At 73.8% G+C, this 111,077-nt stretch carries 103 protein-coding genes and 2 pseudogenes; 61 read left to right on the top strand and 44 right to left on the bottom strand.

Going from position 1 to position 111,077, the window contains the following annotated elements; all coding sequences use genetic code 11:
* The first annotated feature begins 151 nt into the window (after positions 1-151).
* Positions 152-1,195 carry a LysR family transcriptional regulator gene (locus tag ACZ4U4_RS13830; protein WP_467872857.1) on the top strand — a complete coding sequence of 348 codons (1,044 nt, stop codon included), beginning with the start codon at positions 152-154 and terminating at the stop codon, positions 1,193-1,195.
* Here ACZ4U4_RS13830 and ACZ4U4_RS13825 read toward each other — a convergent pair.
* Both ACZ4U4_RS13825 and ACZ4U4_RS13820 read right to left on the bottom strand, forming a co-directional pair.
* Complete coding sequence (locus ACZ4U4_RS13825) at positions 1,138-1,863, bottom strand: FadR/GntR family transcriptional regulator (RefSeq protein ID WP_467873136.1); 726 nt, start codon at positions 1,861-1,863, stop codon at positions 1,138-1,140. The genes ACZ4U4_RS13830 and ACZ4U4_RS13825 overlap by 58 nt on opposite strands.
* A gap of 98 nt (positions 1,864-1,961) precedes the next feature.
* Positions 1,962-2,417 (bottom strand): STAS domain-containing protein, encoded by a 456-nt coding sequence (locus tag ACZ4U4_RS13820; protein WP_467872855.1) that lies wholly within the window; start codon positions 2,415-2,417, stop codon positions 1,962-1,964.
* Between the two features lie 481 nt (positions 2,418-2,898).
* Between ACZ4U4_RS13820 and ACZ4U4_RS13815 the strand changes: the two genes are divergently transcribed.
* The 4 genes from ACZ4U4_RS13815 to ACZ4U4_RS13800 all read left to right on the top strand — a co-directional run bounded on the left by ACZ4U4_RS13815 (position 2,899) and on the right by ACZ4U4_RS13800 (position 6,963).
* The gene (locus ACZ4U4_RS13815; RefSeq protein WP_467872853.1) at positions 2,899-3,660 is read left to right on the top strand and encodes a DeoR/GlpR family DNA-binding transcription regulator; all 762 of its coding nucleotides are present in this window, start codon (positions 2,899-2,901) and stop codon (positions 3,658-3,660) included.
* A gap of 126 nt (positions 3,661-3,786) precedes the next feature.
* Positions 3,787-5,157 (top strand): ABC transporter substrate-binding protein, encoded by a 1,371-nt coding sequence (locus ACZ4U4_RS13810; RefSeq protein WP_467872851.1) that lies wholly within the window; start codon positions 3,787-3,789, stop codon positions 5,155-5,157.
* Entirely contained in the window at positions 5,138-6,109 is a 972-nt protein-coding gene (locus tag ACZ4U4_RS13805; protein WP_467872848.1) for a carbohydrate ABC transporter permease, read from the top strand. The genes ACZ4U4_RS13810 and ACZ4U4_RS13805 overlap by 20 nt, the downstream gene beginning before the upstream one ends.
* Entirely contained in the window at positions 6,106-6,963 is an 858-nt protein-coding gene (locus ACZ4U4_RS13800; protein WP_467872846.1) for a carbohydrate ABC transporter permease, read from the top strand. The genes ACZ4U4_RS13805 and ACZ4U4_RS13800 overlap by 4 nt, the downstream gene beginning before the upstream one ends.
* A 24-nt stretch (positions 6,964-6,987) precedes the next feature.
* On the opposite strand, the gene ACZ4U4_RS13795 is transcribed toward ACZ4U4_RS13800, so the two are convergent.
* Positions 6,988-9,078 carry a SpoIIE family protein phosphatase gene (locus ACZ4U4_RS13795; RefSeq protein ID WP_467872844.1) on the bottom strand — a complete coding sequence of 697 codons (2,091 nt, stop codon included), beginning with the start codon at positions 9,076-9,078 and terminating at the stop codon, positions 6,988-6,990.
* A gap of 338 nt (positions 9,079-9,416) precedes the next feature.
* On the opposite strand from ACZ4U4_RS13795, the gene ACZ4U4_RS13790 reads away from it, so the two are divergent.
* From ACZ4U4_RS13790 to proP, 3 genes are all read left to right on the top strand, one after another.
* Positions 9,417-10,955, top strand: coding sequence for an AMP-binding protein (locus ACZ4U4_RS13790; protein WP_467872841.1), 1,539 nt, complete (start codon positions 9,417-9,419; stop codon positions 10,953-10,955).
* Between the two features lie 117 nt (positions 10,956-11,072).
* Positions 11,073-11,309 (top strand): hypothetical protein, encoded by a 237-nt coding sequence (locus ACZ4U4_RS13785; protein WP_467872839.1) that lies wholly within the window; start codon positions 11,073-11,075, stop codon positions 11,307-11,309.
* Positions 11,310-11,577: 268 nt separating this feature from the next.
* The gene (proP, locus tag ACZ4U4_RS13780; RefSeq protein ID WP_467873134.1) at positions 11,578-13,086 is read left to right on the top strand and encodes a glycine betaine/L-proline transporter ProP; all 1,509 of its coding nucleotides are present in this window, start codon (positions 11,578-11,580) and stop codon (positions 13,084-13,086) included.
* Positions 13,087-13,166: 80 nt separating this feature from the next.
* On the opposite strand, the gene ACZ4U4_RS13775 is transcribed toward proP, so the two are convergent.
* Positions 13,167-13,961 (bottom strand): 3-hydroxybutyrate dehydrogenase, encoded by a 795-nt coding sequence (locus ACZ4U4_RS13775; RefSeq protein ID WP_467872837.1) that lies wholly within the window; start codon positions 13,959-13,961, stop codon positions 13,167-13,169.
* A gap of 184 nt (positions 13,962-14,145) precedes the next feature.
* Between ACZ4U4_RS13775 and ACZ4U4_RS13770 the strand changes: the two genes are divergently transcribed.
* Entirely contained in the window at positions 14,146-14,706 is a 561-nt protein-coding gene (locus ACZ4U4_RS13770; RefSeq protein WP_467872835.1) for a hypothetical protein, read from the top strand.
* Between the two features lie 79 nt (positions 14,707-14,785).
* On the opposite strand, the gene ACZ4U4_RS13765 is transcribed toward ACZ4U4_RS13770, so the two are convergent.
* The 4 genes from ACZ4U4_RS13765 to ACZ4U4_RS13750 all read right to left on the bottom strand — a co-directional run bounded on the left by ACZ4U4_RS13765 (position 14,786) and on the right by ACZ4U4_RS13750 (position 21,719).
* Positions 14,786-15,922: a glycoside hydrolase family 43 protein gene (locus ACZ4U4_RS13765; protein ID WP_467872832.1), complete on the bottom strand. Its 1,137-nt coding sequence runs from the start codon at positions 15,920-15,922 to the stop codon at positions 14,786-14,788.
* Between the two features lie 304 nt (positions 15,923-16,226).
* Positions 16,227-17,216, bottom strand: a complete 990-nt coding sequence (locus ACZ4U4_RS13760; RefSeq protein WP_467872830.1) for a DNA polymerase Y family protein — start codon at positions 17,214-17,216, stop codon at positions 16,227-16,229.
* A 6-nt stretch (positions 17,217-17,222) separates the two neighbouring features.
* Entirely contained in the window at positions 17,223-20,684 is a 3,462-nt protein-coding gene (locus ACZ4U4_RS13755; RefSeq protein ID WP_467872827.1) for a DNA polymerase III subunit alpha, read from the bottom strand.
* A 177-nt stretch (positions 20,685-20,861) separates the two neighbouring features.
* Positions 20,862-21,719, bottom strand: a complete 858-nt coding sequence (locus tag ACZ4U4_RS13750) for a GNAT family N-acetyltransferase (RefSeq protein WP_467872825.1) — start codon at positions 21,717-21,719, stop codon at positions 20,862-20,864.
* A gap of 233 nt (positions 21,720-21,952) precedes the next feature.
* Here ACZ4U4_RS13750 and ACZ4U4_RS13745 point away from each other — a divergent pair, with 233 nt between their 5' ends.
* Positions 21,953-22,243, top strand: coding sequence for a thiamine-binding protein (locus ACZ4U4_RS13745; protein ID WP_467872823.1), 291 nt, complete (start codon positions 21,953-21,955; stop codon positions 22,241-22,243).
* 167 nt (positions 22,244-22,410) lie between these two features.
* Entirely contained in the window at positions 22,411-23,652 is a 1,242-nt protein-coding gene (locus ACZ4U4_RS13740; protein ID WP_467873133.1) for an MFS transporter, read from the top strand.
* A gap of 221 nt (positions 23,653-23,873) precedes the next feature.
* Here ACZ4U4_RS13740 and ACZ4U4_RS13735 read toward each other — a convergent pair whose 3' ends face one another.
* The 4 genes from ACZ4U4_RS13735 to ACZ4U4_RS13720 form a co-directional block, all read right to left on the bottom strand.
* A complete protein-coding gene (locus tag ACZ4U4_RS13735; RefSeq protein WP_467872821.1) occupies positions 23,874-24,581 on the bottom strand; it encodes a class I SAM-dependent methyltransferase in 708 nt (235 codons plus the stop codon).
* Between the two features lie 293 nt (positions 24,582-24,874).
* Complete coding sequence (locus ACZ4U4_RS13730; RefSeq protein ID WP_467872819.1) at positions 24,875-25,366, bottom strand: NUDIX hydrolase; 492 nt, start codon at positions 25,364-25,366, stop codon at positions 24,875-24,877.
* Positions 25,367-25,396: 30 nt separating this feature from the next.
* A complete protein-coding gene (locus ACZ4U4_RS13725; protein ID WP_467872817.1) occupies positions 25,397-26,002 on the bottom strand; it encodes a hypothetical protein in 606 nt (201 codons plus the stop codon).
* Between the two features lie 91 nt (positions 26,003-26,093).
* Positions 26,094-26,891: a glutamate racemase gene (locus ACZ4U4_RS13720; RefSeq protein WP_467872814.1), complete on the bottom strand. Its 798-nt coding sequence runs from the start codon at positions 26,889-26,891 to the stop codon at positions 26,094-26,096.
* Between the two features lie 138 nt (positions 26,892-27,029).
* Here ACZ4U4_RS13720 and ACZ4U4_RS13715 point away from each other — a divergent pair, with 138 nt between their 5' ends.
* A complete protein-coding gene (locus ACZ4U4_RS13715) occupies positions 27,030-28,178 on the top strand; it encodes a glycosyltransferase (protein ID WP_467873130.1) in 1,149 nt (382 codons plus the stop codon).
* Positions 28,179-28,193: 15 nt separating this feature from the next.
* Here ACZ4U4_RS13715 and ACZ4U4_RS13710 read toward each other — a convergent pair whose 3' ends face one another.
* Entirely contained in the window at positions 28,194-29,507 is a 1,314-nt protein-coding gene (locus ACZ4U4_RS13710) for a TerD family protein (protein ID WP_467872812.1), read from the bottom strand.
* Positions 29,508-29,792: 285 nt separating this feature from the next.
* On the opposite strand from ACZ4U4_RS13710, the gene ACZ4U4_RS13705 reads away from it, so the two are divergent.
* From ACZ4U4_RS13705 to ACZ4U4_RS13690, 4 genes are all read left to right on the top strand, one after another.
* Positions 29,793-30,239, top strand: coding sequence for a DUF6643 family protein (locus tag ACZ4U4_RS13705; protein ID WP_467872809.1), 447 nt, complete (start codon positions 29,793-29,795; stop codon positions 30,237-30,239).
* Between the two features lie 66 nt (positions 30,240-30,305).
* Positions 30,306-31,130 (top strand): MOSC domain-containing protein, encoded by an 825-nt coding sequence (locus ACZ4U4_RS13700; protein WP_467872806.1) that lies wholly within the window; start codon positions 30,306-30,308, stop codon positions 31,128-31,130.
* Positions 31,131-31,337: 207 nt separating this feature from the next.
* Entirely contained in the window at positions 31,338-31,943 is a 606-nt protein-coding gene (locus ACZ4U4_RS13695) for an Rv1733c family protein (RefSeq protein ID WP_467872804.1), read from the top strand.
* Between the two features lie 231 nt (positions 31,944-32,174).
* Complete coding sequence (locus tag ACZ4U4_RS13690) at positions 32,175-34,616, top strand: right-handed parallel beta-helix repeat-containing protein (protein WP_467872801.1); 2,442 nt, start codon at positions 32,175-32,177, stop codon at positions 34,614-34,616.
* Here ACZ4U4_RS13690 and ACZ4U4_RS13685 read toward each other — a convergent pair.
* A complete protein-coding gene (locus ACZ4U4_RS13685; protein ID WP_467872798.1) occupies positions 34,586-37,027 on the bottom strand; it encodes a hypothetical protein in 2,442 nt (813 codons plus the stop codon). The genes ACZ4U4_RS13690 and ACZ4U4_RS13685 overlap by 31 nt on opposite strands.
* 261 nt (positions 37,028-37,288) lie before the next feature.
* Between ACZ4U4_RS13685 and ACZ4U4_RS13680 the strand changes: the two genes are divergently transcribed.
* From ACZ4U4_RS13680 to ACZ4U4_RS13670, 3 genes are all read left to right on the top strand, one after another.
* Entirely contained in the window at positions 37,289-37,921 is a 633-nt protein-coding gene (locus ACZ4U4_RS13680; protein WP_467872795.1) for an AAA family ATPase, read from the top strand.
* Between the two features lie 177 nt (positions 37,922-38,098).
* Entirely contained in the window at positions 38,099-38,950 is an 852-nt protein-coding gene (locus ACZ4U4_RS13675) for a DeoR/GlpR family DNA-binding transcription regulator (protein WP_467872792.1), read from the top strand.
* A 262-nt stretch (positions 38,951-39,212) separates the two neighbouring features.
* Positions 39,213-39,695, top strand: a complete 483-nt coding sequence (locus tag ACZ4U4_RS13670; RefSeq protein WP_467872790.1) for an SRPBCC family protein — start codon at positions 39,213-39,215, stop codon at positions 39,693-39,695.
* A 26-nt stretch (positions 39,696-39,721) separates the two neighbouring features.
* Here ACZ4U4_RS13670 and ACZ4U4_RS13665 read toward each other — a convergent pair whose 3' ends face one another.
* Positions 39,722-40,897, bottom strand: coding sequence for a PLP-dependent cysteine synthase family protein (locus ACZ4U4_RS13665; protein WP_467872787.1), 1,176 nt, complete (start codon positions 40,895-40,897; stop codon positions 39,722-39,724).
* A 240-nt stretch (positions 40,898-41,137) separates the two neighbouring features.
* On the opposite strand from ACZ4U4_RS13665, the gene ACZ4U4_RS13660 reads away from it, so the two are divergent.
* The 5 genes and pseudogenes from ACZ4U4_RS13660 to ACZ4U4_RS13640 form a co-directional block, all read left to right on the top strand.
* A complete protein-coding gene (locus ACZ4U4_RS13660) occupies positions 41,138-41,425 on the top strand; it encodes a hypothetical protein (RefSeq protein WP_030278956.1) in 288 nt (95 codons plus the stop codon).
* 365 nt (positions 41,426-41,790) lie between these two features.
* Positions 41,791-42,297, top strand: coding sequence for an ATP-binding protein (locus ACZ4U4_RS13655; protein ID WP_467872784.1), 507 nt, complete (start codon positions 41,791-41,793; stop codon positions 42,295-42,297).
* Positions 42,298-42,424: 127 nt separating this feature from the next.
* Positions 42,425-42,655 carry a DUF4865 family protein gene (locus tag ACZ4U4_RS13650; protein ID WP_467872782.1) on the top strand — a complete coding sequence of 77 codons (231 nt, stop codon included), beginning with the start codon at positions 42,425-42,427 and terminating at the stop codon, positions 42,653-42,655.
* 99 nt (positions 42,656-42,754) lie between these two features.
* A complete protein-coding gene (locus ACZ4U4_RS13645) occupies positions 42,755-42,997 on the top strand; it encodes a DUF4865 family protein (protein ID WP_467872779.1) in 243 nt (80 codons plus the stop codon).
* Between the two features lie 7 nt (positions 42,998-43,004).
* Positions 43,005-43,370: pseudogene (locus ACZ4U4_RS13640) on the top strand (phosphotriesterase family protein); the annotation flags it as partial.
* Positions 43,371-43,474: 104 nt separating this feature from the next.
* Here the strand turns inward: ACZ4U4_RS13640 and ACZ4U4_RS13635 are convergent.
* Both ACZ4U4_RS13635 and ACZ4U4_RS13630 read right to left on the bottom strand, forming a co-directional pair.
* The gene (locus ACZ4U4_RS13635) at positions 43,475-43,864 is read right to left on the bottom strand and encodes a PPOX class F420-dependent oxidoreductase (RefSeq protein ID WP_467872777.1); all 390 of its coding nucleotides are present in this window, start codon (positions 43,862-43,864) and stop codon (positions 43,475-43,477) included.
* A 294-nt stretch (positions 43,865-44,158) separates the two neighbouring features.
* Positions 44,159-45,388 (bottom strand): ROK family protein, encoded by a 1,230-nt coding sequence (locus ACZ4U4_RS13630; RefSeq protein ID WP_467872775.1) that lies wholly within the window; start codon positions 45,386-45,388, stop codon positions 44,159-44,161.
* A 301-nt stretch (positions 45,389-45,689) separates the two neighbouring features.
* Here ACZ4U4_RS13630 and ACZ4U4_RS13625 point away from each other — a divergent pair, with 301 nt between their 5' ends.
* Positions 45,690-46,436 (top strand): maleylpyruvate isomerase family mycothiol-dependent enzyme, encoded by a 747-nt coding sequence (locus tag ACZ4U4_RS13625; RefSeq protein ID WP_467872772.1) that lies wholly within the window; start codon positions 45,690-45,692, stop codon positions 46,434-46,436.
* A gap of 158 nt (positions 46,437-46,594) precedes the next feature.
* Positions 46,595-47,245, top strand: coding sequence for a LysE family translocator (locus tag ACZ4U4_RS13620; protein ID WP_467872769.1), 651 nt, complete (start codon positions 46,595-46,597; stop codon positions 47,243-47,245).
* Positions 47,246-47,283: 38 nt separating this feature from the next.
* On the opposite strand, the gene ACZ4U4_RS13615 is transcribed toward ACZ4U4_RS13620, so the two are convergent.
* Positions 47,284-48,069 (bottom strand): TetR/AcrR family transcriptional regulator, encoded by a 786-nt coding sequence (locus ACZ4U4_RS13615; protein ID WP_467872766.1) that lies wholly within the window; start codon positions 48,067-48,069, stop codon positions 47,284-47,286.
* Positions 48,070-48,270: 201 nt separating this feature from the next.
* On the opposite strand from ACZ4U4_RS13615, the gene ACZ4U4_RS13610 reads away from it, so the two are divergent.
* Both ACZ4U4_RS13610 and ACZ4U4_RS13605 read left to right on the top strand, forming a co-directional pair.
* A complete protein-coding gene (locus ACZ4U4_RS13610) occupies positions 48,271-48,711 on the top strand; it encodes a nitroreductase family deazaflavin-dependent oxidoreductase (protein ID WP_467873128.1) in 441 nt (146 codons plus the stop codon).
* 202 nt (positions 48,712-48,913) lie between these two features.
* Positions 48,914-49,552 (top strand): class I SAM-dependent methyltransferase, encoded by a 639-nt coding sequence (locus ACZ4U4_RS13605; RefSeq protein ID WP_467872764.1) that lies wholly within the window; start codon positions 48,914-48,916, stop codon positions 49,550-49,552.
* A gap of 31 nt (positions 49,553-49,583) precedes the next feature.
* Here ACZ4U4_RS13605 and ACZ4U4_RS13600 read toward each other — a convergent pair whose 3' ends face one another.
* The gene (locus tag ACZ4U4_RS13600; RefSeq protein WP_467872761.1) at positions 49,584-50,807 is read right to left on the bottom strand and encodes a geranylgeranyl reductase family protein; all 1,224 of its coding nucleotides are present in this window, start codon (positions 50,805-50,807) and stop codon (positions 49,584-49,586) included.
* A gap of 184 nt (positions 50,808-50,991) precedes the next feature.
* On the opposite strand from ACZ4U4_RS13600, the gene ACZ4U4_RS13595 reads away from it, so the two are divergent.
* Entirely contained in the window at positions 50,992-52,353 is a 1,362-nt protein-coding gene (locus tag ACZ4U4_RS13595; RefSeq protein WP_467872758.1) for a M20/M25/M40 family metallo-hydrolase, read from the top strand.
* A gap of 74 nt (positions 52,354-52,427) precedes the next feature.
* Here ACZ4U4_RS13595 and ACZ4U4_RS13590 read toward each other — a convergent pair whose 3' ends face one another.
* Positions 52,428-53,465 (bottom strand): NUDIX hydrolase, encoded by a 1,038-nt coding sequence (locus ACZ4U4_RS13590; RefSeq protein ID WP_467872756.1) that lies wholly within the window; start codon positions 53,463-53,465, stop codon positions 52,428-52,430.
* 657 nt (positions 53,466-54,122) lie between these two features.
* On the opposite strand from ACZ4U4_RS13590, the pseudogene ACZ4U4_RS13585 reads away from it, so the two are divergent.
* A pseudogene (locus tag ACZ4U4_RS13585) lies at positions 54,123-55,361 on the top strand (glycoside hydrolase family 27 protein); the annotation flags it as partial.
* Positions 55,362-55,414: 53 nt separating this feature from the next.
* On the opposite strand, the gene ACZ4U4_RS13580 reads toward ACZ4U4_RS13585, so the two are convergent.
* Both ACZ4U4_RS13580 and ACZ4U4_RS13575 read right to left on the bottom strand, forming a co-directional pair.
* Complete coding sequence (locus ACZ4U4_RS13580) at positions 55,415-57,199, bottom strand: serine/threonine-protein kinase (protein ID WP_467873126.1); 1,785 nt, start codon at positions 57,197-57,199, stop codon at positions 55,415-55,417.
* A 385-nt stretch (positions 57,200-57,584) separates the two neighbouring features.
* Positions 57,585-58,541 carry an ROK family protein gene (locus ACZ4U4_RS13575; protein ID WP_467872753.1) on the bottom strand — a complete coding sequence of 319 codons (957 nt, stop codon included), beginning with the start codon at positions 58,539-58,541 and terminating at the stop codon, positions 57,585-57,587.
* 140 nt (positions 58,542-58,681) lie between these two features.
* Between ACZ4U4_RS13575 and ACZ4U4_RS13570 the strand changes: the two genes are divergently transcribed.
* The gene (locus ACZ4U4_RS13570; protein ID WP_467872750.1) at positions 58,682-59,722 is read left to right on the top strand and encodes a LacI family DNA-binding transcriptional regulator; all 1,041 of its coding nucleotides are present in this window, start codon (positions 58,682-58,684) and stop codon (positions 59,720-59,722) included.
* A gap of 126 nt (positions 59,723-59,848) precedes the next feature.
* On the opposite strand, the gene ACZ4U4_RS13565 is transcribed toward ACZ4U4_RS13570, so the two are convergent.
* Entirely contained in the window at positions 59,849-61,132 is a 1,284-nt protein-coding gene (locus tag ACZ4U4_RS13565; protein WP_467872747.1) for a DUF6986 family protein, read from the bottom strand.
* A gap of 208 nt (positions 61,133-61,340) precedes the next feature.
* Here ACZ4U4_RS13565 and ACZ4U4_RS13560 point away from each other — a divergent pair, with 208 nt between their 5' ends.
* Positions 61,341-61,862, top strand: a complete 522-nt coding sequence (locus tag ACZ4U4_RS13560; RefSeq protein ID WP_467872745.1) for a DinB family protein — start codon at positions 61,341-61,343, stop codon at positions 61,860-61,862.
* Between the two features lie 77 nt (positions 61,863-61,939).
* Here the strand turns inward: ACZ4U4_RS13560 and ACZ4U4_RS13555 are convergent, their stop codons facing one another.
* The 4 genes from ACZ4U4_RS13555 to ACZ4U4_RS13540 all read right to left on the bottom strand — a co-directional run bounded on the left by ACZ4U4_RS13555 (position 61,940) and on the right by ACZ4U4_RS13540 (position 65,037).
* A complete protein-coding gene (locus tag ACZ4U4_RS13555) occupies positions 61,940-62,902 on the bottom strand; it encodes an electron transfer flavoprotein subunit alpha/FixB family protein (protein WP_467872742.1) in 963 nt (320 codons plus the stop codon).
* A 72-nt stretch (positions 62,903-62,974) separates the two neighbouring features.
* Positions 62,975-63,760, bottom strand: a complete 786-nt coding sequence (locus ACZ4U4_RS13550; RefSeq protein ID WP_345091219.1) for an electron transfer flavoprotein subunit beta/FixA family protein — start codon at positions 63,758-63,760, stop codon at positions 62,975-62,977.
* Positions 63,761-63,972: 212 nt separating this feature from the next.
* A complete protein-coding gene (locus tag ACZ4U4_RS13545; protein ID WP_345091222.1) occupies positions 63,973-64,479 on the bottom strand; it encodes a flavin reductase family protein in 507 nt (168 codons plus the stop codon).
* A gap of 171 nt (positions 64,480-64,650) precedes the next feature.
* Entirely contained in the window at positions 64,651-65,037 is a 387-nt protein-coding gene (locus ACZ4U4_RS13540; RefSeq protein WP_467872738.1) for a TlpA family protein disulfide reductase, read from the bottom strand.
* Between the two features lie 312 nt (positions 65,038-65,349).
* On the opposite strand from ACZ4U4_RS13540, the gene ACZ4U4_RS13535 reads away from it, so the two are divergent.
* Entirely contained in the window at positions 65,350-66,066 is a 717-nt protein-coding gene (locus ACZ4U4_RS13535; protein ID WP_467872736.1) for a lysophospholipid acyltransferase family protein, read from the top strand.
* Between the two features lie 69 nt (positions 66,067-66,135).
* On the opposite strand, the gene ACZ4U4_RS13530 is transcribed toward ACZ4U4_RS13535, so the two are convergent.
* The 4 genes from ACZ4U4_RS13530 to ACZ4U4_RS13515 form a co-directional block, all read right to left on the bottom strand.
* Complete coding sequence (locus ACZ4U4_RS13530) at positions 66,136-66,711, bottom strand: transglutaminase-like domain-containing protein (protein WP_467872733.1); 576 nt, start codon at positions 66,709-66,711, stop codon at positions 66,136-66,138.
* Between the two features lie 84 nt (positions 66,712-66,795).
* Complete coding sequence (locus ACZ4U4_RS13525) at positions 66,796-67,887, bottom strand: threonine aldolase family protein (RefSeq protein WP_467872730.1); 1,092 nt, start codon at positions 67,885-67,887, stop codon at positions 66,796-66,798.
* Complete coding sequence (locus ACZ4U4_RS13520; RefSeq protein WP_467872727.1) at positions 67,866-68,627, bottom strand: SDR family NAD(P)-dependent oxidoreductase; 762 nt, start codon at positions 68,625-68,627, stop codon at positions 67,866-67,868. The genes ACZ4U4_RS13525 and ACZ4U4_RS13520 overlap by 22 nt, the downstream gene beginning before the upstream one ends.
* 68 nt (positions 68,628-68,695) lie before the next feature.
* Complete coding sequence (locus tag ACZ4U4_RS13515; RefSeq protein WP_467872724.1) at positions 68,696-70,093, bottom strand: DUF6421 family protein; 1,398 nt, start codon at positions 70,091-70,093, stop codon at positions 68,696-68,698.
* A gap of 597 nt (positions 70,094-70,690) precedes the next feature.
* On the opposite strand from ACZ4U4_RS13515, the gene ACZ4U4_RS13510 reads away from it, so the two are divergent.
* From ACZ4U4_RS13510 to ACZ4U4_RS13495, 4 genes are all read left to right on the top strand, one after another.
* Entirely contained in the window at positions 70,691-71,374 is a 684-nt protein-coding gene (locus ACZ4U4_RS13510) for a glycerophosphodiester phosphodiesterase (RefSeq protein WP_467872722.1), read from the top strand.
* Between the two features lie 196 nt (positions 71,375-71,570).
* Entirely contained in the window at positions 71,571-72,434 is an 864-nt protein-coding gene (locus ACZ4U4_RS13505; RefSeq protein ID WP_467872720.1) for an ABC transporter substrate-binding protein, read from the top strand.
* Positions 72,431-73,318, top strand: a complete 888-nt coding sequence (locus ACZ4U4_RS13500) for an amino acid ABC transporter permease (protein ID WP_467872717.1) — start codon at positions 72,431-72,433, stop codon at positions 73,316-73,318. The genes ACZ4U4_RS13505 and ACZ4U4_RS13500 overlap by 4 nt, the downstream gene beginning before the upstream one ends.
* The gene (locus ACZ4U4_RS13495; RefSeq protein ID WP_467872714.1) at positions 73,315-74,079 is read left to right on the top strand and encodes an amino acid ABC transporter ATP-binding protein; all 765 of its coding nucleotides are present in this window, start codon (positions 73,315-73,317) and stop codon (positions 74,077-74,079) included. Before ACZ4U4_RS13500 ends, ACZ4U4_RS13495 begins: the two co-directional genes overlap by 4 nt.
* Positions 74,080-74,132: 53 nt before the next feature.
* On the opposite strand, the gene ACZ4U4_RS13490 is transcribed toward ACZ4U4_RS13495, so the two are convergent.
* Positions 74,133-74,666, bottom strand: coding sequence for a GNAT family N-acetyltransferase (locus tag ACZ4U4_RS13490; RefSeq protein ID WP_467872712.1), 534 nt, complete (start codon positions 74,664-74,666; stop codon positions 74,133-74,135).
* Positions 74,667-74,852: 186 nt separating this feature from the next.
* On the opposite strand from ACZ4U4_RS13490, the gene ACZ4U4_RS13485 reads away from it, so the two are divergent.
* The 5 genes from ACZ4U4_RS13485 to ACZ4U4_RS13465 all read left to right on the top strand — a co-directional run bounded on the left by ACZ4U4_RS13485 (position 74,853) and on the right by ACZ4U4_RS13465 (position 78,921).
* Entirely contained in the window at positions 74,853-75,239 is a 387-nt protein-coding gene (locus ACZ4U4_RS13485) for a VOC family protein (RefSeq protein WP_467872710.1), read from the top strand.
* Positions 75,240-75,392: 153 nt separating this feature from the next.
* Complete coding sequence (locus ACZ4U4_RS13480) at positions 75,393-76,208, top strand: DUF5134 domain-containing protein (protein WP_467872707.1); 816 nt, start codon at positions 75,393-75,395, stop codon at positions 76,206-76,208.
* Between the two features lie 174 nt (positions 76,209-76,382).
* Positions 76,383-77,318 carry a M56 family metallopeptidase gene (locus ACZ4U4_RS13475; protein WP_467872705.1) on the top strand — a complete coding sequence of 312 codons (936 nt, stop codon included), beginning with the start codon at positions 76,383-76,385 and terminating at the stop codon, positions 77,316-77,318.
* 105 nt (positions 77,319-77,423) lie between these two features.
* Entirely contained in the window at positions 77,424-78,146 is a 723-nt protein-coding gene (locus ACZ4U4_RS13470; RefSeq protein ID WP_467872702.1) for a phosphatase PAP2 family protein, read from the top strand.
* 76 nt (positions 78,147-78,222) lie between these two features.
* Positions 78,223-78,921: an HAD family hydrolase gene (locus ACZ4U4_RS13465; RefSeq protein WP_467872700.1), complete on the top strand. Its 699-nt coding sequence runs from the start codon at positions 78,223-78,225 to the stop codon at positions 78,919-78,921.
* A gap of 134 nt (positions 78,922-79,055) precedes the next feature.
* On the opposite strand, the gene ACZ4U4_RS13460 is transcribed toward ACZ4U4_RS13465, so the two are convergent.
* Complete coding sequence (locus ACZ4U4_RS13460; protein ID WP_467872698.1) at positions 79,056-79,568, bottom strand: HAD domain-containing protein; 513 nt, start codon at positions 79,566-79,568, stop codon at positions 79,056-79,058.
* A gap of 512 nt (positions 79,569-80,080) precedes the next feature.
* On the opposite strand from ACZ4U4_RS13460, the gene ACZ4U4_RS13455 reads away from it, so the two are divergent.
* Genes ACZ4U4_RS13455 through ACZ4U4_RS13445 form a run of 3 tightly spaced genes read left to right on the top strand, consistent with a single transcriptional unit; the run spans position 80,081 to position 83,506 of the window.
* Positions 80,081-80,746 carry a helix-turn-helix transcriptional regulator gene (locus ACZ4U4_RS13455; protein WP_467872695.1) on the top strand — a complete coding sequence of 222 codons (666 nt, stop codon included), beginning with the start codon at positions 80,081-80,083 and terminating at the stop codon, positions 80,744-80,746.
* 32 nt (positions 80,747-80,778) lie between these two features.
* Positions 80,779-81,456, top strand: coding sequence for a Pvc16 family protein (locus tag ACZ4U4_RS13450; protein ID WP_467872693.1), 678 nt, complete (start codon positions 80,779-80,781; stop codon positions 81,454-81,456).
* Positions 81,446-83,506 carry an ATP-binding protein gene (locus ACZ4U4_RS13445; protein ID WP_467872690.1) on the top strand — a complete coding sequence of 687 codons (2,061 nt, stop codon included), beginning with the start codon at positions 81,446-81,448 and terminating at the stop codon, positions 83,504-83,506. Before ACZ4U4_RS13450 ends, ACZ4U4_RS13445 begins: the two co-directional genes overlap by 11 nt.
* A gap of 60 nt (positions 83,507-83,566) precedes the next feature.
* Here the strand turns inward: ACZ4U4_RS13445 and ACZ4U4_RS13440 are convergent, their stop codons facing one another.
* Positions 83,567-84,961, bottom strand: coding sequence for an RICIN domain-containing protein (locus tag ACZ4U4_RS13440; RefSeq protein ID WP_467872688.1), 1,395 nt, complete (start codon positions 84,959-84,961; stop codon positions 83,567-83,569).
* Positions 84,962-85,282: 321 nt separating this feature from the next.
* On the opposite strand from ACZ4U4_RS13440, the gene ACZ4U4_RS13435 reads away from it, so the two are divergent.
* The 4 genes from ACZ4U4_RS13435 to ACZ4U4_RS13420 all read left to right on the top strand — a co-directional run bounded on the left by ACZ4U4_RS13435 (position 85,283) and on the right by ACZ4U4_RS13420 (position 88,102).
* Positions 85,283-86,887: a phage tail sheath family protein gene (locus ACZ4U4_RS13435; protein ID WP_467872684.1), complete on the top strand. Its 1,605-nt coding sequence runs from the start codon at positions 85,283-85,285 to the stop codon at positions 86,885-86,887.
* 122 nt (positions 86,888-87,009) lie between these two features.
* A complete protein-coding gene (locus tag ACZ4U4_RS13430) occupies positions 87,010-87,453 on the top strand; it encodes a phage tail protein (RefSeq protein WP_143944641.1) in 444 nt (147 codons plus the stop codon).
* Positions 87,453-87,947: a hypothetical protein gene (locus ACZ4U4_RS13425; protein ID WP_467872682.1), complete on the top strand. Its 495-nt coding sequence runs from the start codon at positions 87,453-87,455 to the stop codon at positions 87,945-87,947. The genes ACZ4U4_RS13430 and ACZ4U4_RS13425 overlap by 1 nt, the downstream gene beginning before the upstream one ends.
* Positions 87,944-88,102, top strand: coding sequence for a DUF6760 family protein (locus tag ACZ4U4_RS13420; protein ID WP_467872680.1), 159 nt, complete (start codon positions 87,944-87,946; stop codon positions 88,100-88,102). Before ACZ4U4_RS13425 ends, ACZ4U4_RS13420 begins: the two co-directional genes overlap by 4 nt.
* A 952-nt stretch (positions 88,103-89,054) precedes the next feature.
* Here the strand turns inward: ACZ4U4_RS13420 and ACZ4U4_RS13415 are convergent.
* Positions 89,055-90,281, bottom strand: coding sequence for a hypothetical protein (locus tag ACZ4U4_RS13415; protein ID WP_467872677.1), 1,227 nt, complete (start codon positions 90,279-90,281; stop codon positions 89,055-89,057).
* A gap of 532 nt (positions 90,282-90,813) precedes the next feature.
* Here ACZ4U4_RS13415 and ACZ4U4_RS13410 point away from each other — a divergent pair.
* The 9 genes from ACZ4U4_RS13410 (at position 90,814) to ACZ4U4_RS13370 (ending at position 100,083) form a co-directional block, all read left to right on the top strand.
* Positions 90,814-91,854 carry a hypothetical protein gene (locus tag ACZ4U4_RS13410; RefSeq protein ID WP_467872674.1) on the top strand — a complete coding sequence of 347 codons (1,041 nt, stop codon included), beginning with the start codon at positions 90,814-90,816 and terminating at the stop codon, positions 91,852-91,854.
* A gap of 51 nt (positions 91,855-91,905) precedes the next feature.
* Positions 91,906-92,343 carry a phage tail protein gene (locus ACZ4U4_RS13405; protein ID WP_030278852.1) on the top strand — a complete coding sequence of 146 codons (438 nt, stop codon included), beginning with the start codon at positions 91,906-91,908 and terminating at the stop codon, positions 92,341-92,343.
* A complete protein-coding gene (locus ACZ4U4_RS13400; RefSeq protein ID WP_467872671.1) occupies positions 92,343-93,071 on the top strand; it encodes a CIS tube protein in 729 nt (242 codons plus the stop codon). Before ACZ4U4_RS13405 ends, ACZ4U4_RS13400 begins: the two co-directional genes overlap by 1 nt.
* The gene (locus tag ACZ4U4_RS13395) at positions 93,068-95,005 is read left to right on the top strand and encodes a VgrG-related protein (RefSeq protein ID WP_467872669.1); all 1,938 of its coding nucleotides are present in this window, start codon (positions 93,068-93,070) and stop codon (positions 95,003-95,005) included. Before ACZ4U4_RS13400 ends, ACZ4U4_RS13395 begins: the two co-directional genes overlap by 4 nt.
* Positions 95,005-95,451, top strand: coding sequence for a GPW/gp25 family protein (locus ACZ4U4_RS13390; protein ID WP_467872667.1), 447 nt, complete (start codon positions 95,005-95,007; stop codon positions 95,449-95,451). Before ACZ4U4_RS13395 ends, ACZ4U4_RS13390 begins: the two co-directional genes overlap by 1 nt.
* Positions 95,451-97,409, top strand: a complete 1,959-nt coding sequence (locus tag ACZ4U4_RS13385; protein ID WP_467872664.1) for a putative baseplate assembly protein — start codon at positions 95,451-95,453, stop codon at positions 97,407-97,409. Before ACZ4U4_RS13390 ends, ACZ4U4_RS13385 begins: the two co-directional genes overlap by 1 nt.
* The gene (locus tag ACZ4U4_RS13380) at positions 97,406-97,969 is read left to right on the top strand and encodes a phage tail protein (protein ID WP_467872662.1); all 564 of its coding nucleotides are present in this window, start codon (positions 97,406-97,408) and stop codon (positions 97,967-97,969) included. The genes ACZ4U4_RS13385 and ACZ4U4_RS13380 overlap by 4 nt, the downstream gene beginning before the upstream one ends.
* A gap of 5 nt (positions 97,970-97,974) precedes the next feature.
* Positions 97,975-99,306 (top strand): NADase-type glycan-binding domain-containing protein, encoded by a 1,332-nt coding sequence (locus ACZ4U4_RS13375; RefSeq protein WP_467872659.1) that lies wholly within the window; start codon positions 97,975-97,977, stop codon positions 99,304-99,306.
* A 195-nt stretch (positions 99,307-99,501) separates the two neighbouring features.
* Positions 99,502-100,083, top strand: coding sequence for a TerD family protein (locus ACZ4U4_RS13370; RefSeq protein ID WP_467872657.1), 582 nt, complete (start codon positions 99,502-99,504; stop codon positions 100,081-100,083).
* Between the two features lie 87 nt (positions 100,084-100,170).
* Here ACZ4U4_RS13370 and ACZ4U4_RS13365 read toward each other — a convergent pair whose 3' ends face one another.
* Genes ACZ4U4_RS13365 through crcB (ACZ4U4_RS13350) form a run of 4 tightly spaced genes read right to left on the bottom strand, consistent with a single transcriptional unit; the run spans position 100,171 to position 101,863 of the window.
* Positions 100,171-100,620 (bottom strand): MarR family winged helix-turn-helix transcriptional regulator, encoded by a 450-nt coding sequence (locus ACZ4U4_RS13365; RefSeq protein WP_467872655.1) that lies wholly within the window; start codon positions 100,618-100,620, stop codon positions 100,171-100,173.
* 51 nt (positions 100,621-100,671) lie between these two features.
* Positions 100,672-101,040 carry a fluoride efflux transporter CrcB gene (crcB, locus tag ACZ4U4_RS13360; protein WP_467872653.1) on the bottom strand — a complete coding sequence of 123 codons (369 nt, stop codon included), beginning with the start codon at positions 101,038-101,040 and terminating at the stop codon, positions 100,672-100,674.
* The gene (locus ACZ4U4_RS13355; protein ID WP_467872650.1) at positions 101,037-101,381 is read right to left on the bottom strand and encodes a DUF190 domain-containing protein; all 345 of its coding nucleotides are present in this window, start codon (positions 101,379-101,381) and stop codon (positions 101,037-101,039) included. The genes crcB (ACZ4U4_RS13360) and ACZ4U4_RS13355 overlap by 4 nt, the downstream gene beginning before the upstream one ends.
* Positions 101,378-101,863 (bottom strand): fluoride efflux transporter CrcB, encoded by a 486-nt coding sequence (crcB, locus tag ACZ4U4_RS13350; RefSeq protein WP_467872647.1) that lies wholly within the window; start codon positions 101,861-101,863, stop codon positions 101,378-101,380. Before crcB (ACZ4U4_RS13350) ends, ACZ4U4_RS13355 begins: the two co-directional genes overlap by 4 nt.
* Before the next feature lie 761 nt (positions 101,864-102,624).
* Between crcB (ACZ4U4_RS13350) and ACZ4U4_RS13345 the strand changes: the two genes are divergently transcribed.
* Positions 102,625-104,082: an APC family permease gene (locus tag ACZ4U4_RS13345; protein WP_467872645.1), complete on the top strand. Its 1,458-nt coding sequence runs from the start codon at positions 102,625-102,627 to the stop codon at positions 104,080-104,082.
* A 34-nt stretch (positions 104,083-104,116) separates the two neighbouring features.
* On the opposite strand, the gene ACZ4U4_RS13340 is transcribed toward ACZ4U4_RS13345, so the two are convergent.
* Together ACZ4U4_RS13340 and ACZ4U4_RS13335 are read right to left on the bottom strand one after the other, a co-directional pair.
* Entirely contained in the window at positions 104,117-105,046 is a 930-nt protein-coding gene (locus ACZ4U4_RS13340; RefSeq protein WP_467872643.1) for a M56 family metallopeptidase, read from the bottom strand.
* Positions 105,046-105,429 (bottom strand): BlaI/MecI/CopY family transcriptional regulator, encoded by a 384-nt coding sequence (locus ACZ4U4_RS13335; protein ID WP_467872640.1) that lies wholly within the window; start codon positions 105,427-105,429, stop codon positions 105,046-105,048. The genes ACZ4U4_RS13340 and ACZ4U4_RS13335 overlap by 1 nt, the downstream gene beginning before the upstream one ends.
* 182 nt (positions 105,430-105,611) lie before the next feature.
* Here ACZ4U4_RS13335 and ACZ4U4_RS13330 point away from each other — a divergent pair, with 182 nt between their 5' ends.
* Entirely contained in the window at positions 105,612-106,217 is a 606-nt protein-coding gene (locus ACZ4U4_RS13330; protein WP_467873123.1) for a phosphatase PAP2 family protein, read from the top strand.
* Positions 106,218-106,267: 50 nt separating this feature from the next.
* Here ACZ4U4_RS13330 and ACZ4U4_RS13325 read toward each other — a convergent pair whose 3' ends face one another.
* The 3 genes from ACZ4U4_RS13325 to ACZ4U4_RS13315 form a co-directional block, all read right to left on the bottom strand.
* Positions 106,268-106,927, bottom strand: a complete 660-nt coding sequence (locus tag ACZ4U4_RS13325; protein ID WP_467872638.1) for a DUF6197 family protein — start codon at positions 106,925-106,927, stop codon at positions 106,268-106,270.
* Positions 106,928-107,057: 130 nt separating this feature from the next.
* Positions 107,058-107,792, bottom strand: a complete 735-nt coding sequence (locus ACZ4U4_RS13320; RefSeq protein WP_467872635.1) for an aspartate/glutamate racemase family protein — start codon at positions 107,790-107,792, stop codon at positions 107,058-107,060.
* Positions 107,793-107,837: 45 nt separating this feature from the next.
* Complete coding sequence (locus ACZ4U4_RS13315; protein WP_467873120.1) at positions 107,838-109,346, bottom strand: NCS1 family nucleobase:cation symporter-1; 1,509 nt, start codon at positions 109,344-109,346, stop codon at positions 107,838-107,840.
* 455 nt (positions 109,347-109,801) lie between these two features.
* On the opposite strand from ACZ4U4_RS13315, the gene ACZ4U4_RS13310 reads away from it, so the two are divergent.
* Entirely contained in the window at positions 109,802-110,899 is a 1,098-nt protein-coding gene (locus ACZ4U4_RS13310; protein ID WP_467872633.1) for a TerD family protein, read from the top strand.
* The last annotated feature ends 178 nt before the right edge of the window (positions 110,900-111,077 follow it).

The raw sequence follows: 111,077 nt of genomic DNA, 5'->3' as shown, positions 1-111,077 counted from the left end.
GCCTCGATGGTGGGGCCCCGGCGGCCGGACGTCCATGGAGAGTTGCTCCATGTGATCTTTCAGGGGTCCTGCGGATTCCGGGCGGACGGCGCGCGGCGGTGGCGTCCGCGGCCCCCTCCCCCGGCGGACCGCGCGCCCGTAGATTGACGCCATGGAACTTCCGGGCCCGCAGCTCAGAACGCTCCTGGAGTTGGCCGGCGGTGCCACGATGACCGCGGCCGCCGCGGCGCTGGGGTACACGCCCGGCGCGGTGTCGCAGCACATCGCCGCGCTGGAGCGGGCCACCGGCGCGGAGCTGGTGCGGCGGGCGGGCCGCCGGGTGGAGCTGACCGACGCCGGGCGCACCCTCGCGGTGCACGCCGAGCGGATCCTCGCGGCGCAGGCGGCGGCGCTGGCGGCGCTGGAGCGCGGCCGGGGCGAGGTCGCCGGCCGGCTGGTGCTGGGCGTCTTCGGCAGTGCCGCGGCGGTCCTGCTCCCGCCGGCCCTGCGCCGGCTGCGCGCCCGGCATCCGGCGGTACGGGTGGTGAGCCGCGAGGTGGACGTGGACCAGGCGTACGCGGAGGTCTGTGCGGGGCGGGTCGATCTGGCGCTGGGCCTGGACTATCCGGACGCGCCGCTGCCGCGCGACGGCAAGGTGGAGCTGGTGCGGCTGCGGACCGAGCGGTTCGCGCTGGCGGTACCGGCCGGGTACCCGCCCCGGGAGGCGGCGGACGGCACCCTGCGGCTGGCCGGGGCGGCGGAGCTGGCGTGGATCCTGCCGGCGCCCGCCTCGTACTACGGGCGGGCGGTGCGCACCGCGTGCCGCCGCGCCGGGTTCGAGCCGCGGGTGGCGCACGAGGTGACCGACACCGCGACGTCACTGGCGATGGTCGCGGCGGGGCTGGGAGTGGCGCCGGTGACGGATCTGATGCTGCGGCTGCGGTCGGAGGGCGTCGCCGTGATCGGGCTGGCGGACCCGCTGGAGCGGCACCTCGTGGTGGCGGTGGACGCGGTGGCCCGGCGGCGCCCGCCGGTCGCGGCGCTGATCGAGGCGTTGGGCGAGGGGGCGGCGGTGCCGGGGGCCGGTGCCGGCGGGTGTCCGGGCGGGCCGGACGCGGCTCGTACGGGCACCCCGCCCGCTCCCCCGCCCGCCGACGGCTACGGCCGCCCCGCGGCGCCCCGTGCCGCCGCCACCCGCCCCCGCACCGGTGCGTAATGTGCCCCGATCGCCGCCGCGAAGGCGCTCGCGTCGCCGGAGCGGGCGGCGTCGACGATGGCGCGGTGGGCGGCGAGGGTCTGGCGTTCGTCGTCGAGGGTGACGAGGTCGAGCTGCGGGCCGACGGTCGCGTAGCTGTCCCAGAGCGCCTGGGTGAGCTGGCTGATGAGGTCGTTGCCGAGGGGTTCGACGAGGAGGGTGTGGAAGGCGCGGTCGGCGGCGGTGAAGCCCTCGCCGCCCGCGGGGTGCCGGGCCATCTCGGTGACCAGGCCGTCCAGCGCGTCGAGGTGGGCGGGGGTCAGGGCGGCGACGATGCCGTCGGCGTTGCCGCGTTCGAAGAGTTCCCGGACGTCGACGAGGTCGGCGTAGGCGCGGAAGTCGTCGTCGGGGCTGAGCAGCCCGCGGAAGGTGACGCTCTCGGCGAGCGCCGACAGCCCCAGTCCGCCGACGTAGGTGCCGTGGCCGTGGCGGACCTCGACGATGTCGAGCGCGGCGAGGGAGTTGACCGCCTCGCGGACGCTGGAGCGGCTGGCGCCGAGGGTGGCGCACAGCTCGGACTCGGTGGGCAGGAGGTCGCCGGGGCGCATGCGGTGGGCGAGCATGTGGCGCTTGATCTCGTCCGCCACCTCCTGGCGGAGCGACGACCGTCCGCGACGCGCCTGCGCCACCTCAGCACCCGGCACCTGATGCCCCTCTCCCCGTTGCGGCCGGGCGCAGCGTATCAATCGGACATGGCGCGGAAGGGTGCCGTGGGACGGGCCCGCGCTCAGGCCGGTGTCGGCCCGCCGGTCTGCGGTGCGCGGTCCGGGTCCTCGGTGGTCCGCGGCTCGTCCGGCTCCGGTGGCCAGACGGGGCGGCTGGCCTGGGGGACGGTGGCCAGGGCGTGGCCGACGGTGGGGTAGCAGGAGAAGACGCCGAGGGACTGGGTGCCCACCAGGAGGCGCAGCATCCGGACGCCCAGGGAGGCGAGGAGGAGGCGGCCCTCCAGGCGGCGGCAGAGCCATTCCAGGGCGAGCAGGCAGCTCAGGCCGCGGGAGTCGCAGAACCGCAGGGCGGTCAGATCGAGCACCAGGAAGCGGTGTCCGGCCGAGACGACGGACCGGGCCTCGGCGAGAAATGCCTGCTCGGTGCGGAGGTCGAGCTCTCCCGTGACACGCAGCACCGCGCACTCGTCCGCCTGGACGAGTGGCGTGACCGCCAGCGATCGCATTTCCGCACTCATGCCGTCCAGCGTAAGCGGCCCGGCCTTCGGCCTCGCCGCCGCGGCTGCCGGTGCGGCCGGGGCGTGCCCCGGCGGGCGGGCCGGTGTGCGGCGGTGCGGTGGGGGCTGCGCCGCCGCTCAGGGCCGGTCCCGAACCCCTCGCACGAGTGATCGTCCGAGCCCGTTGATGATCTTTTGCGGTCATTCGGGAGCGATTCGGTCAGCCGGTCCGGCCGGAATTCGCCGGGGTCCGTGCGCCCGAAGATGCCCGCGGACCGTCGGGGGCGGGCAAACGGGCGGCTGCCGGCCCGGCGGGCCGCCACGGAGCGGGCGAGTGCGGGCAGAAGCGGGCGACTTTTCTCTCCCTGCGGGCGGCGGAGCGCCCCCGTTCGGTTGCTATAAACCTCGGGCGGGCAGAAACGGGCAGGTCCATGACCGAACGGATCGGCGCGCATCCTCCCATCCGGGCCCGGCGGGCCGACGTACAGCGCAGGAGTGAACGATGAGGGCCGAGGAACGCCGGCACCGGATCCTTGTGCTCACCCGGCAGCGCGGCCGGGTGGAGGTCGCCGACGCGGCCGAGGAGTTCGCCGTCGCCCGGGAGACCGTCCGGCGGGACCTGAGCGAGCTGGAGCGGCGCGGGCTGGTACGGCGTACCCACGGCGCCGCCTACCCGGTCGAGAGCGCGGGGTTCGAGACGACGCTGGCGCGCCGGGAGACCCAGCAGGTGCCCGAGAAGCGCCGGATCGCGGCTGCCGCGGCGCAGCTGCTCGGTGAGGCGGAGACGGTCTTCGTCGACGAGGGGTACACCCCGGAGCTGGTCGCCGGGCTGCTCCCGGCCGACCGGCCGCTGACCGTGATCACCCCGTCGCTGCGCACCGCCTCGCTGGTGTCGGCCAACGAGTCCGCGACGGTGCTGCTGGCCGGTGGCCGGGTCCGCGGCGGGACGCAGGCGACCGTCGGCTCGTGGGCGCGGGAGATGCTCGCCCGCTTCGTCATCGATCTGGCGTTCCTCGGCGCCAACGGCATCTCCCGTGAGCACGGTCTGACCACGCCGGATCCGGCGGTCGCGGAGGTCAAGGAGCAGGCCGTGCGGTCCTCGCGGCGGCGGGTGCTGGTGGGGGTGCACAGCAAGTTCGGGGCGAGCAGCTTCTGCCGGTTCGCCGCGATCGGGGACGTGCACACCGTCGTCACCGACGCCGGGCTGTCCGCACCGGAGGCCCACCGCTACTCCCTCCTGGGGCCCCAGGTGCTCCGGGTCTGACCCGGGCGGGCCGTGCCGCTCCGCCCCTCCGTCCACCGCCGCGGCCCGCCGGCCGCCCCTCGCCCCCTGCGGGCCGCCGCGTCCCCCCGGCGCGGCGGCCCGGACACGTCCAGAAAGGTACGAGCCGTGAGAGCACGCTCCCCCGGAATCCGCCGGGCCCGCACGGCGGCGTCGGCCGCCCTGGCGCTGGCGCTGACCTGCGCCGGCTGCTATCGCGGCGCCGGTGACACCGGCAACGACGGCCGCGATGCGATCAACGTCCTGATGGTCAACAACCCGCAGATGGTGGACCTCCAGCGGCTGACCGCCCGGCACTTCACCGCGCGGACCGGCATCAAGGTGCACTTCACGCTGCTGCCGGAGGACGATCTGCGCGACAAGATGAGCCAGGACTTCTCCAGCCAGGCCGGGCAGTACGACGTCGCGAGCCTGAGCAACTACGAGACGCCGATCTACGCCCGCAACGGCTGGCTGACGCCACTGGGCGAACGCGCCGCACAGGACCCGGAGTTCGACCAGCAGGACATCCTGGCGCCGGTCCGCTCCTCGCTGACCGCGGCGGACGGGAAGATCTACGCCGAGCCCTTCTACGGCGAGTCGTCGTTCCTGATGTACCGCAAGGACGTCCTCGCCGCGGCGGGGCTGACCATGCCCGCGCATCCGACCTGGCGTCAGGTCGCCGCGCTGGCCGCGAAGCTGGACGGCGCCCGGAAGGGCATGAAGGGCATCTGCCTGCGCGGGCAGCCCGGTTGGGGACAGCTGGCCGCGCCGCTGACCACCGTCGTCAACACCTTCGGCGGCACCTGGTTCGACAAGGACTGGAAACCCCGTGTCGACTCCCCCGAGTTCACCCGGGCCACGCAGTTCTACGTCGATCTGGTCCGCCGGCACGGCGAGCCGGGCGCCCCGCAGGCGGGCTACACCGAGTGCCTCAACGACATGCAGCAGGGCAAGGTCGCCATGTGGTACGACGCGACGGCGGGCGCCGGGTCGCTGGAGAGCGACGGCTCCAAGGTCGCCGGGAAGATCGGTTACGTACCGGCGCCGGTGGAGCGGACGAAGAGTTCGGGGTGGCTCTACACCTGGGCGTGGGGCGTGCAGCGGGCGAGCCGTCACCAGGATGCCGCCTGGAAGTTCGTCTCGTGGGCGTCCGGCAAGGGCTACGAGCGGCTGGTCGGCAAGGAATTGGGCTGGTCACGGGCGCCGGGCGGCAAACGCGCCTCGCTCTACCGCGACCCGGAGTACCGCAAGGAGTCCGGTGCCTTCGCCGCCGCGACGGAGGAGGCGATCCGCACCGCGCGGCCCGACGATCCGGGGGTGCAGCCGCGCCCGGCGCCCGGCATCCAGTTCGTCGGCATACCCGAATTCTCCGACCTGGGCACCAAGGTGTCGCAGGAGATCAGTGCGGCCCTCGCCGGCAAACAGAGCGTGGCCGCGGCCCTCGCCGAGAGCCGGCGGCTCGCCCAGGAGGTGTCCGATGCCTACACCGACCGCTGAGACCGTGCGGAGCGGGCCCGCGTCCGCAGGTACGGCGCCCGTCCGGGGTCCGGCCGCCCGGCGGGCGAAGGAGTGGGCGCGGCGGGCGCCGCTGCTGCCCGCGCTGGTCTTCCTGATCATCGTGACCCAACTGCCGTTCGTGGCCACGGTGGTGCTCTCCTTCACCCGCTGGAACGCGCTCGCCCCGGACCGGCGCGGCTTCGCCGCCCTCGACAACTACGCCGCGGTCCTCACCGATCCGGCGCTGCGCGCCTCGGTGGTCACGACGGTGCTGCTGACGGTGGCGGTGGTCCTGGTCAGCCTGGTGCTGGGGCTGGGTCTTGCGCTGCTGCTGGACCGGAAGTTCTTCGGCCGGGGCCTGGTCCGCACGCTGCTGATCACGCCGTTCCTGGTGGTGCCGGTGGCCGCCGCGCTGCTGTGGAAGCACGCGCTCTACAACGCGTCGTACGGGCTGTTCAACGGCGTGCTGACCGCGGTGTGGCGGCTGTTCGGCAGTGACGGTGCGCCGCAGCCGGACTGGCTGACCTCCTCGCCGCTGGTCGCCGTCGAGGCGGCGCTGATCTGGCAGTGGACGCCGTTCATGATGCTGATCCTGCTGGCCGGGCTGCAGTCGCGGCCGGCGGATGCGATCGAGGCGGCGCGGATGGACGGCGCCGGGGCGTTCGCGATCTTCCGGTATCTGACGCTGCCGCATCTGCGCCGCTATCTGGAGCTGGCGGCGCTGCTGGGCACGGTGTACGTGGTGCAGAACTTCGACGCGGTGTTCACCCTCACCTCGGGCGGTCTGGGTACCGCCAATCTGCCGTACACGCTCTACCAGACCTTCTACCAGGCCCATGACTACGGGCGGGCGTCCGCGCAGGGGGTGGTGGTCGTGCTGTGTTCGCTGCTGGTGGCGACCTTCGCGCTGCGTACCGTGTCGTCCCTGCTCCGCGAGGAGATCACCCGATGACCACGTCCACCGCGCCCGTCTCCCTGCGGCGCCGCCGCCGCACCAACGGCCTGCTGGGGCTGGTGGCCTGGATCGCGGGCCTCGCGTTCTTCCTGCCGGTCGCCTGGATGGTGTTGACCTCCCTCCACGGTGAGCAGGACGCGGCGACCAATCCACCGTCGCTCACCGCCCCGCTGACGCTCGACGGCTACCGCGAGTTCTTCGGCGCGAGCGGCGGGCTCAGCCCGTGGCCGCCGCTGGTCAACTCGGTGACCGCATCGGTCCTCTCCACGCTGCTGGTGCTGGTGCTCGCCGTCCCGGCGGCGTACGCGCTGTCGATCCGGCCGGTACGCAAGTGGAGCGATGTGCTGTTCTTCTTCCTGTCGACGAAGATGCTGCCGCTGGTGGCCGGGTTGCTGCCGGTCTATCTCGTCGCGCAGAACACCGGGATGCTGGACAACATCTGGCTGCTGGTCCTCCTCTACACCTCGATGAATCTGCCGATCGCGGTGTGGATGATGCGGTCGTTCCTCGCGGAGGTGCCGGTCGAGATGTTGGAGGCGGCGTCGCTGGACGGTGCGGGGCTCACCACCACGCTGCTGCGGATCGTCGGCCCGGTGGCGATGCCCGGTATCGCCGCCACCGCGCTGATCTCCTTCCTCTTCAGCTGGAACGAGCTGCTCTTCGCGCGGGTGCTGACCGGAGTGGTGGCGGGCACCGCGCCGGTGTTCCTGACCGGATTCGTCACCAGTCAGGGCCTCTTCCTGGCCAAGGTCTGCGCGGCGGCCACGGTGATCTCGCTGCCGGTGCTGGCGGCCGGGTTCGCCGCCCAGGACAAGCTGGTGCAGGGGCTGTCCCTGGGGGCGGTGAAGTAGCGGCGCGCCCCGCGCGCCGGGCGGTCAGGTGCGCGGGGTCAGGCCGGTGGCGTGGGCGACGAGCAGGGCGACGTCGTCGTGGTCGTGCGGATGGCGCAGCGCGGCCAGCAGATGGTCGCAGAGCTCCTCCAGGTCGTCGTGCGGCTCGGCGAGCAGGTCGACGAGGAGGTCGAGGCGGCGGTCGATCGCGGCGTCGCGGGTCTCCACCAGCCCGTCGGTGTAGAGCACCAGCCGGTCGCCGGGGTGCAGCGGGACGACGGTCTGCTCGAAGGGGACGCCGCCGACGCCGAGCGGTGCGCCGGTCGGCAGGTCGATGAGGACGGGCCGCGGTCCGGGGCGGACGACGACGGGTGGCAGATGTCCGGCGCTCGCCAGCCGGCACTCCCCGGCGTGCGGGTCGTAGACGGCGTAGACGCAGGTGGCGAAGGCGGGGTCGAGTCCGGCGGCGACGTGGTCGAGGTGGCGCAGCACCTCGGCGGGCGCCAGGTCGAGGTCGGCGAGGGCGCGGGTGGTGGTGCGCAACTGGCCCATGGTGGCCGCCGCGTTGATGCCGCTGCCCATGACGTCGCCGACGACGAGCGCGGTCTTGTCGCCGGCCACCGCGAGGGCGTCGAACCAGTCGCCGCCGACCTCCCCGGCGGCGCGGGCCGGCTGGTAGCGGTGGGCGATGGCCATCCCGGTGGGCTGTGCGGGGGCCTCGCTCATCAGATGGCGCTGGAGGGTCAGCGCGGTGCGGCGTTCGCTCTGGTAGGAGCGGGCGTTGTCGATGCAGACGGCGGCGCGGGCGGCGAGTTCGACGGCGAGGACCACGTCGTCCTCGTCGAACGGGGCGTCGTTGCGGACGCGGTAGAGCGACACCGCGCCGAGCACGTCGCCGCGGGCGATCAGCGGCACGCCGAGGTAGGAGCGGAGCCCGGCGCGGGCCAGGGCCGCGGCGCCGTCCTCGTCGGCGGCGATCCGCGGCAGGTCGGCGGGGCGCACCCGGGCGAGGAGGACCGGGCGGCCGGTGGTGACGCACCGGGTGATGACGCGCTCGGCGTCGTAGGAGGCGAGTTGTCCGGCCGGGTCGAGCGCCTGCTCGGCCTCGGTGGGGCGGGCGCTGGCGACGGCGAGCGCGCGGAAGCTCACCGGGCCGTCGGGGACGGGCGGGAGCGGGCGGTGGCCCTCCAGGACGGTGTCGAGGACGTCGACGGCGGCGAGGTCGGCCAACTCCGGGACGACGACGTCGGCGAGCTCACGGGCGGTGCGGTCGACGTCGAGGGTGGTGCCGACGGTGGCGGAGGCGTCGGCGATGACGGCGAGGCGGCGGCGGGCGCGCGCCGCCTCGGTGGCGGCGCGGTGGTGGTCGGTGACGTCCAGCACCGAGGAGGCCACGCCGAGCACCTGGCCGCCGGGGCCCTCCAGGCGGTAGTGGGAGACCGACCAGGCGTGTTCGGTGCCGGGGTCGTCGGGCGGGAAGCCGACGGTGACCTGGTCGAGGCGGGGGGTGCCGGTGGCGAGGACCTTGCGCATGCTGGTCATCAGCATGTCGCTGTCCAGGAAGCGCAGGCACTCGTCGGGGCGCAGCCCGAGCTGGGCGCCCGCGGGCTGGCCGTTGAGGCGTTCCAGGGCCGGGTTGACCATGACGTACCGCAGGTCGGTGTCGAGGACGGCGAGGCCGATCGGGGACTGGGCGACGAGGCGGACGGAGAGCGCGAGATCACGTTCGGTGCGGCGCAGCAGTTCGCTGTCGCAGGCCATGCCGAGGGCGTAGACGCGGCCCTCGACGTCGGTGAGGCGCATGTTGCGGAATTCGATGAGGCGGGTGGTGCCGTCCTTGTGCCGGACCGGGAAGGAGCCGGCCCAGGTGGTGCCGTCGGCGATGACCCGGGCGAAGAGCTGGAGGACGAGTTCGGTGTGCTCGGGCGGGACCAGCAGCGGCGCGGCGAGGCGGCCCAGCGCCTCGGCGGCGCTCCAGCCGAAGAGGGTCTCGGCCTGGGGGCTCCAGAGTGTGATCCGGCCACGCGCGTCGAGGACCACCGCGGCCACGCCGAGTGCGTCGAGAAGGCCGCCCGCGCCCCCTTGTGCGGCCCCGGCGGGGCCCACGTCGCCGGGGAACGGGTCGGTCGCCCCCATCCAGGCACTCCTTCCGCCGGTTCGCGGGCGGTACCCCGGGGCACCGTCCGTTTTCCGCCGTGCTGCGCTGCGCACCATCATCCCTCGCGGGCGCCGAGTCGGCCATGGCCAGGCGGTACGGCGGCGGTACGGCGGGGTTCCGGGGCCCCGCCGTACCGCTGTGGCGGGCGTTTTCGGGGCCGGTGCGGGGCGGTGGCGGCAGACGTCCGAATCCCGCCCCTCCGATTGGAGGTGGGATCCGCGAGCCACTACGCTCTTTTTAGTTGCCTCTAGCAACTAATTCTTTCCTTACACCGCCCATCCGCGCGCTCCGTTGCCGATCCCGGGAGGATCCCCCCATGCCCGCAGCCGCCCCGCCCTTCCGTTCGCACGTGGAGGAGAACCTCGACGTCCTCGCCGCCCACCCGGACCGCGAGATACTGGTCCACCAGGGCCGCCGGATCACCGGCGGCGAGCTGCGCGACCTCGTCCACCGCCTCGCCCGCGCCCTGCGCGCCCGGGGCGTGACCCGCGGCGACACGGTCACCCTGCTCAGCGGCAACATCCCCGAGGTCATCGCCGCCCGCTACGCCGCGGGCCTCCTCGGTTGCCGTATCAACCACCTCTACAACAAGCTCTCCGCCGCCGCGCAGGCCGCCATCGTGCGCGATGTGGAGACCCGGGCGCTGATCGTCGACCCGCGGCAGGCCGAACGCGCCGCCGAGCTGGCCGAGTTGGCGCCGGGCCCGGACGTGCTGATGCTCGGACCCGCCAAGACCGGCAGCGATCTGCTGGAGCTGGCCGCCGCGCAGAGCGCCGAGCCGGTGGCGAGCGAGGCCCGCCCCGACGACATCTGCCTCATCCGCCACACCGGCGGCACCACCGGCCACCCCAAGGGCATCTGCAGCACCTTCGACCAGGGCCGCTGGGACCGCGGCGAGATGTTCGACGAGGCCACGCCCCGCCAGCTCGTCTGCACCACCCTCGCGCACGCCGCAGGGCTGCTGGCCGATGTCGTGCTGCACCACGGCGGCACCGTCGTCCTGCACGACGACTTCGACCCGGCCGCGGCCCTCGCCACCATCGAGCGCGAGCGGATCACCCACCTCTTCCTCCTGCCGCCGCTGCTGTACGAGCTGATCGACCACCCCGCCGCGGCGACCACCGACACCAGCAGCCTGCGGCGGCTGACGTACGGCGGCTGCCAGGCGTCGCCCGCCCGCCTCGTGGACGCGGTCGAGCGGTTCGGCCCGGTGCTGATGCAGGTCTACGGCCAGAACGAGGCCGGCGGCGTCAGCCTCCTCACCCCCGAGGACCACGACCCGGCCCGCCCGGACCGGCTCCGCTCGGCCGGAAAGATCCTCCCCGGCGTCGAGGTCGCCGTCCGCGACGAGGCCGGCAACGACCTCCCGGCGGGCGAGACCGGCGAGCTGTGCGCGCGCTCCGACATGACCATGAAGGGGTACTGGAAGCAGCCGGAGCTGACCGCCGAGGTCATGCGGGACGGCTGGGTACGCACCGGCGACATCGGCTTCGTCGACGCCGACGGCTACGTCACCATCGTCGACCGCATCAAGGACATGATCGTCGTGGTCGGCGGCCATGTGTACACCACCGAACTGGAGGACCTGCTCAACACCCACCCGCAGGTCCGCCAGAGCGCCGTCTTCGGCGTCCGCGACAGCGACCGGATGGAGCGGGTGCACGCCGCCGTCGTCCTCACGCCCGGCGCCGACGTCGACGAGGCGCAGCTGCGCACCCTGGTCCGGGACACCCGCGGCGCCATGTACGAACCGGCCCGCATCACCTTCCTGGACGCACTGCCGCTGACCGATGCGGGCAAGCCCGACAAGAAGCTGCTGCGGGCGGCGGCCGAGGAGGCCGCGGCGGGGCGCTGACCTCGCCGGGGGAATCGGTCACGCGATCGGCCGAGCTCAAGGTGCGCGCACGTTTCACGGGAGGCGGACCGGGGTGATCTGTGAATCGATCGCATCCCCGCACTCTCAGGAGTCTTCATGCGCATGCGCGCCGTCCTCTCCGCCACCGCCCTCGCCGCCGCCATCGTGCTGGGCGGCGCCGGCTCCGCCATGGCCGGTGGCGACAAGGAGCACCACGACGACCACTCCACCCACTCCAGCGGCGACGCCAAATTCGGCGCCTGCGGCCTCGGCGCCGCCATCATCGGCGGCAACCCGATCTTCGGCGAGGGCTGCCAGGGCGGCAGCCTGAAGTGGATGGACGACTGGAAGTAAACCGGCCCTCCGCCCGCTGAGCGGGACCGGCACGACACCGGCCGCCACCCCCGTGGGTGGCGGCCGGTTCCCGTGACCGGGGCGGCGGCCGCCACCCCGGTGGACGACACGCTGGGCCGATGGAGTCACCACCGAAGGGGACATTGCGGGCAATAATCCGTCCTAATGATCCTCTCGACATCGTCATGGAGCGGGTGACATGGCCGCTGGACGCCGCACACCGCAGCCGCGACGGGGCGCCGCCCGCGGCAACGCCGCCACCGATCGTCTGCTCCGCATCCTGCTGCGCCGCCGCAAGCACGCCCTGCGCGCCGCGGACGTCACCGTCGCCGACCGCCCCCAGGTCCGCCGCGCGGTCTCCGCCGCCGCGCTCGGCAACACGATGGAGTGGTTCGACTTCGGCGTCTACGCCTATCTGGCCGGGACGTTGGGCCGGGTGTTCTTCCCCGCCAGCTCCCCCGGCGCCCAGGTCGTCTCCGCGTTCGCCACCTTCGCCGCCGCCTTCCTCGTCCGGCCGCTGGGCGGGCTGGTCTTCGGACCGCTCGGCGACCGCATCGGCCGCAAACGCGTCCTCGCCGCCACCATGATCATGATGGCGATCAGCACCTTCGCGGTGGGGCTCCTGCCCACCTACGCGGCCGTCGGCTTCGCCGCGCCGCTCCTGCTGCTGGTCTGCCGCCTCGTCCAGGGGTTCTCCACGGGCGGCGAGTACGCGGGCGCCACGACGTACATCGCCGAGTACGCGCCCGACAAACGGCGCGGTTTCCTCGGCAGCTGGCTCGACTTCGGCACCTTCGTCGGCTACTCGCTCGGCTCCGGGCTGGTCACCGTCCTCACCGCGGTCCTCGGCGACGACGGGATGACGGACTGGGGCTGGCGGCTGCCGTTCCTGCTGGCCGGACCGCTCGGGCTGATCGGTCTGTACATGCGGCTGCACCTGGAGGAGACACCGGCGTTCGAGCGGGAGGCGGCGGCGGCGCGCGAGGAGGCGGAGAAGATCCGCAGCGAGGGCGGCGACGACCCCGTCGAGGTGGCCCGGCAGTCCGGCCACGGCCGGCTGAAGGAGATCTTCACCCGCCACTGGCAGGCGGTCCTCATCTGCATGGGTCTGGTGCTGCTCTACAACGTCACCAACTACATGGTCACGTCGTACCTGCCGACCTTCATGAGCGAGACGCTGCATCAGGACGCCCTCACCGCCCAGCTGCTGGTGCTCGGCACGATGATCGTGGTGGTGCTGACGATCACCACCGTCGGCCGCACCTCGGACCGCTGGGGGCGGCGGCCGGTCTTCATGGCGGGCAGCATCGCGCTGATCCTGCTGGCGGCGCCCGCGGTGCTGCTGATCCGCGCCGGGGGCATCCTGCTGCCCGCCTTCGGCTGTCTGATCCTGGGCCTGCTGCTGGTCTGCTTCGCCGGGACCTCGGCCGCCACGCTGCCCGCGCTCTTCCCGACCCGGCTGCGGTACGGCGCGCTGTCGATCGCCTTCAACATCTCCGTGTCGCTCTTCGGCGGGACGACGCCGCTGTTCGCCTCCGCCCTGGTCCAGGCGACCGGCGACACGATGGTCCCGGCGTACTACCTGATGGTGGCGGGCCTGATCGGGCTGGTGGCGACGTTCTTCCTGCACGAGACGGCGGGCAAGCCGCTGCGCGGCTCCGGCCCGATGGTGGAGACGACGGAGCAGGCGCGCCAACTCGTCGCCCGCAGCCGCACCCAGGCCGGACGCCGCGCCCGCGACCTCTGGATCCGGCTGCGCCACCCCTGGGCACGCTGACCGCACGGCGGTGCCCCGCCCTCCGGCGACGGGGAGCGGGGCACGGGCGCGGGGTGCGGGCGGCTTCCGGCCCGCCGCGCTCAGTGCGCCGTCCAGCCCCCGTCCAGCGACAGCGACGCGCCGGTGACGAACGCCGCGCCCGGTGAGCAGAGGTACGCCACCATCTCGGCGACCTCGGCCGGTTCCACCAGGCGTTTCATCGCGGACCGCACCAGCAGCACCTCCTCGATCACCCGCTCCTCGGGGATGCCGTGCGCCTCGGCCTGGTCGGTGATCTGCCCCTCGACCAGCGGGGTGCGGACATAGCCGGGGTTGATGCAGTTGGAGGTGACACCGTGCGGGGCGCCCTCCAGCGCCGCGGTCTTCGACAGACCCTCAAGACCGTGCTTGGCCGCGACGTAGGCGGACTTGTACGGCGAGGCGCGCAGCCCGTGGACGGAGGAGATGTTGACGATGCGGCCCCACCCGGCCCCGTACATGTGCGGCAGCGCGCCGCGGATCAGCCGGAACGGCGCCTCCAGCATGACCGTCAGCACGTCGTGGAACGCCTCGGGCGGAAACTCCTCGATGGGGCGGACGAGTTGGATGCCCGCGTTGTTGACGAGGACGTCGCACCCGGCGGCGGCCCGCTCGGCCGCGTCGAGGTCGGTCAGATCGAGGGTGCGGGGGTCGACGGCGCCGGGCAGGCCGTCGGGAAGGGCGTCGAGGAGGCGGGTCAGCCCCGCCTCGTCGCGGTCGACGGCGCGGACGGTCGCGCCGGCGGCGGCCAGCCGCAGCGTGCAGGCGCGTCCGATACCGCCGGCGGCGCCGGTGACCAGCGCCGTCCGGCCGCCGAGATCGAGGGATACCTGTCCGGGTGTTCCCATCATGGTCATGGCGGCACCTTACGGGCCGGGCCGACGGGCCCCGAAGGGTTCGCGCCGCCCGCGGAACCCCGTCGGCGGCGGCCCTTCCGGCCACCGCGGCGCTCACCCGGTCGGCCGCCCCGGATCGCCGTTCCGCTCCGGGGCTCCTACCGTCCGAAGATGCAGTACGCCACCGACACCAGGGGGTCCGACCATGCGCCGACTGCTCGCCGTGCCGACCGTGCTGCTCGCCCTCGCCGCCGCGGCGTGCTCCGGCGGCGAGCAGGCCGCGGACACCGCGGCCACCTCCCGTGCCCCCGGCCGGTCACCGGCGCCGTCCGGCAGCAAGCCGACCGTGCCGGGGCAGCCGGTGGAGTGCGGCCAGATCCGCGATGCGCTCGGCACCGCGCACGATGTGGCGCTCTACGCGGACCCGGGCGCCGACGGCACGGTGGGCTGCGGTGAGGCCCACGACGTGATGGCCGCGTTCTTCCACCGCGCCCCGCAGGACGGCGGCGGCACCTCCGGCTCCCTCGCGGTCCGCGGCTGGCTCTGCCGCTACGAGGGCGGCCCGACCGGCACCTGGGTCAGCAGCTGCCGCAAGGACCGTCTGGAGATGCACACCGAGGAGCCCGACGGCCCGCCCTCCGACGCGCCCGGCTCCCCGTCCGACGAACCGGGCTCCCCCTCCGACTCCCCCGACGAGTCCCAGCTCCCGCCGCTGCCGGACGACTCCAGCACACCGGTGGACGACCCGTCGACCGAGGAGCTGTGAGGCGCGCCCCGGCGGCTCCTCCGTGGGGCCGTGGCCGCCGGGTGCGCCCCGACCCGTCGGAGCCGGCGCCTCGGGCGCCTCACTCGAAGAACTTGAGGCTGTACCCCTTGTCGCTGTTCGGCCCGGGGACGTGGGCGCGCTTGTAGGTGGTGTTGCCCCACCAGACGAACGATCCGGTGTACCAGTAGCGGTTCCCCCACGTGTACAGCGTTCCCTTGGCGACCGCGTGGAACATCAGGGGGAACCTCTTGCCTCCCGGCGGGCTCGTGCCGATGTCGCCGTTGAGCAGGACGAACGTGTGGTGCCCAGGGCCGTCGACGTGCAGCGTCGGGTCCCAGCCGGACATCATCGTCTCCCGGTGCGAGCCGAAGAGGCAGCCGTTCGACTTGTACCAGTCCCACACCTTCGTCGGGTCGCCGCCCTTCTTCAGCCGCAGGTCGCCCAGGCAGTACTGGTCGCTCCAGCTGCCGTTGGCGGAGTAGACGAGGTGCAGTTGGCCGTTCGGGTCCTTGATGGCCTCCGGCGCCTCGTTGATGTAGGGGTTGCCCACCACGCGTTCCCATTTCTCGCGGGGCTGCGAGATGACGTACCGCTTGCCGGTGGGGGTGGCCGGGTCGCTCATGCGGGCGAGGTAGAGGTTCTGCTCGTTGTTGCTGCCGCCCGACCAGCCCGACCAGACGAACCAGCGCTTTCCCCCGAAGGTGAAGAGCGTTCCGTCGATGGCCCATTTGTCGTCCGGCAGAGCCAGTTTCTTCTCGGCGGTGTATCCGCCGTCCGGGTCGGCGGAGCTGATGACGTACATCCGGTGGGCGGAGCTGTGGCCGGCCGTGAAGTAGACGTAGTAGCGGCCGTTGTCCCGGACGATCTCCGGGGCCCAGACGTCCTGCAGACCGTTCGGGTTCGACCAGATCTTCTTGGCGGGCGCCGAGGCGAGGCCGTCCGGGGACGAAGCCTGGCGTACGACGATGCCGCCGGCCGCCGCCTTGACGGCGATATAGGTGCCGCCGACCCTCAGCACACTGGGATCCGCCCCGCGTAAGGTCGTCCGCCCCTGTGTCGAGACCTTCTCCGGTGCCACCTGTGCGCGCTGCGGCGGTGTCGCTTTCGCCGGAGGGGCGCCCTGGGCGGTGCCGGGAGAGGAGAAGGACAGGGAGAGGGCGAGGGCGCCTGCCGGCGCCATGGCGCCGATACCGGCGGAACTGCGGAAGAGTTTCATGGGCTCTTTCCTGGCGGGCCTCCGCTGCGGCACCGCCCGGTCGGCGGGGACGCCGGTGGCGGACGGTGCCGGGTCAGGGCGTGGCGATCGGGAGGCTGCGGAAGTGGGTCCCTGACATCGCGTCCGTCCGGGTGCGCCCCGGGTGAACGGCACCGGTAGAAGAACGCCGTTCCAGCGTCACGAGAGGCCCGGAGCGCGTCAATGACCTCTCCCGGCACCGCAGTTGTCCTGGGACAGAGAGGGCTTTTCCTGTGACCGAGGTGTCACACAAGAGGGGTTGACCGGTGCCCGGCTTCCGGGGTGCTCACGGCATCCCGGCCGTGCTGGCGGGGCGTACCACGCTCGAGCCGAAGCGGGCCCGGGCCCGGTCGGCGGCTGCCTCGATGCGGCGGGCCTTGTCGTCGTCGGGGCCGAAGGTCAGCTGCCGGGAGACCGCGCCCGCCTCGCACAGTTCCTCGGCGCGGAGCGTGAGGCGGCGGACCCGGGCGCGTTGCAGCCCCAGGCTCCGGTGCAGCGCATGGGCGGCCGCGCGGAGCCGGGGGCTGTGGGAGGTGGGTTCGGGCAGGGTGCGGCTGCGGGTGGTGGTGGAGCGGTCGGCGTACTGGACGGTCAGGGTCAGTGCGTGGCAGGCCCGGTGTTCGTCGCGGAGCCGGGTGCCGAGCTGTTCGGCGAGGTGGGTCAGGGCGCCGCGCTGCCGGTCGGGGTCGAGTTCGTCGTGCGGGAAGCGGTGCTCGGCGCCGACGACGGGCGGCGGGGCGCCGGGCCGGACGCGGGTGGGGTCGATGCCGTGTGCGTGCCGGTGGAGCCGGCGTCCGGCCGCCGTCCCCAGGATGCGCTGGAGGGTGAGCAGCGGGGTGGCGGCGATCCGGTCGGCGGTGGTGAGGCCGTAGGAGGTCAGGGTGCGGGCGGTCGCCGGGCCGACGCCCGGCAGTGCGGCGGCGGGCAGGCCGGTGAGGAACGCGGTGACGGCCCGCGGGTCGTCGGGGAGGGTGCGGATCGCGCCGGGGGGCCCGCGGTGGGCGACCAGTTGGGCCAGGAGCGGGCTGGGGCCGATGCCGACCGTCGTGTCGGCGTCGAGGACGGCGGCGGCGCGCATCCTGATCAGCGCCGCGATCCCGGCGGCGTCGCGGTCGAAGTACCGCACGCTCCCGGACACATCGGCGAGCGCCGCATCGGGCGGCAGCGCCTGGACCACGGGGGTGAACTCGCCGAGGAGGTCGATGAGCTGCCGGTACGCGGCCTCGGCCCGGGCGCCCGTGAGCGGCAGGTTGCCGAAGTGCAGGTAGAGGATCATCGTCGGTCACCCCGCGCTGCCGGGACTCGCATGGTGGAAGGTCCTTCCGTCGAGGGCCGTGAGCGGGGTCCGGGCTGCCGGGGTGCCCGGTGGCTGGAGGTCGGCCCAGGGGTGGAGGGTGTCGCCGGTCGGCTGGACGAGGGTGCGGCGGGGAGCGGCCCTGTGCGCGGCGGGGGCGGGCTTGGCGAGCCGGTCCGCGACGGCGGCCGGGCCGCCGCTGCGGTGCAGGTCGATCAGTTCGGCCAGGTCCCAGGCGGCCGTGCCGGTGATGCTGACGGCGCGCGGGGGCCGGCGGGTCAGCGTCCCGCGGACCAGCAGCAGGCCGCTGTGGAAGACCGTATGGGCGCAGCGGGCCTGGCTGTCCTCGAAGAATGCCAGGTCGGACAGGCCGGTGGGGTCGTCGAGGGTGGCGAAGATGACGCGTCGGCCCGAGCGGATCGGCGGGGTCTGGGTGGCGACCTTGACCCCGGCGACCAGCACGGTGGCGCCGGGCCGCAGCCGTGGCAGCGCCGCGGCGGGGGTGGCCCCGATGTCGGCCAGCAGGGCGCGGTGTTCCTCCAGCACATGGCGGGAGACGTCCATGCCGAGCACGTCCAGCTCCGCGGCGAGCTGCTCGGAGCCGTCCATGGCCGCCAGGCCGGTGGCCGGGGGCGCGGCGGCGTCCGGGGCGGGTCCGGTGGCGCCGTCCTCCATGGGGAGTTGGCCCGCGGCGGCGCTGTGGCCACGGCCGGAGCGGTGCAACTCGGCGATCTTCAGCAGGAGTTCGCGGCGCGGTCCGAAGGCGTCCATCGCCCCGACCTGTGCCAGCCGTTCGGCCGACGGGCGGCTGGGGCGGGCGCGCTGCCAGAAGTCCTCCAGGGAGGCGTAGGGCTGTCCGGAGACGATGCGGTCGCTCTCCGCCTCGGTGATGCCGCGGACCTGCGAAAGGCCGATCCGCACACCCCATTTACCGGACACCAGTTCGACTGTGTGTGCGGCCCGGGACGCGTTGACGTCGGGCAGCAGCAGCGGCACCCCGTGGCGGCGGGCGTCCGCGGCGAGGACGCGCTTGTGGTACATCCCCGGATCGTGGGTGAGCAGCCCGGCGAGCAGGGCCGCCATCCGGTGGGTCTTGAGCCAGCTCGACTGGTAGGCGGGGTGCGCGAAGGCCGCGGCGTGTGCCTTGGCGAAGCCGAAGCTACCGAAGCCCTCCAGGACGTCCCACACCTCCCGCACGGCCCGGACCGGATAGCCGCGCCCGCGGGCCTGATCGGCGAACCAGGCCCGGACCCGGCCCTGCCGCTCGGGGACGGACAGGGCGCGGCGCGCCTCGTCCGCCATGCCCCGGTCACAGCCGGTCATCGTCGCCATGATCGCGATGACCTGCTCGTGGTAGACGACCTGCCCCTCGGTCTCCCGGAGGATCGGCTTCAGGTCCGGGTGCGGGCAGCGGAGCGGCTTCCGCCGGTCGCGGGCCTCGATCAGCGGCGCCACCATGTCGGCGGCCACCGGCCCGGGCCGGAACAGGCTGATGTCCAGGGCCAGATCGCCGAAGGAGCGCGGCCGCAGGTTCCGGACGAGTTCGCGCTGGCCGGGGCTCTCCAGCTGGAAGGTGCCCAGCGTGTCCCCGGAGGTGATCAGGTCGTACGTGGCCGGGTCGTCCGGCGGCACCTGTGCGGGATCGTCGAGGTCGAGGTGTTCGCCGGTGACCCGTTCGATCTCGGCGACCGCGTGCGCGAGCGCCGACTGCATCCGGACGCCGATGACGTCGATCTTCGGGTGCCCGGTGTCCTCGATGTCCTCCTTGTCGAACTGGGACATGGCGATGTGCTCCACGGTGGTCGGGGCGACCGGGGTGCGGTGCAGCAGTCCCGCGTTGGAGACCAGCAGGCCGCACGGGTGCATGGCCGCCTCGTGCGGCAGCCCGTCCAGCGCCTCCACCAGCTCCCACAGCCGGCCGTGGTCCTCGGCGGCCACCGCGCGCAGCTCCGGCAGCTCGGCCAGGGCGGCCCGTACGTCCTTCGCCCGGATGTGCGGGAACGCCTTGGCGAGGCGGGCCGCCTCGTCGGGGGCCATGCCCCGGGCCCGCGCCACGTCCTCGATCGCACCGCGCGCCCGGTACGTCTTGTAGACCGCGAGCGTCGCCACCCGGTCGGCGCCGAACCGCTCCCGTACCGCCTGATAGACCTCCAGGCGGCGGGCCGACTCCACGTCCAGGTCGATGTCGGGCAGGGCGGAGCGCCGGGCGGACAGGAAGCGTTCCATCAGCAGACCGTGGGCCACCGGGTCGACCGGGCTGATCCCCAGGAGATGGGTGACGAGTGATCCCACGCCCGAGCCGCGGGCGGCGACCCGGACGCCGAGGCGCCGGGCCTGTGCCGCCACCTCGGCCACGGTCAGGAAGTATCCGGCGAAGCCGTGCCCGGCGATGATCCGCAGCTCGTCCTCCAGCCGGTCCCACCGGTGCGCCTCCCGGTGGTAGCCGCGGCTCAGCATGCCCGCCGCGCACCGGTCGGCGAGGGTGCGGTCGGCCTTCTCACGGGAGGCGCCGACCAGTTCGGGCTCGGGGAGGTTGAGCCGCCCCAGGCCGAACGCTTCGCCCGGGTCGACCACGCAGGCCGCCGCGGTCTCCTCGGTCGCCGCCAGCAGCCGCCGTGCGTCCGCGTCCCGGCCGCCCGCCGCCTCGGCGATCCGGGCGGCGATCCGCTCCATCTCCCCGGCGTCCTTCAGCCACCGCTGCCCGCCGTCCAGCCGGGCCGCGTCGCGGGTGTCGACCGGGACCAGCAGCCGGGCGGAGTCGAGGATGTCGGCGACCTCGCCCTGACCGGGGTCGGCGTAGCGCACGGCGTTGCTCAGTACGGCCGTCACCTGCTGCTCGGCGGCGAAGCCCGCAAGGCGTGCGGCGAGGCGCAGCGAGCCGGGGCCCGTACCGGTCCGTCCGTGGCACGACACCTCGAGACGCAGCGCCTCGCCGAACCGCTCGCGCCACGGGGCGAGCAGCGCGGCGGCCCGGTCGGGGCGCCCGGAGGCCAGCGCCTGCCCCACCTCGGAATCGGCCCCGAGGAGGACGCACACCTCGCCGTCGGGGCGGGCCAGGTCCTCCCAGGTCAGGCCCGCGTCCGACGCCGCCGACGCCGACACCAGGCGGCACAGTTCGGCCCAGCCGCGCGTGCTGCGGGCCAGGAAGACCGCGCGGGACGGCGCCTCCGTCACGAAGGCGCCGCCCTTGACGGGGATCCGCCGCCGTCCGGCCGGACCGTCTCCGGGGGCCGGTGTGCCGGGCACCGCGAGGTCGGTGCCGAACAGCGGCCGGACGCCGGCCCGTGCGCATGCCTTGGCGAAGCGCACCGCGCCCGCGAGCGAGTCCCGGTCGGTCAGTGCCAGCGCGTCGAGCCCCCGCTCGGCGGCCCGCTCGGCCAGAGTGTGCGGGTGACTGGCCCCGTAGCGCAGCGAATAGCCACTCGCCACATGGAGATGCGTGAACGACATACACACCTCCTGGCTCCCATAACCCCCCTCTGTGCCTTCTGCGACATCCACGGCATTCAGGCCGTGGAACCACTCTAACGCACTGTTCGCACGTTCGTTCGAGTAACGGTTTCGCCGGTAGCCGATGACGGAGCGTGCCCCGGCGACGCGGAGTGACCGCCGCCCCTCTTCGCAGCCCTACGCGAAGTCGTACACGGTGAAGTCGGTGACCCGGACGTAGCCGAGGCGCCGGTAGAGGGCGTTGCTGGTGGCGTTGGCCGGGTCGGTGAAGAGGACGACGTCCGTGGCGCCCGCGGCCAGGGCGGTGCGGCTCACCTCCGCCGTGACGGCGCCCGCGTAGCCGCGTCCCCGCAGGTGGGACGGGGTGTAGACGGGGTCGACCCGGACCATGCCGCCGACCGGCGCCGTGCAGCCCGCCAGCGAGACCGGGGTGCCGTCCGGCGTCTCCCAGAACGTGAAGCGTTTGTCGGCGAAGCGCGAGGCGGCCCAGGAGGCGGCGTCGATGGCCGGGGTCTCGCCGACGGCGGTGACGAACCCGTCGCACCAGCGCAGGAGCGCGTCATGGTCCGCCGCGCCCAGGAGGCGGCCCCGGCCCGCCGGGCGCGGCTCCTGCGGGGTGAGCGTGCCGAGCCGGTAGAGGTGGAGCCGTTGGCGGAGCGTCGGCGTCGCGCCGGTGTGCCGCCGCCAGGCGTCGGCGAACGCGGCGGCGGTGCGGTGGTCGGCGCTGACGTACGGGAGGGCGTACCCGAGACCGGCGAGGTGGGCGGCGAGGCCGTCGGCGTCCTCCGGGGTGAGGGCGGTGGGGCTCGGCCCTCTTGCCGGGAGCCGGTAAAAGGCGGCGCGGACCTCGCCCGCCCGCTCCAGCCGCCCGAACACGACGGCTCCGGCGCCGTACGCGCCCGGCCCGTCCGCCCGCAGCCGCTCGGCCACCGTCAACGCCATGGTGTGCAGGGCGGGGCGGGAGCGCAGGAAGTGCCCGGCGCGGGCGAGGTGTTCATCGACGTCGTGGGTGAGGTGCCATCCGTCGGAGCGCATACCTCATGGTCCCCGGGCACACGGCGGCGCGGGCACCCTTTGCGAGGCATTGACGCGGGGCGCTCCGGTGTCATGGCCGCAGAGGGCGGGGCGGCGCCGTGGCGCGTTCCGTGCCGTTCCCGCCACGGGCGGAGGCGCCGCCCCGGTCGGCATCGGGGTGGTCGTCCGGGGCGGCCCCGCGGGCGGCGGCGGGTCGGCCGCGGCGGCGCACCGCGGCATGTCAGGCTCGCGCCATGATCGTCGCCTTTTCCGTCACCCCGCTCGGGGCCGGTGAGCACCTGTCCGGTCTCGTCGCCGACGCCGTGCGGGTGGTACGCGCCTCCGGACTGCCGAACCGTACGGACGCGCTGTTCACCTCCGTCGAGGGCGAGTGGGACGAGGTGATGCCGGTGATCAAGCAGGCGGTGGAGGCGGTGACGGCGCAGGCACCGCGGTCGCTGCTCGTCCTCAAGGCGGATCTCCAACCCGGCGGCAGCCTGACGGCCAAGGTGGAGAGCGTCGAAAACCGGCTCGACGACCGCTGACGGAGGAACCGCCCCGGCCCCAATTCCGGTTGCGCCCCGCCCGGCCGCCCCGCTGAGCTACCCCCATGGACGGTGCCATCGAGCGGACGCGGCGGGCGGGGCCACAACGGGGCGGCGGCGTACCGCAGCCGACCGCCTGGCGCAGAGCGGCGGTGCTCGGGGCGCTCATGCTGGCCGCCTTCACCTTCAACACCGCGGAGAATCTGCCGGTCGGGCTGCTGGGGATGGTCTCCGGGAGTCTGCGGGTGTCCCTGTCCGCGGTCGGTCTGCTGGTGACCGGGTACGGCGTGGCGGTGGCCGTGGCGTCGCTGCCGCTCGCCCACGCCCTGCGGGCGGTGCCCCGACGCCAGGTGCTCGCGGGGCTGTTGGCCGTGCTGGTCGCGTCCAGCCTGCTGGCGGCGTCGGCCACGTCCTACGGACTGCTCCTCGTGGCGCGGCTGCTGACCGCACTGGCCCAGGCGGTGTTCTGGGCCGTGATGGGCCCGGTGGCGGTGGGGTTGTTCGCGCCCGGGGTCCGTGGGCGGGTGGTCGGCGCGCTCTCCGTCGCCGGTTCGCTCGCCCTCGTGCTCGGGGTCCCCGCCGGGGCCTGGCTGGGGCGGCAGAGCGGCTGGCAGCTGCCGATCGCCCTGCTGGCAGCTCCCGGGCTCGTCTCCCTGGTGACGATCGCCGTCCTGCTGCCGACCTCGCGTCCGGACGAGGCGCCCGCCGCCTACGGAAGCGACCCCGACGCCCGCCGGTTCGGGGCCGTCCTGGCGGCCGGGGCCCTCTCCGCGACCGGGGCGTTCACGGGATTCACGTACCTCGTGACGTTCCTGGACGAGGTCGGCGGGTTCGCCCCGGACGCCATCGGCGCCCTGCTCGTGGCGTTCGGCGTCGCCTGTCTGGTCGGGGTGGGCGTCACCGGTGCGCTGCTGGACCGCTTCCCGCAGGCCGCGTTGGGTGCCGCCGTGGCCACCCAGGCGGCCGGCATGCTCGGTCTGTACGCGGCCGGTACCCGTCCGGTGGCGGCGGTGGTGTTCCTGCTGCTGATGGGCGGTGCGCTCGGGCCGGTGTTCCAGGCCGCCCAGAACGCCGTGCTGCACTGCGCACCGGGGCGTACGGATACCGCCTTCGCCGCCAACTCCGGTGCGTACAACGCCGGCATCGCGGCGGGCGCCGCGCTCGGCGGGCTGGTCCTGCCGTCGGCCGGGGTGCGGGGCGCCTTCCTCGTCGGTGGGGTGCTGAGCGTGGGGGCGTGTGCGGTGCTGCTCGGTACACGGCCGGCGCCCGGGCCGCGGGGCGGTCATATCCGGGGCAGGTCCTGCCGTCGTCCTCCGGAGGGCAGCTGCTACCGGAAAGCAGGACGCGGCCGCTCCTTCGCGCGCGGCTCGGAACCGTCGGCCTCCGGCCCGGCCGGCCCCTGCCGGTGAGCGTCATCGCCGCGTCCCTGTACAAGGAGCCCTGGGGCGGGCGCAGTTCGAGGTACGCGTCGAAGCGCAGGTCCACGGGGTGGGCGAGACGGGAGGAGACGTCCTCCTCGCCTTGCCGAGCATGCCGCCCGAGGGACGCGTCCAGCGCGGGAAGGCTGTGCACCGGTACCGGAGCCCGGCGCCGGCCACGTCACCGCCGACGACCTGTCACCAAGCCTCCGCTATGCGGACGGCCGTCGCGCACACAGCAGGAGAGCGGCGGGCTCTTCACCGGCGTCGCCCTCCGCCGGACCGACAGGAGCGAAGGTCACATCGGTGAACCCGCTGGTCCGCAGGGCCTGATCCAGCGCCTCTCGGCCCCAGCGGTGCACCGACAGCTGGACCGGGGGCACGGCGTGGATCGTCAGGGTGCACACATCACCGTCCCGGACCGGCGTGGGGCGGTGGATCGACAGGGCGTCACGGACCTCGCCGGACGGCAGGTCGGCGTTGCCCACGACGGTGACCAGGCGTCCATCCGGTTCAAGATGGGCGAACAGGCTCCCGCACATCCGGAACAGGGACCGCAGGGAGTCGGCGTAGTGCAGGACGCTGATCGCCGTGACCACGTCGAAGACGCCGATCACGTCCATGCGGGCGAGGTCGGCTCTCCGGTAGGCGAGGCCGAGCGGTTCGTATTCCTCCAGGTCCTGCGCCACGGCCACCATTCCCGCGCTCGAATCCACCCCGAGTACCTCGGCCGCGCCGTGTCGGCACAGGAGTCGGCTGTAGACGCCGGTTCCGCATCCGGCGTCCAGCACGGTGACGCCGTCCAGCGAGCCCACGGCCTCCAGTACGGCCGGTATCTCCGCACGGTCTCGGTAGGGTTTGATCGCCCGCTCGATCTCGGCGGCACGAGGGGCGATACCGTCATACTGCGTAGTGGACATGTCACCCTCATGGATAGATGCGTCACCCGCAGCTGCCTGGCCATCCTCCGCTCACGCCCGGACGGCTACAGGCCTTGAGCCCATCGGCGGGCTGGCAGTACCTCATCCCCCGCCGTTCCCGGTGGGCCTGGGCGGAACCCGCGTCCCACGGTCCGACCGGTGGAACGTCATTCCCCCATCTCTTGACGCTAGGTCCTGGCGACGTGAGCCGCATTCCCGCGGCCCGGGCGCTTCGCCGCGGCGTCGGCGCCCGGCCCGGGGAGTCGGCCGGCGGACACCGCGCACGCCCGCCCCTACGACAACGCCGGCACCTCGCCCCGCCCCTCGAACCACGCCTCGCCCTCCTCCGCCGCGCGGCGGATCCGGACCAGCGCGAACTCCTCCAGCTCCGGGAGCGCGTCCAGCGCGAACCACGCCACGTCCAGCGACTCGTCGTCGTTGACGCGCGCCTCGCCGCCGACCGCCCGGCAGCGCAGCGTGGTGTCCATGAACTGGCAGACGTCGCCGTTCGGATAGGTCAGCGGGGGCAGCGCCTCGACGAGGACGACGCGCTCGGGGACGACCCGGACCGCCGTCTCCTCGAAGACCTCGCGGACCGCCACGGCCGCCGGCTGCTCGCCGGGCTCGGCGATGCCGCCGATCACCGACCAGCCGCCGGTGTCCGCACGGCGGCCCAGCAGCACCCGGCCGTCGTCGTCGAAGACCACGGCGGTCACCCCGGGCAGCCACAGCAGCCGGTGTCCGATGTGTGAGCGCAGGTCACGGATGAAGTCGGGGGTTGCCATGCCTGCACTGTAGAGGAACGGGGTGCTCCCCTACGGGGTGGCCGTGGGGGCCGGGATGCGGCTGCGGATGCAGCGGGCCGCGCCCTCGGCGTCGTCGACGGTGACCGTGAAGGTCCGGCCGTCGCGGAGGGTGAGGACCACCGCCTCGCCGCGCCGGACCACGATGGCCGTGCCCTGCTCGGGACGCCAGCGGTAGCCCCAGCCGCCCCAGTGGCGCGGTGTGACCCAGGGAGCCGTCTCGACGCCGACGACCCCGGAGAGCGGGATCCGGCGCCGCGGCACCCCGATGTGCCCGCAGCGCACCTCCATGGACTCCCGGTCGACCTGGACGTCGACATGGACGAAGGCGAGCGTGCCGAAGAGGACCAGCAGACCTGCCGCTACGCAGCCGACCACCGCCATGACCAGCGGAATCATCGAAGAGGTCCACCGGCTGTCGACGGCCAGCTGCACACCGAGCGCCAGGCAGGCCACGCCGATCGCGGCCAGCAGCCACTGGATGCGGTTGGTGGCGCTGCCGTGCCACACCTCGGGGATCTGCGCGTGCGCGCCGGAGAGGTGGGCGTCGTCGCCGGAGCCGGAGGGGTGGGGGTGCGCGTCGGGGGCGGCTGCCCCGTCGTGGGGGTGGTCCCTCATGCCACGCAGCGTACGCGCCTTCCCGCCCGCGGGCAGCGTGTCGCCCGCCACGTCAGCGGGTCCCCGCGCACGGCCGCGTACTCCGGTGCGGTCAGCGGCGTCCGGCCGGCGCGGCGGCGCCGGGGGCCAGCAGCCGGCCCTCGGCGTACGTCAGGGCGAGGGACGGCAGCACGCCGGGTCGGCCGCTCTCGATCATGTGCAGGGCGCCGGTCGGCGCGGCGTCCGGCGCGGGCCCGGCGCCGATCCGCCGCAGCGCCTGGGCGGCGACCGCGTCGGCCGAGCCGTACAGCGCGAGGGCGGGCGCGCCGGGCTGCTGGAGGGCCTCGCGGATGGCGTCGGCGACCAGCTCGTAGTGGGTGCAGCCGAGGACGACGGCGCGGACGCCGCGCGGGGTGCGGGCGGCGGCAGCCGCGACCGCGGCGGCGATGGCCCGCTCGTCGGCCGCCTCGACGGCGTCGGCGAGACCGGGGCAGGGCACGGCGGTGACGTCCACGCCCGCGGCGAACTGCTCGATCAGCCCGCGCTGGTACGGGCTGCCGGTGGTGGCCGGGGTCGCCCAGATGGCGACCGGGCCGCCGGAGGCCGCGGCGGGCTTGACCGCCGGGACGGTGCCGATGACCGGGATGCCGGGCTCCAGCTCGGCGCGGAGCGCGGGGAGGGCGCTCACGGAGGCGGTGTTGCAGGCGACGATCAGCGCGTCCGGACGGTGCGCGGCGGCGGCGCGGGCGCAGGCCAGCGCGTGCGCCACGATGTCGTCGGGGGTACGCGGACCCCAGGGCATGCCGTCGGGGTCGGTGGAGAGGACGAGATCGGCGTCCGGCCGGAGCCGGCGCACCGCGGCGGCCGCGGGAAGCAGGCCGGTACCGGAGTCCATCAGCGCGATCTTCACCCGGGCACCTTACTCGCCGGCCGCCCGACTTGTCATACCGGGCCGGGCGCTCCGGACGGGCGCGCCGCCGCCCCGCCGGGCGCCGGGAACACCCCGCCGCCACGCCCGCCGTGCGGCAGACTGCGGCCCGTGGGAGCGATGGAGTGGATCGGTGCCGGGTCGCTGGCGGCGTGGGTGTGGCTGCTGCTGGGGCAGGGCTTCTTCTGGCGTACGGACATCCGGCTGCCCGCCCGTACGGAGCCGGAACGGTGGCCGTCGGTGGCCATGGTGGTACCCGCCCGGGACGAGGCCGGGGTGCTGCCGGTGAGCCTGCCGTCGCTGCTGGCGCAGAAATATCCGGGCCGGGCCGAGATCTTCCTCGTCGACGACGGCAGCACGGACGGCACCGGCGCCCTGGCCCGCGCGCTCGCCGCCGAGCGGGGCGGGCTGCCCCTGACCGTCGTCTCCCCCGGCGCGGTGGAGCCCGGCTGGACCGGCAAGCTCTGGGCGGTACGCCACGGGATCGCGCGGGCGCGGGAGCGGACGGATGCGGAGTATCTGCTGCTGACGGACGCCGACATCGCCCATGAGCCGGACAGCCTGCGGGAGTTGGTGGCGGCGGCGCGGTCGGCGCGGCTGGATCTGGTGTCGCAGATGGCCCGGTTGCGGGTGGCCACGTTCTGGGAGCGGCTGATCGTCCCGGCGTTCGTGTACTTCTTCGCGCAGCTCTACCCGTTCCGGTGGGTGAACCGGCCGGGCGCCCGGACCGCGGCGGCGGCCGGCGGCTGTGTGCTGCTCCGTGCGGACGCCGCCGAACGGGCGGGCGTGCCGGAGTCGATCCGGGGCGCGGTGATCGACGATGTGACGCTGGCCCGGGCGGTCAAGGCGTCCGGCGGGCGGATCTGGCTGGGGCTGGCGGAGCGGGTGGACAGCGTGCGGCCGTACCCGCGGCTGGCCGAGCTGTGGCAGATGGTCGCCCGCAGCGCCTACGCCCAGCTGCGCCACCAACCGCTGCTGCTGCTCGGAACGGTGCTGGGGCTCGCGCTGGTGTACCTGGCGCCGCCCGCCGTGCTGCTGGCAGGGGCGGTGGCGGGCAGCGCCGTGGCGGCAGGGTGCGGCGGCGCGGCGTGGGCGGTGATGTGCGGGACGTTCCTGCCGATGGTGCGGTACTACCGCCAGCCGTGGTGGACGGCGCCGCTGCTGCCGTTCACCGCGCTGCTGTACCTGCTGATGACGGTGGACTCGGCACTGCGGCACCACCGGGGCCGCGGGGCGGCGTGGAAGGGCCGGACGTACGGCGTGCCGTGAGGGCCGCGCCGCCGGTCACTTCTTGGCGGGCGACCATTTCAGGCCCCAGCCGTATGCCTGATCGACGGTGCGCTGCGGGCTGACGCCGGGCTCCGGGACGAGGTAGCGGGCCTCGCGGTGGACGACGAGTTCGCCGCCGGTGTTAGTGATCAGAGCGAGGGCGCAGACCGTCGAGGGCACCGTGCAGGCGTCGAGGGTGAACTCGACGGGCGCGCCGTGCTGCGGCTGAAGGGTGACGGACGCGGTCAGCCCCTGGAAGCTGCGGGCACCGGCGTAGACGGTGACGAAGAGCAGGATGCGGCGGATGCGGCTCTGGTGGTCGAGGTTGATGGTGAGGTTCTCGCCGGTCGCGACGGCGCCGGTGCGGTCGTCGCCGTCGAGCTGGATGTAGGGCGGGGCGTGCAGCGCGCCGAAGCTGTTGCCGAGCGGGTGGACCACCCCGGCGCTGCCGTCGGTGAGTTCGTAGAGGGCGCACAGATCGAGATCGAGGTCGCCGCCGGGCGGCAGCAGCCCGCCGCGCGCCCCGAGCGCCTCCATGGCCTTGCGCCCGAGCTTCTTGCCGAACCGCTTGGCGGCCCCGGCGCCGGTCCAGTTGAGATTCACCCGCATCGCCCCGCCGGTGCCGCCCTGCTTGGTGAGCGAGACGGACGGCGCCTCCTTCGTCAGCGTGACCTTGGTGAGGCTGACGGGGGCGGGGGTCACAGGAGGCGGGGGCGGGCCCGCGGGCGCCGCTCCCGGGTACGCGCCGCCCGGTGCAGGGCTCGCGGGTGCCGGAGGGGACGCCGGGGCGACCGGCTCCGACGGCTCCGCCTCGACGCTGATCCCGAAGTCGGTGGCGAGGCCCGCGAGGCCGGTGGCGTACCCCTGGCCCACCGCGCGGAACTTCCATCCGCCCTGGCGGCGGTAGAGCTCACCGAGGACGAAGGCGGTCTCGGAGGTGGCGTCGGCGCTGTCGAAACGGGCCAGTTCGGCGCCGCCCGCCGCATCCAGCACCCGGATGTGCAGGCCGGGCACCTGCCCGAAGGTGCCGCCGTCGGCGGAGGCCGCGAGCACCACGGTGTCCACTTCGCCGTCGACGGCCGCGAGGTCGACGGCGAGGGTGTCGGTCCGTGCGTCACCGGAGCTGTTCCCGCCCTCGTACCGGACGGCGCCCGAGGCGTGGACCGGCTGGTTGTAGAAGACGAAGTCGCCGTCGTCGCGCACCCGTCCGGAGACCAGGAGAAGGGCGGAGGCGTCGACACCCGGCACCCCCGGTGCGGCCCGCCACCCCAGCTCGACCCGCACGGCCCCCGCCGCCACCGGAACGTTCCCGCCCTTGAGCATCGCCATCTCGGCACCCTTCTCGCTTCCCGCACCCCACCGGCCTCACGGAACCCTTCCGTCCCGCCAGTCGCCCCGTCAGTCACGCCTGCACCCAACCTACTTGGCCGGAACGGGGTGTGAACGTCCCCTGTTCACTTGCGAGAAGCGAGGTCTTTACGCATTTTCTACGGGTGATCTCGCCCGATTTTCACCATTTAGCCACCATTACGGGCAGGAGGTCACCACCGCCCCGCGAAACAACCCGCATTCCAGGCTCCCCAATCGGCACATCGTGGGCTTAACTTAAGAGGTATGACCTCCCCCCGCTCTACCTACGGCGGCGGCTACTACGCTTCGCCGTCCTTCCCGGACACCCCCATCTACGACAGTCTCGTCGCCGAACGCGGGACGCCGCAGATCGCCCCGATCCGGGTCAACCCGGCGCCGTACGACACCGGCTCGTCGTACCTCCCGGCGCTCCCGGCGGCACTGCCCGCCGCCCCGTCGCATCCGTCGCCCGGAGCGGGCTACCCCGGTGCCGCGGCACCGGTCGCCCCGCTCCAGCACACGCCTGCGCCGTACATCCCGCAGCAGCCGGTCACCCGCAGCCACCCGGCCGCCCCGCAGCCGCCGCGCCCGCCCATGGGCACCGGCTACGAGGCGATGCGCCCGGCCGCCCCCGTCGCTCCGGCACCGCAGCGCGGCCCGGCGCCGTACGACGACCCGTACGGCCGCTCCTACCAGCCCCGGGGCTACTGACCCGGAGCGGGGGTGCGGGACCGGCCTCCCGGGTCGACTGTCGGTGGTGGCTGGCAGGATGGGGACATGCCCGAGCCAGTACTGCGTGACATTCATCTGTACCCGGTCAAGTCTCTTGCGGGGGCCGGTCCCGCCGAAGCGGTCGTCGAGCCGTGGGGCCTCGCCGGGGACCGGCGCTGGATGCTGGTCGACGCCGAGCGCCGGCTGGTGACCCAGCGGCCGCACCCGAAGCTGGCGCTGGCCGCCGCCGAGGGTCTGCCGGACGGCGGCGTGCGGCTCACCGCGCCCGGGATGGAGCCGCTGACCGTCGAGGTGCCGGAGCCCGGCCGGACGATCACGGTCGGGATCTGGCGGGACGAGGTCGAGGCGGTACCGGCGGGCTCCGCCGCGGCGGCGTGGTTCAGCCGATATCTGGAGACGCCGGTGCAGCTGGTGCACCTCGACGCGCCCGGCGAGCGGCGGCCCATCGATCCGCAGCACTCCCGTCCGGGCGACACCGTCTCCTTCGCCGACGGCTATCCGCTGCTGCTCACCACCACCGCGTCCCTGGACGCCCTCAACTCCCTCATAGCCCAGGGCGACCACGCCGACGAGGGCCCGCTGCCGATGGACCGCTTCCGTCCCAACGCGGTCGTCGACGGCACCTCCCCGTGGGCCGAGGACTCCTGGCGCAGCGTGCGGATCGGCGCCGTGGTCTTCGACGTCGCCAAGCCCAGCAGCCGGTGCGTCGTCACCACCACCGACCAGCGCACCGCCGAGCGCGGCAAGGAACCGCTGCGCACCCTGGCACGCCACCACCGCATCTCCGAACGCCCGGTCTTCGGCCAGAACCTCATCCCGCGGAACACCGGCACCATCCGCGTCGGCGACCCCTTCGAGATACTCGGCTGAGCCCCCGGACCGGGCGCCGACGCAGGCCGTACGGCCGCCGCGGGGCGCTCCGGAACGGAGGCCGTGGTGCGGTGCGCGCCCGCGCGCCGCACGGCCACCGGCGCCCGGCGGGGCCGCGGGGATGAGCCGGAACGCCGGTCGTGGTGTGCCGAAGCCGCGCACGAGCGGCGTCGGATGGGGTATTCAAGGAGTCGGAGAGGGGGCCCGGTGAAGCCAGTGAAACCCGGTCTGCGCGCGCGGTGGTGCAATCCGCTGCGCCGCCGTACCGACCATGTCGAGTCCTTGCTGACCGTGCTCGCCGTGCTGCTGATCGCCCTGGGAGCGCCGTGGGCGGGGGTGCGGACGGGCGTCGCGGTGCACGACAGGCTGCTGGCGGCGGTGCGCTCCCAGGCCGCCCACCGCCATCTGGTGTGGGCCACCGTCGACCGTCTCGCCACCCGTGCCCCGATGGACCCGGACCCGGAGACGTCCTCACGGCAAGACTCCCATCTGCGGGTCATCGCCCGGTGGACGGCGTGGGACGGCAGCCCCCGTACCGGCCGGATCGGCGCGCCGCGCCCCGTCGAGCCCGGTGACCGCTTCCGGATCTGGACCGACGACCGCGGCATGGTCATCCCCCGCCCGATGGACGAGTCCACCGCCGCCACCCATGCGACGCTGGCCGGCCTCGGCGTCGCCGCCTGTGTCGGCGGGCTGGTCGAGGGTGCCCGCCGGCTGGCCGTGCGGCAGCTGATGGTGCGCCGCTACCGCCGCTGGGACGAGGCGTGGGCGCGCGCGGGGCAGACCTGGGGCCGCGCGGACGCCGGGAACTGACCCGTTCCGGAGCCCCGCGGCGCACGCCGCGGACGTCTGCGCCGGGCCCGTGCGTCCGTGCGTCCCCGCGTCCGGCCGAGGCTGTCCGACCTCGTCAACTACCGCCCGCCGGGCGCGCTACGGTGGTGCAGCCAGCCACTCGGCTGGGGCCCGGGCAGCCGTATGCGGACATCAGCGGACGGAACCTGCCGGGCCGTCAAAAGCCACACGAGGTGGGGGCACGACAGCACCATGGCACAGGGCTCGGTCCAGGTGACGCACTCCGGAACATCCCGCTGGCGACGCCGCACGGGCGAGTACAGCTCGCTCTCCGCAGCGCTGGAGGCCGCGGGGGACGGTGATGTGCTGACCGTGCCGGCGGGGACGTACCGCGAGAATCTGGTGTTGCAGCGCGCGGTGACGCTGCGCGGCCCGGACGGGGCGCGCGGCTCGGTGCGGATCGTCCCGGCCGACGGCGTCGCACTGACGATACGCGCGTCCGCGATCGTCCACGATCTCCACCTGGAGGCGACGGATTCGGCGTCGCCCGCCGTCCTGGTGGAGGACTGCGCACCGGAGCTGGTGGGCCTGCGGGTGGTGACCCGCTCCGCGGCCGGCGTCGAGATACGCGGCGGGGCGCGGCCGACGGTACGGCGGTGCACGGTCGACAACGCCGGGGGCGTCGGCATCAGCGTGCTGGACGGCGCGGGCGGCGTCTTCGAGGAGTGCGAGGTGGTGGCCGCGGGGCAGGCCGGGGTCGCGGTCCGCGGCGGCGCCCATCCGCGGCTGGAGAGCTGCCGGATCCACCACGCCTCCGGCGCCGGTCTGTGGCTGCACGGCGAGGGCAGCGCCCTGGAGGCGGTGGGCTGCGAGATCTACGAGATCAAGGGCACCGGCGTGCAGGTCGCCTCGCGCGCGACCGGGCATCTGACGGACTGCACCGTCCACCGCACCTCGGCCGACGGCGTCACCCTCGACACCGATGCGGTACTCACCCTCGCCGACTGCGACATCCACGACATCCCGGAGAACGCCGTCGATCTCCGCTCCCGCTCGGTCCTCACCCTGACCCGTTCCACGGTGCGGCACTTCGGACGCAACGGCCTGTCGGTGTGGGACCCGGGCACCCGCGTGGACGCCAACCAGTGCGAGATCCACGACAGCACGGGCGACTATCCCGCGGTGTGGGTGAGCGACGGCGCGACGGCGGTGCTGGACGCCACCCGGGTGCACGACGTGCCCGACGCGCTGTTCGTCCTCGACCGCGGCTCGCGCGCCGATGTCGTCGACTGCGATCTGTCGCAGGTGCGCAACACCGCGGTGTCGGTCAGCGACGGAGCGACGGTGCAGCTGGACGACTGCCGGATCCGGGAGGCGGCGACGGGTGCGTGGTTCCGCGACCACGGCAGCGGCGGCACCCTCGCCAACTGCGTCATCGAGGGTGCGCAGACCGGCGTCATCGTCACCAAGGGCGCCGATCCCACCGTCGAGGGCTGCACGGTCGGCTCGCCCACCGAGGCCGGCTTCTACGTCTCCGCCGAGGGCCGCGGCACCTTCCAGAACTGCCGGGTGACCGGCAGCTCCGGCTTCGGCTTCCACATCATCGACGGCTGCCGCACGACGCTGACCCGCTGCCGTACGGAGCGGTGTGCCCGCGGTGGCTACGAGTTCGCCGACGGGGCGTCCGGCGACGGCACCGGCGGCCCGACCGTCACGGACTGCACCAGCGACGAGAGCCGGACCGCGGCGCCCGCGCCGTCCACCGGGGCGGCGCCGGCGGTGCAGCAGGCGACGCAGACCACCGGGCTGCTGGGCGGGGTGCCGGCGCAGGCCGCCGCGCGCCCGGAGGCAGCGCCCGCGGAGGCGGAGCCCGAGGCACCGCGGCGGCCGTCGGACGAGGTGCTCGGCGAACTCGACACCCTGGTGGGGCTGGAGAGCGTGAAGCGGGAGGTCCGCAGCCTGATCAACATGATCGAGGTGGGGCGCCGGCGCCAGCAGGCGGGCCTGAAGGCCGCGTCCGCCCGCCGCCATCTGGTGTTCACCGGCTCCCCCGGCACGGGCAAGACGACCGTCGCCCGGCTGTACGGCGAGATCCTGGCCTCCTTGGGGGTGCTGGAGCGCGGGCATCTGGTCGAGGTGTCGCGGGTGGATCTGGTGGGTGAGCACATAGGCTCGACCGCGATCCGCACCCAGGAGGCGTTCGACCGGGCGCGCGGCGGGGTGCTGTTCATCGACGAGGCGTACGCCCTCTCCCCCGAGGACTCCGGGCGGGACTTCGGCCGGGAGGCCATCGACACGCTGGTGAAGCTGATGGAGGACCACCGGGACGCCGTGGTGGTGATCGTCGCCGGCTACACCGCCGAGATGGCGCGCTTCCTCGCCGTCAACCCCGGTGTGGCGTCCCGCTTCTCGCGGACCATCACCTTCGGCGACTACGGCGCGGAGGAGCTGCTGCGGATCGTCGAGCAGCAGGGCGAGGAGCACGAGTACCGGCTGGGCGAGGGGGCCGACGAGGCGCTGCTGAAGTACTTCACGGCGCTCCCGAAGGGCCCGTCGTTCGGCAACGGCCGTACGGCGCGGCAGACGTTCGAGGCGATGGTCGAGCGGCACGCGGGCCGGGTCGCGCAGCTCACCGACCCGAGCACCGACGACCTGGCCCTGCTCTACCCCGAGGACCTTCCCGAACTTTCCTGAGCTGTATGCGGATTGCCGCCCGTCTCCGGTGCTCCGGAGGCTGGCTTCGTCGTGGTGCGCTGTCCCGGCAGGGCCGTGCCGAGGCGGGCGAGGAGTTCCCCGCGGGCCCGGTCGAAGGCGGGATCGGCCTGGTAGTCGCCGTGGCCGAGGATCTGGGCGGGCAGCGGGTGCTGGAGGGAGCGGCCCAGGGTGAGCGGGTCGTGCAACGGTCCCTCGTCGACGCGTCGCCCCTCCTCGGTGGTGAGGCGGATCGGGCCGCCGATGGGGTCGGTGAAGCGCCAGAGGTTGCGCCAGTCGTCCATCTCGCGGTGGAGCCCGGTCAGGAACGCCGGGCCGAAGAACGCGGGAAACCAGCGGCCGTAGAGGCGCTCCAGCGGGGATCCGTAGGTGAGCAGGGCGACGCGGCTGCGGGTGACGAGGTCGAGCTGCCAGACGGCCGCCGCGGCGAGCACGCTGCCCTGGGAGTGGCCCGAGATCACCAGCCGTCCGTCGAACCGCTCGGTCCAGGTGGCCATCCGCCAGGTGAGGTCGGGGACGGCGCGCTCGGCGTAGCAGGGGGGCGCGAAGGGGTGGGCGGCGCGCGGCCAGAAGGTGCCGACGTCCCAGAGGATGCCGATGGTGCGGCGGGCGGAGCGGTCCCGGTAGGCCCGCCGTCCGGTGGCGAGCAGGAGCAGGACCCCGGCGCCCATCAGCCAGGAGCCGAGGGCGGACGCGGTCTCGGCGGCGGCGTGCACGGCGGGCGGCGCGCCTTCGGTGGCGGGGCCGGGCGCGCGGCCGGTGCACCAGGCGCCGAGAACGGCACCGGCGCCGAGCAGGAGGGTGACGGCGGCGGTGGCGGCGACCAGGACCGGCGCGGAGTCGGTGAGTCCGGCGCGGGCGATGGTCCCGGCGATCTTCCCGGTGAGCCAGGCGTCGGGCTTCTCCCGGTCGCCGTAGAGACCGGGGACGTCGGCGGCGACGCGGCGGCTGACGGTACGCACCCGCAGCCCGGCGAGGAGCACGACGGCGACCACGACCAGCAGCAGGACGGGGATGACCGACGCCTGCCAGGAGAGCAGCACCGGCGGCCCGGCCATGGCCGCTCCGGGCTCGCCCGGGGTGGCGTCACCGTCGATCCAGTCGGCGAACCGCTGGGCCGCTCCCCCGGACAGCACACCGCCGACCGCGCAGGCGAGCAGGGCGACGGCGGGGCCGCCCATGCCGTTCAGCGCGGCACGGGCGTCGCCGCGGGAGGCGCGGTGCAGGACCCGGGCGGTGAGCACCAGCGCGAGGACCAGGGCTCCTTGGAGGACGGTGAGGATCCCGAAGCCGGCGACGCCGGGCAGCGCGCCCGCGGTGGTGGTCATGGGGCGCTGCCATGCGGCGTATACGGCGGTCAGGGCGAAGGCGCCGAGGGCGGTGTAGGGCAGGGCGCGGACGACGGCGCGGTCCCGGTCGTCGTCGGGCACCGCCTCGCTGCGGGCGGTGCGTCCGATGACGGCGAGGGTGGTCGCAGCGAGCACCGCGAGCAGGACGGCGAGGACGTCACCGGTGACGGTGAGCGCGGATCCGGCGCCGCTCCGGGCATCGGTGGTGCGGACGGCGCAGAGCACGGCGGCGGCGACGGTCAGCACGCCCGCGGTGGTGTGGGCGGTGCGCAGCCGGGCCACCACGCGGCGGCCGTACCAGAAGCCGTCGAGGCTGAGGGCGGTGCGCTCGTCGGGCGGGGTGTTGCGGGAGGTGCCGGGGCGGCGGGGCGGCGGCGACGCCGACTCGTAGGCGCTCCAGGTGCGGTGGGAGAGCCAGGTCAGCAGGGCGATGACGAGGAGCGGCAGGGCGGCGGCGAGGACCAGCCGGCGGCCGGGCAGGCTCCACCAGCCGCCCTGGGACGGGTTGACGAACCCCATCCAGGACCTGCCGGCGACGCAGGAGGCCGTCCCGGCGCACTGCCAGGCGGTGAGGTCGAGGGCGATCTCGCAGGCGGCGGCCGTCAGCAGGACGGTGAGGCTGAGGGCGAGGGCGCGGACGAGGATGTCGTAGACGCGGTGGGCGGGGTGGCGGGGCGGGCCCGCGGGGCGCATCCAGTGGGCGAGGTTGGCGACCATGAAGGGCAGCAGGACGAGCCAGAGGGCGCGGGCGCCGTTCCCGGAGGTGAGGTTGGACCAGCAGTACGCCTCACGCACCGGGGTGTCGCGGTAGTCCTCGGGGCGCTGCTCCGCGTCGGCGTCCTCGCTGCGGCGGTAGCAGGCCGCGGTGTCGTCGCCGGTGATCAGGGTGGTGCGGGGCTCGCCGAGCATGTCCTGTGGTGTGGTGCCGCCGACGCCGTGCACCAGCAGCTCCAGGGCGAGTTGCGGTGGTCGGTCGGCGGTGGTGTCCGTGGTGTCGTGTGGGCGTGGCGGTTGCGCGTGCGGTGTCGTGTCCGCGGTCTCCACTGTGTCCCCCGTAGTCCGAGCGGCGCCGGCGGCGCCAGGTCCTCACACAAGGATCACCTTTCCCCGCCGCGGAGTTGCACTCCCCTCCCGAAAGAGTGCTCTTCGCCCGATAAATACCCCCGTGGCCCCAGGGAGGCCCGATTCCGCACCTCCCGACCGGCTGCCGCCCGCGCCCGTCACGCCTCCCCGCCGCTCCGCGGAACGGCCCGCTCCACCCGTTCGCGGGCAGCGCCTCGGCGGGCCACCTTCTAAGGTCGGCTCATGCTTCTGTGGCTCAACGGCCCTTTCGGGGGCGGCAAAACACAAACGGCGTTCGAGATCCGGCGGCGGTTGCCCGGCAGCGTGGTCTGTGATCCGGAGGAGGTGGGGTTCGGCCTGCACCGGATGACCCCGCCGGCCGTCCGCGGCGACTTCCAGGACTTCCGGGCCTGGCGGCAGGGGGTGTACGAGGTCCTCGACCTGGTGCTCTCCCGCCATCCCGGCCCGGTGATCGTTCCGATGACCGTCGTCGAACCGGCGTACTTCGACGAGACGGTGGGCCGGTTGCGGGAGCGCGGCCACGACGTACGGCATTTCGCGCTGCTGGCGGAGCGCGAGACGGTGCTGCGGCGTCTACGGGAGCGGGGCGCGGGGCAGGTTCTGCGCTTCGTCACCGGTAAGGAGAGGCAGCTGCTGCGGGAGAGCTTCGCGGTGCGGAAGCTCGATCTGTGCCTGGAGCGGCTGCGGGGGCCGGAGTTCGCCGAGCACGTCCGGACCGACCGGATCACGGTGCCGCAGGTCGCCGACCAGGTCGCCGCCTCGGCGGGCCTGACCCTCACCCCGAACACCGACGGCCCGGTGCGGGGCGGGCTCCGCCGGACGTGGACGGGGCTGCGGCACATCCGGCTGTACTGAACGGGCCGGACGCGTGTGCGGCACCTGCGGCCGTTGCTCCGCCGCCCCGCTCAAGGCGGGCGGCGCGCGCGTCCGACCGCGTTGTCGGTGGCTCGTGCGAGGATGAGCCAAACGATCGGGACGGGCGGCGGAGCGCAGGTGACGCGCCGGTGAGCTGGGCGGAAGGGACGGGCCGGGGTGAGTGACAACCAGAATCTGCTGGCCGAGCAGCGGCGGGCCCTGATCCTCGAAGAGGTCAGGCGGCGCGGTGGTGCGCGGGTCAATGAACTCACCCGCAGACTCAGCGTCTCGGACATGACGGTCCGCCGCGATCTGGACGCGCTGGCCCGGCAGGGCATGTTGGAGAAGGTGCACGGCGGCGCGGTTCCGGTCGGCGAGCCCAGTGCGCACGAGCCGGGTTTCGAGGCGAAGTCGGCGCTGGAGCTGAGCGCCAAGGAGGACATCGCACTGGCGGCGGCGCAGATGGTCGCCCCGGGCAGCGCCATCGCACTGGCCGGCGGCACCACCGCCTATGCGCTGGCCCAGCAGCTGGTGGACGTGCCGGATCTGACGGTGGTGACCAATTCCGTGCGGGTCGCCGATGTCTTCTACACCGCGCAGCGGGCGACGGCGAGCGGCGGCGCGGGCCCCCGTGCCGGTGCGGCGACGGTGGTGCTGACGGGCGGGGTGCGCACCCCGTCGGACACCCTGGTCGGGCCGGTCGCCGATGCCGCGATCCGCTCCCTCCACTTCGATCTGCTCTTCCTCGGGGTGCACGGCATATCGGTGGAGGCGGGGCTGTCCACGCCGAACCTCGCGGAGGCGGAGACCAACCGCCACTTCATGCGCTCGGCGCGGCGGGTCGTGGTGGTCGCCGACCACACCAAGTGGGGCACGGTGGCGCTGAGTTCGTTCGCGGCGTTGGAGCAGGTCGACGTGGTGGTGACCGATGCCGGCCTCACCCCTGAGGCGCGGGAGCGGTTCGCGGAGCTGCCGCCGGAACTGGTGGTCGCGGGCGAGCCGTGGCAGGACGCCGAGGGAGAGGAGTGACGGGCCGGCGCCCAGGCACCTGCCGCAGAGCGACGAACGCCAACTGGCACTATTTGCCGATCAGTTGACGTCTCGCCGGGAGGCGGAGCCGAGCCGTGCGTCCGGCACGGACGAAGGTGCGGCTTTCCGGGGCCGTGGCACCGCAGACATCTGTGGTCGGGGCCTCTAGGATCCGCGACGCCGGTCCACCGAGGGCCGGGGCTTCGCGGGCGGCCCATGGTGTCCGCGCTGTCGCACCGCTCCACCCGTTGGGAGTTGCTCCATGCGTCGGCTCCGCCCCGTAGAACTGGACTTCGCCCGGTCCGCGCCGCTGCGGCTGGTCTTCTCCGCCCGGCTCGGTGCGCCGCCCTCGGCGGTGTATGCGGCGCTTACGGAGGACATCGGAGGGTGGGCGTGCTGGTTCACCGGGGTCGCGGCGGCCGTACCGGCGGACGGTGGCGCGGGCCGGGACGTACGGCTGACGGGCGGCACCCGCTTCCTGGAGACGGTACTGGCGGCGCAGCCGGAGGCGCGGTACGCCTACCGCGTGGACCGCACCAACGCCCCGGGCCTCCGGGCCCTGCTGGAGGATTGGCAGCTCACCCCGGACGGCGACGGCACCCGGCTGCGGTGGACGTTCGCCGCCGACGGTCCGGGGCCGCTGCGTCTCGCCCTGCTGCTGGCACGGCCGGGCCTGGGCCGGGCCTTCCGGGTGTCGGCCCGGACGCTCGACCGACGGCTCGCCCGGGCGAACAGTGGCAGCTGACCGCCCGGGGCGGCGGCCGCCCGTGCTCAGTCGGGCCAGACGCCCGTGCTCAGGAAGGTGTCGATCGTGCGGGCGTACGGCGCGATGTCCAGGCCCTGGGCGGCCAGCCAGTCGTCCGAGTAGTACTTGTCGAGGTAGCGGTCGCCCGGGTCGCACAGCAGGGTGACGACGGAGCCGGTCCGTCCGGCGGCGTGCATCTCGGCGACGATCCTCAGGGCGCTCCACAGACCGGTGCCGGTCGAGCCGCCCGCCTTGCGGCCGATGGCCGTCTCCAGGGCGCGTACGGCGGCCATGCTCGCGGCGTCGGGGACCTTCATCATCCGGTCGATCGCGCCGGGCACGAAGCTCGGTTCCATCCGGGGGCGGCCGACGCCCTCGATCCGGGAGGGGGTCGTGCAGTGCGCCGAGGCGTCGCCGGTGAGCCAGCCGTCGAAGAAACAGGAGTTCTCCGGGTCGGGGACGCAGATAAGGGTGTCGTACTGCATGTAGTGGACGTAGCGGGCGATGGTGGCGGAGGTGCCGCCGGTGCCCGCGGTCGCGACGATCCAGGCCGGTTCGGGGTACCGCTCCAGGCGCAACTGCTCGTAGATCGATTCGGCGATGTTGTTGTTGCCGCGCCAGTCCGTCGCCCGTTCGGCGTAGGTGAACTGATCCATGTAGTGGCCGCCGGACTCCGCCGCGAGCTGCGCGGAGACCTCGTAGACGGTGCGCGGATCCTGTACGAGGTGGCAGGTGCCGCCGTGGAATTCGATCAGCCGGGTCTTCTCGCGGCTGGTGGTCGCCGGCATCACCGCGATGAACGGGACCCCGATCAGTGAGGCGAAGTACGCCTCGGAGACGGCGGTGGAGCCGCTGGATGCCTCGATGACGGGCTTGCCGGGGCGGACCCAGCCGTTGCACAGCCCGTAGAGGAAGAGGGAACGGGCGAGGCGGTGCTTGAGGCTGCCGGTGGGGTGCGTCGACTCGTCCTTGAGGTAGAGGTCGATGCCCCACTCCTCGGGGAGCGGGAAGCGCAGCAGGTGGGTGTCGGCGGTGCGGTTGGCGTCCGCCTGGACCTTGCGGACGGCCTCCTTCAGCCAGCTGCGGTAGTCCGGATCGGTGTGGTCGACGTCGACGGTCGGCGTCGGGGCGTGGACGGCTGCCTGCGGTGCGCCGTCGGCGCCGGCGCGGTGCGGGGTGTGCGGCTGCTGTGCGGTGCTCACCGGAGCGCTCCTCAAGGGTTGTGAGCCCGTACGAAGCGGCGGGCCGAATTCGACTATAACCACCTCGCGCACGCTTCTCACCTGCATAAACACCCCTTTGGGAGGCCCCAAGGAGAGCCTGGACGACAGGTGTTCGCGCGGACCGGCCCCGGAGGCACTGGTGCCCGGCGCGAAGGCCGTGCACACTGCCCCCATAGGGGGCGGTGAGGGGCACCTGCCCATGGCGAGGAGGTGGCGGGCATGGCCGAGCCAGAGTTCAATGCGACGGGTGTGCACATCGAGCGATCACTGCGGTCCCTGACCCGGGCCGGGCAGGTCGTGATCCGGGACGGCAGGCTCGCGTTGCTGACGAGTTACGGCAAGGAGATCGACAGTGCACCACTCCGGGCGGTTCAGGTGCACAAGCCCCTGTTCGCCGCCCGCGACCGGGCCCTGGCCCGCCTGAACGGCAATCGTTACTCCCTGACCTTGGGCGCCCCCGACCGCTTCCTCGACGCGGTACAGGCGGCCCACACCCCGCGGACCTGAACACCGCGGGCGACCGGCTCTTCCGTCACGGCTCCGCCACCGGCCGGGCCGTCCACACCCCGCGTGCCCGGGGGAAGCCCGGGCCCGTATCCAGCCGCTGCGCCGTTCGGGGGACGGCCGGCGGCGGCACACAGGGGGCGCGGATACCACCTCGGAAGGGGCGCGCAGCGCATTCCGCGCGCGGGGTGCGTACGGATGGCGGCGGCGCGGCCGGGCTGCGGTTGCGGGAGCATCGCTCCGGGCCGACCCTGGACCTGTATCACTGAGGGTTCACCGGCAATGACGCCGCGGTGCGCGGCGGGCGTTGCCGGTTTCGGTCTTCGCCCCGCCCTGCGGGACGCCCGGCCTCGTCAGGGAGTCGCGTCGTGATCAGGCAGCCCAGCAGACACTGCACGGTGGAACTCCAGGCCCTCCCGGCCCGCATCGGACAGGTGCGCCGCATCATCTCGGCCCAACTGCGGTACTGGCGCCTCGATCCCCTGGTGGACCCGGCCACGCTCGGCCTCACCGAACTCCTCGCGAATGTGCACCGGCACGCCCGCACCAGCAAGCAGTGCACCGTCCAACTCTGCGTCCTGATAGATCAGTTGACGGTCTCCGTGCACGATCACGATCCACGCCTCCCACAGCTGCGGGCCGCCGGCACCTGGGAGACCTGCGGGCGCGGTCTGGCCCTCATCGCGGCGCTCAGCGAGAGCTGGGGGGTACGCCCGGACGGCGCCGGAAAGGTCGTGTGGTTCACGCTGCCGGCACTCACCCTCGCACCCCAGGAGCGGGTACCGACTCCACCTCCCTGGACCGGTGCGCCACTCGAACACACCTGGACGGCAGCCGACCCACGCACCCGGATACGGGGCGCAGGGGTCGGCTGAGTGTTTCCGGCCCGAGAGGGCCGCTCCTCGGAGGCCGGAAAGCGACTTCCCCGACCGGCGCCGCCGGGCTCCGGTCCGTCCGCTGACACCGCCCCTCGCCTCGCCCCGGGAGCCCGTCACTTACGCCATGCAGTACACCCGCATCCTTCCCACCGACTACGACATGGAGATCATCCGGAACTACGTGCGCACCCGGGGACATCTGCTGGACGACTTCGCCGGGCTCGGCCTCCAGGCGTATGGGATGCGCGTGCGGGGCGACGGCTCGCCGGTGAACGCGTATGCGCCGTTCTACCTACCTCTGGACGGGCCCCCGGGCCATGAACCGCTTCCTGGCCGGCGACGGATCCCGGCGTGATCCGCGACTTCGGGCAGCCGCCGATCCGGCACTGGCAGGGGCTCTTCCGCCGGGCAGGACCCGCGGTGGACACCGTGCCGCGCGCCTACTCGGTACGGAGTGCCGGACTGCCCGAGGACGCCGACCCGGGCACGGCGTTCGCCAAGGCGGCAGCAGGACACGAGCGGTTGGCGCGGACACCGGGTGCACACGACGGCGATGGCGTACTCCCCCGCGAACTGGGAGGCCGTGCACTTCACCCTCTGGGCGGGCGAGGCACCCGACGACGCCGGTGACCGCTACCAGGTGTTGCGCCTCTCCGCGCCGGATATCGGTGCGCTCGGCGAAGGGCGGCTGTGGTGACGGAGCCGGCGAACCAGGCAGCGGGCCGCGCCGCCATCCGTACGGTGCGGGGCGACATCGCGCCCGAGGACCTGAGCGTGTGCGATGCGCGCGTACGGGCCCGCTCCTGGCGTTCGACGGGCCCTCGCTGACGCCCCACGCCACCGATTGGCGGCTGCCCGACGCACTCCGGTCGCTTGCCGACGCGGGGCACGGCACACAGCTCCTGCTGGGCGGCGACACCACCAGGGCCGCCGCCCGGGCGGTGAACGGCGGGCCCGGTATGCCTCGTCTGCTGCGCCGCCAACGTCCCCGGCCGGCGGAGGTGTTGGGTCCGGAGCTGGTGACGCGGGTGCTGACCGTGAATCGGGCCCGCGCGTTCGCCGCCGTATGGCCGCCGGAGGGCGGCGGGCGCCGGACCGCCGACGGCTGGGCACCGTCCGGCGGGCGACCGGGCAGGGACGCGGAACGCGGTCGGCGGCGGGGCGCCCCGCGGGGTCAGCGGGGGAAGGTGACGGCGATGCCCACATGGGGTCGCTTGCCCCGGCGGAGCAGGGCGCCGCCGGTGTCGAGGATGCGGAAGCGCAGTCCGTACTTGCCTGCCATCGCGCGTCGCACCCGGGCCAGGCCCTGGGGTTCCTCCATGAGGCGGGCGGTGCCTTCGAGGGTGACCGCGCCCTCGGTGAGATTGCCCCGTACGTCGCACGGGGTGACCGTCACCCGGGTGTCGCGGCGCAGCCGTTTGACCTTTCCGCTGTCGCTGCGCGTCCACACCAGCAGTTCGTCCCCTTGGGCGACGGACCAGACCGGGGTCGCCACCGGGGCGCCACTGCGCCGGTACGTGACGAGGCTGACGTAAGGGCTGCGGGCCACGGCTTCGGCAATCATGGCGGCAGCCTACGGGCGCGCCCCTGCTCCGGTCGACCGGGGCAAGCAGCCCGGCCGACCCGACCTGCGCGGCCGACTCGCTGCGGCCGCCCGCTTCACCTTCTCCTTCTTCATGTCACACAACGTAACCGGGACCACTGACAACGCCGTCGGCCGATCGCCGCCAACCGACCTTCCGGAGGGGGTGATTGGCAGGCCCCCGACTCTCCCACCTGCCCGCATGACGAATGGCGGCGGTTTCTACGAACTTCTCTGGTAACACTCCGTACAGGATGGCGGAAGCGCCAGATCCGCCTACGCCCGATGGCCCTCCTGTACGACCAGCGGGTCGTCCAGCACCGGCTGCCAGGCGAGTTCCGCCGCGCCGACGAGGCTGTTGTGGTCGAGGCCGCAGGGCAGGATCGGTACGCCGCCGCTGCGGCCCCACAGGCTGCGGTCGGCGACGACGGCACGGAGCCGTTCCGGGTCGGTCTCCAGAAGGGTGCGGTGCAGTCCACCGAGGATGATGCGGTCCGGGTTGAGGATGTTCACCAGCCCGGCCAGGCCCAGTCCGAGGCGGTCGATGAGAAGGTCGGCGGCGGCGCGTACGGCCGGATCGTCGTACGCGGTGCGCAGCAGGTCGGCGGCCTGATGGAGCAGGGAGCCCTCGGGGCCCGGGGGGCGTCCGGCCGCGTTCAGGAAGGACAGCGGGTCGGTCTCGACGTCCAGACAGCCCCGGCTGCCGCAGTGGCAGGGGGCGCCCTCGGGGTGCACCGTGAGGTGGCCCACCTCCAGGGCGAGCCCCGAACTTCCGCTGTGCAGGCGGCCGTCGATGACCAGGGCACCGCCGACGCCCCGGTGCCCGGAGGCGACGCAGAGCAGATCCCGGGCGCCCCGTCCGGCGCCGTGCCGGTGTTCGGCGAGGGCCATGAGGTTGACGTCGTTGCCGCTGGTCCCGATCGTCTCGGTGACGCCCGGGATCGCGGCGTCGGCGAGCGCACGCCGGAAGATTTCCCGTACGGGGGCGCCGGCGGGCCAGGCGAGGTGGAGCGGGTTCAGCGCCTCGCCGTCCGGCTCGGCGACGGCGGACGGCACGGCGAGACCCGCCCCCAGGCAGCGGCGGCCGGTCTCCCGCAGCAGCCCGGCGCCCGCGCCGACCGCCTCGGCGAGGACATGGGCCGGGTCGGCGGGGATGATGCCGCTTCCCGTGGTGGTGGCCACGATGCGCCCGCCGAGTCCCACCAGTGCGACGCGGAAGCCGTCGGCGTGGATCTGCGCGGCGAGCACCACCGGGCCGCGCTCGTTGATGAACAGGCGGTGCGACGGCCTTCCTTGGGAACCGGCGGAGGCGGTCGGCCGGGAGTCGACGATGATCAGGCCGAGGGCTTCCAGCTCCGCGGCGACGGCTCCGGCGGTCGCGCGGGTCACGCCGAGTTCCGAGGTGAGGACCGCGCGGGTGGGGGCGCGTCCGGTGTGTACGAGCTCCAATGCAGGTCCGAGGGAGGCACGGCCCCGCTCCAGCCTGGTTGTCCGAGTCTGGGTCACGCCTCCATTCTGGCTTTGTATCGTGTCGGAACAAAAACGGTGGGTCCCCCGTGCCGGATTCGAGGCGCACGGCCCCCCGCCGCCCCTCGCCGTGCCCCTCCAAACACGTCAACGCGCCGCCACCGGAGGGCCGGTCACTCCGCAGACCTCTGCGCCATACATACGGATATGGATCGGGAAAACGGGCAACTGGTGGGGAAGCCCGAAACGGGCGTCGGGGCCGGTCCCGAGTGGTGGGATCACCGCCGGTGAGCGGGGGTGTCGGGTTCCGTTGTCAGTGGTGGCTGGCAGACTCGGGGGCATGGAGATCACCGAATTCGTCGAAGCACTGCGGCTGGACGGAGCGCTGCTGGCCGCCGCCGCGGAGGAGGCCGGACCCGAGGCCCCGATTCCGGCGTGTCCGGAGTGGCGGATGCGCGATCTGGTCGTCCACGTGGGCCAGGTGCACCGCTGGGCCACGCGGTATGTGACCGAGGGTCTGGAGCAGCCGTCGGCACCGGAAGCCGCGCCGGACCTCACCGACGAGGAGTTGGTGCCGTGGCTGCGCGAGGGCCATCACCGGCTGGTGGTGGCGCTGCACGAGGCGCCGGACGCGCTCACCGCGTGGACGTTCCTGCCCGCCCCGTCGCCGCTCGCCTTCTGGGCCCGGCGGCAGGCGCACGAGACCGCCATCCACCGCGCCGACGCCCAGCAGGCTCTCGGCGCCACCCTCACCCCGCTGCCGCGCGCCTTCGCCGTGGACGGCATCGACGAGATGCTGGCCGGGCTCCACAGCCGCAAGCGCAGCCGGGTGCGCACCACGGAGCCGAAGACCCTGCGGGTGCGGGCGACGGATGCCGCCGATGCGGAGTGGACGGTCCACCTGTCCGAGGCGCCGCCGCGTACCGTGCGGGCCTCCGGGGAGGACGCGGCGGCGGCCGACCTGAGTGTCGAGGGGCCCGCCGAGGCGCTCTACCTCACCCTGTGGAACCGCGCGCCGTGGAAGGACCTGACGGTCAAGGGCGACGAGGGCCTCGTCCGGCTCTGGGAGGAGCACGGCGGGATCTGAGGGGAGCCGGGAGGGAGCGGTCGCCTCGCGCAAGCCACGGCGGGCCCTTCCCCACGGCCTTCTCCGCGAGCGGTGGAGGGAGCGGACAAGGCACCACATGGTCGCAGGCTGCTAGGTTGCGTGGCGTCCAAAAGGAACGCGCGTACGGGGGTTGTGTCGTGATCGGGCTGGGAGCAATAGCGGGGATCGCCGCGGTGGAGTTCGGCATGGTGCTGACGCCGGGGCCGAACATGATCTACCTGGTCTCCCGCTCGATCTCCCAGGGCCGCCGGGCGGGGTTGATCTCGCTGGCCGGGGTCTTCCTCGGTTTCCTGGCCTATCTCTTCGCGGTCTCCGCCGGTATCGCCACCGTCTTCGCGCTGGTGCCGGAGATCTACCTGGCGATCAAGCTGGCCGGGGCGGGCTATCTGCTCTGGCTGGCCTGGAAGGCCGTCCGGCCGGGCGGCCGATCCGCCGTCACGGCCGAGGAGTTGACGCCGGACAGGCCCCGCAAGCTCTTTCTGATGGGCTTTGTCACCTGCCTGCTCAACCCCAAGGTGGCCATCCTCTACATCTCGCTGCTGCCGCAGTTCGTCGACCCGGAGCGCGGCCATGTCGGTCTGCAGGGGCTGCTGTTGGGGCTGGTCCAGATCGCGGTGGGGGTCGCAGGCAATGCGTTCTTCATCGTGACGGCCGGATCGGTCGCCGGGTTCTTCGGCCGGCACCCGCTCTGGCAGCGCCTGCACCGCTATGTGACGGGCACCGCGCTGGCGGGCTTCGCCGTCAAGATCGCCACCGAACGGACGGGCGCCGCGGTCGCCCTGCGCTGACCGCGGGGTAGCCCGCCGCGGGGAGACCGGCCGTCGCCTCAGACGGCGCCCGGGTCTGCGGTCAGGCCCACGCCCTCCGCCAGCCGTCGGGCCGTATGGGCGAAGAAGGCGTCACGCTCCTCCACCACCCGGTGGAACTGGCCGAACAGCTCGAAGCTGATGAGGCCGAAGAGCTGGGCCCAGGTGGCGACCAGGGCCGCCATGACAGGCGCGGGCAGATCGATGTCCAGCTCCGTCATGAGGGTGCGCGCATCGGTCGCGACCTCCTCGGGCAGCGGTCCGGGCGGCTCGTGGAGCGCCCCGGCGGCATGGGCGTCGCCGACGACGGCGATCAGTGCGAGGGCGACCCGTCCGGCCGGCTCCGCTGTCGCCTGCGGGGCGTCGTAGCCGGGGACGGGCGTGCCGTAGAGCAGGGCGTACTCGTGCGGATGGGCCAGCGCCCAGGCGCGGACCCCGCCACAGACGGCGACCCAGCGTTCGACGTATCCAGGTTCGACGTATCCGGCCGCGCCCGACCGGCCCGCCGCGGCCGTCCCACCGGACTCGGCCGGTCCGCCCGCACCCGCTCCGCCCGTACCGGGGTCCGCCGCCTCCGCCGCCGCGCCGATCGCGTGGTACGCGTCGAGGATCAGGGCGGTGAGCAGGTCGTCGCGGCTGGGGAAGTAGCGGTAGAGCGCGGAGGAGGCCATTCCCAGGGCGCGGGCCACCGCGCGCAGGGAGAGCTTGGCGGCGCCCTCGGCCGCGAGTTGGGTGCGGGCCTCGTCCTTGATGGCCGCGGTGATTTCGCTGCGGGCCCGTTCCCTGGCCCCTCGGATCGCCGTCATGGCGAGGAGTCTGCCATCCATCGGATCACCGCACCACAAAGAGTCCGGTGAACCAAAACGAGAGCACTGCTCTTGCATACGCGCAGGACGCTCGTGCACACTGATCTCAGGAAAGAGCAGTGCTCACACTTTGGCGGTCGAGCCTGCTCTCCGCGCATCACAACCATGCCGCACCACTCCACGAGCGCCCCGGAGGGCCAGATGTCCCGCTACCTCAAGCCCGGCCGCACGACCGCCCGTTTCAACGCCGTCGTCGGCTGGCTGGCCCGCCGCGGCATCAGCCTCGCCGGCGCGGCGGACCTCTCCGTCCAGGGGCGCAAGAGCGGCGCCTGGCGGCGGGTCCCCGTGAACCCGATGACGTACGAGGGTGCGCGCTATCTCGTCTCCGCGCGCGGGGAGTCCGACTGGGTGCGCAACATGCGGGCGGCCGGCGGCGGGCAGCTCCAGGTCGGCCGCCGGACCCGCACGTTCACCGCCGTGGAACTGTCGCCGGACGAGACCCCGGAGCTGCTGCGGGCCTATCTGCGGCGCTGGGGCTGGGAGGTGAAGTCGTACTTCGGTGAGATCACCGCCGACTCCTCGGACGAGGAACTGCGCGCCGCGGCCCCGCGCCACCCCGTCTTCCGCCTCATGGAGTCGTGAACCGGCGCCCGACCGGCAGCGGTGACGGACGACACGTACGGCAGCAGCGGTGACCGGAGCAGCGGCAGGACGCCGTTCCACCGGCACGGAACCGGACGGGGCGGCACCCCGGGCAGACCTGGAATCTCCACGCAAAAGCCCCCCACGGAGGTCCGGTTGACCGGTCGGCGGCCCGGTGGGCGAGGCTTTAGGGTTCTCGCTTGTGACTGAGACCTCCGCCCACCTAGAAACGACGGCGAGCGCCTACGGCGCCATCGCCGATCTCTACGCCGACCTCACCCGCACCGCGCTGGACGACTTTCCGCTGGACCGCGCCGTGCTCGCCGCGTTCGCCGAACTCGTCCGGGCCGCCGGTCCCGGGCCCGTCGCCGAGCTGGGCTGCGGGCCCGGGTATCTGACCGCACACCTGCGGGACCTGGGGCTGGACGCCTTCGGTGTCGATCTGACGCCGGCCATGATCGATCTGGCCCGCAAGGACTACCCGGATCTGCGGTTCGAGGTCGGTTCCATGGACGCGCTGGACCTCCCCGACGGCACCCTGCGCGCCATCGTGTCCTGGTACTCGGTCATCCACACCCCGCCCGAAGAACTGCCCGCGTACTTCGCGGAGTTCCGGCGGGTGATCGCGCCCGGCGGCCACCTTCTGCTCGGCTTCTTCGAGGCGGAGGGCGGGCCGCTCACACCGTTCGACCACAAGGTGACGACCGCCTACCGGTGGCCGATCGACGACCTCGCGGAGCTGGCCGGGCAGGCCGGGTTCGCCGAGGTGGGGCGGATGCTGCGGGAGCCGGGCGAGGGGGAACGGTTCCGCCGGGGCCATCTGCTGATGCGCCAGGGCTGACCGGCGGCCGGTCAGCCCTCCGCGCCCGGGGTCACCCCTCCCTGGCCTGCTGCCGCCGGTCCATGACGTCCAGCGCGCGGCGGGCCAGCGGGTGGCTGCGGACCAGTTCGCCGAGGGTGGTGGTGCCGCGGGTGATGTCGGCGAAGGCGTTCCAGGCGGGGCGGAAGCCGGTGAGGACGGCGTGCAGCGCTCCGGGGCGCCGCGCGAAGACGCCGTGCAGACGGCGGCCGATGCTCATCTCGACACCGAGGCCCGCCTTGATGGCGAAGGCGTAGTTGAGGGCCTGGCGGCGGGCGTCCACGGCGTCGTGCGCCTCGGCGACGCGGGCCGCCCACTCCCCCGCCAGCCGGCCCGAGCGCAGCGCGAAGGAGATGCCCTCCCGCGTCCACGGCTCCAGCAGCCCCGCGGCGTCCCCGGCGACGAGCACCCGGCCGCGGGAGAGCGGCGAGTCGTCGGTGCGGCAGCGCGTCAGGTGGCCGGACGAGACGGCCGGTTCGAAGCCCGCGAGGCCGAGCCGGGCGATGAAGTCCTCCAGGTACCGCTTGGTCGCAGCGCCCTCGCCGCGGGCGGAGATCACGCCGACGGTGAGGGTGTCGCCCTTGGGGAAGACCCAGCCGTAACTGCCGGGCAGCGGCCCCCAGTCGATGAGGACGCGGCCCTTCCAGTCCTCGGCGACGGTCGGCGGCACCGGGATCTCCGCCTCCAGACCGAGGTCGACCTGGTCGAGTTTGACGCCGACGTGCGCGCCTATCCGGCTGGCACTGCCGTCCGCGCCGACCACCGCGCGGGCGAGGATCACCTCGCCGCTGCCGAGGACCACCGCGACCGTCCGGCGGTCGGGCACCTCCGCGCCGTGCTGCTCGACCCGGGAGACCGCGGCGCCGGTACGGATCTCGGCGCCGGCGTCCTTGGCCGCCTTGACCAGGCCCTCGTCGAACTCGGGGCGGTTGATCAGCCCGAACAGCATGCTCTTGGAGCGCCGGGTGCGGGCCAGCTTGCCGTTGAGCGAGAAGGTGACCGCATGCACCCGGTCGCGCAGCGGCAGGGTGAAACCGGGCGGCAGGGAGTCCCGGGAGGGGCCGATGATGCCGCCGCCGCAGGTCTTGTAGCGGGGCAGTTCCGCCTTCTCCAGGAGCAGCACACGGCGCCCCGCGCACGCCGCCGCGTGTGCCGCCGAGGCGCCCGCGGGACCGGCGCCCACCACCACGACGTCCCACACCTGCTCGTTGTCCTGGGCTGCCTGCTCGCTGCTCACCGGTGCTTCTGCTCCCGTTCGAATCCTTGCTGGGCCTACCGTCCGCATCCTACGGGCCCGCGCTCCGCTCGAACGTCTGTGGGAAGATCGGGGGGATTCACCCCCGTACTTCCGGGTCGCCCGCGGCACCCCGCCGGTCGGACCGCAGGTCCCAAGAAGCTCACCGCGCCCACAAGGAGCGTCCATGTCTGACAGCCCGCTGGCCCGTACCGTCGCCGCGTTGCAGCCCCGCGCCCGCACCGAACTCGCCGAGCTGGTGGCCTTCCGCTCGGTCGCGGATCCGGAGCAGTTCCCCAAGAGCGAGTGCGAGGCGGCGGCCGGCTGGATCGTCGAGGCGCTGCGCGCCGACGGCTTCCAGGACGTGGCGCTGCTGGACACCCCGGACGGCACGCAGTCGGTCTACGGCTTCCTGCCCGGCCCCGAGGGCGCGCCGACGGTGCTGCTCTACGCACACTACGACGTGCAGCCGCCGCTGGACGAGGCCGCCTGGGACTCCCCGCCGTTCACGCTGACCGAGCGGAACGGCCGCTGGTACGGCCGCGGCGCGGCGGACTGCAAGGGCGGCGTCATCCTGCACCTGACGGCGCTGCGGGCGCTGCGGGAGCACGGCGGGGTGCCGGTGAACGTCAAGGTCATCGTGGAGGGTTCGGAGGAGCAGGGCACCGGTGGCCTGGAGCGGTACGCCGAGGCGCACCCGGAGCTGCTGACCGCGGACACCATCGTCATCGGGGACGCCGGGAACTTCCGCGTCGGGCTGCCGACGGCGACCGCGACGCTGCGCGGGATGACGCTGGTGCGGGTCTCCGTCGACACCCTGGCCGGCAATCTGCACTCCGGTCAGTTCGGCGGCGCCGCGCCCGACGCGCTGGCCGCGCTGATCCGCATCCTGGACTCGCTCCGCGCCGAGGACGGCTCCACCACGGTGGACGGGCTGGCCGCGGACGCCGCCTGGCAGGGGCTGCAGTACCCGGAGGAGGAGTTCCGCAAGGACGCGAAGGTGCTGGACGGCGTCGGGCTGATCGGCGGCGGCACGATCGCCGACCGGCTCTGGGCCCGGCCCGCCGTGTCCGTCCTCGGCATCGACTGCCCGCCGGTCGTCGGCGCCACTCCGTCCGTCCAGGCGGGCGCCCGGGCGCTGATCAGCCTGCGGGTGCCGCCGGGCACCGACGCCGCCGAGGCGACCCGGCTGCTCACCGCCCATCTGGAGAACGCCGCCCCCTGGGGCGCGCGGGTCGCCGTCGAACACGTCGGCCAGGGCCAGGCGTTCCGCGCCGACACCGACAGCCCGGCGTACGCGTCGATGGCGGCGGCGCTGCGGGAGGCGTACGACGGCGAGGAGATGCAGATCGCCGGGATGGGCGGCTCCATCCCGCTCTGCAACACCCTGGCGTCGCTCTACCCGGAGACGGAGATCCTGCTGATCGGGCTGAACGAGCCCGATGCGCAGATCCACGCGGTCAACGAGAGCGTCTCGCCCGAGGAGCTGGAGCGGCTGTCGCTCGCCGAGGCGCTCTTCCTCCAGCGGTACGCGGCCGAGCGGGGCTGACCGCCCAGGTCACGTCCGCCCGGTCGTCCGCGCACCCCGCGGGCGACCGGGCACCGCCGGTTCGCCGACCGCCCTCATCCGCCCGCCGGAACGCCCCGCTCCAGGAGCATCGGGCAGCCGCGCTCGCGGGCCCGCAGTGCCCAGCGCAGCCGGCGGAAGCGGACCGGCGGCAGCAGATGTTCGGCCTCGGACTCGGTGACGAAGCGCCATTCCCGCAGCTCGTCGCCGGGCAGCCGCAGGTCGCGGGTCTGCTCGGCGGTGAGCAGACCGCCGTCGAACAGCAGCCGCAGCCCGCCGAACCCGGGTGGTTCGGGCGCCTCCCAGTCCAGGACCAGCAGCCGCGGGGTGCGCGGCAGCTGGAGCGCCAACTCCTCCACGACCTCGCGGAGCCCGGCCTGGGTGGGCGGTTCACCGGGCTCGACGACGCCGCCGGGGAACTCCCAACCCGGTTTGTAGGTGGGGTCGACGAGGAGGACGCGGTCGGCGTCGTCGAAGAGCAGGACGCCCGCGGCGAGGGTTTCGGCGGTGGGCTCCGGGGTCTGCACGATGCCGCAGTCGGCGGTGCCGGAGCGCACCGCCTCGGCTATCTCCTCCGCGGCCCGCCGGGGCGTCAGCCGCCCGGTGTCCACCACGTACGCATCGTCCTTGAGCCAGCTCAGCGCCTCGGCGTACGAGGTGAGGGCGTCCAGGCCCCAGCGGCGGACCTGCGCCGCGCTCGCCGCATCGGCGGCGGTTTCCTCACGGTGCGCGATCCGCGCCCGCAGGATCGTTTCCTCCGCATCCAGGAGAAAATGCCGGACCGGAATGCGGCGGGCGGCGAGCGCGCCGAAGATTTCGTCGCGGTATTCCTGACGCAACAACGCCATGGGGGTCACCAAGGGGCCGGGGACCTCGGTCAGCAGTGCCGCCGCGGTGTCCACGACCAACCGGCGCCAGGCGGGCAGGTCCTGGAGGTCGTCGATTTCCTCCAGGCGCTTGGCGGGCAGCATCATCCGCAGGCCCTGACCGAGGAGTTCGGGGTCGTAGAGCGTGCTCCCCGGAAGCAGGTCGAGCAATTCCTGCGCCGCTGTGGTCTTGCCCGCACCGAACGTGCCGTTCAGCCAGACGATCACGGTGTCCCCTCTTCTCCGGAACCAGGTGAGTTGCCCGCACCAGCCTGCCACGGAAAACGTTCGCATCCACGGGCCGCGCGCACAGCCGGGGACGGTGCACCGTGCGGCGGCGACGTGGTGGCGGGGCGCCGCGCGGGCCCCGTGCACGCGCCGGTCGCACAATGCGCCACGGTGGGGACACCACCTCGTATCCCGTCCCGCGAAGCCCTCGGCAACCAAGCGCTCCCCAGCGCCTCCCTGACCGAAACCCCCGCCCGCGCACGGGCCCTGGGAACCCTGACATCCGCATATGACAGCAGCCCCGCGCACCGGAAACACCCGAAACGGCTTTCCCGGGCGGCCCATTCGTCGCGTGGCGCGGAGGGAAATCCGAGTGGGGTTCCGCCGCCTTCGCCGCGCCGCCGCGGCAGGATGCCGTCGGTGCCCCGGCGGCCGCCCCTGCCCCGACCTGCAAATCACACACGAACGAACGCATCCGCGCAGAGACGCGAGCCCCACGCACCGCTCACCACAGTCAACTCACCGCGGATACAGGGTAGTTCTGGGGAACCCAGCTGGGCTGCGCCCCTCTTCCAACAGAGTTCAACAGGCTCTACCGTCACCTCACACGAGCGACCGGTCCGCCCCCACCCATCCCCCGAGGACGGAGACCTGTTCATGCGTCAGCCTCTGCGCTCCCCCGCCGGCCTGCGGCGGCGTCACGCCGCGCTCGGCGCGCTGTCCGCCGCGCTGCTCTGCGTCACCGCGGCGGCTGCCCCGCCGTCCGCCGCTCAGGCTCCCGCCGCACCCGCCACCGGAAAAGCGGTGGACGGGCTCGCCGCCACTCCCCCGATGGGATTCAACAACTGGAATTCCACCCACTGCGGCCCGGGATTCAACGAGAAAATGGTCAAGGAGATCGCCGATCTCTTCCTCGACAAAGGGCTCAAGGACGCCGGATACACCTACGTCAATCTCGACGACTGCTGGGCGATGCCCACCCGCGATCCGAAGGGACGGCTCGTCCCCGATCCGATCCGCTTTCCGCACGGCATCAAAGCGGTGGCCGACTATGTCCACGCCAAGGGGCTGAAGTTCGGCATCTACACCAGCGCGGGCACCAGGACCTGCAGCGACATCGGATTTCCCGGTGCGCTGGGCCATGAGAAATCCGACGCGCAGCAGTTCGCCGACTGGGGCGTGGACTATCTCAAGTACGACAACTGCAACAACCAGGGCATGGACGCCCGGCAGCGCTACACCGCCATGCGCGACGCACTGCGCGCCACCGGCCGCCCGATCACGTACAGCATCTGCGAATGGGGCGAGAACAAACCCTGGGAATGGGCAGCGGAGCTGGGGCAGTCGTGGCGGACCACCGGGGACATCAGCGACACCTGGTCGAGCATGGTGGACATTCTGAAAAAGAATCTGCCGCTCGCCCCGTCCGCCGGTCCCGGCCACTGGAACGACCCGGACATGCTGGAGGTCGGTAACGGCGGGATGACGGACACCGAGTACCGCAGCCATTTCACCCTCTGGGCCATGATGGCCGCGCCGCTGCTCATCGGCACCGATCTGCGCACCGCCTCCCCGCAGACGTACGACATCCTGCGCAACAAGGACGTCATCGCGCTCGACCAGGACCCGCTGGGCCGTCAGGCGACCGTGCTGGACAGCGACGGCGGGCGGTGGACGCTGGTCAAGGAGCTGGCCGGCGGAGACCGGGCCGTGGCGCTCTTCAACGAGAGCGACGGCGAGCAGCGGATCACCACCAGCGCGACCGCCGCCGGACTGCCCGCGGCGCCCGGCTACCGGCTGCGGGACCTGTGGCAGCGCACCGACCGGCACACCACCGACGAGATCACCGTGACGGTGCCCGCACACGCCACCGTCGTCTACCGGGTGGCCCCGGAGCACTGACCCGGACGCCTCGTGCCGGGCGGCGGACCCGCCCGGCGCCGCGGCGCTCAGCAGACCGGCAGCCCCGGAATCGGCTGGTCGTTGGCGCCACCCTTGAGGTAGACGACGCTGAGGTAGACGCCGGTGTTGCCGCTGTCGTCGTCCGTCTTCGCCCACCAGACGTTGGTCCACCGGCCGTCGGTCTCCCGGCGGCCCAGGTTTGCCTGGCAGTAGAAGTAGTTGGTGCCGCCGTTGACCACACCGGCCTTCTGCCCGGACGCGGTGTACGAATCGGCGGTCCGCCACACCACGCAGTTGGTCTTCCCGGCCTCCCCGGGGGTGCAGGAACTCTCCGGCGGCGGGGTGCTGCCGCCGCCGGTCGGGGCACCGGATCCGCCGCCGTGGTGACCGTCGCCGGTGCTCGGGCCGTCCGCCGGGGAGGAGGTGCCGTCGGACGGCCCGTCCGTCCGCGACGGCTCTCCGCCCGGGCTCTCGCCGGTGTCACCTGCGCCGTCGCCCTTGCCGGTCTCCTTGCCGCGGTCCTTGTCGCTGCTGCCGGCGTCCGGGGAGACCGGCGCTCCGGACTGCGTGGCGCGGCTGGCGTCGCCGTCGACCGGCGCCGCCGAACCGCCGCGTGCGGCGGGCTCGCCCTTGCCGCCGACCATCAGATACGTGAGGCCGCCGCCGGTGGCGAGCACCACCAGTACGGCGGCGACGGCGAGCGCGATCCGTCCGCCGCGGCGCGGGCGCGGCAGCGGTGCGGTGTCGCCCGCGGTACGGGACGCCGCCACCGCGCCGACCACCGCGGTCGGCTGGTCGTGGAGCGGCTCCGGGCCACCCGGCGGCGTCCGCCCCGCGGAGCTCGCCGCGCCCGGGCCGGAGCCCCAACCGGTGGGCGCACCCGAGCCGTTGCCGCCGGTGGCCGCGCCGAAGGGCTGCGGCGGCGGGGGCGGGCCGACCGGCTTGATGTCGGTGGCGGTCGGCAGATGCGGTGCGCCGGGGACCGGCATCGCCTCCGGGTCGCGCCCGTCGGCGACCGCCTGGAGCATCTCCCGGGCGCGCGCCGCGTCCGGCCGGTCCGCCGGGCTCTTCGCCATCAGCGCGTGCAGCACGGGCGCGAGCGGTCCGGCGCGCCGCGGCTCGGGGAGCGGTTCGGTGACGATCGCGGTCAGCGTGGAGTACACCGACGTCCGGCGGAACGGCGCGGTGCCGCCCTCCACCGCCGCGTACAGCGTCATGCCGAGCGACCAGATGTCGGACGCCGGGCTCGGGCCCATGCCCTGGGCGCGCTCGGGCGGGAGGTAGTCGAGCGAGCCGACCAGTTCGCCGCTGCGGGTGATGTTGGTCTCCGCGCCGTCGCCGGGCGCCTCGATGCTGGCGATGCCGAAGTCGGTGAGGACCACCCGGCCGCTGCTGTCCAGCAGGACGTTGCCGGGCTTCACATCGCGGTGCAGCACTCCGGCGCGGTGCGCGGCGTCCAGCGCGTCCATCACCCGGGCACCGATCGCGGCCATCTCGCGCGGCTCGATGCCGCCCCGGCGCCCGACCGCGTCGTCCAGCGAGGGCCCGTCCACCAGCTCCATCACGATGACGGGGCGTCCGCCCTCGTCGATGACGTCATGGACGGTGATCACACCGGAGTGCCGGATCCGGGCCGCGGCGCGTGCCTCGCGCTGCATACGGGTGCGCAGATCGGCCAGCTCCGGCGCCGAGGCGTCGGTGTAGGCGCGCAGCACCTTGACGGCGACCTCGCGGCCCAGCACCTCGTCCACGGCGCGGCAGACCACGCCCATACCGCCGCGGCCGATCCGGCCGGTGACGCGGTAACGGCCCCCTAGCAGACGGCCCGTCAGATCATCGTCGGCCCGGGCGCCGGACGCGCCCGCTCCCTGTCCCGCGTGCGGGCCCGGCAGCCCCGCCGTCACGTCGTCCGGCCCGGCGGAACCCTCCCCGCCCGCACCATTGCCCTCGCCCGCCCCGCGCTGTCCGCGCTCCCCCGAAGCCACGTCGCCGTTCCTCCCACTGCCCGACGTCGCCGTCGGCCCTCTCCCTGCCCGCCTCTTCCGACGTGCACCAGGGTAAGGCGCCGGACGGACACCCGGGGCGCCCCCGGGGTGGCGAATCGTCCGCTGGGAGGGTGCGGTTCACCGCGTCCGACACGTACGTCCGCGCATGGGAGGAGCGTCCGGCGCCGGACATACCATCGCAATTCCAGCACTCCCACGGCCGGACGGAACGTCAGAGCGCCGCGGCGAAGGTGTCGAGGCGGGACTGTTGTGCGGCGGCCGCGGCGGCGCCCACCAGACCGGCGTCGGTGCCCGTCTCGGCGGGGACGACGGACAGCCCGGCGACGAAGGAGAGCGTCGCGTACTCCCCGAGCGCCCGGCGCAGCGGCGCGAACAGCACCTCACCGGCGCCCGCCACCCCGCCGCCGACGACGGCGAGTTCGATCTCCACGAGCGCCGCGGTGGCGGCGATCCCGGCGGCCAGCGCCTGGGCGGCCCGTTCGAACGACTGCCGGGCGACGGGGTCCCCGGCGCGTGCCGCGGCCGCCACCGCCGCCGCGCCGTCCGCGCCGTCGGGCCCGGGCCGCCAGCCGTTCGCCAGGGCGCGGCGGGCGATGTTCGGGCCGCTGGCGATCCGCTCCACACAGCCGCGGGCGCCGCACGGGCAGCGGTCCCCGTCGAGGTCGACGCTGATGTGGCCGATGTGCCCGGCGTTGCCGGTGGGCCCGGGGTGCGGGCGGCCGCCCAGGATCAGACCGCCGCCGACTCCCGTGGAGACCACCATGCACAGCGCGTTGTCCCGGCCGCGCGCCGCGCCCTGCCAGTGCTCGGCCGCCGCCATCGCCACCCCGTCGCCCATCAGCACGACGGGGAGGTCGCCGGTGAGCGCCCGGACGCCCGCGACCAGCGGGAAGCCGCGCCAGCCGGGGATGTTGACGGGGCTGACCGTACCGGCCGCCGCGTCCACCGGCCCGGCGCTGCCGATGCCGACCGTGCCCACCCGCGCCCACTGCGGCGCCGCGGTCAGCTCGCCGATCACGGCGGCCACCGCGCGCATCACCGTGGCCGCGTCCCGGTCGGCCGGGGTGGGCCGGGCGGAGCGCAGGAGGAGTCTGCCGTGCCCGTCCACCAGCGCTCCGGCGATCTTGGTGCCGCCGATGTCCAGCGCTGCGCTGAGGTCCTTCTGCATCGGTGTCGGTTCTCCTGGTGGACGCGGGGACCGACGGCGCCGGTCCGGTGACGGGGAGGTCAGTCTCACCCCAGGTGACAACGTTGTCCAGCGGCTATGCTCGGCGGGACACGCCAGCCGCAGCCGAGGGGACCCCGCACGTGACCGACACCGCCCGGGGCAGCTCCCGCCGCTACGGCGCCCGTCCCACCATGAAGGATGTCGCGGCGCGCGCCGGGGTGGGGCTCAAGACCGTCTCTCGGGTGGTCAACGGCGAGCCGGGCGTCACCCCGGACACCGAGCGCCGCGTCCAGGAGGCCATCACCGCCCTCGGCTTCCGGCGCAACGACTCCGCCCGGATCCTGCGCAAGGGCCGCACCGCCAGCATCGGTCTGGTGCTGGAGGATCTCGCCGACCCCTTCTACGGTCCGCTCAGCCGCGCCGTCGAGGAGGTGGCCCGCCACCACGGCGCGCTGCTGATCAACGGCTCCAGCGCCGAGGACCCGGCCCGGGAGCAGGAGTTGGTGCTGGCGCTCTGTGCGCGGCGGGTCGACGGCCTGGTGGTGATTCCGGCCGGTGACGACCACCGCTATCTCGCACCGGAGATCGCCGCGGGCGTCGCCACCGTCTTCGTGGACCGTCCGGCCGGGCGGATCGAGGCGGACACCGTGCTGTCGGACAGCTTCGGCGGCTCGCGGGACGCGGTCGCCCATCTCATCGCGCACGGCCACCGCCGGATCGGCTTCATCGGCGACCAACCGCGTATCCACACCGCGAAGGAGCGGCTGCGCGGCTACCGCACCGCGATGGCCGCCGCCGGGCTGCCGGTGGACGGCGCCTGGGTCTCGCTCGGCACCACCGGACCGGAGCGGGTGCACGCCGCGGCGCGCGCGATGCTGGACGCACCGGAGCCGGTCACCGCGCTGTTCGCCGGGAACAACCGCGTCACCGTCACCCTCGTCCGCGTACTGCGGCAGCGCACCGCGCCGGTCGCGCTGGTGGGGTTCGACGACTTCGAGCTGGCCGATCTGGTGAGCCCGGCGGTCACCGTCGTCGCGCAGGACGCGGCCCGGATGGGGCGGACCGCCGCCGGGCTCCTCTTCCGCCGCCTGGAGGGCGCCGACGAACCGCCGCGCCGGGAGGAGATCCCGACCCGGCTGATCGCCCGCGGCTCGGGCGAGATACGCCCGAACCGCGGCTGACCGGCGTTCACAACTTCCCTTATCCCAGGGGAAGTTGGTCTCGCGGCCGGCGCCCGGGCGTTGCGACGGGGGCCGGCGGGATGAGCGGGGCGGGCCGCCGCTCCCCGGTGGCGGCGGCCCGTCGGCTCACGCCTGGCGGACCGGGCGTCCCGCGAGGCCGTCCAGTTCGACGCGGGTCAGTCCGGTGAGCCGGGCGACCTCGGCGATGTCGAGGGCGCCGCAGTCCAGGCCGCGCAGCAGGTAGGAACTGAGCGCCTTCGCGGTGGCGGGTTCGTCCATGACCGCGCCGCCGGCCTTGCCGACGTAGGCGGCGAGCCGGGCCGCGGCCTGCTCCAGGCCCTCGCGGTAGAAGGCGTAGACCGCGGCGTAACGGGTCGGGAGGTGGCCCGGGTGCATGTCCCAGCCCTGGTAGTAGGCGCGGGCGAGGGAACGGCGGACCAGTCCGTGGTGGAGACGCCAGGCGGCGTGGACCTGTTCGGTGGTGCCGACGGGCAGGACGTTGGTCGAGCCGTCGGAGAGGCGGACGCCCGTTCCGGCGGCGGCGACCTGCATGACGGCCTTGGCGTGGTCGGCGACCGGGTGGTCCAGGGACTGGTGGGCGGCGCTGACGCCGCAGGAGGCGCTGTAGTCGAAGGTGCCGTAGTGGAGCGAGGTGGCGCGGCCCTCGGCGGCCTCGATCATGCGGGCGACGGTGGCCCGGCCGTCGGCGCCGAGGATGGACTGGGTGGTCTCGATCTGGATCTCGAAGCCGATCCGGCCGCTCGCCAGCCCGTGCGTCTTCTCGAACGCCTCCAGGAGCCGGACCATCGCGGTGACCTGCTCGGCGTAGGTGACCTTGGGCAGCGTGAGGACCAGGCCCTCGGGCAGGCCGCCGGCGTTCATCAGGCCGGTGAGGAAGATATCGAGGGTGCGGATGCCGCGATCGCGGACGGCGGCCTCCATGCACTTCATCCGGATGCCCGTGTAGGGGGCGGCGGTGCCGTCGCGGTACGCGGCGGCGACGAGGGCGGCGGCGCGGGCGGCGGTCTCGTCCTCCTCGGCGTCGGGCCGGGGGCCGTAGCCGTCCTCGAAGTCGATACGGAGGTCCTCGACCGGCTCCCGGGTCAGCTTCTCGCGGACGCGGTCGTGGACGGGCCCGGCGAGGTCGTCGGGGATGCCGAGGACGCGGGCGAGCGCAGCGGCGTCCGGTGCGTGCGTATCGAGGGCGGCCAGCGCCTCGTCGCCCCAGGTCCGCAGGGTGGTGGCGGTGAAGGCGTCACCGGGGACGTAGACGGTGTGGACCGGCTGGCGGGTGCCGGGGTCACCCGGGTACCGGCGGGCGAGGTCCGCGTCGATGTCGGCGAGGGAGGCCCCGATGCCCTCGCGTACGGTGTCCGCAAGGCTGGTCGCCACGGTCTCCTGCTGCCCCATTCCGACATCCTCCCGAGGGTTGCGCGCCATACGCGAGCCTTCCGCGTAACGGAATCAACAATCCGTATAGCGAAGCTAACCGTGGCGGGTGGCAAGGTCAACACCTCTTTGCGACCAACCCGGACGGTCGCCGCCGCCGGGCGCTCCGGCGGCCCATGGCCCCGTAAAGTGCCTGGCACCCTGCGGCGCGGCCCGGCAGACTCACCGCATGACGACTTGGACCGCCCCCTCCGTGGACCGCCGCCCGATGCCCCTCGCCGTCGGCGAGCGCGAGATGCTGCAGGGCTGGCTCGACTGGCACCGCGACACCCTGCTGACCAAATGCGCGGGCCTGACCGGCGAGCAGCTGACGCTGCGCAGCGCCGCGCCCGCCACGCTCAGCCTCCTCGGGCTGGTACGCCACCTCACCGACGTCGAACGCGCCTGGTTCCGGCAGCGGTTCAACCGCGAGCTGATCCCCTCGGTCCACATCACGGACGAGAACATCGACGCCGACCACGACGAGGGCACCGCCGAGAGCGCCGAGGCCGACTTCGCCGCCTTCCGCGCCGAGACCGCGGCGTGCGACGCGGTGGCGGCGGACCGCGGCCTCGACGAGACCTTCGCCGCCCCGCGCGGCCGGGAGCTCAACCTGCGCTGGATATACGCCCACCTCATCGAGGAGTACGCCCGGCACAACGGCCACGCGGACCTGCTGCGGGAGCGGATCGACGGCACCACCGGCGACTGACCGCACGGCGAAGGCCCCGTACGCGCGGTGCGTACGGGGCCTTCGCCGTGGGCGCGGACCGGCCGGCCCGGGGTGGTTCAGCCCTTGCGGGTCTTGACCTCTTCGGTCAGCGCCGGGACGACGTTGAAGAGGTCGCCGACGACGCCGTAGTCGACCAGGTCGAAGATCGGGGCCTCGGCGTCCTTGTTGATGGCGACGATCGTCTTCGAGGTCTGCATACCGGCGCGGTGCTGGATCGCACCGGAGATGCCGGCGGCGATGTACAGCTGCGGCGAGACCGACTTACCGGTCTGGCCGACCTGGTTGGTGTGCGGGTACCAACCGGCGTCGACGGCGGCGCGCGAGGCACCGACGGCGGCACCGAGCGAGTCCGCCAGCGCCTCGATGACCGGGAAGTTCTCGGCACCGTTGACGCCACGGCCGCCGGAGACCACGATCGCGGCCTCGGTCAGCTCCGGGCGGCCGGTCGACTCACGCGGGGTGCGCGAGACGATCTTCGTGCCCTTGGAGGAGTCGGCGATGGCCACATCGAGCTGCTCGACCGTACCCGCGGCCGGAGCGGCCTCGGGCGCGGCGGAGTTGGGCTTGACGGTGATGACCGGAGTGCCGGTGGTGACGCGCGACTTGGTGGTGTACGAGGCCGCGAAGACGGACTGCGTGGCCACCGGACCCTCGTCGCCGGGCTCCAGGTCGACGGCGTCGGTGATGATGCCGGAGCCGATGCGGACCGCGAGGCGGGCGCCGATCTCCTTGCCCTCGGCGGAGGACGGCAGCAGCACGGCGGCCGGGGAGACCGCCTCGTAGGCGGCCTGGAGCGCGTCGACCTTGGGGGCGACGAGGTACTCGGCGAACTCGGGGGCGTCGGCGGCCAGCACCTTCACCGCGCCGTGCTCGGCGAGGGTGGCGGCGGCGGTGTCCGCACCGGCGCCGAGGTGCACGGCCACGGGCTCGCCGATGCGGCGGGCCAGGGTGAGCAGTTCGAGGGTGGGCTTGCGGACGGCGCCGTCCACGTGGTCGACGTAGACAAGGACTTCAGCCATGGGGTGACTCTCCTGCGGGAAGAATGAGGGCGGTTGCGGGGCGGCCGGGGTGCGAGGCCCCGGCCGGGGGCCTCAGATGAACTTCTGGCCCGCGAGGAACTCGGCGAGCTGCTTGCCGCCCTCGCCCTCGTCCGTGACGATCGTGCCGGCCGTACGGGCCGGGCGCTCCGCGGCGCCGTCGACCGCGGTCCAGGCACCCTCCAGGCCGACCTCGTCCGCGTCGATGTCGAGGTCGTCCAGCTCCCAGGACTCCACCGGCTTCTTCTTGGCGGCCATGATGCCCTTGAAGGAGGGGTAACGCGCCTCGCCGGACTGGTCGGTGACGGACACGACGGCCGGCAGCGACGCCTCCAGCTGCTCGCTGGCGGTGTCGCCGTCACGGCGGCCGGTCACCTTGCCGCCGTCGACCGCCACCTCGGAGAGCTGGGTGACCTGCGGGACGTTCAGCCGCTCGGCGAGCAGGGCGGGCAGCACGCCCATCGTGCCGTCGGTGGAGGCCATACCGCAGACGACCAGGTCGTAGCCGGCCTTCTCGATGGCCTTGGCGAGCACGAGGGAGGTGCCCAGCGCGTCGGTGCCGTGCAGGTCGTCGTCCTCGACGTGGATGCCCTTGTCCGCGCCCATCGACAGCGCCTTGCGCAGCGCGTCGTTGGCGTCCTCGGGGCCGACGGTCAGGACCGTGACCTCGGCGTCGTCGGCCGCCTCCTTGATCTGCAGGGCCTGCTCGACGGCGTATTCGTCCAGCTCCGAGAGGAGGCCGTCCACGTCGTCGCGGTCGACGGTCAGGTCCTCGGCGAAGTGCCGGTCGCCGGTGGCGTCGGGCACGTACTTCACACAGACAACGATCCTCAAGCTCACGCCGGCTCTCCTACCTGCTTCGTCTCTTCAGAACTGCCTTGTGCTGGCAGCATAGGCGCCTGTGGGGGCGGCTCCGGGTCGGTTCGGGTTCCCCGCGCCGACCCCGATATTACTCACCAGTACATACAGTGTCGTCCCCGGAATCAAGGCCGCTGAACTGTGACCTACCCAACGGCCCCGACCCGGGGATGACGAAGCGTTACGGGAACCCGTCAGTCGCGCAGCGCGTTGAAGCGTCCCTGGTGATACAGGAGCGGACGGCCCGGTCCCGCCGGATCGCCGAGGAGCGGCTGGGCGAGGACGATGCGGTGGTCACCGGCGGGGATACGGGCGACGACCCGGCACACCAGCCAGGCGAGGACGCCGTCGAGCAGCGGTACGCCCTCCGGGCCGGTGCGCCAGGAGGTGCCGGGGCCGAAGCGGTCGGCGCCGCTGCGGGCGAAGGTGGCGGCCAGCTCCTGCTGGTGCTCGCCGAGTATGTGCACGCCCAGATGGTCGGCCTCGGCGAGCGCTGGCCAGGAGGAGGCGGTGGTGGCGACACCGAAGGAGAGCAGCGGCGGTTCGGCGGCGACGGAGGTCAGGGAGGTCGCCGTGAAGCCGACGGGGCGCTCGCCCCGCGCGGTGATCACCGCGACGCCCGCGGCGTGCTGCCGGAAGACGGAGCGGAGGAGTTCGGGGGAGGCGGTGCGGGGCGTGCCGAGATCGGGCGATGCCGTCATGGAATTGTCCTTCTGCTGAGGTCTACGAGCCGGGGCAGGGCCGCCGGCCGCCGTGGCGGAACCGGCAGCGGTGGTGTCGTCGCCGCTCACGCGCCCGGACAGCGCGCGCTGGCGGTCCTCAGCAGATCCACGTGCGCGCGTCCGTACAGAAGGGTTCCTGGCCGCATCACGTCAGCGTGACGAGCTTCGGGGCGGAGCGTCAAGGGGCGCCCGGTATCTGGGAGATCCCTCACGGACCGCCTCGCCGAGCGCCGCGATGACATCGGCCTTACGGGGCTGACCGGCGGCGCGGCGCACGATCGCCCCCTCGGCATCGAGCACCAGGACGGTCGGCGTACTCGTGATCCGCAGCTGCCGGACGAGGCCGAGCCGGGACTCGGCGTCGATCTCGGTGTGGGTGACGCCGTCGACCATGGCGGCGACCTCGGCGAGGGTGCGGCGGGTGGCGCGGCAGGGCTGGCAGAAGGCGCTGGAGAACTGCACGAGCGTGGCCCGCTCCCCGAGCGGCGCCCCCAGGCTCTCCGCGCCGAGCCGTACGCCGTCGTCCTGCTGGGGCACCGTCGGCCTCCTGGGTGTGGGGTGGTGGAGCGATCATCCAGTCGTCCAGTCCAAGGGTGCAGCACACGCGGCGCCGGAATGATTCCCGCGGGCGCGCGGGCACTCCCGGAACGGGGGCGCGCAGACTACGCGCGGGGCGCGCGTGGCGCGACGGGAGCGGGGCATACGTGATGAGAATCTCCCGATCCGGGGGGTCCCTGTGGTAGCCGCGACGCCTGTGATCGGGCACGATCTCCCGAAAGCCACTTCTTACGGCTGCGTAGGTTTCCGCCGGGAGAACCCTCCCCGGGCAGAGAAAAGGGGTCCCCCGACATGGCCGAACTGGTCTATCCGCCGGTGATCGGTGCCGCACGCACGCTCTTCAAGTCGCTCGACCTGAAATTCGACATCGCGGGCGCGGAGAACATTCCGCAGCGCGGCGGTGCGGTGCTGGTGAGCAATCACATCGGGTACCTCGACTTCGTCTTCGCAGGTCTCGCGGCGCGTCCGGCGAAGCGTCTGGTGCGGTTCATGGCCAAGGAGTCGGTGTTCCGGCACAAGGTGTCCGGGCCGCTGATGCGGGCGATGAAGCACATCCCGGTGGACCGCGCGCAGGGTGTGCACGCGTATCGGCACGCGCTGTCGGCACTGCGCTCGGGCGAGGTGATCGGCGTCTTCCCGGAGGCGACGATCTCGGAGTCGTTCACGCTGAAGGGCTTCAAGTCGGGCGCGGTGCGGCTGGCGCAGGAGGCGGGCGTGCCGCTGCTGCCGATGGCACTGTGGGGCACCCAGCGGCTGTGGACCAAGGGGCACAAGCGGGATCTGGGGCGTAACCACTTCCCGATCACGATCCGGGTGGGCGAGCCGATGGAGGCGGACCCGGACGAGCAGGCGGAGAAGATCACCGACCGGCTCCGCTCGCGCGTCCAGGATCTGCTGGAGGCGGCGCAGCGCGCCTACCCCGTGCGCCCCAAGGGGCCCGAGGACACCTGGTGGATCCCGGCGCACCTGGGCGGCACCGCCCCGGCGGCGCCCGGTTCACCGGCCTGACGCCGACGCCCGGGGGCCGCACGGCTCCCGGGCTCTTCCCTTTCCGCTCCCTCCCGTTCCCTTTCCGCCTCAGAAGCCGGTGGGGAGCGTCCGCCACAGTTCGGTCCGGTCGGCCGCCCTTCGCAGACAGCGGAGCACGGCCGGCAGCGGCTCGGCGTGGAGCACCGGTGAGTCCGCCTCACCCAGCTCCGGGCGGACGGGCCAGGCCAGTTGTTCCCGGTCGGTGCGGAACTCCGCGTCCACGCCGGGTTTGTTGCCGCGTGGGTCCTGGCGCGCCCAGTCGCCGCCGGGGAGCTTGAGTGCGATCAGCCCGTGCAGGGTGTCGAGCTTCTGGTAGCAGAGCGCGGCGGGGATGCCCTCGGCGCGCAGCAGGGCGGTCAGCGCATGGGCCTTGGCGAAGCAGATGCCGGTGCGCTGCGCGAGGACGTCGGAGGCGCGCCAGGTGACGCGGGGGTCGTCGGCGTCGTGGGAGTGCGGGACGGTGTCGCGGACGAACTCGAAGGCCGCCTTGGCGTATGTATATGCACTGGCGGTCTCGGCGCGCAGCCGTGCAGCGGTGGCCCGGACCTGCGGGTGATCGTGGTCGATGGCCTCGCTCACCGCCAAGTAGGCCGAGAGTTCCGGGTTTTCCTGGATCAGCTCCATGCGCCGGGAGCGTAACGATGCGCCCGGCCAGCAGTCAATGACTTTCCGGCCGGGCGCATGGTTATTCATCTATGCGGGGTGCCGTCAGGCGGCGCCGATCTCCTCGCGGAGGGCGGTGAGGAAGTGGTCGACGTCCTCTTCGGTGGTGTCGAAGGAGCACACCCAGCGCACCACACCGGCCGCCTCGTCCCAGAAGTAGAAGCGGTAGCGCTTCTGGAGGCGTTCGCTGACGGCGTGCGGCAGGCGGGCGAAGACCGCGTTGGCCTGCACGGGGTAGAGGATCTCCACCCCGGCGACCTCCCGGACGCCGGCCGCCAGGCGCTGCGCCATGGTGTTGGCGTGCCGGGCGTTGCGCAGCCACAGGTCCTTGGCGAGCAGCGCCTCCAACTGCACGGAGACGAAGCGCATCTTGGACGCCAGCTGCATCGACAGCTTCCGCAGATGCTTCATCCCGCGCACCGCGTCGGGGTTGAGGACGACGACCGCCTCACCGAAGACGGCGCCGTTCTTCGTGCCGCCCAGGGAGAGCAGGTCCACGCCCACCGCGTTGGTGAACGTCCGCATCGGCACGTCCAGCGACGCCGCGGCGTTGGCTATCCGCGAACCGTCGAGGTGCACCACCATGCCCAGATCGTGGGCGTGGTCGCAGATCGCCCGGATCTCGTCCGGGGTGTAGAGCGTGCCCAGTTCGGTGCTCTGGGTGATCGAGACGACCTGCGGCATGGCGCGGTGCTCGTCGTCCCAGCCGTACGCCTCGCGGTCGATCAGCTCGGGGGTGAGCTTGCCGTCCTCGGTCGGCACGGTCAGCAGTTTGAGGCCGCCGACGCGCTCCGGGGCGCCGCACTCGTCGACGTTGATGTGCGCCGATTCGGCGGCGATCACCGCGCCCCAGCGGTCGGTGACCGACTGGAGCGCGAGGACGTTGGCGCCGGTGCCGTTGAAGACGGGGAACGCCTCGGCCCGTTGCCCGAAGTGGCTGCGGATCACCCGCTGGAGGTGGGCGGTGTACTCGTCCTCGCCGTAGGAGACCTGATGACCGCCGTTGGCGAGGGCGAGGGCCGCGAGGACCTCCGGGTGCGCGCCCGCGTAGTTGTCGCTGGCGAAGCCGCGTACCTGGGTGTCGTGGTGCTGCCGGGCGTCGGTCTTGCCGCCGCTCACGGCTCGGGGGTCAGCCACAGACGCTTTCCATTCACTTCCCGGGCGGGCCGCCCCCACACCCCGGCGATGGCCTCGGCCAACTCCGTGACATCGGTGAAGCCCGCGAACTTGGCGTTCGGTCGCTCGGCACGCATCTGGTCGTTGACGAGCGCCTTGACGACCAGGATCGCAGCCGCGGCCCGAGGTCCTTCCTCGCCCCCCGCCTTGCGGAAGCCGTCGGCCAGCGCCAGCGTCCATGCCTCGGCCGCCGCCTTCGACGCGGCGTACGCGGCGTTCCCACCCGTGGGCTTGCTCGCCCCGGCGGCGCTGGTCAGCAGGTACCGGCCGTTCCCGGAGCGCTGGAGGGCCTCGTGGAAGGCGAGGGAAGTGTGCTGGACGGTGCGGATCAGGAGCTTGTGCAGCAGGTCCCAGTCGTGCAGGTCGGTCTCGCCGAAGGTCTTCGAACCGCGCCAGCCGCCGACCAGGTGGACGAGCCCGTCGACGCGGCCGAACTCCTTCTCCGTACGGTCGGCCCACTCCCGGGTCTGCTCCGGGTCGAGCAGATCGACCGTGTCACCGATGACCGTGGCACCGCCGTGGGCGTAGCGGGCGGCGTCGACCGCCTCGGCCAGCCGTCCGGCGTCCGCGTCACAGCCGACGACGGTGGCGCCCGCCTCGGCCAACCGCAGCAGGGTGGCCCGCCCGGCGGGGCCGCCGGCGCCCGCCACGGCGATGACCGCGCCCTCCAACGACCCCTGGCCGCCCGTCGAAGTACTCATCTCCGTCGCCTCCTCATCCTTCTGGACACCTGACTGACCTGCGGTTTCGGTGGTGGCGCGGCCCGCGGTCACGCCGCCGCCGGCATCTCGCGGCCGGCCGTGATGCCCTTGGTGGAAGCGATCACCGTACGCAGCTTCTTGGCGAGGGCCTCGTAGAACATGCTGAGCGGGAACTCGTCGGGCAGCACGTCGTCCACGAGCTTGCGCGGCGGCTGGTCGAGGTCGAGGGCGTCGGGCCCCTTCGCCCAGACCGATCCCGGGTGCGGGGCGAGGTAGGTCGAGACGAGGTCGTAGGCGGCGAACCAGTGGACCAGCTTGGGCCGGTCGATGCCGTCGCGGTAGAGCTGCTCGATCTCTCCGCAGAGCTGGTTGGTGACCTTCGGCGCCCGCTCCCAGTCGATGTGGAGAGTGTTGTCCGTCCAGCGTACGACGTCGTGCTTGTGGAGGTAGGCGAAGAGCAGCTGGCCGCCGAGGCCATCGTAGTTGCGGTGGCGGTCGCCGGTGACCGGGAAGCGGAACATCCGGTCGAAGATCACCGCGTACTGCACGTCGCGGCCCTGCCGGTACCCCTCGGCCTCCAGCTTCACGGCCTCGCGGAAGGCGGTGAGGTCACAGCGCAGCTCCTCCAGGCCGTACATCCAGAACGGCTGGCGCTGCTTGATCATGAACGGGTCGAACGGCAGGTCGCCGTGGCTGTGGGTGCGGTCGTGGACCATGTCCCACAGGACGAACGCCTGCTGGCAGCGGTCCTGGTCGGCGAGGAGGGCGCGGATGTCGTCGGGCAGCTCGATGCCGAGCGTGTCGACGGCCGCCTCGCTGACGCGGCGGAAGCGCGCGGCCTCGCGGTCGCAGAAGATGCCGCCCCAGCTGAACCGTTCGGGGGCCTCGCGCACCGCGATGGTCTCGGGGAAGAGGACCGCGGAGTTGGTGTCGTACCCGGCGGTGAAGTCCTCGAAGGTGATGCCGCAGAAGAGCGGGTTGTCGTAGCGGGTGCGCTCCAGCTCGGCCAGCCATTCGGGCCAGACCATGCGCAGGACGACGGCCTCGAAGTTGCGGTCCGGGTTGCCGTTCTGCGTGTACATCGGGAAGAGCACGAGGTGCTGGAGGCCGTCGGCGCGCTGCTGCGCGGGCTGGAAGGCCAGCAGGGAGTCGAGGAAGTCCGGCACGCCGAAGCCGTCGTCCGCCCAGCGGCGCAGGTCGGCGGCGAGGGCCTCGTGGTAGGCGGCGTCGTGCGGCAGCAGCGGGGTCAGCTCGCCGAGGGCGGCGATGATCGCGTCGACCTCGCGGCGAACCGCTTCCGCGGTGGGGGCGCCGTCGGCGGTCAGGTCGATCGAGCCGTCCTTGGACTGCCACGGCCGGATGGTCTCGACCGCGCGCTTCAGGGCGGGCCACGCCGGGTGTGCGGTCACCGGCTCCGTGGTCGAAGTGCCCGTCCGAGCACCCACGGGCGAAAGGATTTCCGTCATGACTGCCCTCCGGCGGTAGATCGTGTCGGTGCACCCACCGTAACCAGCCAAGGTCCTTTCACTCAAGAGGGGGAGGTGAAAATATTCCGCCGCAACCCCAAGATCACGAGGATTTTTCCTGTCGGTGCGAGATGGAACGACATGTTCTCGCCGGATCCGCCGCCCCGCGCCCCGGCGTGCGGGACGGCGTCAGCGCCGTGGGGACGCGCCCACGCGCGGGTGAGCGGGTTCGCGGACGGCCGGGGCGGACAGATACCCCTGAGCGGGCGCTCCGGGCCGGCGGCCGGGGGTTTCCGTCCGGTACGGGGCGCGGCGGGCGCCCTCCACGGCGGCCCGGCGGGCGGGGCGCGGGGGCGCCCGCCGGGGCGTGCGGTGGCCGGTCCGCGCCGCTTCCGGGGCCCGGCGGAGCCGTTAGGATGTGCGCCATTTCGTACGGCTTTGTGCCCGAGGTCGTGGTGTGCGGGGCGCCGGGCCGGGGCGGTGCGGGCCGTCGTCGGGGCCGGGTGCCCGGGGCGTTCCGGGGTACGGGGCCACGGCACCGCCGCACGGCGAGTTGCGACGTCAGAGCAGTACCGAGCCGACAGAAGCGAGGCAGCCTTGTCCTTTCTCACCATCGGGCACCGCGGAATGATGGGCGTGGAGCCGGAGAACACACTCCGGTCGTTCGTCCGGGCCGAGCGCGAAGGGCTCGACGTCGTCGAGCTGGATCTGCATCTGAGCAAGGACGGCGCGCTCGTGGTGATGCACGACGCGGACGTCTCGCGGACCACCGACGGCAGCGGGCCGATCGCCGAACAGACCCTCGCGGAGCTGCGCGCACTGGACGCCGGACGGGGCGAGCGGATCCCGGTGTTCGAGGAGGTCGTGGACGCGGTCCGGGCGCCGCTGCAGGCCGAGATCAAGGATGTGGCGGCGGCGCGGGCGCTCGCCGAGGTGCTGCGGGCCCGCGATCTGACCGGCCGGGTCGAGGTGATCTCCTTCCACGACGAGGCGCTGGCGGCCATCCGGTCGCTGGTCCCGGGCGTCCGCACCGCGCTGGTCGCCAGCCGGTACGGCCTGGACGTGGTCGACCGGGCGCTGGCGGTGGGCGCGCCGATGCTCTCGCTCAACATCCGCCGGCTGACCCTGGAGTTGGTGGAACGGGCCCATGCCGCGCAGCTGCGGGTGGTGGCGTGGACCGTCAACACCCACGACCAGCTGCGGCTGGCCCGCGGTCTGGGTCTCGACGGCGTGGTGACCGACCGGCCGGAGATCCGCCGGGCGGTGCGGTTCACGGCGTGATGCCGCCCGGGGCGGGCCGTTCGCCGCGCCGGTCGCGGGACGGCTCGCGCCGGGGCGCACTTCCGTGCGGCGCCCCCGCCCCGGCGCCTCCCCCGGACGAAATCCGCAGTTCACGGGCGTGCAATCTCGTTCCGGCATCCGGACGATTTCCGCGGTGATCTCGACAGATGACCTCCGGCCCTGTCACTCTCCCGCCATGCGCCTCGCCTTTCGCCCCGCTCTTCTCGCCGTGTGTGCCGCCGTGTTGGGGTCCGCCGCCGTCGGCTGCGCGCCGCAGGACGCGCCGTCCGACGCGGCGGGCGGGGCGGGTTGTGCGCCCGGCAAGCTGGCGACGGTGACGGCCGGGAAACTGACCGTCGGCACCGACAAGCCCGCGTACGCGCCGTGGTTCCAGGACGACGACCCGGCGAACGGCAAGGGCTTCGAATCGGCCGTCGCCTACGCGGTCGCCGAGCGGCTCGGCTATCCGCGCGCCGCGGTCGGCTGGCGGACCGTGCCGTTCAACAACGCCTTCGCGCCCGGTGAGAAGAAGTTCGACTTCGACATCAACCAGATCTCGATCAGCACCTCCCGCAAGCAGGCCGTCGCCTTCTCCTCCGGCTACTACGACGTACGGCAGGCGGTCGTGGCGCTCAAGGGGTCGAAGGCGGCGGGCGCGAAGAGCATCGCCGATCTCAAGAACGTACGGCTCGGCGCCCAGGTCGGCACCACCAGCCTCGATGTCATCAACGACACCGTCCGGCCCGCTCAACGGCCCGCGGTCTACCAGAAGAACGACTTCGCCAAGTCCGCGCTGAAGAACGGACAGGTGGACGCGATCCTCACCGATCTGCCGACCGCCTTCTACATCACCTCCACCGAGGTGAAGGACGCGAAGGTCGTCGGGCAGTTCGCGGACACCGGTGCGGACGGGGAGCAGTTCGGGCTGGTGCTCGACAAGGAGAGCCGGATCACCGGGTGCGTCCGGTCGGCGGTCGACGCGCTGCGGAAGGACGGCACGCTCGCCGCGCTGGAGAAGAAGTGGCTGGCCGACGCGGCCCATGCGCCGGTGCTGAAGTGAGCCTCGTCAAGGGCCCGTCGGCGGCTCCCCAGGACGACGGCTACGTCCCGTCCGCGCGGCGGCTGGCGCGGGAGCGGTACCGGAGGACCCGGGCCCGCCGCGCCGCCGCCGTCGCCACGGTGAGCACGCTGGTGACCGCCGCCGTGCTGTACGTGGTGATCACCGAATCGCCCGGCTGGCAGCGCACCCGCGAGACCTTCTTCAGCGCCGCGTACGCCCGCAAGGCGCTGCCCAAGGTGCTGGAGGGGCTGCTGCTCAACCTGGAACTGCTGGTGGTGTGCGGTGCGGCGGTGCTGGTCCTCGGGATGGCGCTGGCGGTGGCACGGACGCTGCGCGGTCCGGTGTTCTTCCCGCTGCGGGCTCTGGCCACCGCGTACACCGACTTCTTCCGCGGACTGCCGCTGATCATCTGCCTGTTGATGGTGGTCTTCGGCGTCCCGGCGCTGCGGCTGCAGGGCGTCACCACCGATCCGGTGCTGCTCGGCGGGGCGGCGCTGGTCCTGACGTACTCCGCGTACGTGGCGGAGGTCTTCCGCGCCGGCATCGAGTCGGTGCACCCCTCGCAGCGGGCCGCGGCGCGGTCGCTGGGGCTGTCGAGCGGGCAGGCGCTGCGGTTCGTGGTGCTGCCGCAGGCGGTACGCCGGGTGGTGCCGCCGCTGCTGAACGATCTGGTCTCGCTCCAGAAGGACACCGGTCTGGTGTCGATCGCCGGGGCGGTGGACGCGGTGTACGCGGCGCAGATCATCGCGGGCAAGGACTTCAACTACACGCCGTACGTGGTCGCCGGGCTGGTCTTCGTCGCCCTGACGATCCCGATGACGCGGCTGACGGACTGGGTGACGGCCCGGATGGACCGGCGCCGCGCCCAGGGAGGGATCGTATGAGCGGGCCGGATGCCGCGCCGGTGCTGCGGCTGGAGGCCGTCCGCAAGACGTACGGGCGGGGCACGGTGGTGCTGCGGGACGTCGATCTGGAGGTCGCGCCGCACACCGTCACGGCGCTGATCGGGGCGTCCGGCTCCGGCAAGTCGACGCTGCTGCGGTGCGCGAACCTGCTGGAGGAGATCGACGACGGGGCGATCTTCCTGGACGGCGAGGAGATCACCGATCCGCGCGCCGACGCGGACGCGGTGCGCCGCCGGATCGGTGTGGTCTTCCAGGCGTACAACCTCTTCCCGCACATGACGGTGCTCGACAACATCACGCTGGCGCCGCGCCGGGTGCACGGGGTGGCGCGGGGCGAGGCGGAGGCGCGCGCCCACGAGCTGCTGGAGCGGCTGGGGCTCGGCGGGCGGGCGGACGCCTATCCGGACCGGCTCAGCGGCGGGCAGCAGCAGCGCGTCGCCCTCGTCCGGGCGCTGGCCTGCCGCCCCCGGCTGCTGCTCCTCGACGAGATCACCGCGGCGCTCGACCCGGAGCTGGTGGGCGAGGTGCTGGAGGTGGTGCGCGGGCTGAAGGAGGAGGGCATGACGATGGTGCTCGCCACCCATGAGATGGGGTTCGCCCGGGACGTCGCCGACCAGGTGTGTTTCCTGGACGCCGGGGTGATCCGGGAGCGCGGCACCCCCGAGGAGCTGTTCGGGGCGCCGCGCGAGGCCCGCACCCGGCAGTTCCTGGAGCGGGTCGTCGGTACGGGGCGCTGGTAGGAGCCGCCCCGGGCCCGCCGGGCGGGCCCGCCGGGCGGGCCCGCCGGGCGGGCTCAGCCGAGCGGCTTGACCAGCAGTTCGAAGGCGAGGTCGGCGCGCTGCGGGATGCCGAACCGCTCGTCGCCGTAGGGGAACGGGCTCAGCTCGCCGGTGCGGCGGTAGCCACGCCGCTCGTACCAGGCGATCAGCTCCGTACGCTGCCGGATGACGGTCATCCGCATCTCTTCGGCGCCCCACTCCGCGTGGGCGGCGCGCTCCGCCTCGGCGATGATCACCTTGCCGAGGCCGCCGCCCTGGAGCGTCGGGCGGACCGCGAACATGCCGAAGTAGGCGTGGTCACCGCGGTTCTCCAGCTGGCAGCAGGCGATCGGCTCACCGTCGCGCTCCGCCACCAGCAGCCGGCTGCCCTCCTGGTGCACCACGGCGGCGACGCCCTCGGGGTCCGTGCGCTGGCCCTCCAGCAGATGCGCCTCGGTGGTCCAGCCCACCCGGCTCGCGTCGCCCCGGTACGCCGACTCGATCAGTGCGACGAGCGCGGGGATGTCGGCGTCGGTGGCGGAGCGGAAGACGAGTTCGCCGGTGGGCATGGTGCGGGGTTCCTCTCGGGCGGGCGGCAGGGCCGGGGCACATCGCGAGGCTAGCAAGGCGACACTCCGGCCGATCAGGGCCTTTCGCCCCGATGCCGGGCCGGACAAGTATCCACGGGCGCCCCGGCGCCCGGAACCCGCGCGCGGCGCCTCGCCGCACGCCCTCGGACGCGTAGGGTCCGGCACATGGTGCAGGTACTGAGCAGCAGGGTGCTGGTGCGGCCCGCGGACCCCGAGCGGTCGCGGGCGTTCTACGGCGGGACGCTGGGGCTGGAGATCTACCGGGAGTTCGGCACCGGCCCCGAGCGCGGCACGGTGTACTTCCTGGGCGGCGGCTTCCTGGAGGTGTCCGGCCGGTCGGACGGGCCGCCCGGCCGGACCCTTCAGCTGTGGCTCCAGGTGGCGGACGTGGCGGCGGCGCACGAGGCGCTGGCGGCGGGCGGGGTGGAGATCCTGCGGCCGCCGGTCCAGGAGCCGTGGGGCCTGATCGAGATGTGGATCGCCGATCCGGACGGCCATCGCTTCGTCCTGGTCGAGGTGCCCGCCGACCATCCCCTGCGCTACCGGCCCTGACCCGGGGCTCCGGGCCAGCTCCGGGCCACGGGTGACGCCCCTCCCCGGGGCGGCCGGTCCTGCGCCCCGCGCCTGCCCCCGTGCGCTCCCTTGCGCCCCCCGTGACCTGGGCATTCTCCGGCCGTACGGGATCGGTGTCCGGCCGGTGCGCGGATGTCCGCCGCCGTGCCGGGCCGGGGCGGGGAGGTCGGAGTGCACGGGCCGTCGCTGACGAGTTGGCTGCTGGTGGTGGTGTCTGCCGCGGCGGGCGGGTACTGCCTGTCGCGGGCGCGGCACGGGACGGCGGCGCAGCGGTCCCAGGCGCGCGGTCAGGCGCTGATGGGGCTGGCGATGGCGGTGATGGCGCTGCCCACCGCGGTGTTCGCCCCGCCGCCGTGGCTGGCGTGGGGGTACGCCGCGGTCTTCACCGCCGCGGCGGTGCGGGCCGTGTGGCTCCGCCACGCCCACCACGCGGTCGACTCGCTGGCGATGGTGTACATGGCGCTGGTGATGACCCCGCTCCTGGCGGCGGATCCGGCGATGACCGGTACGGCGCCGATGGCGATGCCGGGCGGCCACGGCGGCGCGATGGCCACGGAGCACGGCGGCATGGGCGGTCCGCCCCTGGTGACGGGCGCCCTGCTGGTCTACTACGCGGCGTCCGTCGTCCTTGCCGGGGTACGGCTGATACCGGGGGCGGGTGCGGCGGAGACGGGGGCGGTCGGGACGGTTCCTGCGGGTGCGGGTGCGGTGCCTGCGGCAGGCCCTGGTGCGCCGGTCCGCGGAGGCGCTGCCGGGCTGCCGGGAGGCGCCGCCGTCCGGCCGTCGGCGGATGCCTCCCCCGGCCTCCCGGAGGGCTCACCGGACGCTCTCCCGGAGGACATCGGCGGCCCCGCCCCCACGGTCCCCGTGCTCCGGCGCGCCGAGGCGTTCGGCGTCTGCCGGCTGGCGATGAGCCTCGGCATGCTGGTGATGCTGCTGTCGGTCTGACGCCCTCCCGGCCCGCGCGCCCGGGCGGTATGCCGGATCGGCGCACGGGGCAGTTCCGTGGACGGCGTCCGGGCCGGTGTCCGGGGGCGGTCCACACCTCCGGCCGGGGTGGCATACGTCACTTCCGGAACGCCGCCGTACCGCCCGCGAGCGGGGCGCTCATAGGCTGGCCGCATGATGGTCCCCCTCACGCTGATGATCCTCGGCGTGCTGGCCGCGTCCATGGCGCCGCGCCTGATGGCCCGTTCGGACTGGCCCGACCGCGAACCGGTGCTCGCCCTGTGGGTCTGGCAGTGCGTGGTCGCCGGTGTGCTGCTCTGCTGCGGACTGGCCATGGCGCTGAGCGCGGCCGCCGCATGGGACGCCGTCCGCGGCCCGGTGTTCGGCTTCGCGCCGCGCGTCGTCGTCGAGGCGTACGCGCTCAACGCCTATGGGCCGTGGGCCGGTTCGCTGGCGCTGCTGCTCGCCGGGGGCGCGGTGTGGACGGCGGTGGCGCTGACCCGTGAGGTGCGCGCCGCGCGGGCCCGGCGTCGGCAGCGCCGTGCGGATCTGCTGCGCCGGGTGCCGCTGCTGCCCGGCGAGGAGCGCTCGGGCGACCGCCTCGTCGTCCTGGAGAGCGACCGCCCCGAGGCGTGGTGGCTGCAGCGCAGCGCGCCCCAACTCGTCGTCACCACGGCCGCGTTGCGCCGACTGAAGGACCGTCAGCTCGATGCGCTGCTCGCCCATGAGCAGGGCCACGCCCGGGCCCGGCACGATCTGCTGCTGCACTGCGCCTCGGCGCTGGCGGCCGGTTTTCCGCAGGTCCCGGTGTTCGCCGCGTTCCGGGATCAGGTGCACCGGCTGGTCGAACTGGCCGCGGACGATGTGGCCTCGCGCCGCTTCGGACGGCTGACGACCGCGCTGGCGCTGGTCGGGATGAACGAGGACCGCGGGGTGTTCGGGCCGTGCCCCGAGCAGTTGGGGCAGGTCCCGCAGCGGGTGGACCGGCTGCTGGCGCCGGGTGTCCGCTTCTCCCCCGCCCGCCGGCTGCGGATCACCGCGTACGCGGCGCTGGTCCCGGCCGTCCCGCTGCTGATCACCTTCGTCCCGGGGCTGCACGCCCTGACCTGACTTGGCGCGCCGCCCTGCCGGGCCCGCAGGAGAGATGACGGGGCGTGGGCCGGGACTTCGGGGCGGGGCGTGGTGCCGGGCGGCGGTGTCCGCGAAGATCGGCGCATGGCCTCGTCAGAACGGCGCACGGCGCCGACGCCGCGCCCCCTCGGCTCCTCCCCGTCCCGGCCCCCGTCCCTGCGTACGCCGCTGGCCGTGCTCATCGGCTGTGCGGTGCCCGCCGCCGCCTTGACCGTGCTGGTCACGGCGGGCTGGGCGCCGCTCATCGGGCTCGACCGGAGCGTCGCGGGCACGCTCCACACCGCGGCGGTCGGCGCGCCCGGCTGGACCCACCTCAACCGGATCCTCACCGACTGGGTGTGGGACCCCTGGACGATGCGGGCCGTGCTGGCGGCGGCGGTCGTACTGCTGCTGCGTCGCGGTGCGTGGCTGCTCGGCGTCTGGGTGGCCGCCACCTCGCTCCTGGGCACCGCCCTCCAGCAGGGGCTGAAGGCAGCGGTGGACCGGGACCGTCCGGTGTGGCCCGACCCCGTCGACTCCGCGCACTACCAGTCCTTCCCGTCCGGGCACGCGCTGTCCGTCACGGTCGCGGGCGGTCTGCTGCTCTGGTTGCTGCACCGGCACGCGCCCCGCCCGGCCCGGTGGCGGGCGGCCGTCGCGGTGGTGGCGGTGTCGATGACCGGCGTCGGTTTCACCCGGGTGTTCCTGGGGGTGCACTGGCTGTCGGACATCGTCGGCGGCTGGCTGTTCGGCGCCACGGTGGTCGCGGCGGCGGTGACGGCCCACCGGGCGTACGAGCGGCGGCGCACGGCCGGGCGGCAGGCGTGAGCGGCGGCCCGGCCGGGTGCGTACGGGCGCGGTCGGGCCCATGGCGTACGGCAGCCGGATCACCGACGATGGCGGCATGACGGTGACCAAGGGTGTGCTGTTCGACTTCTCCGGGACGCTGCTGCGGATCGAACCGGCGGAGAGCTGGCTGCGCGGCGCGTTGGCGGAGACCGGGGCCGCGCTGGACGAGGCCACGCTGGGTGACACGGCCGCGGCGCTGGAGCGGGCCGGGGCGCTGCCCGGCGGCGCCGCGCCCGAGTCGGTCCCGCCGGAGCTGGCCGGGATGTGGGCGGAGCGGGACCGCGAACCCCGCCACCACCGCGAGGTCTACACCGCGCTGGCCCGCCGGGTGCCGCTGCCCTCCCCCGCGCTGCCGGAGGCGCTGTACGCGCGCCATATGCGCCCCGAGGCGTGGTGGCCGTACCCCGACGCGGTGGAGGTGCTGGCCGAACTGCGCGGCCGTGGGCTGCGGTTGGGGCTGGTCAGCAACATCGGCTGGGATCTGCGGCCGGTGCTGCGCGCGCACGGTCTGGCGCCGTATCTGGACTGCACCGTCCTGTCGTACGAGCACCGGATGACCAAGCCCGATCCGCGGCTCTTCACCGTCGCCTGCCGGGAGTTGGGGGTCGCGCCGGAGGAGGTGCTGATGGTCGGCGACGACCGGCGGGCGGACGGCGGCGCGACGGCGGTGGGTTGCCGCTATCTGCCGGTCGCCCCGCTGCCGGTGGACCGGCGTCCGGACGGGCTGCGGGCCGTGCTGGGCCTGGTGGGCTGAGCGGAGGGGCGGGGGCGGGGTGGCCGGGAGCGGCGCCGCAGCGCAGGCCGGGGCCGAGGCACGAGGCCGGGGCCGCCCGGCACCTCACGGATCCGCACCCGGATCTGCCCCCGGCATCCCACCGGGGCGCGACCTCACCGCCCCCTCCCCCACGCCCGCAGCACCTCGAAGTCGTCCGCGAGCAGTCCCACCGTCGGGTCGATGCACCGCAGCAGGACCTGGCCCCGGTGGTTGCGGGTGATCCAGGAGCGGTCCGGTCCGCCGATCTCGTCGTCGACCCAGGCGAACGCGCGGCCGGCGGCGACGGCGACCAGGCGGCGGGTCTTCCAGTGCACGCCGTCGGGGGCGCGGTGCGGGGGCCGGGGCCAGTCCACGTACGGGAGGGCGGGGAGGCCCAGGACGGGGGCTATCCAGATGTTCGCCTCGGGGCCCCAGGTGCTGGCCCACACCAGGCGGTAGCCGAGGCTCAGGAGCAGCGGGCCGTGCCGGGGGTCGAGACGTACCGGCAGCGGCGGGTGCGGCTCCTCCCAGCCGGTGGGGCGCATCGGCAGGGTGGTGTATCCGGCCGGGGCCCGCCCGACGGGTGCCCGCCACGGGTTGAGCGGGCCGTCGACGTCGAGGAAGAGGATCGGGCGCGGGTCGGTCACCCGTCCGATGCTCCTCCCCCGGCCGGGTGGACGCGAGCGCTCCGCCGGGCCCGGCCGCCCCGGGCGCGGGGCGTGGCGAGGCGGGGAATTCCCGGCCGGTTCACCGAATAGCCGTAAAGTTGAAGCAAAAGTCCCGGTGCCGGTATCCCGGTGAGCGCGGCCGCATTTTTTTGGGAATTACCATTCCGCCACCGAGTCGGAACCACATCCACACCTCTCGCCGCAATACCCCGCGCGACACGTGCACGATTCGCCAGATGGCCGATTTCCGCCCGGTGAGCAACGGCCGCCACCCCCTCCAGTACCGCCAAGACCTGCGAAAACGCGATTGGTTCACCGTTTTCCGAACTTTTTCCTCGACAACTCCGTCACAGCTGGATCGCGCACGCAACCTCCCTCGTCCGCACCGCCATCTGAGTCCACATCAAGTGATGTCATAGTGAGGAAACGGATCGGCCGCTGCGGAAATCTCTCCGCTCCGGTGCGGCGATCGGTAGGGGGAGGACACCAAATTGCGCGGCTCATTCAGAACAGCCGTGGAGGAACCCGCAGAGCGCATTCCCGTCGTGGTACACGCACCGGATCCCATCTCCCGGGAAGGGACCATCAGCCAGCTGCGCGGCCATGCCGTGATCGACCTCGTCGACGAGGCGACCGCCCAGCAGTCGGGCGGCGTCGCGGTGCTGCTCACCGAGTCCCTCGACGAGACCATGCTCGGCTGGCTGCGGCGGCTGGTGCGCAGCGACGGGATGCACGCCGTGCTCGTCGTCAGCCTGATCCGTGAAGCGGAGCTGCTGGACATCATCGAATGCGGTGTCGGCGCCATCGTCTGGCGCCGCGAGGCCACCGGCAACCGCCTCCGGCAGGCGGTCGTCGCCGCCTCCCGGGGCGACGGCGACCTCCCCGCCGATCTGCTCGGACGGCTGCTCAGCCAGGTCGGCTCGCTCCGCCCGGGCACGCTCGGCGTCCCGGGCGTGCGCCCCTCGGGGCTCTCCCAGCGCGAGGTCGACGCACTGCGGCTGGTCGCGGAGGGCATGGACACCAACGAGATCGCCCGGAAGCTGGCGTACTCCGAGCGGACCGTCAAGAACATCATGCAGGGGCTGACGACCCGTCTGAACCTGCGCAACCGCGCACACGCCGTGGCCTACGCGCTGCGCGAGGGCTACATCTCGTGAGGGCCGTACGCGGCCGACTGGAGCGACACTGAATGATCCACGAAGTGGACGAGGTCATCGAGGGGCTGCTGACCGGCGGCGTACTCGCCGGCACCGGCATCGAGATCGCCTTCGACGCCCCGACCCGCACCTGGGCGTCCCGGCGCAACTCCCCCACGCTGAACGCCTATCTGTACGACATCCGCGAGGACACCGCGCGGCGTGAGGGCGGCACCATACCGGTGCGCGACGAGCGCGGCGCCGTGGTGCGCAGGCGCCGTCCGCCGCGCTGGTTCCGGCTGTCGTACCTGGTCACCGCCTGGACGAAGCGGCCGCAGGACGAACACCGGCTGCTGTCCGCGGCACTCGCCTCCCTCCTCCCCCACGAGCTGCTGGCGCCCCCGCAACTGCCGGGTCCGCTGGGCGCGCTCGGGCTGAGCGTGCCGCTCGTCGTCGGCGCCACGCCGGGCGACGCCCGCTCCCGCGCCGAACTCTTCTCCGCGCTCGGCGGCGAACTCAAGCCCTCCGTCGACCTGATGCTGACCGTGCCGTTCCCGGGCTTCCCCGAGTACGACGCCGGGCCGCCGGTCACCGAGGGCGCGGTGGTCTCCGCCCGGGAGCTGGACGGCCCCCTCGCCGACGAGCCCCGCGCACACCAGGAGCGGCACCTCAAGGGCGTGGCCCGGCCCGCGTCCGCCGCCGACACCGCGGAGGCACCCGGTGAGCGGTGACGCGCCCGCCGCCGCGCAGCCGCTGGCCGACCGGCTGGCCGCGCTGCGTGAGCGGGTCGCCGCGCTGGTCGCCCGGCGCGGCGCGGACGACCCGACGGCCGACGACCCGCTGCGCGGCCTGTACCTCTCCGACGACGCGGTACGCCACCGGCTGCGCGGCGGGGCCGAGGCCGGGGGCCCGCCGCCCGAGGGGTGGGACGGGCCGGAGCCTCCGGAGGGCGCCGTGGTGCCCGGCGACCGGCTGGGGCCGCTCGCCCGGCGGCTCGGGCTGACCCCGCTGGACTCCACCGTCCTGCTCATCGCCCTCGCCCCCGACCTCGACCGGGACTTCGAGCCGCTGTACGGCTACCTCAACGACGACGTCAGCCGGCGCCGCGCCACCACGGGGCTCGCCCTCGACCTGTGCGGACTGCTCGCCCCGGACGGCGCGGGCGCCGCGGCGCGGGCCCGCTTCCACCCGTCGGCGCCGCTGTCCGCGTACGGCCTGCTGCACGTCGAGGAGGCCGACCGCCCGTTCCTCGGCCGCTCGCTCCGCGTCCCGGACCGGGTGGCCGCGCACCTGCTGGGCGACGACACCCCGGACGCCGCGCTCGCCGGGTACGTCACGGAGCTGCCCGGCGCCCCGGCGGACGCACCGGCGGACCCGGCCGACCGGCTCGGTGCGCTGCTCGCGGCGGGCCCCGCCACCGTCTACCTGCGGGAGCACCGCGAGGGCGACGGATCGGCCCGCGCGGTGGCCGCGCTGCGCGCCGCGGGCCGGGCGGCGCTGCACTTCACGCCACCCGCCCGGCCGCGGCGCCCCGACGACGGCACGGCGGAGGTGGCGCCGGACGACCGGGGCCCGGTGGCGGCCCTGCTGCGCGAGGCCCGGCTGCGCGACTGCGCGGTCGTCGTCGCCCCGCTGCCGGACGAACCGGCTCCGCTGATCCGGGCGTTGGCGGCCGATGACGTGTCGGTGCTGCTGTGCGGGACACGGCCGTACGACCCGATGTGGTGCGCCCGTGATCCGCTGGTGCTGGAGGCGCCGCGGACCCGGGCGGGCGCGGCGGACACCTGGGAGGCGGCGCTCGGCGCGGACGCCGCCACGCCCGGCCTCGACCTGGCGGCGACGGTCGCCCCGTACCGCCTCGACGGGGAGCGGATCCGGCGGGCCGCCCGCTCCGCGCTGGCCCTGGCGGCGCTGGAGGGCACCGCGCTGACCGCCGCGCATCTGCGGCACGCCGCCCGGCAGCAGTCGGCGTCCGGTCTGGAGCGGCACGCCCGGCGGGTCCGCCCGGACGTCGGCTGGGCCGATCTGGTGCTGCCGGACGGGCCGCTGGGACAGCTGCGGGAGCTGGCGCTCCGCTCCCGCCACCGCGACCGGGTCCTCGGCGACTGGCGGCTGAGCGCCGGCGGCGGTCGGGGCCGGGGTGTGCTGGCGCTGTTCGCCGGGGACTCCGGGACCGGTAAGACGCTGTCCGCGGAGGTGGTCGCCGCCGACCTCGGCCTCGATCTCTACGTCGTGCAACTCTCCTCCGTCGTCGACAAGTTCGTCGGTGAGACGGAGAAGAACCTGGAGCGGATCTTCACCGAGGCGGACCGCACCGACGCGGTGCTGCTCTTCGACGAGGCCGACGCCGTCTTCGGCAAGCGGTCCGAGGTGAAGGACGCACACGACCGGTACGCCAACATGGAGAGCGCCTACCTGTTGCAGCGGCTGGAGGCGTTCGACGGCATCGCGGTGCTGACCACCAATCTGCGGGCCAACATCGACGACGCGTTCACCCGGCGGCTGGATCTGGTCGTCGACTTCCCGTTCCCCGACGCGGAGCAACGGCTGGCGCTGTGGCGGCACAGCCTGGCGCACGTGCCGTGCGCGGAGGGGATCGATCCGGGGCCGTGCGCCCGGGAGTTCGAGCTGTCCGGCGGTTCGATCCGCAGCGCGGTGGTCACCGCCGCGTACGCCGCCGCCGGGCGCGGCGGGCCGGTGACCGGCGCGGATCTGCTGACCGGCGCCCGCCGCGAGTACCGCAAGGGCGGACGGCTGGTGCTGGACGACGCCGGCTGGTGACCGGACGGCTCCCGGGCCGGTGGGGTCACCGGCCCGGGCGCCGCGGGCCGCTCGGGCCCGCTACTTCTCGATGAGCCAGCCCTGGTCGTCCTCGTCGGTGCAGTTGGCGAGCGTCAGCGCGGTCGCGTCCTTCAGATCCTCGCCCCGGGCGTAGTAGCCCTTCACGTCCAGGCAGTAGTTGTTGCTGGTCGCGTTGCGGATCCAGATCTGTCCGGTCGCCTGCCGCCGGTCCAGCCACCACACCTGGTTGCCGTCCTTGCGGCGGGTGCAGTTGGACTCCTGGATCAGCGAGGTGTTCGGCGCCGGAACGGGGCCCCGCACGTCGAGGCAGTGGTTGGCGCGGAGGTTACGGACCTGGAAGAGGTCCTTCCCGTTGGGCCCCGCGCCCTTCCCCTGCGGCAGCAGTTCGAAGCTCCACCGCTGGTTGTCCTCGGTGGGCGAGCCGTTGCAGCCGAACTGCATGACGGTGTGTCCCAGTTCGCCCTCGCCGTAGCCGGTGAGGTCGACGCACTTGTGCGTCGCGCCGTTGCGCAGCAGGACGTTGTGCAGATGCGCGTACGGGTCCGGCTTCGGCTTGTTGTTCCCGCCCCCGCCCTTCCCGCCGCCGTCGTCCTTCGGCGCCTCCGACGTCTGCTGCGGTGTCGGTTGCTGGGCGGGCGCCGACGGCTGGATGGTGTGCGCCGTCTGGCCGGGCGTCTTGTCCGTGGCCTTGGTGGCCACGTCCGGCTTGTACGTCAGCCAGATCATCACGAACGCGATGGCCAGCCCCAGCAGCAGGCTGAACAGCACCCCGAGCCAGCGCGGCAGCAGCCCCGGCTGGACGTACGTACCGCGCACCGGCAGCGGTTCGGCGCCGGAGCGCTGCACCGACAGTGTGTAGGGCCGGGACTGTTTGGCGCCCGCCCAGATGATCTGCCGCGGCTTGAGCGTGGTCTTCAAGAACGCCGCCCGCCCCGGCTCGACCTGCACGTTCGCCGGGTTGATCTCGTACGACAGCTGATCGCTGTTGTCGTGGCCGGTGACGGACGCGGTGAGCTTGACGTTGCCGAGGTTGTCGATGGCGAGCCGGGGACGGCCGCGGAACCGGCCGGTGACGTTGGTGGGGACGAGTTCGGCGCGGACCTCGCTGAACGGGGTGACGGTGACGTTGCCCTCGGGAACGGTGGTGGCCTCGGGGAACTCCGTCGGGATGATCTGGACACCGTAGGGGTGCGGACCGGCGGCGGCGTCGGGGGTGCGGGGCGGAGCGAACGTCAGCTCCACCGTGCCCGTGGTGCCCGGGTAGAGCCGGAGGGTCGCGGGCTCGACGGTCGTCCAAGGTGCCAGATCGCCCACCGGGACGCAGCGGTATTCGTCGACGACGTCGCCGGTGTTGCGCAGCCGCAGCCGCACGGTGGTGCTGCCGCCCGGGTCCACGGTGGTCGAGGCGGGTTCGAGAGAGGTCCACAGGCTCATACGGCGACCGTATGGCGGGGCCGGGGGGCGTGTCGCAGGACTGGGGGCAGGGTCGGGTGCCCCTAGGGACCGGGCCTGCTGCCCTCGGGGCCCGCACGGGCTGCACCCGGGCCCCCGGGCCGCCCCGGAAGCGGGCCCGCCGCAGGTCAACGGTACCTCGGGCGGCGTTCCGCGACCCGATGTCCGGGCTCCGGCTGCCCGTTGGGGCATCGGCGCTGCCCCCGCTACGGCCCCGACGGACCTTCCGGGGCCCGGAGGGCGGCGACGACAGTGGCGTACTCCACCGTCAAACGGTTGTCGTACCCCGAGGAGAACCAGCGCATGCCGTCGTATCTGTCGCCCGGCGTCTACGTCGAGGAGGTAGCCAGTGGCTCCCGCCCGATCGAGGGGGTCGGCACGTCCGTGGCGGCTTTCGTGGGCCTGGCGCCCACGGGGCCGCTGAACCAGCCGACGCTGGTGACCAACTGGTCCCAGTACGTGGCCGCCTTCGGCGAGTTCACCGACGGCTACTACCTCGCCCACTCGGTCTACGGGTTCTTCAACAACGGCGGTTCGGCCGCCTACGTGGTCCGGGTCGGCGGCACCGCCGCGGACGCCGCGCAGCAGTCCGGTGCGCCGGCCGCGGTGCCGGCCGCCGCCGCGCCCGCCGAGCTGACGCCCGGTGAGCCCGCCTCCCTGGGCACCTTCGCGGTCCGGGCGCTGGCGTCCGGCACCGGCGGCGGTGCGCTGAGCGTCGAGGTCACCGACCCGGAGGGCGAGGGCCCGGCCGAGCGGTTCCGGCTGCTGGTCAAGGACGGCGACAAGGTCGCCGAGACCTTCGACGTCAGTGCCAAGAAGAGCACTCGCAACTACGTCGTCACCCAGGTCAAGGAGCGCTCCAAGCTCATCACCGTCCTGGAGGCGGCGCCCGCGGCCCAGTTGGCGCGGCCCGACAACCAGACGGTGGAGCTGGCCCGGCCCGTCCAGGCGCCCGCGGCCCCGGCGCCCGCCGCCCCGGGTGCGGCCCCGGCCGTCCACCCCGGCCCGGCCGAGTACCTCGGCGACTCCGCCGACCGCACCGGCTTCGGTGGTCTGGAGGCGGTCGACGAGATCTCGATGGTCGCGGTGCCCGACCTGATGGCCGCCTACCAGCGGGGCGCCATCGGCCTGGAGGAGGTCAAGGCCGTCCAGCTCGGTCTGATCGCCCACTGTGAGCTGATGGGGGACCGCGTCGCCGTCATCGACCCGCCGCCCGGTCTCAACGCCCGGGACATCCGGGTGTGGCGCCAGGACACGGCGGGCTACGACTCGAAGTACGCCGCGGTGTACTACCCGTGGGTCAAGGTCTTCGACCCGGCGTCCGGCCAGACGAAGATGATCCCGCCGAGCGGTCACGTCTCCGGTATCTGGGCCCGTAACGACTTCGAGCGCGGTGTCCACAAGGCCCCGGCCAACGAGGTGGTGCGCGGCGCCGTCGATCTGGAGACCCAGATCACCCGCGGTGAGCAGGATCTGCTCAACCCGATCGGCGTCAACTGCATCCGTGCCTTCCCCGGCCGCGGTATCCGCGTGTGGGGTGCCCGCACCCTCTCCTCCGACCCGGCCTGGCGCTACATCAACATCCGCCGGTACTTCAACTACCTGGAGGAGTCGATCCTGATCGGCACCCAGTGGGTGGTGTTCGAGCCCAACGACGAGGCGCTGTGGGCCCGGATCCGGCGGAACGTCTCCGCGTTCCTCGTCAACGAGTGGCGCAACGGCGCCCTGTTCGGCTCCCGTCCCGAGGACGCCTTCTACGTGAAGTGCGACGCCGAGACCAACACCCCGGAGTCGGTCGACCTCGGCCGGGTCATCTGCGAGATCGGCATCGCGCCGGTCAAGCCCGCCGAGTTCGTGATCTTCCGGCTGGCGCAGTTCTCCAGCGGCAGCGGCGAGCTGGAGGAGTAGCCCCGCCGGGGTGGGGCGCGGCCGGCGCCGTGCCCCACCCCGTCCGCACCTGATCGCCCCGTTTCCCGGGGGCCCGGCATCCGCGCCGGTGTCCCCCGCCCTCCCTGCACAGAGAGCGAACCATGAGTCTGCAGCCCGGTGATTCCCTCACCTCACACAATTTCGGCCTCCAGATCGACGGTGTCATGGTCGAGTACCTCCAGGAGGTCAGCGGCCTGAGCATCGAGCAGGACGTGATCGAGTACCAGCAGGTCTCCAGCCAGGGCAAGCCCGTCACGAAGAAGCTGCCGGGCGTGAAGAAGGCCGGCACCTGCACGGTCGTGCGCGGTATGACGCAGTCCGCCGCGTTCAACCAGTGGATCACCCAGTCCGTCAACGGCCAGATGTCGACGGCGCGGAAGAACGCCACGATCATGGTGATGGACTACATGAACACCCCGGTGAAGCGCTACAACATGCGCAACGCCTGGTGCAGCAAGGTCGACACCTCCACCGTGAAGGCCGGTGAGGCGTCCGCGCTGACCGAGACCGTGACCATCACCTTCGAAGAACTGGTCATCGAGTAATGCGCCGTACGGCCTCCCGGACCGCGGTCGTCCCCGACCCGGTCGCCGCGCCCGCGGCCCCGGGCGGGGACCCCGCGGCACCCGCCCCGGTCGCGGCGCCCGCGCCCGCCGCCGAACGGGCCCCGCTGCGCACCGAGTTCGAGTTCGAGCTGCCGCGCGGCTACGTCGACGACGCGGGTGTGGTGCACCGCACCGGTTCGATGCGGCTGGCGACGGCCCGCGACGAGCTGGTGCCGCTGCGGGACATCAGGGTCCAGGAGAACCCGGCGTATCTGTCGGTGGTGCTGCTGGGCCGCGTCATCACCCGCCTCGGCACGCTCCACCAGGTGCACGACGGCATCGTGGAGAACATGTTCGCCTCCGACCTGGCGTTCCTGCAGGACTTCTACCGGCAGGTCAACGCGGAGGGCCACACCCGGGCCGGGGTGACCTGCCCGCACTGCGAGCAGCCGTTCGAGGTGGAGCTGGGCGGGAGCCGCCTGGGGGAATCGTGACGTACGCGGCCGACCGTGTCCACGCGGAGATCGCGTACGTCGCCTATCACTTCCACTGGAGCCTGGAGGACATCCTGGACCTCGAACACGGGGACCGCCGCCGGTACGCCGACGCGATCGCCACGCTGGTCAACCGCGCGGCGGCGGAGGGCTGATGGGACTCCTCGACAGACTGCGCGGCCACCGTCCGCAGGCGCCGGACGGCGGTACGGCCGGACCCGCCGCCGGGCCCGCCACGGCTCCCGCGGCCGATCCGGCCCCGGTGGACGCCGGGCACCGGGAACCGGCCGGCTGGTCGGCGCTGCCGCCGATCCGGCGTGCCTTCGCCGACCGGACGGACACCGTCGCCGACCGCGGTTTCGGCACCTCGCTGACGACCTGGCAGAACCCGTCCTTCACCGGCACCCTCACCCATGCGGTGCTGGACGGCGGGCCCGGCGGGCGGATCGCGCAGCTGTCCGCGGCGCCGGTGCGCGGTGCGGGCGAACAACCGGAGGCCCCCGTGGCGGAGTTGCCCGTCGCGGGGCCGCGTCCGGCGCCTGCCGACGCCCCGGCCGACGCGGACGGGACGCACGACGTGCCCGCCGCCCCGGTCGTGGTGGCGCGGGCGGCGGGCCCGCAAGTCCGGCCGCTGTCGCCGGCCGCGGCGGCGCGCCCTGCGACGCTGACGTCCGCCCCGCGCGGTACGCGGTCCGGTGCGGCCCCGCGCACCTCGGTGCAGCGGCGGGAGCTGCCGGTGGCACGGGCGGAGTCGGGTGGCGCACCGGCCTCGCGGCCTGCGCCCGGCGCGGGTGCGGCTTCGGCGGCCGGTGCGGGAGCGCGTTCCGGCTCGGCTGCCGACTCCGGTGGCGGGCGCGGCGGTTCCCCGGCGGGCGGGGCGGAGCTGCCGCTACCGCCTGCCGCCGGTGGCGTCTCGCCGTCCGGCGTCGATGCCTCTTCCCCGTCCGGTGCCGGGCTGCCACCGATTGCGGTGCAGCGGGCGGCGGACGGTGGGCTGGCGGTGCCCGATACAGGGACCGGTCCGGCGCCCGATGCGGGGACCGCTCCGGTGTCCCCTCCGAACCCCCTTCGCATCACCAACTCGCTTTATGAGCAACGGAGTTCAGGTCAGCAGGAGTCCTCATACCGGCCCGGGAATTCCGCGGGTGCGTCGCGCCCCGGCGGTGGTCGGCCGGGTGGTGCGCCGGGGGCCGGGCTCGCCGGGCCGCTGCCCGTGGTGCAGAAGGCCACGCGCACCCCCGCCGCGCCTGCCGTCCCTGGAACGCCGCGTCCCGCTCGCACCGCCGGGCCGGTCGGTGCGCCCTCCCGGCCCGAAGCGGGCACGTCCGCCGGTACGCAGGGAAGTCCGCCCCGTGCGGGCGCGGCTGCGCGTCCGGGTACGCCGTCGTCCGGCCCGGCACCGACGAGCGGCACCGGTGTGAGCGCGGCACCGAATGCGTCCGCCTCCGTCGCTCCGCGTACGCCTGCCTCGTCGGGGACCGGACCCACGCCCTCGCCGTCGGCGTTCGGCCCCTCGTCGACTCCGTCGGCCTCCGGCCCCTCGTCAGCTCCCTCGGTCTCCAGCTCTGCGTCGGCGTCCGGCCGCCCCTCGGCTCCGAGCGCCGCTGCGCCGAAGGGGCTCGGGGCGCCGAAGGGCTCCGCCGCCTCGCAGCGCTCCGGTGCGTCCGGTGCCGTCACCGTCTCGCGTACCGCGGGTTCGCCTGGCGGCTCCGCCCCTTCGGCGGGTGGTGACCGTCCGTTGGCCGTCTCCCGCGCCCTGGCCGCGCCCGACGCGGCGCGTACGGCGGGGACTCCGTCCGCCCCGGGAACGCCGCGCCCGGCGGGCCCCTCCGGCCCGGCGTCCGGTACGCCCGGCGGCCCGGCCGCGCCGCCCTCCGGCCCGTCGGCGTCCTCTCCCCCGGCCCCTCCGGCTGCGGGCCCCGGCGCTCCTTCCGGCCGTACGGCTCCCGGCACGCGTCCGGTTTCCTCCGGTACCGATGGGCACCCGGTGCAGCGCAGCACCGAGGGCGCCGCCGTGCGCAGGGGGCTGGGCACGCCGCGCGCCGCACAGCCGTCGCCCGCCTCCGGCCCGGCCGCTCCGGCGACGCCCTCCGGTGCGCCGGTGCCCACCCCGGCGGCGCCGTCCGGTACGCCGGTGCAGCGGTCGGCCGGGCTCAACCCGCCTACGGGGGCGGTGCGTTCGGCCGCGTCGCCGTCGGCACCGGTCGCCCCGGCGCCGGGCACGCCGACCGCCCCCACGCCCCCCACGCCTCCGGCGCCGAGCACACCGGCCATGCCCACCGCGCCTGTCGCGCCGACCGCGTCCAGCTCGCCCTCCGCCGCAGCGCCGTCCACGACTCCGGCTCCCACTCCGGCACCGGCTCCGGCACCGGGCGCGGCAGCCCCCACCCGCACCGCCGCGGCCAACTCCCCCGCACCGCCCGCCCCCTCGGCCCGGTCCGTCGCCGCTTCCGGCCCGAGCCTGCCCGTCGCACGCCGCACGGCACCGTCCGCTCCCGGGTCCACGGAACCGGCCCGGCGGCGTCCCCTGCTGGGTGCCCCGCTGATCGCCCCGCCGCAGGCCGAGTCGGCGCGTTCGGGCCCGGCGACCGGTGCCCCCATCGCACCGCACCGCCCGGCCGGGTCCTCGGGCACCACGGCCGACGGCCCCGCGCCCGTGCAGCGTGCCGTCCCCGTACGGCGGCCCGCCGCAGCACAGTCCTCCGGGATGCGCCCCGCAAACACCGGCCACCCGACCGGCGACACCCCCCGGCTCCCGCTGCCGACCCCGATCGCCCGGGCCGTACCGGAAGCCACGCCTCCGGGGGCCACCGTCCGGCCTCCGTTCGCGGCTCCCGTGGCACCGGAACCCGCGGCGGCGAAACCCGTGTCGCCGGAGCCCGCGCCCCCGCAGTTGGCCCCCGTCGTCCGCCCGAACACCCCGCCCGCCGCCGGGCCGTCCGCCGCCGCCCCGACGCGTCCGGCCGCGGCCCTGCCGCTGGCCTCCGCCCGCCCGTTGACCTCGGCGACGGCGTCCGGCACCCCGGCCGCCGCCCCCGTCCAGCGGCGTACGGCCCCGGCCGCCGCGCCGCTGCGTCCCGCTCCGGTGCCGGGCGCGCCGTCCGTTCGGCCGGCGCAGTCGCCGTCGAGCCCGGCGCGGCAGCCGGGCGCCCCGGCACCCGGCGCCCCCGTGCAGCTGCGGCAGCTCCCGGACGGCCCGGCGTCGCAGGCCCCGGCCGTCACCACGACGCTGAACGGCCCCGCGGCCGCGCCGCGGTCCGGACCGGCGAGCGCACCCGCCCCGCAGGCCGCTCCGCTCCGCGCCGCCCCGGCGCCGGGCGGGACCGGGGACGCGCCGCGCCGCCCGCCGGTCCCGCTCCCGACCGCGGCAGGTGCCGCGCCGCCCGCCGTCCAGCGCAGGGCCGCACCGCTGACACCGCGTCCGGCGAGCGTGCCCACCGCGCCCCCGGCACCGGCGGCCGGCCCCTCGTTCCCGGCAGCCGGACCGCCCGCAGGAGGCCCGGCCCCCGTACCGCCGCTCCCACCCCTCCCCGCCGTCCAACGCGCCCCTGAGCAGGGCGGGTCGGAGCGGCGGCCGCTGCTGGAGAAGAGTGCGCCGCCGACGCGGGAGCCGCACCAGGCTCCGCCGCTTCCCACCGGGAAGAGTGTTCCGGTGCCGGAGCGGACGCCGAGCCGGGAGCAGCCGCCGCTCAAGCGCACCTCGGCCCGTAACCGGCAGGTGCCCGAGAAGAGTTCCCCGAAGCGGTCCGGCGGGCGGGAGGGGGACGGGTTCGATGCCCGCAACCTCACCGACGGCCAGGTCGACGAGCTGGTCCACCGGTTGATCGGGCTGCTGGTCCCCCGGTTGAAGGCCGAATTCCGTCACGACCGGGAGCGCATCGGCAGACTCCGCGATCCGCGCCGCTGACGCGGCCCACCCCCGCTTTGCCCTCACGTCCGTATCAGAAAGGCCGCCGCGATGCCCAGCGATCTCGATCCGGGATCCACCATTTTCTTCACCCTGACCATCGACGGCGAGAGTCTGGGGTACTTCAACGGCTGTGAAGGGCTCGCCTCCGAGGTGGAGATCGAGCACCACCAGGAGGGCGGCAACAACGGCTTCGTCTGGCAGCTGCCGTCCCGCGTCACCTTCTCCAGCATCCGGCTGACCCGCCCGCTGACCCCGGACACCTCGAAGGTCGCGGCCTGGATCTCGTCGGTGACCACCGGGGTGCGCCGTCCCACCGCGCAGATCGCGGCGCTGCGGGCGGACGGTTCGGTCGTCGCCCGCTGGGGGCTCATCGACGTGCTGCCGGTCCGCTGGCAGGGCCCGTCCCTCGATCCGGAGAGCCCGGGGGTGGCCACCGAGGTCCTGGAGATCACCCACCACGGCTTCACCGACGCGGGAGGTGCGTGATGGCGGGTTCCGGTGGCAAAGGCGCGGGCAAGAGCCTGGTCCGCGCCTCGCTCGCGATCCATGAGCCGCCGGTCGGCGAGAGCACCACGCCCGGCGCGCTGAAGCGTACGTTCGGCTTCGACTTCAACCCCTCGCAGCTGGCGCTCAGCCAGCGCGCCGACTGGAAGGTGACACCGGCACCCGCCGTCCGCAACGGCGCGCTCCCCGAGTTCATCGGCGCGTACGCCCGGGAGCTGACCGTGGAGATCTTCCTGGACTGCTCGGACAAGCCGGACAGCAACGAGGTCCTGAAGAAGGTCGACGCGCTGCTCGACTGCTGTGAGGTGACGGCCGCGAGCATTGCCGCGAAGCAGCCGTCGACGCCGTGGGTGGTGTTCGAGTGGGGCGGGTTCTCCACCGCGCACTTCACCGCGTACGTGGCCTCCGTCGACGTCACGTACACGCTGTTCGGCACCACCGGACTGCCGATCCGGGCCACCTGCCGGATGCGGCTGGGCGAGATCCCCACCGACACCAAGGGGCAGAACCCGACCTCGGGGGCGCTGACCGCGCGGCGGGTGCACCGGCTGGTGGCCGGGGACTCGCTGCCGTCGCTGGCCTGGCGGGAGTACGGCGACGCCGGGTTCTGGCGGGCCATCGCCACGGCCAACGGCATCGACGACCCGTCGCGGCTGTCGCCCGGCACCGAACTGATGCTGCCCGCCGTCGAGGAGGTGACCGGAGCATGACCAAGCTCGCCTATTCCAGCGTCATCCACGTCACGATCGGCGGCTCCCCGCTGCCGAAGAAACTGCTGCCGTACCTGTCGGACGCCTGGGTGGACCTCGGCTCCGGGGTGCCCGGCGCCTTCCAGCTCACCTTCCGCGACCCGCACCGCAAACTGCTCGGCTCCGCCGGCATCAAGATCGGCACCAAGGTCGCGCTGGCGCCGGTCGCCGACGGCAAGGGCGCCCAGGATCCGCTGATCAGCGGCGAGGTCACCGCGCTGGAGACGGAGTACGACGGCACCGGCACCTTCACCCTCGTCCGCGGCTACGACCTCGGACACCGGCTGCTCCGGCAGCGCCGGGTCGCCGGCTACACCCGGATGACGGCCGCGGCCATCGCCCGGAAGCTGGTCGCCGACAGCGGCATCACCGTCGGGCGGATCGAGTCCACGAAGGGGACGTACGACTTCCTCACCCAGGACAACGTCACCGACTGGGACTTCCTCTCCCGCCTCGCGGACGAGAACGAGAAGGTGATGTTCCTCGACCCGCGCGGGAAGTTCCAGTTCGTCACCCCCGACAAGGCGTCGGGCGCGCCGCCGGAGAGCACCCCGGGCGACAAGAGCCCGTACGTCCTCCAGGCGGGCGTCGACATCCTGCGCTGCCGCTCCGCCGTCACCGCCGCCGACCAGGTGCCGCGGACGGAGGCGCGCGGCTGGGACGTGCAGGGCAAGAAGGTGCTGCGGGAGCGGTCGGACGCGAAGGACAACCCCGGCTTCGCCATCGGCACCACGCCGGGCAAGGCGGCCACGGCGTTCCCGACCTCCCCGCTCGTCGAGACCCACACACCCTACGACCAGCAGCCGCAGGTCAAGCGGGCGGCGGACGCGCTGGCCGACGACGTCACGGCGTCCTTCGCGGAGCTGGAGGTCACCGTGCGCGGCGCGCCGAAGCTGCGGCCGGACACCCCGGTGACCCTCACCGACGTCGGCGAACCCTTCGAGGGCAAGTACACCGCGACGGGGGTGCGGCACGTCTTCGCCTCCGGGCGGCACTACGAGACGTGGGTGACCGTCAGCGGGCGTCAGTGGCGGTCGCTGTACGGCGTGGCGTCCGGCGGCGCCACGGCCGCCTCGCGACTGCCGTCCGTCGCCAACGCGATCGTCACGGATGTGAAGGACCCGCTGAAGCAGGGCCGGGTCAAGCTGCGGTTCCCGTGGCTGGACGACAGGTACGTCAGCGACTGGACGCGCACCGTGCAGCTGGGCGGCGTCAACGGCGGCTCCATCGTGCCGCTGGACGTCAAGGACGAGGTCCTGGTGGCGTTCGACCGGGGTGCGCTGGACCATCCGTACGTCATCGGCGGGCTCTACAACGGCAAGGACAAGCCGGAGAACGGCGATGTGCCGCTGCACGACCGGCTCAGCGGGAAGGCGAGCCGCCACACCGTCGCCGACCGGGAGAACAACCGCGTCGATCTGCTCAGCCAGAAGAGCGGGCTGCGCAAGCGCGGGGTGCGGCTGCGGACCGGGGACGACCGGCTGACCGTCGAACTCGACCGCACCAAGACACAGATCACCGTCGACAGCAAGGGAAGCGTCAGCATCACGGGCAACACGTCGGTGTCCGTGGAGTCCCAGGGCAGTCTGTCCCTGCGGGCCGCCGGGGCGATGAACATGTACGCGGGCGGGGCGATGAGCCTCACCGCGGGCGGGGCGATGTCGGTCAAGGGCGGCGTCGATCTGGCGCTCCAGGCCGGCGGCATGTTCAACCTGAACGCGGGCGGGGCCGGCACGATCGACGCCGGCGCGATGCTGCACCTGGCCGGTGGCGCCGATGTGAACCTGATCGCCGGTGCGGCCATGCAGATCCTGGCGACCGGCAACGTGGCGGTCGTCGCCGCGGAGGTCGCGTTCGCCGGGTACGTCACCGTCGACGGGGTCCCGGTGATCTGATGCCCGAACAATTCGTCGGATCCGGTTGGTCGTTCCCGCTGCGCATCAGTCCGACCGGGGGGATCGCCCTGGTCAGCGGGGAGCGGGAGGTGGAGGAGGCCATTCATCTGGTGCTGGCGACGGCGCCCGGTGAGCGGCCGATGCGGCCGGAGTTCGGCTGCGCCATCCACGACATGGTCTTCGCGCCGGTCAACGAGGCGACCGCCGGCCGTATCCAGCACGAGGTGCACACCAGCCTCGACCGGTGGGAGCCGCGTATCGAGGTGCACGACGTGGAGGTGACCGCGGGCGACGAGCCGGGCGTCCTCTTCATCGACGTGCGCTACACGATCCGCGGCACCAACAACCCCCGCAACCTCGTCTTCCCCTTCTACGTCATTCCCGCCCACGACGGCCCCGACTCCGCTCCCGACTCCCCCGGCCCGTCCACCGAAAGCGACCGCTGATGGCCCTGCCTTCCCCGAACCTCGACGACCGGCGCTTCCAGCAGTTCGTCGACGACGCCAAGCGCTACATCCAGCAGCGCGCCCCGGAGTGGACCGACCACAACGTGTCCGACCCCGGCGTGACGCTGGTGGAGACCGTCGCGCACATGGCCGACCAGATCGTCTACCGGCTCAACCGCGTCCCGGAGAAGAACCACCTCGCCTTCCTCGACCTCGTCGGCATCACGCTCTTCCCGCCGTCGGCGGCGCGGACGGAGCTGACGTTCTGGCTGTCCGCGGCGCAGGACGAGCCGGTGCGGGTGCCGCTGGGCACCGAGGCGGCGACGGTGCGGGCGGACAGCGAGGACGCGGTGGTCTTCGCCACCGAGCGGGAGCTGACGGTGGTGCCGTCCTCGCTCGCCCATCTCGCGGTGCAGAACGAGGGGCAGCCCGTCACCGACCGGACCTCCGACCTCCAGGAGGGCCAGGACCTGCTCTGCTTCGCCGAGGCGCCGCGGCCGGGCGACTGCATGCTGCTGGGGCTGAGCGCCGCGGTGCCGCACTGCGCGGTGGCGCTGCGGCTCGACAGCCGGGTCGACGGCGTGGGTGTCGACCCGCGGCAGCCGCCCCTGGTGTGGGAGGCGTGGACCGCCGACGGCTGGGCGGCGTGCGAGGTCGACCAGGACACCACCGGTGGTCTCAACCGGCCCGGCGACGTGGTGCTGCACGTGCCCGGCGGCCATGTGCTGTCCCGGTCCGGGCGGAACGAGGCGGGCTGGATCCGCTGCCGCGTCACCGAGGCCGCGTCCGGCCAGCCCTTCTACACCACCTCGCCCACCGTGCGGTCGGCGGAGGCGTTCACGGTGGGCGGCACCACCCCCGCGGTGCACGCCGAGACGGTGTACGACGAGCCGCTCGGCGAGTCCGGCGGGCTGCCCGGCCAGCGGCTGCGGCTGGCCCGTACGCCCGTCGTCGGCGACAGTCCGCCGCTCCACCTCCAGGTCGCCGAGTACGACGGCTGGACGGACTGGGAGGTGGTGCCGCACTTCGCGGCGTCCGGCCCCGACGACCGGCATGTGACGCTGGACGCCACCACCGGCGAGATCGCGTTCGGCCCGTCGGTGCGCGAGCCGGACGGGACGATGCGCCACTACGGCGCGATGCCGCCGAAGGGCTCCACGATCCGCGCCCGCCGCTACCGCACCGGCGGCGGCCGCACCGGCAACGTCGCCCGGGGCGCGGTGCGTGCGCTGCGCGACTCCGTCCCGTACGTCGCCGAGGTGGTCAACCGGGAGGCGGCGCGCGGCGGGGTCGACGGCGAGACCGTCGAGGAGGCGCGGGCCCGCGCGCCGATCACGCTGCGGGCGCAGGACCGCGCGGTGACGCTGCGGGACTACGCGGAGCTGGCCCGGCGGGCGGCGCCGGAGACGGCCCGGATCACCTGCCTCGCCGGTGACGAGGGCGAGCACGGCGCGTACGCGGTGCGGGTGCTGGTGGTGCCGCAGGCGGTGCCGGACCCGGGCGGCCGGCTGCGGTTCGAGCAGTTGGTGCCCGCGGACTCGCTGCTGGAGCGGGTGACGCGGTATCTGGACGACCGGCGGCTGATCGGGACCCGGCTCGCGGTGGGCCCGCCGTTCTACCAGGGCGTCACGGTCGTCTCCACGCTGCACGCCTTCCGTGGGGTGGACGTGGACCGGGTGCGGCGCGAGGCGCACGACGCGCTCTACCGCCACCTCGATCCGCTGACCGGCGGTGCGGACGGCAACGGCTGGCCGTTCGGGCGTCCGGTGCAGGCCGGTGAGGTCTTCGCGGTGCTCCAGCGGGTGCCGGGCGTGGAGTTGGTGGACGAGGTGCTGCTGCACCCGGCCGACCCGCTGACCGGCCGCCGCGGCGACCAGTCGGACCGTATCGATCTCGATCCGTCGTCGCTGGTGTTCTCCTTCGACCACCGGGTCCGGGTCATCGGGGACGCGTCGTGAGGGGCTCGGTGGACGGGCTGGTGTCGTCGGCACCGCTGGGCCCGATGCTGCCGGCGGTCTTCGCGGACGACGCGCTGGCGCAGGACTTCGTCGCGGGTCTGGACGAGGTGCTGGCGCCGCTCGTCAACGTCCTGGACTGTCTGGACTCCTACTTCCGGCCGTCGCTGGCCCCTGCCGACTTCACCCGCTGGCTGGGCTGGTGGGTGGGGGCCGACACCGACGGGATCGACGACGGTGACGCCGCCGGTCAGGCGCGGCTGCGGGCCGCGGTGGCCGCGGCGGCCCATCTGCACCGGGTGCGCGGTACCCGCCGCGGGCTGGCGGAGACGGTGCGGCTGGCGTTCGGCGTCGCACCGGAGATCTCCGAGAGCGGCGCGGCGGCGTGGAGCGCCCGTCCGCGCGGCCCGGCCCCGGGCGAGCGCCGCCCGCGGCTGCACGTCACGCTCCGGCTGCCCGCGCCGACCGCCGCGGACACCCACCGACTGGACGCCCTCGTGGCGGCCGCCCGCCCCGCCCACATGCCGTACACCGTCGAGGTGCTGACGGCGGAAAGGACCTGACCGACATGAGCAACAGCCCGTCCTCCGGAGCCTCCGGCAAGGACGCGCGCCCTGCGGCCTGCGAGCAGTGCGGTACGCCGCACGAGGCGGGACAGCCGTTCTGCGACACCTGCGGCGCCGTCCTGCGCTGGACGCCCGCCGGCGCCCGCCCGGCCGCCGCCGCGCCCCGCCCCTCGTCCGACCCGGACGAGGACACCGCCGACGTGCCGCCCGCCCCGGGCCGCCCGGCCGCACCGGACGGTGCCTCCGACACCGCGGGCACCGGCCGGGAGCGGACCTCCGGGACGTCCGGGACCTCGGGCACCGGCGGCACGGCGGGGTCCGGCGCCACGGGCGGCACGGCGGGCTCCGGCACCGCGTCCGGCACCGGTGCGGCGGAGGGCTCCGGTCCGGCCGCGTCCGGGACCGCGTCCGGCACCGCGTCGTCCGGTTCCTCCGATCCGGCCGAGGACGAACGTGCCCGTGCCCGGGCGTTGCTCGTGCCGGTCGATGATCCGCAGGGGGAGCCGGAGCGGCCGTCCGTGGCGCCCGTGCTGCCGGGGCAGCCGGTCGCGGCGCGGCCGCAGGTCCGGGCGCCGGGCGAGTACCAGACCGTGGAGGGGACGGCCTGTCCCTGGTGCGGTACGCCCAACCGGCCGGACCGGCACTTCTGCTGCCGCTGTGCGATGCGGATGGCGTCGTCGCCCGAGGGCCCGGCCCGGCTGCCGTGGTGGCGGCGGCTGTTCGACCGCCGCAACCGGGAGCAGCCGTGGGCCGGGGACCGGCCGCGGCTGCGCCGGCAGCTCGGCCGGATCCTGCGGTGGCTGGTGACGGCCGCGGCGCTCGGCCTCGTCGTGTTCGGGCTGTTCCACATCGACGAGGGCATCCAGACGGTCAAGGACCACTTCGCCAAGCGCGCGCTGGTGAGCCCGGAGGCGGCCACCGCGTCCCGGTCGTTCGCCAAGCACGGCCCTGAGCAGGCGTTCGACCCGTTCAGCAACACCTGGTGGGGGCCCGGGATCTCGCCGGGGACGGGGAACTGGCTGGAGGCGCGGTTCTCGGACCCGGTGCGGTTGCTGGACATCGGCATCACGCCCGGTGAGTCGTCGCACGCCGAGGCGCTCGCCAAGTCGGCGCAGCCGCACCGGGTCACGGCGCAGATCACCATGGACGACGGACACACCGCGACCCAGGTCATCAACCTCGACCAGGGCAGCGGTTTCCAGCACCAGTCGTTCCGGTACGGCGATGTGGTGAAGGTGCGGCTGACCGTGGACTCGGCGTACGGGACGGGTCCTGACAAGCAGGTGGCCATCGCCGCGGTCGAGTTCTTCGGGCCGTCGCACAGCCAGAGCTGACGGCAGGACCTACGGGGGCCCGTCCGGGAGCGGGCGGGCCCTTTCCGCCGGCCCGGCGCCGGGTCCGCGCGCACCGCCCGCACCTTCTCTACAGTGTTGTAGATTTTGGGTTTCCGCAGCCGGGCGGGCACGCCCGCGGCACGCCCGTCGTCCGGTGGGCGACCGCCCGGCTCACCGTCACGACAGAGGAATCTGATGTCCGTAAATCTGAGCAAGGGCCAGAAGATCAGCCTGAGCAAGTCCGACGGCGGGGCGCTCACCCTCGTGCGGATGGGCCTGGGCTGGCAGGCCGCGGGCCGCAAGGGGTTCTGGGCCAAGCTCACCGCCAAGGAGATCGACCTGGACGCCTCCGCGGTGCTCTTCGCCGGGCAGCAGCCCGTCGACGTCGTCTTCTTCCAGCATCTGATCAGTGACGACGGTTCGGTCCGGCACACCGGCGACAACCGCGTGGGCGGCGCCGGTCAGGGCGGCGACGACGAGTCGATCCTGGTCGACCTGGGACAGGTACCGGCCAACGTCGACCAGATCGTCTTCACCGTCAACTCCTTCACCGGGCAGACATTCCAGGAGGTCCAGAACGCCTTCTGCCGCCTGGTCGACGAGACCACCGGCCAGGAGCTGGCGCGCTACACCCTCGACGGCGGCGGCGCGCACACCGCGCAGATCATGGCCAAGGTGTACCGCTCGGACCAGGGCTGGCAGATGGCCGCCCTCGGCACCCCGGCGAACGGCCGCACCTTCCAGGACCTGATGCCGTCCATCGCCGCACACCTGTGAGGCGTGCGCCGCACCCGGTACGCCGGGTGCGGCGCGGTCGCTCCGCGGGTGTGGACGAGGCGGCAGCTGCTGCCTGCAACGGCACCGTCAGGCGAGGTTGTCGGTGATGTGCTGGAGTACGGAGACCGCCGTCGCGTGCTCCTCCTCCGTGATGTCGCCGAGGAGCTCCGCGCGTACCCGGTCCATGTGTTCCTTCGCCGTCGCCAGGCCCTCGTGGCCCTGTTCCGTGAGGGTCAGCCGGTCGTCCGCGCCGGTGTCGAGCCAGCCCCGGTGCACGAGGGCGTCGGCGGCGTGGGCGATCACCTGGGTGTCCATGCCGTAGGGCACGTCCAGGGCGCGGATCTCCTCCCTGGTGAGGCCGTGCTCGGCCCGGACGATGTTGTTGAGCGCCCACCACTGGAACTGGGTGAGGTCGATGCGCGCCAGGGCGGCCTGCGAGTGCCGCAGGATCGCCTGGGTGGCGCCCCAGGCAACCAGGGCGATCGGCCGCTGGTCGCGCGTGGTGGTGTCCTTCTGCGGGGTGCTTGTGGTCGTCATGCTCACGAAGCTAGGACCTCAAGTGCAGTTGAGGTCAAGGCCGGTCAGGCCCTAGAGCACCCCGGCGACCGCCGCGCCCAGGAACGCGGCGCCGAGCCCGGCGGCGAGTTGGGCGGCGGCATTGGCCACCGCGAGGAAGCGTGCGCCGTCCTCGGCCAGCCGCAGTGTCTCGTAGGAGAAGGTCGAGTACGTCGACAGTGCCCCGCACAGCCCGGTGCCCAGGGTCAGCTGCACCTGGGAGGGGACCGCGCCGGAGGCCGCGGCGCCGGTGATCAGGCCGAGGATCACGCACGCCGAGACGTTGACGGTGAAGGTGCCCCAGGGGAAGACCGAGTCGTGGCGGGCCTGGACGGCGCGGTCGGTGAGGTAGCGCAGCGGGGCGCCGACCGCGGCGCCGGCGATGACGAGCAGCCAGTTCACCGGCGCACCTCGCTCCGGGTGTACCGGATCGTCTCGCAGACGTCCAGGGTGACCAGGCCGTCGCCCACCACCTCGTCGAGCTGCGGCAGGAAGCCGCGGATGCGCTCCTCGGTGTCGATGAGGACGACGGCGACCGGCAGGTCCTCGCTGAGCGACAGCAGACGGCTGGTGTGGATGACGGACGAGGAGCCGAATCCCTCGATGCCGTGGAAGACGGAGGCGCCGGCGAGCCCGGCGGCCCGGGCGCGGTGGACGATCTCGACGAAGACCGGCTTGTGGTGCCAGGTGTCGTGCTCCCCGACGTAGACGGTCGCCCGCAGCGCGGATCCGGTGAACCTCACTTCTGCCTCCCTGCGACGAGGCGGCGGGTGGCCGTCGACGCGAGGGTCACGGACACCAGCGCCGCCACGAGGGTCAGCGCCAGATAGGCGAGCCCGGTACGGGCCCGGCCGTCGGCGATCAGGCGTTGGGTCTCCACGGCGTAGGTGGAGAAGGTGGTGAAGCCGCCCAGCACGCCGGTGCCGAAGAAGGGCCGCACCAGGCGGTGGGTGGAGCGGACCTCACTGATCAGCACCATGAAGACGCCGATGACGGCGCAGCCGAGGGAGTTGACCGCGAGCGTGGTCCAGGGGAAGCCGCCGCGCGGGGTGGGCCACAGCAGCGAGGCGCCGTAGCGGGCGCAGGCGCCGAGGACGCCGCCGAGGGAGACCACGCCGATCACGGCGCCCTGGCCGCTCGGCGGGGTACGGCGCCGCGCGGGCGGGCGGGCGCCGACATCGGGGTCGACGGGGTCGTCACACACCGGTTCCTGGGCCTTCACCATTCGTCTCTCCTACTCGCGGTGCCCGTCGCCGGGCGCACGTCGTCGCAAGTAGGGACCGTTGGCGGCGTCTGCCGCGGTTGGGTACGGCGGGCCCCACCGCCGTGCGGCGCCCGGAGGCGACGCGTGGCTCCCACGGTACCTCCGGGGTGCGGGTCACCTGTACCCGGGGCTGGCCGAAAAGCGTCCACAGGAGCGAGGCGGGCGCCCGTACCGCGTACGGAGCGTGGCGCGGGGCGGGATCCCGGTGGGCGCGGGGCGAACGGCGGGCCCGCGGCCGCCCGGAGCGCCCCTCGCCCGGCCGGTACCGCACCAGGTCAGCGGCGCTTCCGGGCGCTGCTTCCGGGCATCGGCGGGCTCTTACGACGGATTCCACGGGCGACGGAATGCGTACGGCCGTGGCGCGCGCCCGCGGGCCGGAGGGCGGCCGCCACACCGCCGCGCCGGAGCCCGTCGCCCGCCTGCCGCACCGCCCCGGCCACCCCCGGGCAACTCCCGCCGGAGCCACGACCGGACCTCCGGCCCCACCACCGATTCCGTTCCCACGCCTCCAACATGGCACCAATACCTCCACATCACCCTCTCCCCGCAACGGATTTCGTCGTCTCGTGAATTTCATAGGAAACCTTGACGCGCCTCTGGGACAGGGGTTTCATTCGGTCACCGAAACGGCGACCGCGCCGCTGCCGCGCTTCTCGGGTCGCACCGCTTCGTGGCACCACCTCTTCGGCACGCACCTCGGCCGCTCGCACGATGGGACACGGATGACCACTACGCCCTCCACACCCGTTGCCTCCGCGCCTCCCGCGGCGGATCACCGTCCGGCGCCTGCGGCCGGAGCGGATACGGACGCCGCGACCGGTGGAGCGCCCAAGCTCAACCGGTCGATCGGCGTGGTGGGCGGCACCCTGCTCACGCTCTCCTGCCTGACCCCGGCGTCCTCGCTCTTCGTGATCGTGCCGGACTCCTTCGCGACGCTGGGCACCGGCACCGCGCTCACCATCGCCATCGCCGCCGTGCTCTGTATCGGCGTCGCGTTCACCTACTCGGAGCTGGGCACGCTGATCCCCAGCTCCGGCGGCGAGTACGCGATGGTCGGCACGTTGATGGGGCGGCTGGCCGGCTGGCTGGTCTTCGTGCTGTCGCTGATCGTCGTCATGATCGTGCCGCCGATCATCGCGCTGGGCACCGCCGACTACCTGGCGCCGCTGATCCGGCTCGATCCGCAGTGGACGGCCGCCGGGGTGATGCTCCTCGCCACCGCCATGGGCCTGCTCGATCTGCGGGCCAACGCCTGGATCACCGGCATCTTCCTGGTCCTGGAGGTGGTGGCCGCCGCGGTCGTCGCCTTCCTCGGCTTCAGCCACACCAGCCGCTCCGCCTCCGTCCTGGTCCACCCGGTGATCGCCACGCCCGACGGGCACAGCACCGCGCTCACCGCGGGCCTGGTGGTGACCGGGCTGGCCACCGCGCTCTTCATCCTCCAGGGCTTCTCGACGGCGGTGTACCTCGCCGAGGAGATGGAGAACCCGCGGCGCAACGTCTCCCGTACGGTCCTGTGGACGCTGGGCATCGGCGCGGCGGTGGTCCTCGTACCGGTCGTCGCGATCACGCTGGGCGCACCGGATCTGGCGACGCTGACCTCGGGTGATGTCGCGGGCATGGTGGAGTCCTGGAGCAATTCGGCGGTCGGCACGTTCGTCAGCCTCTGCATCGCGCTGGCGATCATCAACGCGGCGATCGTGATGGTGATCCAGAACTCCCGGGTGGTCTTCGCCTCGGCACGCGACGCGGCCTGGCCGACCGGCGTCAACCGGGCCCTGTCCCACCTCGGACAGCGCTTCGGCTCCCCCTGGGCGGCGACGCTGGCGGTGGGCGTGCCCGGGGCGGCCCTGTGCTTCGTCGACCTGGACATGCTGAGCGAGGTCACCGGCGTCGCCGTCGCGGCGATGTACGTCTTCGTGGCGCTGGGCGCACTGGTCGCCCGGCGGGGCGCGCACCGGCACCGCGCGGCCTGGCGGATGCCGCTGTGGCCGGCGATCCCGGCGCTGCTGGTGCTGGTCCTGGTGTGGGTGCTGTGGCAGCAGAGCGCCGAGAGCCTGGCGATCACCGGCGCGATCGTCGCGGCGGCGGCCCTGTACTGGGCCTGCTATCTGCGGCCGCGCCAGGACAGCCACTGGGTGATCTCGGTACCGGAGGAGGAGGCCCGGGAGGGCGCCTGAGCGGTGCCGTCGCCGGGGCCCGCCGGGCCCCGGCTCACCGCCACTCGCCCTGGGCCACCTCGATGTGGGCGTGCAGGGTGTCGGCGGCGCTCAGCTCCGCCGCGCCCGTGGTGACCAGGCAGAGCAGCAGCCCGGCGGCGACGGCGCGGCGCAGCCGGGGCGCCGGGCGGGCGCCCACCTCCCGGCCGAGCAGCGCCGCCACCCGGCGCGGCACCGGCCCGGCGGTGGCCGCCAGGACCGTACGGGGCCGGGGCGCGGGGCCGCCCGCGAGCGCCGCCCGGCCCACCGCGCGGGCGGTCAGCGTCCGGTCGCCGACGGCGTCCGCCGCGGCCTCGTCGGCGATCCGCTCCAGCGCGTACCCGAGCGGCGCACGGAGGCCGCGCAGCGCCGGATGGCAGCGGGCGGCGAGGTCCACGGCGGCGAGCAGCAGATGGTGCCGGCCGCGCAGATGGGCGCGTTCATGGGCGAGGAGCGCCGCGCGTTCGGCCGGTTCCAGGGCGCGCAGCATCGCGGTGGTCACGACGATCCGGCCGGGCTGCCCGGGCCTCCCGGGCAGTGCGAAGGCGTCCGGCCGCTCGTCGGGCACCACGGCCAGCTCACCGCGGAACGCCCCGGCCCGCGTACGGGCCTCCCGCAGGTCGGCGCGGTGGGCACGGAGGCGGACCGTCACCGCGGCGGCGCTCGCGGCCAGCAGTGCGGCGGCCACCGCCGAGACGCCGACGGTCACCGCGGGCGGCCCGTCGGCGAGCGGGGTGAGCAGTTCACCGGCGGCGGCCACCCACGGCAGATACGACGCGCCGGGGACCGTCAGCAGCGCCAGCGCCGCCGCGGTGCAGAGCGCGAGCCCCACCGCGACGCAGAGCAGCAGTGCGGCGGCGCGGCGCGGGGCGAGGGCGTCGGCCAGCCGCCGGGCCGCCGGGACGGCGAGGAACGGCGCGAGCAGCGGCACCCACACCAGCGCCATCACGGGCGGTCTCCGGCGGGCCCCTCGTCGAGCAGCGCGCGCAGCAGCAGCTCGTCCTCGTCGGAGAGCTGGGAGACGAACCGGGCGAGCACCGCGCCGCGGTCCTCGTCCTTCGCCAGCTCCGAGTGCATCCGGCGGGCGGTCAGCCCGGGGGCGTCCTGGGCGGGTGCGTAGGCGTAGCCGCGGCCGGAGCGGGCGCGGACGACGGTGCCCTTGCCGTGGAGGCGGGTGAGGATCGTGGTGACCGTGGTGCGCGCGAGGGACGCGCCGAGCGTCTGCTGAACCTGCCCCGGGGTGAGGGGGCCGTCCGCCGCCCACAGCACGGCGAGCACATCGGATTCCAGCTCACCGGCGGGCCGCCGTTCCTTCTCCGCACCGCTCATCGCGCCTCCTCCGCACCGCTCACGGCGTCCAGCCTCGCACATCGTCGTCTACAGTGACGTAGTCGGTCTACTGCTGTGTAGACACTCATGCCGTCCGGTCCGGGCCTCCCTCCGGGGCGGGCGGCCCGGGCCCGCATACGGGTCGTCCGCCCCTCCCCCGCTCACAAGGAGCTGCCGTGACCATTCCGCTCGCCGCCGGCGGGGCCTCCCTGGACGGGGGGCTCTACCTCTGGGTGACCGATCTCGCCGCGCACGCCCCGGCGCCGTGGAACTCCGCGGTGTCGGTGTGGACAGACTTCGGCCTCGGCACGTTCGTCCTGTGCCTGGCCGTCGCATGGTGGCGGGCGCGCTCCGGCGGGGACGCGGTCCGGATGGCGCGGGTGCTGGCCGTACCGGTGGTGATCGTCGCCGGGTACCTCGTGAACGACCTGGTCAAGGCGGTCTTCGACGAGCGGCGGCCGTGCCAGGTGCTGCACACCGTCACCGTCCAGGCGTGCCCGCCGCCGGGTGACTGGTCGTTCCCCAGCAACCACGCCGCCATCGCGGGAGCCGCCGCCGTGGCGCTCCTTCTGGCGGACCGGCGGATCGGCGCGCTCGCCGCGGTGCTGGCGCTGCTGATGGCCGCGTCCCGGGTGTGGGTGGGCGCGCACTATCCGCACGATGTGGCGGTCGGGCTGCTCGTCGGTGCGGCCGTGGCCTGCGCGGTGTCCGTCCCGGCGGGCCGCGCGGCGCCGCTGGTGGAGCGGTTGGGCACCACCCGGCTGCGGCCGTTGGTGGCGACGGCGTAGCAGGGGACGGCGGGCGGCACGGGCCGCCCGCCCCACCCGTGGGCCGCCCCTCACTCCCCTGCGGCCAACGCCCGCCCCCGCGCGGCCGTGACCAGTTCGACGGCCTGCTCCCGGGTGCGGCCCGGTACCGCGTTCCAGTCGCCGATCAGCGCCTGCCAGCCGCGGTGGCGCAGTTCGCCGAGGATGTGGGCGGCGGCGCGCTCCGCGGCGTCCTCGGAGCCGACGCCGAGCGCCACCGCGCCGAGGAGCGCCCCGCAGACGCACCGGCGCCCGCGGCGGTCCCGCAGCCGGTGCGGGCGCTGCTGCCAGCCCCAGGTCCGCAGGATCTCGGCGGTGACGGCGAGTTGGGTACTCGGCCGGTGGGCGAGACCCGGGCGGCGGCGGTGCGCCCAGTCGGGCAGCGCACGGGCGAACCGGCCGGGCAGCCGCACCTCCACGTCCGGACGGGTCCCGTACCGGGGCACCGCGCGCAGCGCCTCGGCGACCAGTTCGTCGACGGTCGCACGGACCAGCCGCCGGGCCGCCGGATCGGCGGGCGCGGTGCGCGCCCAGCCCGCGGCGATGCCGTCCCAGGCGGCCCGTTCCCGGGGATCCGGGTGCACGGGGTCCAGCCGTACGGACTCCGGCCCGGCGCACGGGTGCGGCCCGGCGGCCACCAGGCGGGCGGCGGCCCGGTCGAGGGCGGTGGCGGTCAGCTCCGGGACGGGCATGAGGTCCCCTTCGCGGCACGACGGGATCGGCGCCGCGACCACCGCGACACACCGGAGACCTTATGTCCCTATTTGCGGTTTTTCTTCTTACGGCCGCGGTGCGCCCGGGCGGCGCGGCGCCGCCGCTCGCTCAGCCGCGGCCGCCCGCGGCCGGCGGCCAGTTGCGGAACCGCTTCGGGCGCGGCGGCGCGTAGGTGCGGACCTTGGAGGTCTTCAGCCCGAGGCGGACGAGGGATTCGGCGACCGTCACCGCGGCCGCGACGCCGTCCACCACGGGCACACCGGTCCGCTCGACGACGCGGTCGACCAGCCCGGACATGCCGCCGCAGCCCAGGCAGATCACCTCGGCGCGGTCCTGCTCGACGGCGCGCGCCGCCTCCTCGACGATCGCCTCGACGGCGGCCGCCGGGTCGCGCTCCAGATCGAGCACGGCCAGACCGCTGGCGCGGACCGAGGCGCAGCGGGCGGCGAGTCCGGCGAGGGTGAGCCGGTCCTCGATCAGCGGGACGGCCCGGTCGAGCGTGGTGACGACGGAGTAGCTGCGCCCCAGGAACTGTGCCGTGGCGGCGGCCGCCTCGGTGATGTCGACGACCGGGACGTCCAGCAACTCCTGGAGCCCCTCGCGACCGTGCTCGCCGTACCCCGCCTGGATGACCGCGTCGTACGGCTCGCGGTGGGCGCGGACGGCCTCCATGACGGCGACGGCCGCGAGATGGCTCTCGTAGTTGCCCTCGACGGACTCGGCGCCGAACGCCGGGGTGAGCGGCACGATCTCGGTGCCCGGCGCGGCGACGGCCGCAGCCTGCTCGCCGATGCCCCGGGTCATCGATTCGGTGGTGTTGACGTTGACGACCAGCAGCCGCATGAGGGGTTCCTGTTCCGCTAGAGATTTCCGGTGGAGCGGTGCGCGTCACGCGCTGGGCACGGCGATCTCCTCGCCGTCCACGTCCTCGTGGGGACGGCGCACCCGGCCGGGCACGACCACGTAGAGCACCGCGGCGAGCACCGCGCCGAGGAACCACGAGAAGCCGGAGACGGCGGAGAAGTAGGGGACGAGCGCGACCGCGACGGCGACGGCGGCCGAGGGGACGAGCGCCGCGACGGCGCGCGGGTTGACGCCCGCGCGGTAGGCGTAACTCGCCCCCGGGTCCTCGGTGTAGAGGTGCGGGACGTGTACGCGGGTCCGGCGGATCAGCCAGTAGTCGGCCATCACGATGCCGAAGACCGGGCCGAGCAGCGCCCCGAGCCCGCCGAGGAAGTATTCGACGACGACCGGGCTGTCGTAGAGGTTCCACGGCAGGATCACCAGGCCGATGACGGCGCTGACGACGGCCGCGCGGCGGAAGTCGAGCCGCTGCGGGAAGAGGTTGACCAGGGCGTAGACGGGGGCGACGAAGTTGGCCATGAGGTTGACCGCGACGGTCAGCACGATGAGCGCCAGCGAGGCCAGGACCAGCAGGAAGGTGTTCGGGATCGTCCGCACGATGTCGTCGGAGCCGGCGATGATCCGGCCGTTGATCTTGAACTGGGCGCCGCTGAGCACGACCACGATGCCCGCGAAGAACATCATGTTGACGGGGATGCCGACGAGGTTGCCCAGCAGGATCGAGCGGTTCGACCTCGCGGAGCGGGTGAAGTCGCAGAAGTTGAGGACGAAGGTGCCGTAGATGACCACCCACAGCGCCGCCGCCTCCAGGATGTGCAGCCAGCGCCCGGCACCGGCGAAGGGGTGACCGGCGTCCATCGCCAACGACCAGTCCGCCTTGGCGAACATCCACACCGCCAGCGCCGCCATCGTCACCAGCACGGCCGGTGCGGCCACCGCGATGTACTTGCGGATGACGTCCATGCCGTAACTGACGATCAGCACCTGGAGGAGCCAGAGCGCGAGGAAGGAGACCCAGCCGAGCGCCGAGAGTCCGAGCAGCGAGTGCTGCTGCCAGGAGCGCAGTCCGGGCGCGACCGCCACCAGCAGTGCGCAGAGCACGGACGAGGCGAGATAGGTCTGGATGCCGAACCATGCGACGGCCACGCCACCGCGGACGGCCGCCGGGAGCTTGGCGCCCCGGACCCCGAACGCGATACGGCTCATCACCGGGAACGGCACACCTGTCTTCGCCCCCATGTAACCGGAGAGGCTCAGCAGGGCGAAGAGGAAGACGGAGGCGAGGGCGAAGGCGGCGAGGATGTCCCAGACACCCATGCCGAGGGCGAAGAGCCCGATCGCGAAGGCGTAATTGCCCAGGCTGTGCACGTCGTTGGCCCACAGCGTGAAGACGTTGTACCCGCTCCAGCTGCGGCCCGCCTTCTTGGTGGGGGCGAGATCGGGGTTGTAGAGCCGGGGGCTGGTGTCGGTGCCCACGACGCCCGCCGCCGAACCGGCGAGCGGTGTCCCCTCCGTGCGCGATGCGCCCTGCATTGCGGTCACACCAGCCGCCTTCCCCGGAAGCATTCCGGTATACAGAAATCAAATTCCGCTGAGGTGACGGGGACGCTACGGGCGGCTTCGCGCGGCGGTCAAGAGGCGTGCAGAAGAAAAACGCAGGTGGGGTCCGTCACAGAGGACGCGACTGCCGAGGCGCCGGAGAACGGCGCACATCTTCGATGGGATACCAAACACCAGATCCCGCTGCACGCCCAGCAGATGAGGCCGATGTCACGCCCGTTCGGGGACCGAGGCCGGCCTCACGGTCGTTCGAAGACCATGGAGGGGCGTACACCAGCCCCCCCCTTCGCGCCACCTGGCCGAAGTGTGCCGGTCAGCGCCTTGTCACCCCTGCGGACCAGGCATACTTCAGCCATTGCGCAATCCGGTAACCGTAGAATCGCGGACGCCGAAGGACGCCGTACGGCACGGCAGTTGTGGAGGAAGAGATGACGGTGGCCCTGACCAAGGGCGGCAATGTGTCGCTCAGCAAACAGGCCCCCGGCCTGACCGCCGTTCAGGTGGGGCTGGGCTGGCGGACCGAAGCCACCCAAGGCACCGGCTGCGACCTGGACGCGAGCGCGCTGCTGTGCGACGGCTCCGGAAAGGTGCTGTCCGAGGCGCACTTCGTCTTCTTCAACAACCTCCGCAGCCCCGAGGGCGCGGTGACGCTCGCCGCCCCGCCGCACGACGGCAGCGGCGACGACGCCCGGATCGACATCGACCTCGACGCCGTCCCCGCCGCCGTCACCAAGATCGTCTTCCCGGTCTCGCTCTACGAGGCGGAGGAGCGCCGCCAGAGCTTCGCGCAGGTCACCGCCGCCCACATCCGGGTCACCGCCGCGGACGGCACCGCGCTCGCCCGCTACGACCTGCACGGCGCGGGCGGCGCCGAGACCGCCATGGTCTTCGGTGAGCTGTACCGCCACGGCGCCGAGTGGAAGTTCCGCGCCGTCGGCCAGGGTTACGCCTCCGGGCTCGCCGGGATCGCCCAGGACTACGGAGTCGACGTCCTGCGCCCCGAACCGGCCGCCCCGGCGCCGCCCGCGCCCGCGATGCCGCCGGCGCCGCCGCTCCCCCCGGAGCCCGCCGCCTTCCCGCCCCCCGGTCACGCCACCGTGCCGGACCCCGCCGCCCACCCCGACCCGATCGGAGCCACCGACATGACCTGCTTCTTCGACCCCTCGCACGGCCCCGGCACGACGTCCGTCATGTGGTCGCCGCAGTGGGGCGTCCCGCGTCAGATCACCTCGTGCCCCGGCTGCGCCCAGCGCGTCCAGACCACCCCGCCGCCGTACTACACCGCCCCGCAGCAGGGTTACCCCCAGGCCGGCTACCCCCAGCAGCCCGCCCAGCCGGGCTACCCGCAGGCGGCGCCCGCGCAGCAGGGGTACCCGCAGCCCGAACAGCCGCAGCAGGGCCGCCGGTTCGGCACCGGTGCGCTCATCGGTGCCGGTGCGGCCGGTCTGGTCGGCGGCGCGCTGCTCAACGAGGCGTTCGACGACGACGAGCCCGACGTGATCGTCAACAACTACTACGAGGACTGACCTCGCCGGGAGCGGCCCGGCCGGCGCCGAAGCGCCGTGCCCCCGCTCCCCCTTGAGACCGCTGCGGGGGCCGGCCACCACCCCCCGCCAGGGGGCGCCATGGCGTTCCGGGGGGGGGGGGGGGGGAAGAAGGGGGGGGGGGGGGGGGGGGGGAGCGGGGGAGGAGAAGAAGAAGACA

The sequence above is a fragment of the Streptomyces sp. NPDC029159 genome, from assembly GCF_055564055.1.
Note: the sequence above shows the minus strand (reverse complement) of the source record. Positions and strands in the feature narration are given on the sequence as shown.

What these genes read in the sequence shown, in the direction of transcription:
- ACZ4U4_RS13830 (WP_467872857.1), top strand. Translation starts at nt 152, where the DNA reads ATGGAACTTCCGGGCCCGCAGCTCAGAACGCTCCTGGAGTTGGCCGGC.
- ACZ4U4_RS13820 (WP_467872855.1), bottom strand. Translation starts at nt 2,417, where the DNA reads ATGAGTGCGGAAATGCGATCGCTGGCGGTCACGCCACTCGTCCAGGCG.
- ACZ4U4_RS13815 (WP_467872853.1), top strand. Translation starts at nt 2,899, where the DNA reads ATGAGGGCCGAGGAACGCCGGCACCGGATCCTTGTGCTCACCCGGCAG.
- ACZ4U4_RS13805 (WP_467872848.1), top strand. Translation starts at nt 5,138, where the DNA reads ATGCCTACACCGACCGCTGAGACCGTGCGGAGCGGGCCCGCGTCCGCA.
- ACZ4U4_RS13800 (WP_467872846.1), top strand. Translation starts at nt 6,106, where the DNA reads ATGACCACGTCCACCGCGCCCGTCTCCCTGCGGCGCCGCCGCCGCACC.
- ACZ4U4_RS13795 (WP_467872844.1), bottom strand. Translation starts at nt 9,078, where the DNA reads ATGGGGGCGACCGACCCGTTCCCCGGCGACGTGGGCCCCGCCGGGGCC.
- ACZ4U4_RS13790 (WP_467872841.1), top strand. Translation starts at nt 9,417, where the DNA reads ATGCCCGCAGCCGCCCCGCCCTTCCGTTCGCACGTGGAGGAGAACCTC.
- ACZ4U4_RS13785 (WP_467872839.1), top strand. Translation starts at nt 11,073, where the DNA reads ATGCGCATGCGCGCCGTCCTCTCCGCCACCGCCCTCGCCGCCGCCATC.
- ACZ4U4_RS13775 (WP_467872837.1), bottom strand. Translation starts at nt 13,961, where the DNA reads ATGACCATGATGGGAACACCCGGACAGGTATCCCTCGATCTCGGCGGC.
- ACZ4U4_RS13770 (WP_467872835.1), top strand. Translation starts at nt 14,146, where the DNA reads ATGCGCCGACTGCTCGCCGTGCCGACCGTGCTGCTCGCCCTCGCCGCC.
- ACZ4U4_RS13765 (WP_467872832.1), bottom strand. Translation starts at nt 15,922, where the DNA reads ATGAAACTCTTCCGCAGTTCCGCCGGTATCGGCGCCATGGCGCCGGCA.
- ACZ4U4_RS13760 (WP_467872830.1), bottom strand. Translation starts at nt 17,216, where the DNA reads ATGATCCTCTACCTGCACTTCGGCAACCTGCCGCTCACGGGCGCCCGG.
- ACZ4U4_RS13755 (WP_467872827.1), bottom strand. Translation starts at nt 20,684, where the DNA reads ATGTCGTTCACGCATCTCCATGTGGCGAGTGGCTATTCGCTGCGCTAC.
- ACZ4U4_RS13750 (WP_467872825.1), bottom strand. Translation starts at nt 21,719, where the DNA reads ATGCGCTCCGACGGATGGCACCTCACCCACGACGTCGATGAACACCTC.
- ACZ4U4_RS13745 (WP_467872823.1), top strand. Translation starts at nt 21,953, where the DNA reads ATGATCGTCGCCTTTTCCGTCACCCCGCTCGGGGCCGGTGAGCACCTG.
- ACZ4U4_RS13740 (WP_467873133.1), top strand. Translation starts at nt 22,411, where the DNA reads ATGCTGGCCGCCTTCACCTTCAACACCGCGGAGAATCTGCCGGTCGGG.
- ACZ4U4_RS13735 (WP_467872821.1), bottom strand. Translation starts at nt 24,581, where the DNA reads ATGTCCACTACGCAGTATGACGGTATCGCCCCTCGTGCCGCCGAGATC.
- ACZ4U4_RS13730 (WP_467872819.1), bottom strand. Translation starts at nt 25,366, where the DNA reads ATGGCAACCCCCGACTTCATCCGTGACCTGCGCTCACACATCGGACAC.
- ACZ4U4_RS13725 (WP_467872817.1), bottom strand. Translation starts at nt 26,002, where the DNA reads ATGAGGGACCACCCCCACGACGGGGCAGCCGCCCCCGACGCGCACCCC.
- ACZ4U4_RS13715 (WP_467873130.1), top strand. Translation starts at nt 27,030, where the DNA reads ATGGAGTGGATCGGTGCCGGGTCGCTGGCGGCGTGGGTGTGGCTGCTG.
- ACZ4U4_RS13710 (WP_467872812.1), bottom strand. Translation starts at nt 29,507, where the DNA reads ATGGCGATGCTCAAGGGCGGGAACGTTCCGGTGGCGGCGGGGGCCGTG.
- ACZ4U4_RS13705 (WP_467872809.1), top strand. Translation starts at nt 29,793, where the DNA reads ATGACCTCCCCCCGCTCTACCTACGGCGGCGGCTACTACGCTTCGCCG.
- ACZ4U4_RS13700 (WP_467872806.1), top strand. Translation starts at nt 30,306, where the DNA reads ATGCCCGAGCCAGTACTGCGTGACATTCATCTGTACCCGGTCAAGTCT.
- ACZ4U4_RS13690 (WP_467872801.1), top strand. Translation starts at nt 32,175, where the DNA reads ATGGCACAGGGCTCGGTCCAGGTGACGCACTCCGGAACATCCCGCTGG.
- ACZ4U4_RS13680 (WP_467872795.1), top strand. Translation starts at nt 37,289, where the DNA reads ATGCTTCTGTGGCTCAACGGCCCTTTCGGGGGCGGCAAAACACAAACG.
- ACZ4U4_RS13670 (WP_467872790.1), top strand. Translation starts at nt 39,213, where the DNA reads ATGCGTCGGCTCCGCCCCGTAGAACTGGACTTCGCCCGGTCCGCGCCG.
- ACZ4U4_RS13660 (WP_030278956.1), top strand. Translation starts at nt 41,138, where the DNA reads ATGGCCGAGCCAGAGTTCAATGCGACGGGTGTGCACATCGAGCGATCA.
- ACZ4U4_RS13650 (WP_467872782.1), top strand. Translation starts at nt 42,425, where the DNA reads ATGCAGTACACCCGCATCCTTCCCACCGACTACGACATGGAGATCATC.
- ACZ4U4_RS13635 (WP_467872777.1), bottom strand. Translation starts at nt 43,864, where the DNA reads ATGATTGCCGAAGCCGTGGCCCGCAGCCCTTACGTCAGCCTCGTCACG.
- ACZ4U4_RS13625 (WP_467872772.1), top strand. Translation starts at nt 45,690, where the DNA reads ATGGAGATCACCGAATTCGTCGAAGCACTGCGGCTGGACGGAGCGCTG.
- ACZ4U4_RS13615 (WP_467872766.1), bottom strand. Translation starts at nt 48,069, where the DNA reads ATGACGGCGATCCGAGGGGCCAGGGAACGGGCCCGCAGCGAAATCACC.
- ACZ4U4_RS13610 (WP_467873128.1), top strand. Translation starts at nt 48,271, where the DNA reads ATGTCCCGCTACCTCAAGCCCGGCCGCACGACCGCCCGTTTCAACGCC.
- ACZ4U4_RS13595 (WP_467872758.1), top strand. Translation starts at nt 50,992, where the DNA reads ATGTCTGACAGCCCGCTGGCCCGTACCGTCGCCGCGTTGCAGCCCCGC.
- ACZ4U4_RS13575 (WP_467872753.1), bottom strand. Translation starts at nt 58,541, where the DNA reads ATGCAGAAGGACCTCAGCGCAGCGCTGGACATCGGCGGCACCAAGATC.
- ACZ4U4_RS13565 (WP_467872747.1), bottom strand. Translation starts at nt 61,132, where the DNA reads ATGGGGCAGCAGGAGACCGTGGCGACCAGCCTTGCGGACACCGTACGC.
- ACZ4U4_RS13560 (WP_467872745.1), top strand. Translation starts at nt 61,341, where the DNA reads ATGACGACTTGGACCGCCCCCTCCGTGGACCGCCGCCCGATGCCCCTC.
- ACZ4U4_RS13555 (WP_467872742.1), bottom strand. Translation starts at nt 62,902, where the DNA reads ATGGCTGAAGTCCTTGTCTACGTCGACCACGTGGACGGCGCCGTCCGC.
- ACZ4U4_RS13545 (WP_345091222.1), bottom strand. Translation starts at nt 64,479, where the DNA reads ATGACGGCATCGCCCGATCTCGGCACGCCCCGCACCGCCTCCCCCGAA.
- ACZ4U4_RS13535 (WP_467872736.1), top strand. Translation starts at nt 65,350, where the DNA reads ATGGCCGAACTGGTCTATCCGCCGGTGATCGGTGCCGCACGCACGCTC.
- ACZ4U4_RS13530 (WP_467872733.1), bottom strand. Translation starts at nt 66,711, where the DNA reads ATGGAGCTGATCCAGGAAAACCCGGAACTCTCGGCCTACTTGGCGGTG.
- ACZ4U4_RS13520 (WP_467872727.1), bottom strand. Translation starts at nt 68,627, where the DNA reads ATGAGTACTTCGACGGGCGGCCAGGGGTCGTTGGAGGGCGCGGTCATC.
- ACZ4U4_RS13515 (WP_467872724.1), bottom strand. Translation starts at nt 70,093, where the DNA reads ATGACGGAAATCCTTTCGCCCGTGGGTGCTCGGACGGGCACTTCGACC.
- ACZ4U4_RS13505 (WP_467872720.1), top strand. Translation starts at nt 71,571, where the DNA reads ATGCGCCTCGCCTTTCGCCCCGCTCTTCTCGCCGTGTGTGCCGCCGTG.
- ACZ4U4_RS13495 (WP_467872714.1), top strand. Translation starts at nt 73,315, where the DNA reads ATGAGCGGGCCGGATGCCGCGCCGGTGCTGCGGCTGGAGGCCGTCCGC.
- ACZ4U4_RS13490 (WP_467872712.1), bottom strand. Translation starts at nt 74,666, where the DNA reads ATGCCCACCGGCGAACTCGTCTTCCGCTCCGCCACCGACGCCGACATC.
- ACZ4U4_RS13485 (WP_467872710.1), top strand. Translation starts at nt 74,853, where the DNA reads ATGGTGCAGGTACTGAGCAGCAGGGTGCTGGTGCGGCCCGCGGACCCC.
- ACZ4U4_RS13480 (WP_467872707.1), top strand. Translation starts at nt 75,393, where the DNA reads ATGTCCGCCGCCGTGCCGGGCCGGGGCGGGGAGGTCGGAGTGCACGGG.
- ACZ4U4_RS13475 (WP_467872705.1), top strand. Translation starts at nt 76,383, where the DNA reads ATGATGGTCCCCCTCACGCTGATGATCCTCGGCGTGCTGGCCGCGTCC.
- ACZ4U4_RS13470 (WP_467872702.1), top strand. Translation starts at nt 77,424, where the DNA reads ATGGCCTCGTCAGAACGGCGCACGGCGCCGACGCCGCGCCCCCTCGGC.
- ACZ4U4_RS13465 (WP_467872700.1), top strand. Translation starts at nt 78,223, where the DNA reads ATGACGGTGACCAAGGGTGTGCTGTTCGACTTCTCCGGGACGCTGCTG.
- ACZ4U4_RS13450 (WP_467872693.1), top strand. Translation starts at nt 80,779, where the DNA reads ATGATCCACGAAGTGGACGAGGTCATCGAGGGGCTGCTGACCGGCGGC.
- ACZ4U4_RS13440 (WP_467872688.1), bottom strand. Translation starts at nt 84,961, where the DNA reads ATGAGCCTGTGGACCTCTCTCGAACCCGCCTCGACCACCGTGGACCCG.
- ACZ4U4_RS13435 (WP_467872684.1), top strand. Translation starts at nt 85,283, where the DNA reads ATGCCGTCGTATCTGTCGCCCGGCGTCTACGTCGAGGAGGTAGCCAGT.
- ACZ4U4_RS13430 (WP_143944641.1), top strand. Translation starts at nt 87,010, where the DNA reads ATGAGTCTGCAGCCCGGTGATTCCCTCACCTCACACAATTTCGGCCTC.
- ACZ4U4_RS13425 (WP_467872682.1), top strand. Translation starts at nt 87,453, where the DNA reads ATGCGCCGTACGGCCTCCCGGACCGCGGTCGTCCCCGACCCGGTCGCC.
- ACZ4U4_RS13405 (WP_030278852.1), top strand. Translation starts at nt 91,906, where the DNA reads ATGCCCAGCGATCTCGATCCGGGATCCACCATTTTCTTCACCCTGACC.
- ACZ4U4_RS13400 (WP_467872671.1), top strand. Translation starts at nt 92,343, where the DNA reads ATGGCGGGTTCCGGTGGCAAAGGCGCGGGCAAGAGCCTGGTCCGCGCC.
- ACZ4U4_RS13395 (WP_467872669.1), top strand. Translation starts at nt 93,068, where the DNA reads ATGACCAAGCTCGCCTATTCCAGCGTCATCCACGTCACGATCGGCGGC.
- ACZ4U4_RS13390 (WP_467872667.1), top strand. Translation starts at nt 95,005, where the DNA reads ATGCCCGAACAATTCGTCGGATCCGGTTGGTCGTTCCCGCTGCGCATC.
- ACZ4U4_RS13385 (WP_467872664.1), top strand. Translation starts at nt 95,451, where the DNA reads ATGGCCCTGCCTTCCCCGAACCTCGACGACCGGCGCTTCCAGCAGTTC.
- ACZ4U4_RS13375 (WP_467872659.1), top strand. Translation starts at nt 97,975, where the DNA reads ATGAGCAACAGCCCGTCCTCCGGAGCCTCCGGCAAGGACGCGCGCCCT.
- ACZ4U4_RS13370 (WP_467872657.1), top strand. Translation starts at nt 99,502, where the DNA reads ATGTCCGTAAATCTGAGCAAGGGCCAGAAGATCAGCCTGAGCAAGTCC.
- ACZ4U4_RS13365 (WP_467872655.1), bottom strand. Translation starts at nt 100,620, where the DNA reads ATGACGACCACAAGCACCCCGCAGAAGGACACCACCACGCGCGACCAG.
- crcB (WP_467872647.1), bottom strand. Translation starts at nt 101,863, where the DNA reads ATGGTGAAGGCCCAGGAACCGGTGTGTGACGACCCCGTCGACCCCGAT.
- ACZ4U4_RS13345 (WP_467872645.1), top strand. Translation starts at nt 102,625, where the DNA reads ATGACCACTACGCCCTCCACACCCGTTGCCTCCGCGCCTCCCGCGGCG.
- ACZ4U4_RS13340 (WP_467872643.1), bottom strand. Translation starts at nt 105,046, where the DNA reads ATGGCGCTGGTGTGGGTGCCGCTGCTCGCGCCGTTCCTCGCCGTCCCG.
- ACZ4U4_RS13335 (WP_467872640.1), bottom strand. Translation starts at nt 105,429, where the DNA reads ATGAGCGGTGCGGAGAAGGAACGGCGGCCCGCCGGTGAGCTGGAATCC.
- ACZ4U4_RS13325 (WP_467872638.1), bottom strand. Translation starts at nt 106,927, where the DNA reads ATGCCCGTCCCGGAGCTGACCGCCACCGCCCTCGACCGGGCCGCCGCC.
- ACZ4U4_RS13320 (WP_467872635.1), bottom strand. Translation starts at nt 107,792, where the DNA reads ATGCGGCTGCTGGTCGTCAACGTCAACACCACCGAATCGATGACCCGG.
- ACZ4U4_RS13315 (WP_467873120.1), bottom strand. Translation starts at nt 109,346, where the DNA reads ATGCAGGGCGCATCGCGCACGGAGGGGACACCGCTCGCCGGTTCGGCG.
- ACZ4U4_RS13310 (WP_467872633.1), top strand. Translation starts at nt 109,802, where the DNA reads ATGACGGTGGCCCTGACCAAGGGCGGCAATGTGTCGCTCAGCAAACAG.